Consider the following 115,343-nt stretch of genomic DNA (forward strand, 5'->3'; position numbering starts at 1 on the left):
ACGTCGATCGCCTGCCAGATCTCGTCCCAGGGCGTGGCCCGGTCGATGTGGTGGAACTGGTAGACGTCGATGTGGTCGGTGCCCAGCCGCTTCAGGCTGGCCTCCACCTCGCGGCGGATGTTGAGGGCGCTCAGCCGCTGGTGGTTCGGCCAGGGCTCCTCCTGCCAGGGGTTGCCCTGCGTCATGTTCCCGTACAGCTTGGTGGCCAGCACCACCTTGTCGCGGCGGTCGCCGCCCTGGGCGAACCAGCTTCCGAGGATCTCCTCGGTGCGGCCCTTGCGCTCGTCCACGCCGTAGATGTTCGCCGTGTCGAAGAAGTTGATGCCCGCGTCCAGCGCGGTGTCCATGATCGCGTGGCTGCCGGGCTCGTCGGTCTGCCCGCCGAAGTTCATGGTGCCGAGGACGAGGCGGCTGACTTTGAGGCCGGTGCGGCCGAGCTGGGTGTACTTCATGGCTCCACAGCCAACACCTTGGAGTGCGCTCTATCGCAAGGGGCGGGTCTCAGTGATGGACGAGCCTCGGCCGGTCCGGCGGGACGTTCTCGTCGACCGGGCCCGTACGGGCGTCGGGGCCGGTGTCCGGTTCCGCGTGGCCCGCGCCGTCGGTGGCCGTGTCCCCGGCCACGCGGTCGAAGAAGCGCAGGATCTCGACCGGGAACGGCATCACGAGGGTGCTGTTCTTCTCGGCGGAGACGTCCACCACGGTTTGCAGCAGCCGCAGTTGGAGGGCGCCCGGGGTGTTGGCCATCGTGGCGGCGGCGTCGGTCAGGCGCTGCGACGCCTGGAATTCGCCCTCGGCCGCGATGACACGGGCCCGCCGTTCACGTTCGGCCTCCGCCTGCTTGGACATCGACCGCATCATCGACTCCGGCAGCGCGATGTCCTTGATCTCCACGCGCTCGATCCGCAGGCCCCAGGGCTCCTCGGTCGGCTCGTCCATCACCGTCTTCAGCTCGGCGTTGACGTGGTCGCGGTCCGACAGCAGCGTGTCGAGGTCGGCGCGGCCGATGACCGACCGGAGCGAGGTCTGCGCGATCTGGGAGACGGCGCTGGGGTAGTCGTGCACGTTGACCAGGGCCTTGACCGGGTCCAGGACCCGGAAGTAGACGACGGCGTCGACGGTCACGGTCACGTTGTCGCCGGTGATGGCGCCCTGCGCCGGGACGCCGAGCACCTCGGTCTGGATGGAGACCTTGCGCATCCGGTCGACGATCGGGCGGATCGTCCGCAGGCCCGGCTGCCGCAGGTTCGGCAGCAGACGTCCGAAGCGGAAGACGACGCCCCGCTCGTACTGCTGCACATCGTGCAGGCTCATGGCGAGCAGGATCAGTCCGATCAGGACGACCACCACCAGCACAGTGATCAGAGCAACCATCGATCTCACGACCTTTCGGCGTGGCCGAAGACAGGCGCGCGCCGCACAGGCACGTGCCGCACCGCCACGCTCACCTGCACTTTCAGCCTACTCCGGCAGCCGCTTCCGGGGGCTGTCACCGGTCGCGGGCCGAATCCTCGGCCGACTGTCGGCCGACTCCTCAACGAGCTTGTGGGCCAGGACGTGAGCCGGGTGGTCAGGCCGCCCACGGCGGTACCGGGTCGTGCAGGTGCCGCGCCCGCTCGACGAATTCCACCAGCGCCACGCGCTGCCCCGGGCTCAGCTCCCCCGCGAGCCCCGACTCACGGATGTGCGCCCGCACCAGCAGGTAGTGGCTGTCGAACATCCCCATGCCCGGCAGCGCCCGCAGCAGCGCCTCCACCCGGATGCCCGCCGCGTCCTCGTCGCCCGCCGCCGCCCTGCGCAGCACTCGCGACAGCCCCACCATCCCCTCCGCCGCCACCTCGCTCAGCACCAGGGCCCTGCGGTGACTGGCCTCCCAATCCTCAGGGTCCGTGGTCCCACGGTGACGCGACCCCATGATCGTCATGGCCACCACCTCGCTCCCTTTAGTCCCTTTTATCCCTCTCCCCGGACGAGCGTACGCCCGTCCCCCCGCCCCGCAAACGGCTCACTCCCCGTGACCGCGCCGGGCCCCTGCGTGGGTTTTCCCAAGGCCGGGTCACCGGCGGCGGCCGTCGGTTACTGTGCGCGAATGTCTTACGCGCGGATGGACGGCGGGCGGAGCGCGCGGGGCGGCCCCGCCGGGCAGGGCGGATACGGCGCGTACGGCGGCTATCGGACGGGCCTGCTGTGGCTGGGCGCGGGCGCGGCCTTCGCGGTGCTCGCACTGGGCCTCGCGGTCGCGCTGTTCGGCATGATGGAGTTCGGCGAGCGGTGCGCGCAGGGGATGACGAAGGGCCCCGGCCCGCTGGTGCGCACCCGGAACCAGGCGTTTCCGCCGGCCACCGTCTGCGAGTTCCGCGACGGCGACGTGACCTCCGTCGGCGGCGGCGCGGTGCTCACCGGACTGCTCTGGGCCGCCTTGCTGTTCATGACCGCGTGCGTGTTCCTCGCGCTGCTCGCCGAGTGCTTCGAGCCGCCGCTTCGCGGAGCCTTCGCCAGCGAGCTGGTCGTGCCGATGTCGCGGGACGAGAAGGTCCGCCGTACGGGGGCGGCGTTCTTCGTCACCGGCTCCTTCTTCCTGATGATCTACGCGCTGGCGGGCTGGAAACTGCTGGCCGGGCCGTCCTCCGCGTGCTCGGCGGGCGCCGACTGGGGCAGCGGCCCGCCGCGCACCGTGACGTACAGCTTCTTTCCGCCGCAGGCCACCTGCCAGTACACCAGCGGCATGACCGACCGGATCAACCCCGACTGGCTCGCCTCGCTGACGGCCGAGATGATCGCCCCCGCGCTCCTGGCGGGGCTCGGGTTCTTCCTCGCGTGCCGCCGCAGGAGCGCGGAGCGCCGGACCGGGCGACCGACCGGGCGACCGGCGGACGCCACGAGCGGGGACCGGACACCGGCGACGTAGCATCGCCGCATGGAGCAGCGGATTCTTGGCAGGACGGGCCGGAAGGTGTCCGTCGTCGGGCTCGGGACATGGCAGTTGGGTGCCGACTGGGGCGAGGTGCGCGAGGCGGACGCCTTCGCCGTGCTGGACGCGGCCGTCGCCTCGGGCGTGACCTTCTTCGACACGGCCGACGTGTACGGGGACGGCCGCAGCGAGCAGTTCATCGGGCGGTATCTCAAGGAGCGCCCGGACGCCGGGGTGTTCGTGGCCACCAAGATGGGCCGCAGGGCCGAGCAGGTGCCCGAGAACTACGTACTGGCCAACTTCCTCGCCTGGAACGACCGTTCGCGCGCGAACCTCGGCGTCGACACCCTCGACCTGGTGCAGCTCCACTGCCCGCCCACGGCCGTCTACTCCTCGGACGAGATGTACGACGCCCTGGACACGCTGGTGGCGCGGGGGCGCGTCGCGGCGTACGCGGTGAGCGTCGAGACGTGCGAGCAGGCGCTGACCGCCCTCGCGCGGCCCGGCGTCGCGAGCGTGCAGATCATCCTGAACCCCTTCCGCCTCAAGCCGCTTGAGGCGGTGCTGCCCGCGGCGGCCGAGGCGGGCGTCGGCATCGTCGCGCGGGTGCCGCTGGCCTCGGGGCTGCTCACCGGCAAGTACACCCGCGACACCGTCTTCGCCGCCGACGACCACCGTACGTACAACCGGCACGGCGAGGCGTTCGACCAGGGCGAGACCTTCTCCGGCGTGGACTTCGAGACCGGCCTCGACGCCGCCGCCGAATTCGCCGCGCTCGCGCCCGAGGGCGCCACACCCGCGCAGACCGCGCTGCGCTGGATCATCCAGCAGCCGGGCGTCAGCAGCGTCATCCCCGGCGCGCGCGATGTCGCCCAGGCGCGGGCCAACGCCGCCGCTGCCGCGCTGCCGCCGCTGACCGACGCCACGCTGGACGCGGTGCGCGAGCTGTACGACCGCCGCATCAGGGCGCAGGTGCACGGCCGTTGGTGAGGCACGGCTGAGGCACGGGTGCGCCGCCGGGCGGTTCGTGACCGACGGGTTCCGACCCGCTCGCCGGGCCGCCGCCCGCAGGGCCTACCGTCTTGCGGATGACTGCGAATGCTGCCAATGCTGAATTCCCCGGCGCCAGCGGGCCGTACGCCACCACCGAGGCTGAGCCGCGCGAGGTGGGCCGGGTGCGGACGTCTTACGCGCCGGATCACGACGGTGACCCCGACCCCGGGGAAATCGTCTGGACCTGGGTGCCGTTCGAGGAGAACGACGGGCGCGGCAAGGACCGGCCGGTGCTGGTCGTGGCGCGCGAGGCGGGCGGCACGGTGCTCGCCGTCCAGCTCTCCAGCAAGCGCCACGACAACGACCACGAGTGGGTGCCGATCGGCACCGGGCCCTGGGACCGTGAGGGCCGCGAGTCCTGGGTCGCCGTCGACCGCGTCCTGCGCCTGCACGACCAGGGCATGCGGCGCGAGGCGTGCGCCCTGGACCGGGGCAGGTTCAACCTCGTCGTGAACCGGCTCAAGGAGTTGTACGGCTGGGCGTGAGCCCCCGGTCCCGCATGACGCGTCAGGCTGACGCGTCGGGCAGCCGCGTCCACCTCCGAGGCGGTGGACGCGGCTGCCCGTACGTCGACGCGTACGCCGTACGAATGCCGGCCGCGTCGTACGGTTACGGCTGCTCGTTCGACGGACGGGTGCCGCCGCCGAGCTGGTCGTTCAGCTTGTCCTGGACCTGGTCGACCTGGCCGCTGTACTTGTCGCCGGTCTTCTTGTCGACCATGTCACCGGCCTTTTCGACGCCTTGGTGCGCCTGGTCCTCGTGACCCTTCAGCAGGCCCTTGAGCTTGTCGAGCATGGACATGGCTGCCCTCCTTGGGGGAACGCCTTGCTCTCCCCGTTGCCCTCCCAGCATCGGGGCCCCCGAAGGTTTTCGCATTCCGGACAGGTCCGGACGAGTTCGTACGTTCTCCGGGGACGCCTTCCGGAACGTTTCCGCGGCGTACGGTCCGGTGAACGTATCCGCGTACCGGCGTATTGGCGTGTTGGCTTACTGAAGTACCGGCGTACGGCTCAGGCGGCCTCGGCGGTCGCGCCGTCCAGCGCGGCCAGCAGCCAGTCGTGTGTGCTGCCCGGGGTCGGCTCCGCCGGGCCGAACAGTTCCCCTGCGAGCTGCCAGTAGCGGTCGATCCGGGGGTCCGCGCCGAGCACCCCGCCGAGGCGGCGGCGGAAGGCCGGGGTGTCGCGGCCGCCGCGCGAGCGGGCGTACGCGGCGACGAAGCAGTCCAGCGCCTCGCCCTCCTGCGGTCGCCGCCCGGCCCGCAGGTGCGGGGCGGCGAGCCCGTACGCCTCGATGAGGCCGTCGTACAGGACGGCCGGGCGGTAGCCCTCCTCGGGCCGGTGCGCGGCGGGCTGGGTGGGGTCGCGGCCGTCGCCGGTGCTCGTGCCGGAGGCTTTTCCGGAGATCTTTCCCGCACCGTCGCAGCTCCCCGACACCAGCGCGTGCAGGCGCGCGAAGGCCAGGGCCTGCGCCGGGGTCGGCGCCTCGGGGAGCTGCGGAATCGTCCCGTCGAGGATGGCCGAGACCAGCCGGGCGGGCATCCGCGGCGGCAGCCAGCGCCGCCAGAAGCGGGCCATGGCGGCGGTGCTCGGCGGGCTCGGCAGCGCGCCGACCAGCAGCAGCCGCTCGGCGCGCTCCCCGGGGCCGCAGTCCTGGAGCGCCTGGAGCGCGGCCTCGCGCCAGCGCAGGGCGGCCAGGCCCGCGCCGACCTCGCGCAGTTGCCCGGCGATCAGGCCGTCGAGCACGTCGGCCGCCGCGTCGGCCCCGGCCGCGCTCGCGCGGTCGTCCTCGTCGAGGACCCGGTGGACGTCGGGGACCGCGAGGCCGAGGCCGCGCAGCGAGCGGATCGTGCGGAGCCGGTCGAGCGCGGCGGGACCGTACCTGCGGTGGCCCCCGCTGCTGCGGCGCGCCTCGGGGAGCAGGCCGCGGTCGGAGTAGTAGCGGACGGTCTTGACGGTGACGCCCGCGCGCTCGGCGAGTTCCCCGATGGTCCACAAACGGTCAGGCGGCACGGCTTGAACCTCCCTCAGGGGGAGTTCCTACGGTACCCGCGGCCGGGAAAGCGGCCGTTCCGCAGGGTGACGGAGGAGATCTCATGACGGCGTACGTACTGGTGGCAGGCGCTCACACCGGCGGCTGGATCTGGCAGGAGACCGCGCGGGCGCTGCGGGAAGCGGGCGCGCGGGCGTACCCGGTGACACTCACCGGCATGGGCGACGGCGGCCGTCCGGCGGGGCCCGACACCGATCTGGAGACGCACATCCGGGACGTGCTGGAGGTGATCGACGCGGTGGCCGCCGCCGAGGGGCCGGTGGTGCTCGTCGGGCACGACTACGGCATCCACCCGGTGGTCGGGGCCGCCGACCGCCGCCCGGCGCGTACCGCCCGCGTCGTCCATCTGGACACCGGTATCCCGCAGGACGGCGATCCGCCGCTCGCGCTCTACCGCGACCAGGAGCTGCGGGACCGCGCGCAGGACGGTGACGGGCCGGTCCCGCCGCCGTCCGGCCCGGAGGAGTGGGCACGGCACGGCAGTACGGCCGGGGTCCCGGCGGACGCGCTGGCCCGGCTGACCGACCGCGCCGTACCGCAACCCCGCGCCACCCTCACCCGGCCGCTCCGCCTGACGGGCGCGGTCGCGGCGCTGCCGGTGACAGGCGTCTTCTGTACGGCGAACGGTTCGAGCATCGCGCTGGTCGAGACGCTGGTCGGGCTCGGCGACCCCCGGCTCGCCGTGCTCACCGAACCGCGGGTGACCTTCTTCGACCTCGGCACCGGGCACTGGCCGATGCTGTCCGCTCCGCGCGGGCTGGCGGACATCCTGCTGCGGGCGGTCGCGGGGGAGGGGCGGCGGCTCGCGCCCAGGGGTGAACAGGCCCCCCAGCAGCGGCCGTTCCCCCTCCCCGTCCCCGAACTCCCCCGCGAGCGGCACGGCCGCGTCGACCTCCACCTCCCCCGTGCCGAACACCCGTCCCCCGCCGTCGTGTTCGTCCACGGCGGCCCCGTATCGCCGGACGTCCGCCCGACGCCGCGCGACTGGCCGGCCTTCCTGGGCTACGCCCAACTCCTGGCCTCCCAGGGCGTGGTGGCCGCCACCGTCGACCACCGCTTCCACGACCTCACCGACTTCGACCGCGCGGCCCACGACGTGGCCGAGGCCGTCGCCCTCGTCCGGGCCGACCCCCGCGTGGACCCCGACCGTGTCGCCCTCTGGTTCTTCTCGGCGGGCGGCCTGCTCTGCGCCGACTGGCTCGCGGCCCCGCCGCCGTGGCTGCGCTGCGTCGCCCTGACCTACCCCGTCCTCGCCCCCCTCCCCAACTGGGGCCTGTCCGCCACCCGCTTCCACCCCGCCCCCGCCGCCCTCCCCACCGTCCTCACCCGCGTGGCCCTCGAGGTCCCCGAAATCGCCGCCACGGTCGACCGGTTCATCGCCTCGGCCGCCTCCTCCGGCGCCCCCCTGGAAGTCGTCGAAGCCCCCGAGGCCCACCACGCCTTCGAATCCCGCGACCCCGCCCCCGTCTCCACCCCGCCCCTGCGCGCCGCCGTCTCCGCCGTCCTCGGCCACCTCACGGCGTGAGCGCGGCTCGGAATCCCGGACGCCGGGCGCAGGGCATCGCAGTGGCGGTCGCCGGGACGGCCCTGAGCTGAGCCTATTGACAACGACAACCGTTTTCGTATAGTGGACGTCATGGCACGCAACGAAGTACGTCCCGTGATCAAGCTCCGGTCCACCGCCGGTACCGGATTCACCTACGTCACCCGCAAGAACCGTCGCAACGACCCCGACCGCATGGTGCTGCGCAAGTACGACCCGGCGGCGGGCCGGCACGTGGAGTTCCGCGAGGAGCGCTGAGCGCCGGGAACCGGGGGTGGAAAGGGGCGGGGACCTGTGAGGTCTCCGCCCCTTCGGGGGTTATTCGCCGACGTCTCGCATCCGCAGGTCGGAGAGGGACTCGCGGCGGACGAGGAGACGCGCGGCGCCGTCGGTGGCGGCGATGACCGGGGGACGGCCGACGAGGTTGTAGGCGGACGCCATCGAGAGGTGGTAGGCGCCGGAGACGGGGACGGCGAGGAGGTCGCCGGGGCGGAGGTCGTCGGGGAGGGGGACGTCGGCGGCGAGGATGTCGCCCGCCTCGCAGTAGCGGCCGACGACGGTGACCTCGGCGGCGCGGCGGGAGGACGCACGGCCGATCAGCCGGGGCGCGTAGCGGACGCCGTACAGCGCGGGCCGCGGGTTGTCGCTCATGCCGCCGTCGACGGCGACGAGAGTACGGCCGCCGGCGCGCTTGACGGCCAGCACGCGGTAGAGGGCGACGCCCGCGGGGCCGATGATCGCGCGGCCGGGCTCGACCGTGAGGCGCGGCACGGGGAGCGCGGCGCGGGCGCACGCGGCGGTGAGTTCGGCCCTGACGCGGGCGGCGAGCGCGATGATGTCGAGGGCGGGTTCGCCGGGCCGGTAGGCCACGCCGTGGCCGCCGCCGATGTCGAGTTCCGGCAGCACCACACCGTGCTGGTCACGGATGCGGGCGAGCAGTCCGACGAGCCGGCGTACGGCGGCGACGTACGGCTTGACCTCGGTCACCTGCGAGCCGATGTGGCAGTGCAGGCCGGTCAGTTCGAGCCCCGGCTGGCCGAGGACGCGGTTGACGGCGTGCTGGGCGGAGCCGTCGGTGATCGACAGGCCGAACTTCTGGTCGTCGGTGCCGGTCCGCACCGCGGGGTGGCCGCCCGCGACGACGCCCGGCACCACGCGCAGCAGGACCTTCTGGCGTTCGACGGGCAGCGTCATCGTCGCCAGCCGGGCGATCTCCGCGCCGTTGTCGATCACGATCCGTCCGGCGCCGAGCCGCACCGCCGCCCGCAGGTCCTGCGGGCTCTTGGCGTTGCCGTGCACGATGATCCGCTCCGGCGGGAAGCCGGTCGTGACGGCCAGTTCCAGCTCGCCGGCCGAGCACACATCCAGACCGAGGCCCTCCTCGCGCACCCATCGGGCGACCGCCCCGCACAGGTAGGCCTTCGCCGCGTAGACGACGTCCGCCCCGGGGAAGGCCGCCCGGTACATCCGCGCCCGCGACCGTACTTCGGCCTCGTCCAGGACATAGAGCGGTGTCCCGAAGCGGTCCGCCGCCTCGGCCAGCGACACGCCCCCGACGGTCACATCCCCCTCCGGAGCGGTACGCGCCGAGGCGGGCCAGACGGACAGGTCGTCGTACGGGGCACGCGTACGCCGTCGCGCACCTGGCGGCGGGGTCAGTGAGATCGACATGCGGGGCTCCTTCCTGCGAGTTCCGGGGAGGTCCTACGAGGCCAGCGCGGGGGAGGCGGCCTGCTCGGGCCGCCCGCCGTCCGGGGCGGGGGCAGTGGCATGGACAGGTGCCGGAGCGGTGAGGCGCGGGTCGATCCGCAGCGCGGTGACGCCCAGCGGCGCGGCCAGAGCGCGCAGGGCCGCCTCCGACAGGCGGATCCACGGCTGCCGCGCGCCCAGCGTGCGTACCAGGCGCTCCTCGCTGGTGAAGGCGACCGCCGTGCGGGTGCCGAGGGGGGTACGGAAGAACCTGGTCGTGCGGCAGCACGCGGTGGAGCTGCCGGGTCCCGACCGGACCGGCACGAAGAGCGCTCCGGCCGGGGGACGATCAAGGGGGTCGGGGTCCTCCGACGACTTCTGGGACGTCTGGTACGACATCGCGCGCTCCTTACGTGGCGGCCGGTGGGCCGCGGGCTCGGTCAGGAACGCTATGCCCGCCGGGCGGCCCCTTCGCGGGGCCCTGACGTCGGCTTGACGCCGGGAGCCCGTTCCCCGACGGTCCCCATACGGCGTGGCCGCGAAGGGCCGTAAGCAGCCGCGAGAAACCGTGAAGAGGGGGCGCGGCCGACCCGGCTTCGCCACCGAAGCCGGGGCAGCCGTCGAAGGCGGGTCAGCCCACGTGGACGCGGGGGCGGCGGGAGCGGTCGGGCTCGGCTTCGCGCAGGACCTCGCGGGTGACCGGGGCGACCTCGCCGTGGCCGAAGAGGAAGAAGCGGAGGAAGTTGGTGAAGGGGCTGCCCTCGGTCCACTCGAAGTAGATGTGCGGCTTGGTGCCGGTGGTGTCGCGGACGTGGAGGAGAAGGGCGGCCAGCGCGTTGGGGACGGACGAGCTCTCCAGGGACAGCACGCGGTAACGGCCGTGCAGGACATGGCCGGTGACGCGCAGGGCGGACTCGAACTCGGAGGCGTCGAGGACGGTGACCTCGACGAAGACGAGGTCGTCCTCGGGCGGGATGTCGTTGTCGGCGCGGATCTGGTGCACCTTGTCGCGGTACTCGGCCGCGTCGCGCAGCCCCGGCTCGTTGGCGATGAAGCGAATGCGGCGGCTGGCGATGTCGCGGACGAACCGCGTGGCCATGTCGTCCAACTCCACGCTGGTGACGCGCAGTTCGAAGGCGCGGGCGAGCCGGGACAGCAGCGAGACGAGGATGATCCCGGCGATGAAGCAGGCGCCGATCTTGACGCCGTCGGGCCGCTCCACGACGTTGACGACCGTCGTGTAGAGGAAGACCACCGAGATCACGGCGAAGACGACCGTCCAGCGCCGCTGCCCCGCCTTGCGGGCGGCGATCGTGACGGCCAGCGCGGCCGAGCTCATCAGGACGAGGACGCCGGTCGCGTACGCGCCGCCCTGCTTGTCGACGCTGGCGTCGAAGATCCAGGTGACGAGGAAGGCGACGAGCGTGAAGACCAGCACCATCGGCCGCACCGCGCGCGCCCAGTGCGGGGCCATGCCGTACCGCGGAAGGTAGCGCGGCATCAGGTTGAGCAGGCCCGCCATCGCGGAGGCGCCCGCGAACCAGAGGATGGCGATGGTGGAGAAGTCGTAGACCGTGCCGAAGACCGACCCCAGGTACTCGTGGGCGAGATACGCCAGCGCGCGGCCGTTGGCCTTGCCGCCGGTCTCGAACTCCTTCTTCGGGATCAGCACGGTGGTGATGAAGCTGGTGCAGATCAGGAAGACGCTCATGATCAGCGCGGCCGTCGTGAGCAGCTTCTTCGTGTCGCGAATCCGGCCGACCGGCCGCTCCTCGGTGTCACCGGGGTCGCCCGCGACGTTCGGCATGACGGCGACGCCGGTCTCGAAGCCGGACATGCCGAGCGCGAGCTTGGGGAAGATCAGCAGGGACACGCCGATCATGACGAAGACGTTGCCGCGCTCGGCGGTCAGCGCGTGCGACCAGTCGGTGACGACGTGCCCGGCGGTCGCGACGTGCCAGAAGCCGGCGATGACGACCACCACGTTGAGCGCCAGATAGAGCCCGACCAGGACGACGGCGATCCCGATGGCCTCCAGGAAGCCCTTGAGGAACACCGCGCCCAGCAGCGCGACCAGGACCAGCGTGATCACCATCTGGTGGCTGTGCAGCGCCGTGGCGAAGTGCGGATTCTCCACCAGGTGGGTGGAGGCGTCGGCGGCCGAAAGGGTGATGGTGATCAGGAAGTCGGTGGCGGCGAAGCCCAGCAGCGTCAGGACGAAGAGCTTGCCCTTCCAGAACGACAGCAGCCGCTCCAGCATCGCGATGGAGCCCGCGCCGTGCGGGCTCTCCTCGGCGACCCGCCGGTAGACGGGCAGCGCGCCCGCCAGCGTGACCAGGACCAGTACGACCGTCGCGATCGGCGACAGCAGCCCGGCCGCGAGCGCCGCGATGCCGGGCTGGTAGCCGAGGGTGGAGAAGTAGTCCACGCCGGTCAGGCACATCACCCGCCACCAGCGCTGGCCCTTGTGGGCGGGCGCGGCTTCCCGCTCCGCCGCCCCGCCGCCGCCCGACTGGTGCTTGCCCATGTCGGAGAGACCTTCGAGCAGCCAGGCCCTGAAGCGGCTGCGCGGGGGCGTCGAGGACCGCTCGGGCGGGACGGTCGTGGTCATCCGGAGGGCTCCTGGGGTGCGGCGGATCGGTCGGGCCATCGCGGATGACGGCCCGGCCAGCGTACGCACCCCTGCCCCGCTGACACATGATCGGCCGCCCGGGGTGTTCCGGGCGGCCGACCAGGCATTTCATCGGGACGGTGGGGGCTTTGCCGGGGTCTGTCCCGGCGCGCCGGCCACCGCGGCCCGCGAGTCTTAACGCTTTCTTAGCGGCCCCGCGCGAAACCTGTACGGATCTCCGTATGGACTTCGCGCGAGGCGCTTGTCACGGGGTGTCGCTCATGGCGCGCTTGTCACGAGGTGTCGCTCAGCGCGCGCTTCTCACGGCGCGCTCCTCACCGCGCTCCTCGAAGGGCAGCCGTCACCACGCCGACGGAGCCGGCGGTGCCACGACCGGCGGGCGGTCGTCGCAGGTGATCGTGTTCGGCAGCTCCCACGACGCGAACCACGGCCCGGTCGTACCGCCGCCGGTGTTGCCGCCGAGGTCGGTCAGGGAGAACTCCGAGCCCGCGGGCGTGAAGTTGAAGGAACCGCAGTTGTTGACGCCGACGGCGCCGACGTTGCGCGCGACCACGTTCTCGAAGGACGCGGAGCCCGCCACCCGGCCGCTGACCACCGAGGTACCGGTGCCGTCGACCTTGATGTCCTTGAAGTGGACGTTGGTGACCGAGTACAGGTCCTTCACCGGCCAGTCGGCGACGAGCATGATCGCGTTGTACGTGTTGTCGAGGAAGTTGTCCCCGGTCACCCGGATGTCCGCGTCGATGTTCTTCTCCAGCGCGTAGAACCAGATCGCGCCGAGCCCGATGTTCCAGTTCAGTTCGTACGTGCCCGCCCTGACCGTGGTGTTGTCCGTGATCCACAGGTGGCCGGTGAACGCCTCGGAGCCGAAGCGGGAGCCGACCTGGATGGCGCTGCCCTCGCGGATCGGGTCGGCGATCAGGTTGTTGGAGACGGTGTTGTCCGTGCCGCCGTAGAGCGCGATGCCGTTGGCGAGCACCGGCGTCTGCACGGTGTTGTGGTCGATGGTGTTGCGCGCGTCCTCGGTCTTCTCCGACCACAGCGCGAGCGCGTCGTCACCGGTGTTGCGCAGGAAGTTGTTGGAGACCGTCGAATTCGTCACGCCGGTGTGGAAGTTGATGCCGTCGGCGATCTGGTCGACGATCACGTTGTTGGTGATCCTCAGATTGCTCATCGGCCCGTCGAACCACATGCCGACCTTGGTGTGCTGGATGTACAGGCCGTCGATGGTCGAGTTGCTCAGCGAGCCGCCGATGCCGTTGACCTGGTCGGTGTCGATGCGCTCCCGGACGTCGCCCTGGATCGCGAAGCCGGACAGGTGGACGTTCGAACTCCCGCCCTTCGAGGCGTCCTTGCCGTAGAAGCCGACACCGGTGTGGACGCTTCCGTCGGGCGCCGGGGTGGCGAGGTCGACTTGGTGGCCCTTGATGATCGTGTACCAGCTACCCGCGCCCTCGATCGTCACGTTGTCGACGACGATGTGCCGGTTCACCTGGTACGTGCCCGGCGGGATGTACACCTTCAGGTGCGTGAGCTTCGCGAAGGCGATGGCCTTGTCGATGGCGTTCGCCGAGTCGCGGCGGCCGGTCGGATCGGCGCCGAAGGCGAGAACGTTGGCCGCGATCAGGTCGATCTTCGGCGGCGCGACGAGCTGCGAGTCCAGCAGGTCGATCGTGGTGGTCGCGGCGGTGGCGCCCGCCGGGACCTGGAGCCGCACCTTGTCGCCCGCGCGGTACGTCTTCCCCAGCGACAGCCGCTGCTCGTCGTAGAAGTGGTTGGGGCGGAACGGCTTGGCGAACACCGGTGCGGGCGTGGTGTCCTGGGGCACGCAGGCGCACTCGGTCACCCAGTAGTCGGGGTGCAGGACGTCGGCGCCCGGGTCGTTCGAGAACGGGTACAGGTTGTAGAGCCACGCGTACTGCGAGGTGAGCGTCAGGGCCTTGCGGTCCTTGCCGTTCACCGTCACGTCGAGCGGCGAGGTGATGCCGCCGCCGGTCGGCGCGTCCGGGATGCTGTACCGCACGTTGATCGCGTTGGCGGCACTCGGAAGGGTGAACTCGACGTACTGGCCCGGCTTCAGCGACACCGCCTTGCGGCCCGACGCCTCGGCGGGCAGCGTGTACGCGTCCCGGCCGGGGCCGATGACCGTGCCGTTCGTCGCGGCGTTCTCCGCCTCCTGCTCCGCGAAGCCGACGTTCGCGCCGCGGCCGGCGACGAGCGAGGGGTCGAGCGCGGCCCGCGTCACCACCGGGGCCGTACCGCCGCCTGTTCCGCCCGATCCCGTACCCGCCAGGGCGGTCGTACCACCGGCCATGATGCTGAACCCGACGGCTACCGCGGTCGCCGTCGCGACCACGACCGCGGCTCTTCGCCGCGGTCTGCCCGACCACTCCACCACAGCGCCTGTGCTGCTCCGTGACATCGAAAGCTCGTTTCTGTCGAGACCTGCCGAGAGGGTGAGGTGACATTAGGGCGCGCGCGTCCGGTTCCACAAGGCTCATGCGAAATGATTTCGTAACCCTGCTGTCGAACTACGCCCGTTGGTTGACTTCTTGCAATCACCTGCAACTCCTGTTGCAGGCGTCCCCGCCTCCGCGCCGGAGCGATTGCCAGGAAGCGGCCCCGGCGGGGATACGAACAGGGGGAGAATCGGGGGGACTTCGGCGCCGCGCGGACGCGGAGGCGCGCGGGCGCGCAGGCACGAAGAGCGGTACCCGGGGGAGGCGACGAGGCGTGGGGCGGCGACTTGCTCCGCTGATCGCTCCGTACGAGCACGAGCACGAGCACGAGGACGCGGGGCTGCGGCAGTTGACCGCGCCGGGGCACGACGCGGAAGCCCCCGTCCTGCTCTACTTCACCGGCCACGGCCTCACGGACGACGCCGGACGGCTGCGCCTGGCGACGGTCGACACCCGCCGCGACCAGAGCCCTGCCGGTGGCGCGTCTCCGTCGGCACCTCGCTCAACGCGTCGCCCGCGGTGGCGTACGGCGCCGGGTACGTCGGCGGTATGCGGTGCCCCGCGCCGGAGGGTGGGAACCGGCGCCGGAGGGTGAGAACCGGCGCCGGCCACGACGGTACGGCTACGCCTCGGCGTCCTCGGTGGCCTTGGCCTTCTTCCCGTCGGCCTTCTTCTCAGCGGCCTTCTCCGTGGCGTCGGCCGTGTCGGTCGTGTCGGCCTCTTCGGCCTCCTCGACCTCTTCCACGTCGTCCGTGGCGTCGGCCGCGTCCGGCCTGTCGTCCTCGAAGTACGTGTCCAGCACCGCGTCCAGCTCGGCCGCCCAGGTCTTGAGCAGCGGCTTGGAGGGCGCCTCGACGTCGGTGTCGAACCAGCGGCGGGTCGAGGTGTAGACGGTGACGGAGAAGCGGCGGCCGAAGCGCGGGGTGTCGATCTCGACGGCGCCGATCTCGTCCCAGCCGAAGTCGGCGGTCTCGCCGTCCAGTTTGAAGGTGATGCCGGTGCGGTCGGCGGTGATCGAGCCGCGGCGGTCGGAGACCGAGAACACCGGGCCGGTGTCCCCCTCCGTCGCGTCCTCGTCGTCCGCCGCGCCCGTGTCCTCGGCCACGGCCTCGACGGCGGCTTGGGGCACGGCCTCGGGCGCCGGTTCCGGCTCGGCCTCGGGCGCGGCCGGGGGCGCGTCCTCCGGGGCGTCGTCGTCCACCACGGGCGCGGGCACCTCGGCGGCGGACCGCGCGGGGGGCGTCAGGCCGGGTATGTACGCCGGGTCGACTCCGGCGGGCGGTATCGGCGGGGTGTTCGGACCTGTTTTCTGCTCCACGGCGCGAAGTATGGCCGATGAACCTGTGCCCGCGACAGCCGTAACGGCCCCTGGGACCGGGATACGGGCGCGATCGTGATGCGCGCGCGCCCGGCCGCCCCCGCGCCCGGGCGAGGGGCCGACGACACCCCGACGACACCCCCGTCGGCACCTGGACGACACCCCGTGGGGCGCGCCGGGGCGGGGTGTGACGCGTTTTACCCGGCGAAAATCTGGTTCCGTGGTACCGTTGTTTTCAGTTGCAGTTGTGGTTCCCAAAGACTTACAAGTGCTCCTTCATCGGCATACGTGCTGATAGGTGCACTTTTGTATTTCCGCTGTTCTTTCCTGAACGGGGCAATCATTGCGGCGACACGGGGTCCGTAATCCGCGGGCTTCGATGTACTGCCCCTGAAGGAGATTAATATGGCTTCCGGTACCGTGAAGTGGTTCAACGCTGAAAAGGGCTTCGGCTTCATCGAGCAGGACGGCGGCGGCGCCGACGTCTTCGCCCACTACTCGAACATCGCCGCCCAGGGCTTCCGTGAGCTCCAGGAAGGCCAGAAGGTGACCTTCGACGTCACCCAGGGCCAGAAGGGCCCGCAGGCCGAGAACATCGTTCCCGCCTGACGCGTCTGAATACGCCTGACACGTTCAGCGATATAGCTGGGGCCCGCGCCTTGGGGTGCGGGTCCCGGCTTGTTGCGTTGTACGGATTTCCACCGCGTTCCGCCGTTTTCCACGGCTTCTTCATGGCGCGGAAATGTCGAAGCCACGGGAGGAAATGTCCCGACCGGCTTCGTTTCGCTTTTTATCCGGCTCGTTCTTGCGATTGTCCCCGCCGCCTCACGGCCGCCGGGAAATCCTCGATACGTGTCGCATCGAGGAAGGGTTCCTTTGAACCGCACATCTCGCACGAACGACCGTTTCAGCCGCACCCGAACGGGTGGTTCCTCCCGTACGGGCGGCTCCGGCTCGGGCTCCGGCCGCTCCGGCGGCCAGTCCCGTAGCGGCGGCGGCTCCCGCTCCGGCGGCTACGGACGGCGGCCCTCCGCGCCGCAGGGCGAGTTCGCCCTGCCGGTGACGGTCACCCCGCCGCTGCCCGCCGTCGAGTCCTTCGCCGAACTCGACCTGCCCGACGCCGTGTTGAACGCGCTGACCGTACAGGGCGTCACCGTACCGTTCCCGATCCAGGCCGCCACGCTGCCCAACACCCTCGCGGGACGTGACGTGTTGGGCCGCGGGCGCACCGGCTCCGGCAAGACGCTCGCCTTCGGCCTGGCGATGCTGGCCCGTACCGCGGGGCAGCGCGCCGAGTCCCGGCAGCCGCTCGCGCTGGTCCTGGTCCCGACCAGGGAACTCGCCCAGCAGGTCACCGACGCCCTCACCCCGTACGCCCGCACGCTGCGGCTGCGGCTGGCCACCGTCGTGGGCGGCATGTCCATCGGCCGCCAGGCCAGCGCGCTGCGCGGCGGCGCGGAGATCGTCGTGGCGACGCCCGGACGGCTCAAGGACCTCATCGACCGCGGCGAGTGCCGGCTGGACCGGGTCGCGATCACCGTGCTGGACGAGGCCGACCAGATGGCCGACATGGGCTTCATGCCGCAGGTCACCGAGCTGCTCGACCAGGTGCGGCCCGGCGGCCAGCGGATGCTGTTCTCCGCCACGCTCGACCGCAACATCGACCAGCTCGTGCGGCGCTACCTCTCCGACCCGGTGGTCCACTCCGTCGACCCGTCGGCGGGCACGGTCACCGCGATGGAGCACCACGTGCTGCACGTCCACGACGCCGACAAGTACGCGACCGTCACCGAGATCGCGGCGCGCGACGGCCGGGTGCTGATGTTCCTCGACACCAAGCACGCCGTCGACAAGCTCACCCAGCACCTGCTCAAGAGCGGTGTACGGGCGGCGGCGCTGCACGGCGGCAAGTCGCAGCCGCAGCGCACCCGTACCCTCGCGCAGTTCAAGACCGGGCATGTGACGGTGCTGGTCGCCACCAACGTGGCGGCCCGCGGCATCCACGTCGACAACCTCGACCTCGTCGTGAACGTCGACCCGCCGAGCGACCACAAGGACTATCTGCACCGCGGCGGGCGTACCGCGCGGGCGGGCGAGTCCGGCCGGGTCGTCACGCTCGTGGTGCCCAGCCAGCGCCGTGAGATGACCCGTCTGATGGCCAACGCGGGGATCGCGCCGCAGGTGGCCCAGGTGCGGTCGGGCGAGGCCGAGCTGACCCGGATCACCGGCGCCCAGGCGCCGTCCGGCATCCCGGTCACCATCACCAACCCGGCCGCCGACCGCCCGCAGCGCTCCGGCGCGCCGTCCTCCCGCGCCCGCCGCGGCCGTCCGACGTCGCAGTCCCGCCGCCGCTCGTCCCCGATGCGCGGCGCCGCGTAACCCCTCAGGGGCGCGCGACCAGCACGACCGGCGCCACCAGCACGACTGGCACCACACGTACGACGAGGGCCCGAGCCGTTCGACACGGCTCGGGCCCTCGTGCGTCCTGGCCGCGTTCGTCCTCGCGGCCGTGGTGCGCGCGCGTTCGTCGGCGGCGCGCGGAGGACTACTGCCTGGTGCCCGTGCGGGCGCCCACCGGACCCAGGGGGCCCGGCGGGAGCGGGTCGGGGGCCGGGTAGAGGTAGGCGGGGCGGCCGAGCAGCAGGCGCTGGATGAGGAAGCCGAGGGCCAGGGTGAGGGCGCCCGCCACGGCGTCGGCGAGGAAGTGGTTGCCGGTGGCGAGGATGACGGTGAAGGTGAAGAAGGGGTACAGGAAGCCCAGGACCCTGACCCACGTTCTGCGGGCCAGCGCCGCGACCGTCAGACCGCTCCAGGCCGACCACACGATGTGGACGGACGGCATCGCCGCGTACTGGTTCGACAGCGACGACACGTCGTCGTTGTCCCACGAGCCCCACGTATGGTGCGTGACCACCGTGTCGATGAAGTCCTGGCCCTCCATCAGGCGCGGCGGCGCCAGCGCGAAGAAGGTGAAGCCGATCAGGGCCACGAAGGTCGCCGCGTACAGCGCGGTGCGCGCGCTGCGGTAGCTGGCGGGGTGGCGGGCGTAGAGCCAGATCAGGACGCCGAGGGTCACGATGAAGTGCAGCGTCGCGTAGTAGTAGTTCATGCCGACGATCAGCCAGTCGATCTTGTCGATCGCGTGGTTGATCGTCAGCTCGATGTTCACGTGCAGCTTGCGCTCGGCGTTGAGGATGTCCGTGGCGCGGTGCAGCGCGGCCTCGTGGTGCTCGGGCGCGGCGCGGCGGGTCAGCGAGTACGTCTTGTACAGCACCACGCTGAAGACCAGTTCGACCAGCAGGTGCGGGCGGCCGAGGCGGCGCAGCCGGGCGGGCAGGAGCGGGCCGAGGCGGCGGAATCTGCTCCTGGGGGCCTCGGCGGGCGCGGACCCGGACTCGGGTGCGGCCTCGGGCTCCGGGGCCGCGTCCTTGCGGAGCATGCCGGTGCGGGGCTCGTCGCCACGGGGTCCGTCCGCACGGGGTCCGTCCGTCCGCGCGCCGTCCGTACGGGGCGCGTTGCGCGTCGGGGACGTCATCGGCCGCCCTCCGGCGCGGCTGCGGGCAGGACCCGTCCCGGGTGCCGGGCACCTTGTGCGGGACTCGGGGGATACGCCAGCAGCATGAAGGTTTTCACTCTCGCCGTACGGTCCGGCCGTGGCCGGCGGACTCGGACGAGATTACATCGGACACCGAAGTTTCCGTCGTCCGGGTGGCGCCGAAGTGACGAGTCACCGCCCGCCGCGACGGGGTCCCGTCCCGCTCCTGAGAGGCCGCGGACAGGTGGTCCGTGACATGCCAGGGCCTACGCTCAAGGGCATGTCCCCGCACCACCCCGCGGTTTCCCCGCCGCGACCGCTCAGCAAGTCCGCCGACGCCCGGCTGCTCACCGAGGCCGTCACCCGGCTCCGCCGTGCCCTTCGGGTGTCCGTCGGCGGCGACGACCCGTGGGAGGCGCTGCCCATGGCCCAGGTGGAATTGTTGCAGGTCCTGGGCGAGCACTCGCCCGCCCGCATCGGTGATCTGGCCGTCCGGCGACGGCTCGCCGCCAGCACCGTCAGCGGGCTCATCGGGCCCATGATCGCCGCCGGGCTCGTCGCCCGGCAGACCGATCCCGCCGACCGGCGCGCCTCGGTCGTCACGCTCACCGCTGCCGGGCGGGAGCGGCTCGCCGCGTGGACGCTGGCGCACGAGCGGCGGATGGACGCCGCGCTTGAAGCTTTGCCCGATGCTGACCTTCGGGCGGTGCGCGCGGCCCTTCCCGCCCTCTTTCGGCTCGCCGAATTCCTCGACGGCCCCGCCCCCGCCCGGGACGGCTCGCCCCTGTAGGGCCCCGGGCCCGGTCCGTTCACCGTGCGCGGGCGGGCGCTTTGAGGGCCGCTGGGCTCACCCACCCGCCTGGAGCCGACGCACAGGGGGCCCGGCCCGGAAAAGACCGGGGGACGGGCACGTGGGAACGGGGGCAGCGGCGGGGGCCCTGGAAGGATCAGGGGGTGCCCGCCAGGGCGAACGGTGGGAGAGGCGGCGTGGAGTGGTGAGCGGACCGGTCGAGGGGGAGGCGGAGGGCACGGACGGGGGCTGGTTCGGGGAGGCGGAGGGCACGGACGGGGGCCGGTTCGGGGTGGCGGAGGAGGCGGTCGAGGCCATCGGAAGCACCCTGGACGAGCAGACGACCTGCGCGGAGCTGGTCGGCTTCCTGTGCCGCCGGGTGAGCGACGCGGCGGCCGTGGACCTGCTGCCCGAGGACGTACCGGCGGACCGGCGGCCGGAGGAGCCGGCGCTGACGCGGACGGCGGCGGCGGGCAGGTCGGAGCTGCTGGAGCCGAGGACGCCGCTGAGCGCGCAGTCGCTGTCGGTGCGGGCACTGGACGAGGGGCATCCGATCACGGCGACGGCGGACGCGGACGGGAGTCTGCCGCGTACGGCGGTGTCGATGCCGCTGCTGGCGCACGGACGGCTGTACGGCGCGCTGTTGGCGGTACGGGCGGGCCGGCGGGGGTTCACGGCGGAGGAGACGGCGGCCGTGCACTACGCGGCGCGCCTGGCGGCCGTGCACCTGAGCCACGCGCGGCAGCACACGGCGGCGCACAGCACGGCGCTGAATCTCCAGCGGGCGCTGCTGGCCGAGCCCCGGCGCCCGCACCCGAACCTGGACATCGCGACCCGCTATCTCCCGGCGGGCGGCGGGAGCCTGGTGGGCGGCGACTGGTTCGAGACGGTACGGCTCAGCTTCGGCCGGACGCTGCTGGTGATCGGTGACGTGATGGGCCACGGCCTGGACGCGGCCGTGGACATGAACGCGTACCGCTCGATGCTGCGGTACGTGGCCTCGGCGGATCTGCCGCCGCACCGCGTGCTGCGCCAGCTCGACGCGGCCGTGGCCGAGGACGGCACCCGCCGCCCTGCGACATGTCTGCTGGTCCGGGTCGACCCGGCGCGGGGCAGCGTGGCACTGGTCAGCGCGGGGCACCTGCCGCCGGTGCTGTTCTCGGCGGACGGCGCGGGCAGCCTGCTGCACCTGCCCGTGGGGCCGCCGCTGGGCACGGGCGTCGGCGGCTACGAGCTGACCACCCGTGACATCACCCCCGACCAGACGCTGGTGATGTTCACCGACGGCCTGGTCGAGCGGCGCAAGGAGGACATCGACGTCTCCCTGGCCCGCCTCGCCGATCTGCGGCTCCCGCCGGGCGCCGCGATCCAGGCCGTCCTGGACGAAGTCCTCACCCGGCTGGACGCCACCCGCGCCGAGGACGACGTCGCCGTGCTCGCCGCCCGCCTCCACCCCCGCGCGCGCCGCCTGCCCTCCTGACCCGGTGGCCCCCGGGCCCCGCCGCTGTTACAGAACTGTGGCGGTCCCGCCCTCGGGCGGTCCACAACCGGCCTTAGCTTCCGGGGGTGTTGGGGAAAAAGTGGCTGAAGTTAAGGCGGTTGGGCCGAGGCGCGGCACGCGCGGTACGCGTGACCCGTGCGAAACGCGTGGCCCGTGTGTTGCGGCCGCGCTATCCACGGCCGGGGCGGCGCGGGATACGGCGGTGGGTGCCGTCGCTGCGCCAGGCGTCGCTGCTGGCGCTGTGGGTGCTGGTGACGCTGACCGCCGTGGTGGGAGTGGCGTACGCGCGGACCCGGATACCCACCGACCTCAATGAATTCGCCACGCAGCAGGACAACGTCTACTACTGGGCCGACGGCACCGAGATGGCGCGGGTGGGCCCGGTGGACCGGCAGGCGATGCCGCTGGACCGGATACCCACGAGCGTGCAGTGGGCGGTGCTGGCCGCCGAGAACGCCTCCTTCTACTCCGACCACGGCGTCTCGCCGAAGGGCATCGGCCGGGCCGTCGCCACCATGGTGACCGGCGGCGACACCCAGGGCGGCTCCACCATCACCCAGCAGTACGTGAAGAACGTCTACCTCAACCAGAACCAGACGCTCTCCCGCAAGATCACCGAGATGTTCATCTCGGTGAAGCTGGACCAGAAGATGAGCAAGAGGCAGATCCTCGACGGCTACCTCAACACCGCCTGGTTCGGGCGCGGTACGTACGGCGTGCAGCGCGCCGCGAAGGCGTACTACGGCAAGGACGTCTCCCAGCTCAACGCCGGCGAGGGGGCCTTCCTGGCCACGCTGCTCAAGGGCGCCGCGCTCTACGACCCCGCGATCAGCCCGGCCAACCACCAACGGGCGGTGGCCCGTTGGAAGTGGGTGCTGGACCGGATGGTGAAGACCGGTCAGCTCTCGCGCGCCGAGCGCGCCGCGTACACCGTCTTCCCCGAGCCCAAGGCGCCGCCGAAACCCGTAGGGCTGAGCGGGCAGACCGGCTATCTCGTCGACACCGCGCGGGCGTACGTGTCCGCGCACGGCGACATCTCCGACGCGCGCTTCGACCTGGGCGGCTACCAGATCTACACGACCTTCGAGCGCCCGCGCGTCGACGCCCTGGCCGAGGCCGTGCGGCACGAGACCGCGGGCCTCGCACCGAAGGCGAGGACCGCCGACCGGAACGTCCGCGTCGGCGCCGCGTCCGTCGCCACCGACGGCCGGATCGTCGCGCTCTACGGCGGCCCCGACTACATCGAGCAGGGCTTCGACGACGCCAACATCGCGATCGTGCCGGTCGGTACGGCCTACGCGCCGTTCGTCTACGCGGCCGGACTGCGGGACGGCGCGCTGCTCACCCGCGGCGCGCCGCGTACGCCCGTCACCCCCGACTCGGTCTACGACGGCGACGACAAGGTGCCGATACGGACTCCGGAGGGGCCGTACTGGAGCCGGGACGGCACGATCGTGAAGAGCCGCAACGACGGCGGGAAGTCCTGGGGGCGGATCAGCCTGCGGCAGGCGGTGGCGGACTCCGTCAACGGCCCGATCACCCAACTCGGCATGGACGTCGGCCTGGACCGGGTGCGGAAGGCGTCCGTCGACGCCGGGCTGCTGCCGCGCGGTTTCGGCGAGCAGGTGCCCGCCTTCGCCACCGGCACCGGCGTCACCCCGAGCCCGATCCGGGTCGCGAGCGCGTACGGCACCTTCGCCGCCGCGGGCGCGCACACCGATCCGTACTCCGTGCTCAAGGTCACCCGCGACGGGCAGCGCGTGGACATCGAACAGCCCGCTGTCACGCACCCGTTCACCCCGAAGGTCGCGGGCGAGGTGGACGACGCGCTCAAGGACGCGGTGACCGGCGGGACCGCGCGCCGCGCGGTGAGGGCGGGCGGCGGGCTCGCGGGCAGGACGGATCTGGCGGGCAAGACGGGCACGGCGGCCGGGGACCTGTCGGCCTGGTACGTCGGCTACCCACCGAGGGGGGCGCGGGCCGCGGCGGTGGCGACGTCGGTCGCCGTCTTCCGACTCGACCCGAAGACGCAGGAGTTGCTGCCGCTGACCGGGACCGGCGGGCCGTCGAAGGCCACGAAGGAGTTCGGCAGCACGTATCCCGTCGACATCTGGACGCGGTACGTGGCGGCGGCCGGCTGAGCGGGCCGGGCCCCTCGGCGCGGGGCCCGGCCGCCGGTCCCCTGATCTCTCCGCCAGGACCGGCTACTTGGCGGGAAACGTCGTCCAGTCCGGCGACTCGCTCGGGTCGAGGCCGCGCAATTCGGCCAGCACCGCCGGGTCCTGGACGTCCAGCCAGTCGGACAGCTCCTTGAACGACACGCAGCGCACCCCGTCCCGGTGGCAGACGTCCTTCACCACGTCCTCGACGGCCTGCATGTAGATGCCGCCGTTCCACGTCTCGAAGTGGTTGCCGATGAACAGCGGCGCCCGGTTGCCGTTGTAGACGCGCTCGAAGCCGTTCAGATAGCCCTGCCGGGTCTCGCGCTCCCAGGCCGGGAACTTCGCCGGGTCGCCCTGGGTCTGCTCGCCGCCCGACTGGTTGTAGAGGAAGTTGAAGTCCATCGACAGGACCTGGAAGTCCTTGCCGGGGTAGGGCATCAGCTCCAGCGGGAAGTTCCACACCCCGCCCGACTTGGCGGGCCAGAGCTGGAAGTCGCCGGGCGAACTGGCGTCGTACCGCCAGCCCAGCGCCTTGGCCGCGGGCAGCAGATTCTTCTGCCCCTCCAGGCACGGCGCGCGCCCGCCGACCAGCTCACGGCCGTAGTCGAAGGGCAGCGGCGGGAGGTCGGTGAAGCCGGTGTTCGTCTTCCAGTGCTCCACGAACGAGTACGCCTGGGCGATCTCCTTGCGCCAGTCCGCGGTGCTCCACGTGCCGCCGCCGCCCGCGTCGGGCGCGCAGAAGTGCCCGTTGAAGTGCGTCCCGATCTCGTCCCCGTCCTGCCAGGCCAGCCGCAGTTGCTCCAGCGTCTCCTTGATGTGCGCGTCGGTCGGGAAGTCGATCGCGGACGTCCCGGCCGCGTGCCGGGGCGGGTGGTAGAGCGACCGCTTCGCGTCCGGGACCAGGTAGATACCGGACAGGAAGAACGTCATGTTCGCGTTGTTCTCCTTGGCCAACTCCCGGAAGCGCGAGAACAGATGGTCGTCGTTCTCCAGCGCGCCGTCCCAGGAGAACACCACGAACTGCGGCGGTTTCTCGCCCGGCTTGAGCTTCTCCGGCTTCGGCTGGTGCGGCTGCGGGCCGGTGTACGCGGTGGACCCGTCGCCGATCGGACCCTTCGTCTCGGTGACGGTCGGCGTCGGTGTCGGCGTCCCCGTCGGTGGCCGCGCCGTCCTCGGGCTCGGCGCGCGGCTGGTCGGCGTCGCCCGCGACCGCGCCGCCGCGTCGTCCGCCTTGCCACCGCCGTCCCCGCCTGCGCCTGCGCCTGCGCCTCCGCCGGTCAGCGTCGCGACCAGCGCGACCGCCACTCCCGCGGCGCCCACCGCCGACGCCCCCGCCACCGCCGCCTTCGGCCGCTGCCTGACCCACGACCGCATCGCCGCTAATTTCACCGTCGCCCCTTGCTCCCCACCGGCACCGCACACGTCCGGCGCCAGTATTGACCGCCTTGCTGTGTATGCAGACGCGCGTTCGGGGCGTCCTGTCACAGCCGATACGGCGGAATCGGCGGCGGCGGGGTATGCCGAAGGGCCCGGCGGAGGGTCGCTCCGCCGGGCCCTTCGGGAGATCGGTCAGCGGCGGCCGAAGGAGCGGAGGTAGGACAGGGTCGGGGAGCCGACACCGGTCGCGTTGTCGAAGCCGCGGACCGCGTTGAGCGAGGTGTCCTCGCCGAAGGCGGCGAGGCGCACGGCGAGGGTGCCGTTGACCAGGCCGAAGTCGGCGACGTTGCTCAGCGGGGCCTTGTGGTGGTGGGCGGCGTTCTGGTCCACGACGTCCTTGAACAGCCCGGCGCGGGCGTAGATCGCCGGGTTGGCGAAGCCGATGGCGTGGTGCCTGGCCTGGATGGCGTCGGCCTGGACCGCGGCGAATTCCGGCGCCGAGACGCTGGTGCCGCCGTAGCCGCCCTCGCTGTACGGGGCGCCGTCGGAGATGCCGACGAGGACCGAGGTGTACAGGTCACCGTTCATCGAGACGTCCGGCGTGACGCGCTGGGCCGTACGGCTCTTCGCGCCGGTCATCAGCGTGTGCGACAGCGAGCCGGGCACGACGCCGCGCTGGTACGCGGGCTGTGCGAAGTCCTCGCTGGTGCCGCCGCCGCCGCCGAAGTAGAACGGGGCCGGGGGAGCGGGGGTCCAGCTCTTGCCGTCGGCCGACAGGTTGGAGCGCAGCGTGCCCATGTCGGTCTCGAAGCCGTACGCGCCGCTCTTGTCCTTCAGACCGAGCGCGGTGCCGCCGACCGAGGTCACCCACGGGTCGGAGTCGGGCCAGTTGGCCTGCGCGCGCGAGGTGTCGGGCTGGCAGTTGACGCCGGTCGCGGCGGCCAGCGGGCTGCTGTCGCCGCAGTCGCCCGCGGAGAAGCCGATGGTGATGCCCTCGACGGCGGCCTGCTTGAAGACCTGCTCGTAGGCGGCGATCAGCGACGAGGTGACGTCGGCGTCGTCCGTGGTGTGCATGATCTCGCCCCACGAGTTGGAGACGACATCGGCCAGGTGGTTGTCGACGATGGTGCTGATGGCGCCCAGCAGGTCGTTGTCGTCGCAGGAGTTGGCGCCCACGTAGACGACCTTGGCGTCGGGCGCGAGGCCGTGCGCCATCTCGACGTCCAGCGCCTCTTCCGGCGCCCAGCCCTCGGGGCCGCCGCACAGGTCCTGGTTGGTCCACTGCGACGGGTCGACGACCTCGCTGTACTGGCCGGACCTGAACGCCTTGTCACCGTGCGCGGTCGCGTACTGGTTGGCGTCCGCCAGCATGGTGGAGCTGCCGTACGCGTCCACGATCGCGATCGTCGCGCCCTTGCCGGTCAGTCCCGAGGCGGTGATGCCGTACGCCTTGCGGAGCTGCGAGGGGTAGAACGAGCACTGGTCGAACGGCACGTCGGACGTGGTGTATCCGGCCGGCGCGCCCTTGGCGATCTTCTGGCCCCAGTAGTCGGAGCAGGTCGCGGTGGTCGGCAGTCCGGCGTCGGGCTTGCCGCTCCTGGCCGGGGTCGCGGCGGAGCGGGCCGTGGTGTCGTCGACGCGGTGCGAGTTCGGCTTGGCGACGTTGGCGCCGGGCGTGGTGAAGCCCGTCACGCCGAGGATCGCGGAGGAGACGGACGCGGGGACCACGACGTCACGGGCCGGGGCGTGCCGCAGCGTGCCCGAGACGCGGTACTGGTGGATGCCGGTGCCGAACGCCTTGGTGACCGCCGCGTTGGTGCCCTTGACGGTGATCGCGTGGTCGGAGGTGCTCACGACCTTCAGGCCGGAGTCGGCCGCCCACTTCCGGACCGCGGAGACCTGCGCCTTGGTGGCGCCGAAGCGCGCCTTGTACGCGGCCGGGCTCAGGAACTCGCCGTAGCTCGCGTTGCTCGGGTCGGACACGGCCGTCGCGTACTTCGTCAGGCCCGCGGCGTCCTGGCCCGCCAGGTACACGGTGCCGGTGATCTCGGTGTTCGCCGCGACCGAGCCCTGGTCGGCGGAGGCGGTGGCCCAGTCCGGGTGGCTCTGCGCGATGGTCTTGGCCGCGGGCGCGGGGCCGCTGGCCTGCGAGGGCATGGCGAGGATCAGGGACCCGGACACCATGGCCAGCGAGGCCGCCGCGACCACCGCTGCGCGGGCCCGTGCGACACGGGGTTTTTGTATGTCGTTGATGACGACTCCAACGTGAGGTCAGGAACAGGACAAGGACGAGACCTGGATCGTGGTGCGATAGCTGCGTGTTGCACGCTTTTGACGGGCGACGGCTGTAGTGTGCACGCCACTTCCAGACGCTGGGAATGCCGAACAGCCGTCCTTAGCTGGACCTTTAACCACCGGGCGGGGATTTCGGCGGGCTTAGGTCATATGCCGGGTCTCGGACCGCATAAGGGCTGGCGCGATCACGTCGGACGGCCGGGGTATACGCGCGTCCGGCCCGCGGCCCCGCGGGTCCCGGTGCGGCGCGGGTGCGTTCCGCCGTCCCTGTCATCTGTCAGGAGCGGGCCCGCCGGGCCGTGCCTACGGTGGTGGGTGTCCGGCCGGACCGGTCCGCACGGGGGAGCCCCCGCGCCCGAACTCGGCCGTCTCGCCGGGGCCGAGCCGCAGCAGCCTCGGGCGCCGCCCGGCCGGTTCCTCTCCCCACCGTGCGTCGGATTCCTCGGGCAACTGCACAATCACCGTGTCCACGCCCGACCCCCTTCCCACCCCAAGCGTCACACCTGTTGCGCAGGAGGGGACGCCCTTCGGGAAGAGCCGGTTGCGTGACCACCCCAGGATGACCGAGAAGCGTTCACTCGTTCGGGTGATGCCGGGGTCACGTTCCGTGCCCGTCCCCGAGCCGGCGGGGCGGTCCCCTCAGCCCTCCTCGCGGACGACCACGGCGCTCGCGGGCGGCAGGACGGCGCCCTCGGAAGGAAGGGCGCGGGACGCCAGGAGATCGTGGCCCCGCACGGGGACGCGGACCTCGGCCGGGGAGTGGTTGAGGAGGAAGAGGTACGCGCGGCCGTCGTCGCTGTGGCGGCGGACCGCCTCGACGCCCGCCGGAAGACCGGGGAGTTCGGGCTCCGCGCCGCAGGCCCGTATCAAGCCGCCGATCAGCGCGGTGTACGAGGCGGGGGACAGCCAGGTGGAGGCGTACCAGGCGGTGCCCCGGCCGTGGGCGTGCCGGGTGACGGCGGCCCGGCCGGTCAACGGCCCTTCCGTGTAACCGATTTCGGCCGTCGCGCCCTCCAGCAGCAGCGCCTCGGTCCAGGTGGTGCCGGCGCCGCCGTCGGTCAGGGGGACGGCGGCGCCGGACGGCAGGGGGCGGAACTCCTCGGCGCGCAGGCCGAGCAGTGGCCGCAGCGGGCCCGGCGCCCCGCCGGGCCACGCGCGGTAGTGGGGGTCGACGGCGCCGCTGAAGCACTCGACCAGCAGGGTGCCGCCGCCCTCGACGTAGGCGGTGAGCGCGGCGGCGGACTCCTCGGAGACCAGGTGCAGGCTGGGGGCGAGAACGAGCCGGTACGCGGACAGGTCGGCGGACGGGTGCGCGAAGTCGGTGGTGATCCCGGCGTCCCACAGGGCGCGGTGGGCGCGCTTGAGCGCGGGCAGGTACGGGAGTTCCGGCGTGGGCAGGACGGGGGTGTCCAGCGCCCACCACACGTCCGGGTCGTGCAGGACGGCCGCCCGCGCCCGTACGGTCGAGCCGGTCACCTCGGCCAGCGCGGCCACGGCGCGGCCGGTTTCGACGGTCTCGCGGAAGATCCGGGTGTCCGGCCCCGCGTGCGGGACCATCGCGGAGTGCCAGATCTCGGCCCCGGCCGGTGACTGCCGCCACTGGAAGAACAGCACGCCCTCCGAGCCGCGCGCGATGTGGCTCAGCGAGTGCCGCAGGATGTCGCCCGGCTCCTTGGGCAGGACGAGGTCGCCCGCGTAGACGGTGCTGGTGGCCTGCTCGATCAGCAGCCACGGCCTGCCGCCGCCGAAGGAGCGCGCCCGGTCCGCGCCGAAGGCGGTGTCTGCGGCGGCGTCCAGGCCCGGCGCGTCCGGGTAGTGGTCCACGCCCACCAGGTCGACCTCGCGGCCGAACGCCCACAGGTCGAGCACCTGGTAGCCGGGCAGCATCACGTTGGTGGTGACCGGCACCCGGCTGTGCGCACGGATCGCGTCGCGCTGCTCGCGGTAGGCGGTCAGCGCGAGGTCCGACCAGAACCGCCGGAAGTCCAGCACCTGGCCGGGGTTGGGCCGCCACTGCGTGGCGCGCGGCGGCTGGATCTGCTCCCACGCGCCGTAGCGCTGGCTCCAAAAGGCGGTGCCCCAGGCCCGGTTGACGGCTTCCAGGGTGCCGTACCGCTCGCGCAGCCAGCGCCGGAAGGCGTCGGCGGCGTGCTCGCAGTGGCAGACGGTCGCGTACTCGTTGTGCACGTGCCACAGCGCGACCGCCGGGTGCTCGCCGTACCGGGCCGCCAAAGCCTCGGCGACGGCGCGGGCGGCCTGCCGGTAGGCGGGCGCGGCCAGGCAGTACGTGTCGCGGCTGCCGTGGGTCAGCCGGGTGCCGTCGGGGGTGACGGGCAGCGCGTCGGGGTGCGCGAGGCCGAACCACGGCGGCGGCTGCGCGGTGGGCGTGGCCAGGTCCACGGCCACGCCCGCGGCGTGCAGCCGCTCCAGCCGGGCGTCCAGTGGCGCGAAGTCGTAGCGCCCCGGCTCCGGTTCGAGCTCCGCCCAGCCGAAGACGTTCAGCGTCACCAGATTCACCCCGGCCCGCCGCATCAGCTCCTCGTCCTCGCGCCGTACGGCCGGGTCGTCGGCGAACTGCTCGGGGTTGTAGTCGCCGCCGAAGGCGGGGCCGCCGAGCCGGGCGGTCAGCCAACCGGCCGGATCGGCGCGGGAGTCGGGGACGGTGTTCATGGAAGGGCTCACCTCGGCTCCGCGATCGGCAGCCGCGCGCCGTCCCGCAGGAACAGCGGAATGCGGTCGAGCGGCGCCGCGGCCGTCACCGTACGGCCGCCGTCGTGCTCCTCGCCCGTCCACGCGTCCGTCCACCGCGCGCCCGCCGGGAGGTAGACCTCCCGCGTGACCGCGCCCGCCTCGGTGACCGGCGCCACCAGCAGGTCGGGCCCGAGCAGGAAGGCGTCGCGGATGCCCCACGCGTCCTGGTCGTCGGGGAACTCCAGCAGCAGCGGCCGCATCGGCGGCACCCCGCTGCGGGCCGTCACCCGCATCTGCTCGGCGATGTACGGCCGCAGCCGCTCGCGCAGCCGCAGATACGACGCCAGGACCGCGTACGCCCGCCCGCCGTAGGACCAGACCTCGTTGGGCAGGCCGGTCATGCCCGGCTCCAGGACCTGTTCCGGGCCGCGGAAGCCGTGCAGGCGGAACAGCGGGCAGAAGGCGCCGTACTGGAACCAGCGGACCAGCACCTCACGGTAGGCGGGGTCGTCGGGGTCGCCGCCGTGGAAGCCGCCGATGTCGGTGGTCCACCACGGGATGCCGGAGAGCATCACATTGAGCCCGGCGGTGATCTGGGCGCGCAGCGACGCGAAGTCGGTGCCGATGTCGCCCGACCACAGGGCGGCGCCGTAGCGCTGGGCGCCCGCCCACGACGAGCGGTTGAGGGTCAGCACCTCGCTGTGCCCGGCCGCGCGCAGCCCGTCGTGCACCATGCGCGCGTGCTCGCGTGGGTAGAGGTTGGCGACTTCGAGCCCGGGCCCCGCGTGGAAGCGCAGATTGGCGGGGTAGTTGGGCTTCAGCTCCGGTTCGTCGGCGTCCAGCCAGAACACCGAGACGCCGTGCGCCAGGTAGTTGGCGGCCAGCTTCTCCCACACGTACGCGCGGGCCTCGGGGTGCGTGGCGTCGTAGAAGGCGACCTGCGCCGCGTACGCGCCGAGGCCCTTGTCCGGCCAGTCGGCGTGCGCGAGCGGGCCGTACTCGGTGCCGATCAGCAGTCCGCGGTCCCACATCGGCGCGTGGTTCTCGCTGGCCGGGCTGACCGACGGCCACACCGAGACCATCAACTTCACCCTCATGGAGTCGAGTTCGCGGACCATCGCGGCCGGGTCCGGCCACTCCGCCGGGTCGAAGCGCCAGTCGCCCAGGTGCGTCCAGTGGAAGAAGTCGCAGACGATGACGGACAGCGGCAGCTCGCGGCGGCGGTACTCGCGGGCGACCTCCAGCAGCTCCTCCTGCGTGCGGTAGCGCAGCTTGCACTGCCAGAAACCCGTGGCCCAGTCCGGGAGTTCGGGACTGTGGCCGGTGGCGTCGGCGTACCGGCGCAGGATCGCGCCGGGGTCGCCCGCGGTGAACCAGTAGTCGATCTGCCGGGCGCTGTCGGCGACCCAGCGGGTGCCGGTGACGCCCAGCTCGACCCGGCCGACCGCCGGGGAGTTCCACAGCAGGCCGTAGCCGCGGCTGGAGATCAGCAGCGGCACGGTCACCTCGCCGTTGCGCTGCACGAGGTCGAGGACCGCGCCCTTCTGGTCGAAGAGTCCGTGTCCGTGCTGGCCCAGGCCGTAGCAGCGCTCGTCCGCGTAGGCGCGGAAGCGCTGCTCCAGGCGGTGGTAGCCGTTGCCGGTGGCCGTGTAGAGGCGCGGGCCCGGCCACCAGAAGTGCGGCGGCTCCTCGGCCAGCAGCTCTGCGCCGTCGTCGGTGCGCTCAAAGGTCAACCGGCCCGCCGCGGCGGGCAGTTCCGGGGTCAGCCGGCCCTCGGCGCAGGCGTCGATCCGTACGGTCAACGCGCCGTTGACGAGGGTCGCCGAGTCGCCGTGCACGGTGATCGCGGTGGTGGCGCCGGGCGGCGGCGCGTCCAGCGCGCCGGGCAGATCCTCGACGATCTCCCCGGCGGGCGTGGACCGCACCCGGACCGCGTCCGGGCCCCACGCCTCGACCCGCAACGTCTCACCCCTGGCCCGCCATTCGAGGGCGTGCTCGCGGATGCGGAAGTGCTCTGCCATGCGGTGGCTCTCCTGACGTTTCTGTGCGAGGGCGGAAACGGGCGTGCGGGGGTAGGGAAGCGGCGTCACCGGGGGGAAGCGGGGGGTCGGGAAGCGGCGCTATTGGGGGAAGCGGGGCTCAGTCGCGGTGCGGGGCCGGGCCTGTGCTCTCGCGTGTGGTCAACAGAGGTGTGAGCAGCGCGACTTCGTCGGCGTCCGCGCCCTCGATCCGCCGCATGACCAGCTCCACCGCGCGCCGCCCCAGATCCTGGGCGGGCCCGGTGACGGCGGTCAGCCGCGGCGAGTACTGGTCGGCCAGCGGCTCGGGGCACAGCGCCACCACCGAGGCGTCCTCGGGCACGATCCGCCCGGCCGCCCGCAGCAGGCTCAGCAGCGGCCCGATCGCGCCCTCGTTCTGCACGACGAAGCCGGTGGTCTCCGGCCGGTCGGCGAGGACGCGGGTGAAGGCGCCCGCCGTGCTCTCGTACGTCCCGTCGCACGGCCGGTGCACGATCCGCAGCCCGCGCTCGGCCGACCTCGTACGGAAGCCGGTCAGCGTCCGCTCCGCGTACCCCGCGTGCCGCCGGTAGACCGCCGGGCTGTAGCCGATGAAGGCCACGTCGCGGTGGCCGAGGTCGGCCAGGTGGTCGGCGCACAGCGCGCCCGCCGCCGCGAAGTCGTGGTCCACGCACGACAGTCCGGTGGCGTCGGCGGGCAGTCCGATCAGCGCGGCGTGCGTGTTCTGCGCCCGCAGGACGGGGATGCGGTCGTCGTCCAGCTCGACGTCCATCAGGATCACGCCGTCGGCCAGACCGCTGGCCGCGACCCGCCGCACCCCGTCCGGGCCCTCGTCGTTGGTGATCAGCAGCACGTCGTAGCCGAAGCCGCGCGCGGCCATGGTCACCGCGATGGCGATCTCCATCATGATCGGCACGTAGACGTCGGTGTGCAGCGGCACCATCAGCGCGATGATGTGCGACCGCTTGCCCGCCAGCGCCCGCGCGCCCGCGTTGGGGTGGTAGCCCAACTCCCTGATGGCCGCCTCGACCCGGCGCCTGGTCGCCTCGGAGATCGAGCGCTTGCCGCTGATGACATAGCTGACCGTGCTCGACGACACCCCGGCGTGCTTGGCCACTTCGGCGATGGTCACGGCGGAGGTGCTTCCCATCATGCTGTGCTGCTCCTGTCGTGGTGGCGGTCCCGCGGTCCCCTGCGTACGTTCACCCGTGCCCCGACCGCTCATTCCGTGACCGCTCATTCCGTGACCGCTCATCCCGTGACCGCTCATCCCGTGACCGTCCGTCCCCCGACCGCTCATCCCTTGACCGCTCCGGTCAGCACGCCGGTCTTGAAGTGCTTCTGCATGAAGGGGTAGACCATCAGGATCGGTACGAGGGTGAGCACCACGACGGCCATCTGAAGCGACAGCGGCGCGGTCTGCGCGTGCGCGGTGCCGAAGCCGCTGTTCACCGAACCCGGCATGTTCATCCCGTAGTTGACGTACTCCAGCAGCACGTACTGCAACGGCCACTTGGGGCTGTCCGTGGGCATGTAGAGCATGACATTGAAGAAGGAGTTCCAGTATCCGACCGCGTAGAAGAGCGTGACGACGGCGGTCACGGCCCGCGAGGTGGGCAGCACGACCGACCACAGGATGCGCCAGTCGTTCGCGCCGTCCATCCGCGCCGCGTCGATGAGCTCCGCGGAGGTGCCGGAGTAGAAGGCGCGCAGCACGAGGATGTTGAACACGGAGATCGCGCTGGGCAGGATCAGCGCCCAGTACTGGCCGTAGCCGCCGAGGCCGGTGACGACGAGGTACGTCGGGATCAGGCCGCCGCTGACGAACATGGTGACGATCAGCACCATCAGGATCGCCCGGTGGCCGAGCGACCCGGAGCGCGACAGGCCGTACGCGCACAGCACGGAGACCACCATCGAGATCGCGGTGCCGACGCCCGTGACGCCGAGGCTGACCAGCAGGGCGCGGGTGACCGCGCCGTTCTCCAGCATCAGCCGGTAGGCGTTGAGCGTCACCCCGTCCGGCCAGATCACCAGGCCGCCCGCGCGGCCGATCGCGCCCGGCGTGGACAGGCTGGTCAGCGCCACGATCCACAGCGGCACCAGGACGGCCGCCACGACCAGGGCCAAGGTGGCGCCCTTGAAGGTCTGCCCGGCGACGCCCGGCGCCTCCTCCCACGACGGGCGCTGCGGGCCCTTGCGCGCACGGGGGTTCCGCGTACGGCCGGCGCGGTCGCCGCCCACGGTCAGTGTGTCGGTCATCTGCGGTACAACCCGTCCTCGCCGAAGGAGTGCGCCAGCCGGTTCGCGCCCCAGATCAGCAGCAGCGAGATGACGCTCTTGAACAGACCGGCGGCGGCGCCGTAGCTGTAGTTGTTGGTGGCGATGCCGTAATAGAAGGAGAAGGTGTCCAGGACGTCGGCCGCGTCGTGGCCGACCGCGCCGCGCTGGATCAGGAACTGCTCGAAGCCGACGGTCAGCGCGTTGCCGAGCCGCAGCACGAGCATCAGCACGATCACCCCGCGCATGCCGGGCAGCGTGATGTGCCACATCCGGCGCCACCGGCCCGCGCCGTCGACGGCCGCGGCCTCGTACTGGTTCTGGTCGATGGCCGCGAGCGCCGCGAGGAAGACGATGATGCCCCAGCCCGCCTCCTTCCACACCGCCTGCGAGGTGATGAGCAGCGCGAAGGTGTGCGGGTCGGTCATCACGTCCCAGGTGCCGATCGAGTGCCGGCGCAGGAACTGGTTGAGCACGCCCGCGCCGCCGAGCATCTGCTGGAAGACGGTGATCGTCAGCACCCAGGAGAAGAAGTGCGGCAGATAGACGATGGACTGCACGAAATTCCGCAGCCGTTCGCTGATCACGGTGTTGAGCATCAGGGCGAGCGCGATCGGCACCGGGAAGAAGAGGACGATCTGGACGGAGCTGAGGAAGAGCGTGTTGCGCAACGCGCCCCAGAACAGCGGGTCGTGGAAGAGCTGCCGGAACTGCTCCAGGCCCGCGAAGTCGCTGTTGCGGACGCCGACCAGCGGGTCGTAGTACTCGAAGGCGGTGACCAGGCCGAACAGCGGCGCGTAGTTGAAGACCAGCAGCAGCGCGACGGCCGGGAGGGTCATCAGCAGCAGCGACTTGTCGCGGCGCAGCCGCACGCGCCAGGTCAGGCCGCCGTGCGCCGTGCTCTTGGCCTCGCGTGAGCCCTTCTTGCCGTCGCGTGCGCCCTTGCCGGTGTCCCCGTCCGCGGCGCCCGGCTTCCCCGGTGTCCCGTCCGCCTTCCCGGTGATGATCGCGGCCACCGCCTACTGCCCCGAGCCGTACTTGTCGAGCACGTTCGTCTGCATCCACGTCGTCAACCGCGTGCCGCCGCTGCTCTTCCACGAGGAGATCGCGGCCTGCACGTCGGAGACCTTCTTCTTGCCGTGGTAGCAGTCCTTGATGGTGTCCTCGACGGCCTGGCCCGCGTCGGCGGTCGCGAAGCGCTGCGGCACGGTGATGTTCATGTTCCAGAACACCGGCTTGTACGCGGTCGCCGCCGCTGCCGCCTGCCAGGCCGCGTAGTCCTTGGTCACCTGCGGGGCACCCGGATTGCTGATCACCGCGGAGCAGGTGGCCAGGAACGGGTACGTCTGCTGCTGGACGTCCTTCTTGCCCTCGTCGGTGAAGGTCGGCGTGCCGTTGTCCATCGTGTAGTGGACGCCCTCGGCGCCGTAGTTCACCATCGTGTACTCGGCGGAACCGAAGGGCGCGGCAAGGTAGTTGGCGACCGCCAGCAACTCCTTGATCCGGTCCTTCGACAGCTTGATGTTCAGATAGCTCATCAGGCTGGTGGAGTTGCCGAGGAAGATGCCGGGCTTCGACGTGCCGTCGGCGGCGAAGACCTTGAACGCGCCGCGCCGGTACTTCGGATCGGCCGCCGTGCCCGCCTGCGCGTCGGCGAGGTTCCACGCGCCGGTGCCGTCACCGGTGACGACGACCTTGCCCGCGTAGAAGCGGTTCTTGCCGTCGTTGGTGTTGCCCGCGAGCGCGTCCGGGTGCATGTAGCCGGACTTGGCGAGCTTGTAGTGCCAGTCCAGCGCCTCCAGCAGCTCCTGGCCCTCGTACTTGTGGACCAGCTTGCCGTCCTTGACCGTCCACTTGTTGGGCACGCCCCAGAACGGGGAGAGATACGTCCACAGGTCGTCGAAGGCCCACACGCCGCCCTTGGCGTTCGTCAACTCCTTGCCGAGCGCGAGGAGATCGGCGGCCGAGGAGATCTCGTCCGGGTTGATGCCCTTGGCCTGGAGGATGTCGGCCCGGTGGTAGGTGGTGCCCGCGACGACGAAGCCGCTGGAGAAGGACGGGATGCCGTAGAGCTTGTCCTCCCACACCCCGGCCTGCCAGGCGCCGGTCGGGATCGCGGCGAGGTTCGGGTAGTCCTTGACCGCGTCGCCCGCCAGGTACGGCGTGAGGTCGGCCAGTTGGGTGCCGGCCAGCTTGCCGACGTTGAAGTTGGCGTTCCACCAGGTGGGGAGCTGGATCCAGTCCGGCAGCTTCTTGGCCGCCGTCATGGTGGGGATGGCGGTGTCGTAGTGGTTGCCGTCGGCGGGCTTCATCGTCAGCGTCACGCCGAGGGCCTTGCTCATGGCCTGGTAGAAGGAGTTGCCCGGCTCCGGGATGGTGCCCCACAGCGGGGTGACGGCGGTGTAGCTGCCGCCCTTGCCCGGCACGCCGTCGACCGTCTTCACCGGGCTCGCCGGGTAGGTCAGGAAGCCGGGGTCGGTGGCGGTGCCCGCGGCGCCCGGCACCGCCGGGATGTCCGCCGTGACCGAGCGGCTCGCGGTGAACTGCGGCAGCGCCGCCTTCAGTCCGCTCTTGCTGCTGGTGCCACCCTTGCTGCTCGACCCGCTTCCGCAGGCGGTCAGCAGCGGGGACAGCGCCGCGGCTCCGGCTGTCGCCGCCGCCGCGCTCACAAAGGTTCTGCGGTTCAACTGGCTGGTCATGGTGGGTCCTTCGCCGTGTGGGGTGGTCCGATCCGGGGGGACGCCGAGGGTGCGTGCCGTGGGTGCCGTTTTGCCGTGCCGGTGCCGCGTGGAGGGGGCGAGGCGCCGGGGAGAGTGTCGAAGAGGACTGTCGAAGCGCTTCGATGTGTCGGCGACAGTAACCACGTGTTTCGGTTCCGACAAGAGTTCTGACGCGACTGTCCGGCGGGCGGATTCCGGCCCCGTACGGTCCTGCGGACATCATCCCCGCCCTGGTCAGGGCGTTCGATGAATTCGACAGCGGTGCGCCGGACGGAGGTTGTGCGCGACCCGTTGACACCCTCGTCGGCGGCGTGTCAGCTTCGGCGAAGCGCTTCACCACGTCACCGGCCCAAGGGGTTTGCCTCAGTGAGTACGACGCCCGTGCACGACCGGCCGCCCTTCCGCGACGCGGAACTGCCGCTGCGCGAACGGGTCGAGGACCTGCTCGGCAGGCTCACCCCCGACGAACGCGTGGCGCTGCTGCACCAGTACGCCCCGGCCGTGCCCCGGCTGGGCATCGCCGCCTTCCGCACCGGCACCGAGGCGCTGCACGGCGTCGCGTGGCTCGGCACCGCCACCACCTTTCCGCAGGCCGTGGGCCTGGGCGCCACCTGGGACGAGGAGCTGACGCACGCGGTCGCGACGGCCGTCTCCGTCGAGCAGCGCGCCTTCCACCACCACAGGGCCGCGCCCATCGGCGCCGGGCCGATCAGCCTCCAGGCGTGGGCGCCGGTGGTGAATCTGCTCCGCGACCCGCGCTGGGGGCGCAACGAGGAGGGCTACGCGGAGGACCCGCTGCTCACCGCGCGCCTGGGCGACGCCTACTGCCGGGGCATGGCGGGCGACGATCCCGAGCACCTGCGCACGGCGCCGATCCTCAAGCACTTCCTCGCCTACAACAACGAGGACGACCGCTGCGTCACCTCCTCGGGGCTGCGCCCGCGCGTGCTGCACGAGTACGACCTCGCCGCCTTCCGCCCGGCCGTCGCCTCGGGCGCCGCGACCGGCGCGATGCTCGCGTACAACCTGGTCAACGGCCGTCCCTGCCACGTCAGTCCGTTGATCGAGTCGGAGCTGCGGCGCTGGGCAGCGCCCACCGGACACGAGCTGTTCGTGGTCAGCGACGCCGAGGCGCCGAGCAATCTGGTCGACCCCGAGCACTACTTCACCGACCACGCCGAGTCGCACGCGGCGGCGCTGCGCGCCGGGGTCGACAGCTTCACCGACCATGGCGAGGACTCCGCCGTCACCGTCGGCCGCCTCCAGGAGGCGCTGCGGCGCGGGCTGATCGACGAGGACGACGTGACGCGCGCGGTACGGCGGCAGCTCGCGATCCGCTTCCGGCTCGGCGAGTTCGACCCGGAGCGCGACCCGTACGCGGCCATCGGCTGGGACGCCGTCGACTCGCCCGCGCACCGCGAACTCGCCCTGCGCGCGGCCACGGAGGCGGTGGTGCTGCTGAAGAACGACGGGACGCTGCCGCTGGAGCCGGTCGCGGGGGCATCGCACAAGGTCGCGGTGATCGGGCCGCTCGCGGACACCCTCTTCGAGGACTGGTACAGCGGCACGATGCCGTACCGGATCACGGCCGCCGACGGGCTGACGGCCGCGCTGGCCGCGCGCGGCGACGAGGTGACCGCCGTGGTCGAGGGCGTCGACCGGATCGCCCTGCACGCCACCTCGTCGGACGGCGCGCTGTCGGTGCCCGCCGCCGACCCGGCGGGCCCGCTGCTGCTCGCGGCCCCGGCGGCCGAAGTCCCGGCCGACGACTTCTGCTTCGACGTCTTCGACTGGGGCGGCGGTGTGCTGACCCTGCGCAGCGCCCGCACCGGCCGCTATCTGACCGCGCGCGACGGGGGTGTTCCCAGCGGCGGCGACGAAAACGCTTCCGGACAGAAGGTGCTGACGGCGGATCAGACGCTGCCCAACGGCTGGGACGTCCAGGAGACCTTCCGCCTCGAGGAGCGGGCGGACGGTACGGAGCTGCTGCGGCATGTGCACAGCGGCCGGTACGCGGCCGTGGACGGGGCGACCGGGCGCGTGACGGTGAGCGCCGACACCCCCGCGGAGGCAGAGAGTTGGCGCCGTACGGTCGTACGCGACGGGATCGCGCAGGCGCGGGCCGCCGCCGCCGCGGCCGACACCGCCGTCGTCGTCCTCGGCAACGACCCGCTGATCAACGGCCGTGAGACGCAGGACCGCCCCGACACCGCCCTGCCGCCCGCGCAGGACGCGCTGCTGCGCGCGGTCGCCGCCGCGCAGCCGCGCACCGTACTGGCCGTGACCAGCAGTTATCCGTACGCGCTCGACTGGGCGCAGGAGCGGGTGCCCGCGGTGCTGTGGACCGCGCACGGCGGGCAGGAGAGCGGCCGGGCGCTGGCGGCGGTGCTGCTCGGCGCGAGCGAGCCGACCGGGCGGCTGCCGCAAACCTGGTACCGCGGCGGCGACCCGCTCCCGCCGCCGCTGGACTACGACATCATCACGGCGGGCTGGACGTACCAGTACCACCGCGCGCCCGCGCTCTACGGGTTCGGACACGGCCTGTCGTACACCACGTTCGGCTACGAGGACCTGCGGCTGTCGGCGGCGCGGATCGCGCCGGGCGAGCCGGTGACGGCGACGGTGACCGTCGTCAACACCGGGGAGCGCGCGGGCACCGAGACCGTGCAGCTCTACACCCGTGCGGTGGACGCCCGTTACGACGCGCCGCTGCTGCGGCTCGCCGCCTTCCGCAAGGTGCGGCTCGCGCCGGGCGAGCGGCGCGAGGTGAGCGTCGAGGTGCCCGCCGACGCGCTCGCGCACTGGGACGTCGGGACCAGCGCCTTCACCGTGGACCCGGGCGCGTACGACGTCCTCGTGGCGCGCGGGGTCCAGGACGTCGCCGCGACCGCCCGGCTGGAGGTCACCGGCCCGACTCCCGCTCCCCGTAAGGCGGTCGGAGTGCGCGTGGCGGCCGTGGACTTCGACGCCTGTACGGGGCTGCGGCTGCTGGACGCGGGCCCCGTCTCCGGTGACGCGGTCGGCCCCGCGGCGCCGGGGGAACCGGCCACCGCCGTCTTCCGGGACGTCGGCCTGACCGGGGCGCGTACGGTCGCGGTCGAGGTCAGCCGACCGGCGGCCGAGGGCGGGTCCTGCGCCGAACCGTCCGGGATCGAGCTGCGCTGCGACGGCGCGCCGCTGGCCGCCTTCACCCCGCCGCCGACCGCCGACCGGCACACCTGGACGGAGCTGACCGCGCCGCTGTCCGCCCCGCCCGGCCCCGGCCCGCACACGCTGACCTGGACACTGACCGGAGACGCGCTGCTGGCCGGGTTCACCTTCGCGGAATGAGCCACGGCGCGCATTGAACGGCCGCGCTTCTTAATTCGTTCGCTTTCTTCTATTGGACGACTGCCCGCCCCACGGGTGAAGCTGGAGGTCCGTTGTCGTCGTAGGTGGAATGAGAGAGGCGCGAAACCATGCAGAGCCGTCGTATCGGTGCCGTCGAGGTCAGCGCGATCGGGCTGGGCGGGATGCCCATGTCGATCGAGGGGCGCCCGGAGGAGGCACGTTCCGTCGCGACGATCCACGCGGCGCTCGACGCCGGGGTGACCCTGATCGACACCGCGGACGCGTACCACTGGCACGCCGACGAGGTCGGGCACAACGAGTCGCTGATCGCGAAGGCGCTGGCCTCGTACGGCGGCGACAGCGACGGCGTGCTGGTCGCGACCAAGGGCGGCCACCTGCGGCCGGGCGACGGTTCGTGGACGCTGGACGGCAGGCCCGAGCACATCAAGGCGGCCTGCGAGGCGTCGCTGCGGCGGCTCGGGGTCGAGGCGATCGGCCTCTACCAGTTCCACCGGCCCGACCCCGCCGTGCCGTACGAGGAGTCGGTCGGCGCGCTCGCCGAGCTGCTGGACGCGGGCAAGATCCGGATGGCGGGCATCTCCAACGCGAGCCCGGACCGCATCCGGCTGTCCCAGGAGATCCTGGGCGGGCGCCTGGTGTCGGTGCAGAACCAGTTCTCGCCCGCGTATCGCTCCAGCGAGCCGGAGTTGACGCTCTGCGACGAGCTGGGCATCGCCTTCCTGCCGTGGAGCCCGCTCGGCGGTATCGCCCACGCCGGTGAACTCGGCTCCTCCTACGGGGAGTTCGCCAAGGTCGCCGCCGCGCACGGCGTCAGCCCGCAGCAGGTCTGCCTGGCCTGGCTGCTCGCGCTGTCCCCGGTCGTCGTCCCGATCCCCGGCTCCAGCCGCCCCGAGACCATCCGCGACTCGGTCGCCGCCGCCGAACTCACCCTGGACGCCGACGAGATCGCCCGGCTCAGCGCCGCCGGCTGACGGTCCGCCCGCGCCTTCGCATTCCGCAACCCCGAGAAGAGGAAGTCTGTGCGTTACCGCGAACTGGGCCGCAGCGGCCTGTCCGTGTCGGAGATCGGCTACGGCGCCTGGGGCATCGGCGAGGGGGCGTGGGTGGGCGCGACCGAGGACGAGTCGGTGCGCGCCCTGCACCGGGCCGTCGACCTCGGCGTGAACCTCATCGACACCGCCCGCGGCTACGGCGAGAGCGAGCGCATCGTCGGCCGGGTCGTCCGCGAGCGGGCGGCGGCCGGTGACGAGATCCTGGTCGCCACCAAGGTCCCGCCGGGCAACGGCACATGGCCCGCGTCCGCCGGGGTGACCGCGGAAGAGGCGTTCTCCGGCGAGCACATCCGCGCCAGCCTGGAGACCAGCCTGCGCGCCAGCGGCCTCGACCACTTCGACGTGCTCCAGTTCCACGTCTGGCGGGACGAGTGGGTCGGCAGGGGCGACTGGCTGGAGACCGTCGCCGACCTCAAGCAGCAGGGCAAGATCCGGCTGTTCGGCGTCTCGATCAACGACCACGAGACGGACAACTCGCTGGCGCTGGTCCGCAGCGGTGTCGTGGACACCGTCCAGGTCATCTACAACATCTTCGAGCAGACGCCCGCCGAGTCGCTGCTGCCCGCCTGCCAGGAGCACGGCGTCGGCGTGATCGTCCGCGTCGCGCTCGACGAGGGCGGTCTGACCGGCGCGGTCACGGCCGGTACGACCTTCCCCGAGGGCGACTTCCGCAACCGCTACTTCCGCGGCGACCGCCCGGCCCAGGTCGAGCAGCGCGTCCGGGCGATCGTGGACGACCTGGGCATCGCCCCCGACGCCATCGCCGAGACCGCCCTGCGCTACGTCCTCAGCGCGCCGGCCGTCTCCACCGTCATCCCCGGCATGCGGTCGGTGCGCAATGTCGAGCGCAACACCGCGGTCAGCGACGGGACGCCGCTGACCGACGAGCAGCTCGCGATCCTCGCCAAGCACCGCTGGCAGCGGAACTTCTACGCGTCGTAGCGGGCTGTCGCCTCACCACGGCGAGCCACCGTGAACCCCGGCGAGCCACCGCGACACACCGCTCATCACCGCTCACCGACTGCTCACCACTCCTCGGCGCCCCGCGCCGCTTCGCGCGCCGCCGTATGCGCCGCTGCATGCGCCGCCGTTTGCGCCGCCTCCTGGGCGTCGAGGAGTTCGTCGCCGTGGTCGAGGGCCCAGCGGCCGAGCGCCCGCATCGGGCCGTCGACCAGGCTCTCGCCCAGCGCGGTCAGCCCGTACTCGACGCGCGGCGGCGCCTCCGCGTAGGCCCGGCGGCCCACCAGGCCGTTCCCGAGCAGCCGGTGCAGCGTCTCGGTCAGGACCTTGTCGCTGATCCCGCCGATCGCGGCGCGCAGCGCGCGGCGGCGGCGCGGGCCCGTGCGCAGCGCCGCGAGCACGACCGGGTCCCAGGTGTGGGCGAACAGGTCGGTGGCCGCGCGCAGCCGGCAGTCGGCGACCCGTTCGTAGCAGTGCGCGCCGGGGCTTTCGCGCGTCTCGTCGGGGCTCTCGTGAGGGCTCATCGCGCCACCCATCATGGTCCGTCCCTCGCGCACCGGCCGGTGCGTATCGGCTTCCCTACCGTATCCGTCAGACGATCGCCGCTGGTCACGGCGCCGGGCGGGGACTGGTCGCAGCGCGGGTCAAGGCGCTGGTCACGGCACAGGCCACGGGCGCGGCGCGGGCCACGGCACAGGGGCACGGTCGAGGGAGCGAAGGATGCGGATCGGGATTCTCGGTACGGGAACGCTGGCGCGGGCGCTGGGCGAGGGCTGGCTGCGCGCCGGGCACGAGGTGGTGGTCGCGGGGCGCTCGACGGCCAAGGCGGCGGCGCTCGCCGAGGCGCTGGGCCGCGGCACGCGGGCCGTCGCGCCCCGGACGGCCGTCAGCGGGCGGGACGCGGTGCTGCTCGCCGTCGCCTGGGACGGCGCGGAGGACATGCTGGGCGCGGCGGGCGCGACCGAGGGACTGCTGGCCGGGACGCCGCTGATCGACCCCACGAACGCGGTGGCGCACGGCGCCGGAGTCCTGCTCACGGGACCCGCCGAGTCCATGGCCGGGCGCGTCGCCGCCCGCGCCCCCGGCGCCCATGTGGTCAAGGCGTTCCACCTCTTCCCCTCCACCCAGTGGACCGACCCCGTCGGGCCCACCGTCACCGTCCCGATCTGCGGCGACGACCCGGCCGCGCTGGACGTGGTCGCCCGCCTCGTCCGGGACGTGGCCGCGACCCCGGCCGTCCTCGGCGGACTGGACCGCGCCCGCCAGGTCGAGGAGGTCGCGGGCTTCGTCATCACCCTGGCCTTCGCGGGCCACGACCCCAACGCGGCCGTCCCGGTCGTCCCGTCCCCGGTCGCGTAACGCCCGCCGAATCCGCGTCCGAAGTGCCCTGATCCGCCTACCAGTTGGTGAAGGCACCGTCCGGCGTGCGCAGATGGGGCCGCTCGGTCGTCGTGGCGCGGTGGGCGCGGGCGGCGTCGCGGTCGAGGGTGACGCCGAGGCCCGGCGCGTCGGTCGGGGTGACGCGGCCGGGGGAGATGGCCGGGCGGGTGGGAAAGAGCGCGGCGATGGCGGGCTCGGGGTCCGTCTGGTGTTCCTGGATCGCCACATTCGGGCAGGCCAGGTTGAGTTGGAGCGAGGACGCGGCGGTGACCGGGCCCAGCGGATTGTGGGTGGCGAGCTTGATGTGGTGGGTCTCCGCCATCGCGGCGATCTTCTTCGCCTCGGTCAGCCCGGCCGCCACCCCGATGTCGACGCGCGCGTAGTCGATCAGCTCCTCCTCGATCAGGGTCCTGAACTCCCATTTGGAGCCGTACTGTTCGCCCGCCGCCAGCGGTACGCCGGTCCGCGCGCGCAGCATCCGGTAGCTCTCGGGGTTCTCGCTGCGCAGCGGGTCCTCGACGAAGTACGGGCGGGCCGCCTCGATCTCGCGGCACAGGGTGACCGCCTCCGGCGGGTCGAGCCGGGTGTGCACGTCCAGGATCAGCTCGATCTCGTCGCCGAGCGCGTCCCGCACCGCGTGGAACAGGCTCACCGAATCGCGCAGGCAGCGCCGGGCGTCGAGGACGTCGTCCACGTCGTGCGGCGCGGAGAAGCGCACATGCCGCCAGCCCTCGGCGACCAACTCCCGGCAGCGGTCGAGGAATCGCTCGCGGTCGTGGTAGTCGTCGCCGACGTGCACGTACGCCGGGACCCAGTCCCGTACGCGTCCGCCGAGCAGGTCGTGCACCGGCACGCCGAGCGCCTTGCCGCGGATGTCCCACAGGGCGACGTCCACGGCGGCGATGGCGGCGCCGATGATGCGGTCGGCGGGGAAGAAGCCGCGGCGGAACATCACCTGCCACAGGTGCTCTATGCGCCGCGGGTCCTCGCCGACGATCAGCTCCGCGAGGTGTTCGAGGCCGCCCGCGACCGCCCGCTGCCGGGATCTGATGCCGACCTCGCCCAGGCCGTGGATGCCCTCGTCGGTGTCGACCACCACCAGCATCATGCTGTCGCCGTGGTCGGGGAGGGTCAGCACTTCCAGGCCGGTGATCTTCATCCCGCTCCTCCGTGAGTGAGGCCCCCGCGAGTGAGGCACTGTGCGCGGCGCCGTCCGCGGCCGGTGAGCCGCTATGAAAACGTTCCCGCAACTTCATCATGCTTGCTGAGAACGCATCATCCGCAAGGACCGCCCTGATCCGCAAGACCCTGCTGCACTGGAGATTTTCATTGCGGTAACACTCTTGACACCTCCGGGAACGTTCGCAAGGATCCACGGCATCCGGCAGCAGCGAGGCGAGGAGGCGGTCCGTGGCAATCACGATCCGGGAGGTGGCGAGCGCCGCGGGCGTATCGGTGTCGACGGTCTCCCGCGCCTTCACGGCGCCCGACCAGGTGCAGCCGAAGACCCGGCAGCGCATCCTGGAGGCCGCGGCGAAGCTCGGTTACGCGCCGAACCCGGCGGCGCGCAGCCTGCGCGGCGGCGGCACGGGCACGCTCGGGCTGATCATCCCCGACATCGCCAACCCGTTCTTCCCGCCGATCGTCAAGGCGATGCAGGCCCGCGCCCGGCGGCTCGGCTACACCGTGCTGGTCGCCGACAGCGACGAGCGCGAGGCCGACGAGCTGGAGACGATCGCGGCGGTCTCCAAGCGGGTCGACGGCCTGGTGCTGTGGGCGTCCACGCTCACCGAGGACCGGCTGGGCGAACTGGCCGACCAGATGCCGCTGGTGGTCGTCAACCGCCATGTGCCCGGCATCCCCGAGGTACGGATCTCGCTGTCGGCCGGGATCGCGCAGGCCGTGGAGCACCTGCGCGCCTACGGCCACCGCCGGTGCGTGTTCATCAACGCCTCACGGGACGAGCTGAGCCGCGGCAAGTCCATCCACGAGTCCTTCGAGGCGCAGGACGTCTCCTTCGTCGAACTCGGGCCCTACGAGCCGCGGTTCGAGACCGGCGTGCTGGCCGCCACGCTGGTCGCCGCGCACGGCGCGACGGCCGTGCTCGCCCACAACGACCTCGTCGCCCTCGGCGTCCTGCACCAGATGGCGAGCCTCGGCGTGAGCGTGCCGGGCGACGTCAGCGTCATCGGCATCGACGACACCCTGCTCGCGTCCGTCTCCACCCCCAGCCTCACCACCATCAGGATCGACCCGGAGGAGGTCGCCACCCGGGCGGCCGACCTGCTCCTGGAGACGATCGCGGGCCACGGCGCGGCGCGTGCCGACGCGCCCGCCGACCCGCGGGCCACCCCCTTCGTGGAGATCGGCTCCCGGCTGGTCCCCCGCGCCTCCACCGGGCCCGCGCCGGGCCGCTGAGTCACCCGCCGTACCCGCGCCCACCGGCCGCCACGGCGCACATCGGCGCGACCCGCCCCGGGAACCGCGTCCCCCCATTCACAGCAAGGCACCCCGCACCGACCTCACCCTGCCCTCCGTGGAGACGAAATGTCCAGACAATCCCGTAATGCGGCCCTGCTCGGCTGCACCGCCATAGCCGTGTCCGTGGCCCTCACGGCCTGTTCCGCCGTCACCCCGAGCAAGTCCGGCGGCGGCGACGGCGGCGGCGACCTCACCCTCCGCGTCCAGGGCATGCCGCCCGCCACCGACAAGGCCGCGCTGACCCTCTTCAAGCAGCAGGTCGCCGACTTCGAGAAGGCCAACCCCGGCATCAAGGTCAAGGGCTCCACCACCGTCTTCGACCCGCTGACCTTCTCCGCCAAGCTCGCCGGCGGCAACGTCGAGGACGTCATCAAGGTCCCGCTCACCGAGCCGCAGCGGCTGATCCAGCAGAAGCAGGTGCAGTCGATCAGCGGCCAGCTCCAGTCCTGGGACCACTTCAAGGAGTTCAACCCGCAGGTCCTCAAGCCGCTGAGCGACAGCGCGGGCCAGGTCTACGGCGTCCCGCAGAATCCTTACGCCCAGGGCCTGGTCTACAACCGCGCGCTGTTCAAGGCCGCCGGGCTCGACCCCGACAAGCCGCCCACGACGTGGGACGAGGTCCGCGCCGACGCCAAGGCGATCGCCGCGAAGACCGGCAGGGCGGGCTTCGTCCAGGAGTCCAAGGACAACCAGGGCGGCTGGCAACTCGCCATGCTCTCCTACGCGTTCGGCGGCGACCTCGAACAGCGGCAGGGCGACACGTACACCGCGACCCTCACCGGCGAGGCCACGAAGAAGGCGCTCGGCCTGCTCAAGGACATGCGCTGGAGCGACAAATCGCTCGGCCGGAATCTGCTGAACAACCAGAACGACGTCATCAAGCAGTTCGCGGCCGGACAGGTCGGGATGTTCATGGGCAGCCCCGGCACCTACCGGCTGGCCAAGACGCAGTTCGGCATGGAGAACACCGACGACTTCGGCGTCGCCTCGATGCCGCAGTCCGGCGGCAACGCGACCCTGACCGGCGGCGACATCTACATGGTGCCGAAGTCCGCCGACACCAAGCACGCGGCGGCCGCCGTGAAGTGGCTGACCTTCGCCTACGCCGAGCCGCAGTACAGCACCGAAGCCGCCGCGGGCCAGGCCAAGGCGCTGGCGGCCGACCCCAAGTCGGCGGTCGGCGTACCGACGTTGCCGGTCTTCGACACCGCGCGGCAGACCGAGATCAACGCGGCGATCAAGCCGTACGTGAACGTCGAGCTCGACAACTTCGCGCCGTACACCCAGGGGCTGGGCAAGCTCGACCTCAAGCCCGAGCCGCCGTACGAGGCGCAGACGCTGTACACCGCGCTCGACCCGGTCGTGCAGGCGGTGCTCACCGACCGCGGCGCGGACGTCGACGCGCTGCTCGCGAAGGCGGAGAAGGACGTCAACGCCAAGCTCGCCACCGACCAGTCCACCCAGAAGTAGCCGTTCATGAGCCTGCTCACCCACTCCCGGCGCGCCGCGCCCTCACCCGTCGCCCCCGCCAAGGGGAGCGCGGGCCGCCGCCGCGGCGGGACCGCCGCGCGCAAGCAGATCACGGCCTGGCTGTTCCTGCTCCCGGCCGTGCTGGTCTTCGGGCTCTTCGCCTGGTGGCCGATCGTCCGCAGCCTGCTGCTGAGCTTCCAGCGGACCAATCTCGTCGATCCCGCCGTCTGGGTCGGCTTCGACAACTTCCGCGCGGTCTTCGACGATCCGCTGCTCGGCACCGCCGTCGGCAACACCCTGTTCTTCGTCGGCCTCGGTCTGCTGATCGGGTTCCCCGCGCCGCTGATCCTGGCCGCGGTGATGTCGACGGTACGGCGCGGCGCGGGGGTGTACCGCTTCCTGGTCTATCTGCCGGTCGTCATCCCGCCCGTGGTCGCGATCCTGCTGTGGAAGTGGTTCTACGACCCGGGCAGCGGCCTGTTCAACACCGCGCTCGGCAAGGTCGGCCTCGGCCCGTACACCTGGCTGGAGTCCTCCGACACCGCGATGCTCTCGCTGGTCCTGGAGGCCACCTGGGCCGGGATGGGCGGCGCCGTGCTGATCTACCTGGCCGCGATGGTCGGCATCCCCGGCGAGCTGTACGAGGCCGCCGAGGTGGACGGCGCGGGCGTCTGGCGCCGGATCTGGCACATCATGCTGCCCCAACTGCGCTCGGTCATCGGCCTGTTGCTGCTGGTCCAGCTCATCAACACCGTGCAGGTCTTCACCGAGCCGTACGTCTTCACCGGCGGCGGCCCCGACAACGCGACGCTGACCGTACTGCTGCTGATCTTCCGCTACGCCTTCCAGAACGGCGAGTACGGCCAGGCCGCCGCGCTCTCCTTCCTGATGGTGCTCGCGCTGGGCCTGCTGTCCGGGGTGTATCTGCGCGCCACCCGCGGCTGGAGCACGTCATGACCCTGCTGAGCGAATCCCTCACCACCTTCGTCTCCGCCCACGACCGGCGGCGGCCCGGCGTACGGGCGGCCGTCCGCTCCGTCCAGGCGCTGACACTGATCCTGCTGCTGCTCATCGGCATCGGACCGCTGTACTGGATGGTCAAGGGCGCGGTGTCCGCGCCCACCGAACTCACCAACCACCCGCTGGCGTTGTGGCCCGACCGGCCGCGGCCGGGCAACTTCGCCACCGCGTACACCGACCTGAGCGTCGGCCGCTATCTGATGAACACCTTCCTGGTGGTCGGCGGATCGTGGTTCGTGCAGCTCTTCGTCTCCGCGACGGCGGGCTTCGCGCTGTCGGTCCTCAAGCCGCGCTTCGGCAAGGCCGTCTACGGCGCGATCCTGGCCACGATGTTCGTGCCGTACACGGTGAACATGGTCAGCCTCTTCATGACCGTCATCGACCTGCCGCTGCTGCACCTCAACCTCGGCGACACGTACTGGGCGATCTGGCTGCCCGCCGGGACCAACGGCTTCACGGTGCTGCTCGCCAAGCAGTTCTTCGACGCGCTGCCGAAGGAACTCTTCGACGCGGCACGGGTCGACGGGGCGAACACCTGGCAACTGCTCACCAGGATCGTGCTGCCGATGAGCAGGCCGGTGCTCGCCGTGATCAGCCTCCTCGCGGTCATGCACAGTTGGAAGGACTTCATCTGGCCGCTGGTCGCGCTCACCGATCCGGAGAAGCAGCCGATCAGCGTCGCCCTCGCCCAACTCGCCACCCAGGCACCGCAGGACCAGCTCATCGCGGCCATGGTGCTCGCCGTCGCGCCGCCGATCCTGTTCTTCGCCGTCGGCCAGAAGTACATCGTCGCCGGGCTCGGCTTCACCGGCGTCAAGGGCTGAGTACGCCCGCACCCCCCGCTTCATCCACGCACCTTCTCTTCGGGACAAGAGAGAGGCACCTCCATGCCAGTCGCACGCCGCACATTCCTCCAGGGCACGGCCGTCGCCACCGGGGCCGCGCTGCTCCCGGCCGTCGCCGCCCAGACCGCGCACGCCGCGGGCGCGGTCACCGTCTCCGCCGACGGCATCACGCTCGTCGGCCAGAGCGACGGCAGCGTCCTGATCAGCGACGGCTCGGGCACCGCCCGCGTCCTGATCAGCCACTTCATGATCAAGGACAGCGTCCTCGGCCAGCAGCGCACCTACGGCGGCACGCCGACGCAGGTCACGCTGCCCGACGGCCGTAGCGCCGTGCGGATCACGTACACCATGGGCAGCGGCGCGTCCGGCGTCACGGTGCGCGGCACCTTCGACGTCACCGCGCACAAGGCCCACATGTCCTGGGAGGTCGGCGGCTCCACCACCCTGACGCCCACCGGCTTCATGGTCGCCCGCACCGTCCAGACGCCGAGCGCGGCCGAGTCGTACGAGGCGCTGACCACCTGGACGAAGGACCCGCGCGGCGGCATCCCGTACGAGGTCAACGCGGGCGCCGCGTACACCGAGACTTGGTCCGACACCCGGGGCTCCTTCTGCCTGGCCGCCAGCAACTCCACCTATACGACGGCCACTTGGCTGCACACCCCCGGCGCCGCTACGGGCACGGACACCGCCGCCACGACGGTGGACTTCGTCCTCGGCGGGCTGCGCCCGCGCGGCGCCGGGGTGCTGGCGGCGGGCAGGCCGCTGGGCGTGGAGGTGTGGACCGACCAGCCGTTCAACCTCTACAAGACCGCCGGGCAGACGATGACGCTCAAGGCGCAGGTGGTCAACGGCGGTTCGGCGGCCAAGCCGGTCACCGTGACGTGGTGGGCGCGGGACTTCGCGGGCACGCAGATCGCGGGCGGCACCGTCTCGCAGACCGTCGCCGCGGGCACCGCCTGGGACGCCTCCTTCCCGGTCGCCGCCCCCGCGCACGGCATCGTCTTCACCGAGGTCAGCGCCGTGAGCGGCGCCGACTCCGCGCTCGCCAGGACCAACCTGTCGGTGCTGCCCGACTTCGCCTACCAGGCGGGCGGCGAGTCGATGTTCGGCCTCGCCAACTACCCCTGGCTGCTCAAGCCGAGCCAGGCCGACGTGCTGGCGCTGCTGAAGCTGATCGGCGTGAAGCGGATCAGGATCGCCTACGCGGGCGCGCCCGGCATCGACACCGCGACCCTCGACGCCCACGGCATCCACCACAACGTGGAGCTGAGCGGTATCCCGATCGGCGGCAGCGCGGACCAGATCGCCGCCTGGGCCGACACCAACACCGCGAAGGCGACCGCCGCCGCCGCGGAGTACTTCGAGGTCGGCAACGAGGTGAACGCCCCCTGGATGGAGGGCCGGGGCGTCGAGGCGTACATCAGCGACGGGCTGAAGCAGGTCACCGACCGGCTGGCGGCGGCCGGTTCCACGATGAAGGTCATGAACGCGGGCCTCGGCGGCATGGACTACGTGTGGACCGAGAAGTTCCAGCAGGCGGGCGGCTGGGACCTCATCGACGCCTTCGCCTTCCACCCGGGGCGCGGCAACTTCACCCCCGACTACGCCCCTTCGCCCGACGACTGGGTGGAGGGCACCACCGGCACCTACTGGAACTTCCTCGGCGCGCTGCGCAAGGCCAAGGAGATCATCGCCGAGTACGGGCCGAAGGAGCTGTGGATGTCCGAGGCGTACGCCCCCACCAAGCCCAACTCCTGGTGGCAGGACACCTACCGGCACGCCGCCGAGAACGTGCTGCTCAGCCTGGCGCTGGCCAAGTCCGAGGGCGTGCGCGGCGTCAACTGGTACCAGTTGCACGACTCGACGATCCACCACCCGCAGGAGGCCGACCCGGACAACGTCGAGTTCCACTGCGGCATGATGCACCGCGACACCAGCGCCAAGCCGTCGCTGCTGGCGTACGCGACAGCCGCGCGCGTCCTCGACCAGGCCACGTACGTACGGCCGTTGGTCTTCGCCGACGCGGACGTGAAGGGGCTGCTGTTCACCACGCCCTCGGGCCCGGTGTCGATCCTGTGGACCCGCAAGGACGGCTACGTCCTCAACGCCGACCACGGCGCCGACTCCTGGTACGCCTCGCCCGAGCCGTGGACCGACCCGTGGCCGACGAAGACGCAGGTCGTCGCGCACTCCGGGACCGTGGCCGGGACGGTGCGGGAACTCAACTGCGTCGGCGAGGAGCGGACGTTGAACGCGGCCGGCGGGAAGGTCACGCTCACCCTGGACGGAGCGCCGCGCGTCTACTACGGCCTCGCCGCCAACCCCGACTGGAAGTAAGCACGTCATGAGGGGCCGAGAAGAGTCATGAGGACGTCATGAGGAACGACACCGCACGGCACGACATCACCGTCGTCGGCGGCGGCCTGGCCGGGGTCTGCGCGGCCGTCGCCGCCGCCCGGCTGGGCCGGACCGTGGCGCTGGTCAACAACAGGCCGGTGCTCGGCGGCAATTCGAGCAGCGAGGTCCGCGTGTGGGTCTGCGGTGCCACCGGGCACGGCAAGAACCACCACGCCCGCGAGGGCGGCATCATGGGCGAGCTGTTCGTCGAGAACCAGTACCGCAACCCGGACGGGAACCCGTACTACTGGGACACCGTGGTGCTCGACGCCGTGCGCGCCGAGCCCAACATCACGCTGTACCTCAACACCGATGTGCGCGAGGTCGACGCCGAGGGTCCCGACGACGCGCGCCGGATCACCGCGCTGACCGGCTGGACCATGGGCTCCGAGCGGCGCGTCCGCTTCGAGAGCGAGGTGTTCCTCGACTGCACGGGCGACGGCCTGATCGGCTACCTGGCCGGGGCCAGGCACCGCATCGGCCGCGAGGCGCGCGCGGAGTACGACGAGCCGTGGGCGCCCGAGACCGCCGACGACATCACGCTCGGCTCGACGCTGCTGTTCTACACCAAGGACGCCGGCCGCCCCGTCACGTACGTGCCGCCGGACTTCGCCAAGGACATCACCACGACGTCCATCCCGCAGCGCCGCATCATCAAGGCGGGCGACAACGGCTGCGCGTACTGGTGGATCGAGTTCGGCGGCGAACTGGACACCGTCCACGACAACGAGCGCATCCGCGACGAGCTGTGGTCGGTCATCTACGGCATCTGGGACCACATCAAGAACTCCGGCGAGTTCGACGCCGAGACGATGACGCTGGAGTGGGTCGGCTCGCTGCCCGGCAAGCGCGAATACCGGCGCTTCCTCGGCGACTACGTCCTCCACCAGGGCGACATCCTCGGCCAGACCGAATTCGCCGACCGCGTCGCCTTCGGCGGCTGGTCCATCGACCTGCACCCGCCGCAGGGCATGTACGCCACCGAGGCGGGCGCCAAACAGCGCTACGCGGACGGCATTTACCACATCCCGTACCGCAGCCTGTACTCGGTGAACACCGCCAATCTGCTCTTCGCCGGGCGGAACATCTCCGCCAGCCACGTGGCCTTCGGCTCGACGCGGGTGATGGCCACCTGCGCGACGATCGGGCAGGCGGCGGGCACGGCGGCGGCGCTGTGCGCGGACGCCGGGATCTCCCCGCGCGAGCTGGAAGTGGCGTCACTGCACCGGGCGTTGCTCCGCGAGGACGCCTCGGTGATCGGGCTGGCCTCCGACGACCCGGACGACCTGGCGCTGCGGGCGACGGCGACGGCGTCCAGCACCCTGGCGGACCTGACCGTCGAGACCTCCGGCGCCACCTGGCCGCTGACCGCCGACGCGGGCCTCGTCCTCCCGGCCGACCCCGCGCTCACCGGCCTCGAACTGCTGCTGGACGCCGAGCGCGACACCGTGCTGACCGTCGAGCTGTACGACCCGGAGCTGGGGCAGAACTATGTGCCGCGCCGCCTGGTCGGCTCGGTGTCGGTCCCGGTCGCCGCAGGGCGCGGCCAGTGGGTCAAGACCGGCCTGGAGTGGGCGCCGGACACCCCGCGCAACGCCTTCGTCGTCGTCCGCGCCGACCCGGCGCTCGCGCTGCGCGTCGCCGACCGGCCGACGCCCGGCGTGCTGTGCTTCACGCGGGTGCCGCTGCGACCGCAGGACGAGTCGCCGCAGCCGCTGCGCGAGTGGACGGACTCCGGCCTGCTGCGGCGGACCTTCTGCCTGCGGGCGGGGGAGACGGCCGCGTTCGCGCCCGCCAAGGCGGTCGACGGATACGCCCGGCCGTACGCGGGCCCGCACCTGTGGGTCTCGGAGCCGGTGCGCGAAGGCGCGCCGGAATGGCTGGAGTTGGCGTGGGACGAGCCGGTCGCGCTGCGCCGGATCGAGGTCGTCGCGGACGACGACGTCAACGAGGACCTGATCAATCTGCACCACCACAGGACCCCCTTCGACACGCTCCCGACGCTGGTACGGGACTATCGGGTGGAGGTGCGCGACGCGGCCGGGGCCGACTGGCGGGTGCTGGACCGCGTGACGGCCAACCGGCGCCGCCGCCGGGTCCACGTCCTGGAGGAGCCGGTCACCGCCCGCGCGGTACGGATCGTCGTCGAGGCGACCAACGGCGCCGCGTCCGCGCACGTCGTCGCCGTACGGGCCTACAGGTAAGGGAGTTGGCGGTGGTCACAAGGGTGCTGGTCACCGGGGCGGCCGGGCGGATCGGGCGGGCGGTCCTCGCGCTGCTCGCCGAGCGCGGCGTCGAGGCGAACGCGCTGGTCCTCGACGACCCCGGCGACCTGGGCCGGCTCGGCGCGCGGCTGGTCGTGACCGGCGACGCGGCCGACCCGGAGACCGTCCGCAGGTCCCTGGACGGCGCCGACGCGGTCGTCCACCTGGCGGCGATCCCGACGCCCGAACGCAACACGCCGCAGGAGGTGTTCAGCGGCAACACGCTCGCCACCTTCTCCGTACTGGAGGAGGCCGGGCGGGCCGGGGTGCGGCACGTGGCACTGGCCAGTTCGTGGGGGGTCACGGGACTGCCCTGGACCGGCGACCCGGCCCCGCACCCGCCGTACGTCCCCGTGGACGCCGCCATGCCCGGCCAGGTCGAGGACCCGTACGGGCTGTCCAAGCAGGTGGACGAGGTGACCGCCGCCATGATGGCGCGTCGGCACGCCATGAGCGTGGTCTGCCTGCGCTACCCGTACGTCGGCGGCTTCGAGGAGCGGCTGCGGGCGCACGCGGCGCTGGTCACCGAGCAACCGGCGTACGGCGCGCGGGACTTGTGGACGTATCTGGAGGTCGGCGACGCGGCGCGGGCCGCGCTGCTGGCCCTGCGGGTGACGCAACCCGGCGCGCATGTCGTGCACGTGTGCGCGCCCGAGATCCTGGTGCCCTTCCCCACCGAGGAGTTGATGCGCCGCTTCCACCCGACGACCCGCGTACTGCGTCCGCTGCCCGGCCGTACGGCACCGGTCGACACGGCGGCGGCGCGGCGGCTGTTCGGGTTCACGGCGGAACGCCTGATCGACGGGTGAGGTGACACCGGGCGGACACCGGCCGGACGGCGCCCGGTCGGCCGCGCGGTCGGGCTGGCGGTTGACGGCTGGTGAAGCGGAGGCCGCGCGGGCCGCTACCTTGGCCCGTACAACGCTGCCGTCGGGCCGGAGGAAAAGCACGTGAGCCGTCGCTTCGAGGAGATCGACTGGCGTCCGACGCCGATGGGCGAGATCAGCCTGCGGCGACGGCGGGACGTGGCGACCGGCGAGGACGTGCACGAGGTCAAACTCGGCGACGAGTTCCTGATGTCGAGCCTGTTCACCGCCGGTGAGATCGCGCTGTCCCGGCTCGGCCTGGCCGAACTCCCGGACGGGGACGGGGATGGGGACGGGGACGGGGACGATGGAGGGGACTCGTACGCGGATGTCGCCGTCGGCGGACTCGGCCTCGGCTACACCGCGCGCGCGGCGCTGGAGGACGCGCGCGTACGGTCGCTGGTCGTCATCGACGCGCTCGCCGAGGTGATCGGCTGGCACCGGGAGCATCTGGTGCCGCTGGGCGCGGAGTTGACGGCCGACCCGCGCTGCCGCTTCGTGCACGGCGACTTCTTCGCCCTGGCCGCCGACGCCGACGGGCTCGACCCCGAGACGCCCGGCCGCCGCTTCCACGCCGTGCTCCTGGACGTCGACCACTCGCCCGCCCACGTCCTCCACCCCCGGCACGCCGCCCTCTACCGCCCGGACGGCCTGCGGCGGCTGGCCGCCCACCTCCACCCCGGCGGCGTGTTCGCCCTGTGGTCCAACGACCCGCCGGACGACCCCTTCACCGCCACCCTCCGCGAGACCTTCGCCACGGCCGAGGCCCACGTCGTCACCTTCCCCAACCCGCTCCAGGACGGCGAGGCGACCAACACGATCTACGTGGCGCGCACGGCGTCCTGACGTTGGCGCCGTGCTGACGGACCGTCAGGCGGGCGCCGTGGTCAGGAAAGCGCGGGTCTCGGCGACCACACGGTCCTGGAACTCCGGCTCGCGCACCTGCGCGGACCGACGTGCGGGCGCTACGCCCTCGGCACCCGCAGAATCCGCAGCATCGTCGTCCGTAGCGCTTCCCCCAGCTCCTCGTCGGAGAGGTCGGCGAGGAGCGGCAGGGTCTCCGGGGCGAGGAGGGCGGTGCTGTAGGCGATGCGTTCGGCGGGTGTCGGCTGCTCGCCGTAGAAGAGGGTGAGGCCGCGCCGGTGCAGTGCGGCCACCTCTTCGTGGTTCTTGGTGGTGTGCCGCGCGTCCGGATCGGTGGAGGCCATCACGGCGTAGTGCCGGTTGGTGACGAGGAATTCGGCGAAGCCGTTGACCACGTGCTCGATGCGCGCCCGCCGGCCGCGCATCGCGTCGGCGTCGTCCAGCAGCGTCTCCATCCGGCGCATGCCGGGCTGCATCGCCGCGTGCAGGATGTCGCCCTTCGCGCGGAAGTGGTAGTAGACGGCGGCCTTCGTCAGGCCCAGCTCGTCGGCGATCATCTGGAGCGAGGTGGCGTTGTAGCCGAGTTCGAGGAAGAGCCGCTGGGCGGTGTCCAGGATCTGCTGCCTGGTCTGCTCGGCCTGCGCCGCACGGGTGGACATGCCCTTGGCAGGCGTCGGCATGGTTCTTGCTCCTCCTTCGTGGGCCGCGAGGACCGCACCGCAGCATACAAGCCGCCGGGGGCCCGGAAGCCGGTCGTCCGGCGGGTCACGGGCCCCTCGCGGGCCGGTCGCGGGCCGGTCGTGGGCGGCCCGTCTCACCGGCCGGGTGCTGGGTCGCGGGCGTGCCGGATCACCGGCCGAGGCCCGGTCACTCGCCAGCCAAAGACTAGTGACTCACCTGCCGATGTCCAGCGACTCACCATACGTTGGCAAGCGATTTACTTGACCTGCGGCTAGTGAATGCTTAACGTCAGGCTCGGCGTGCGCTACCCGAACCGGCCGTGGAGATATGTACCCATGTCAAGCTATTTGTACCGACTCGCCCGGCTCGCCTTCCGGCGCCGACGGCTGGTCCTGGCGTTGTGGCTGGTGGCGGCCGTGGTCGCCATCGCCGCCGCCCAGATCAGCGGCGGGAAGACCAACGACAACTTCACGATCCCCGGCACCGAGGCGCAGAACGCGTCCGACGTCCTGTCCGCCAAGCTGCCCGCCTTCAGCGGCGGCCAGAGCACGATCGTCTTCGCGACGACCCAGGGCAGCAGGAAGGTCACCGACCCGGCCACCATGAAGGTGATCGAGTCGGCCATGACCAAGCTGCGGACGGTCCCTCAGGTCTCCAACGTCGTCGACCCGTTCCAGGGCAAGCTCGTCTCGCAGGACGACAAGATCGCGCTCGGCCAGGTGCAGTGGTCGGCGGCGGCCACCGACGTCAAGGACGCCAACCTCGACCTGTTCAACGACGCGATGAAGCCCGTACGGGCGGACGGCGTCCAGGTCGAGTACAACGGCAGCGTCTATCCGGGCTGGCGGCAGGTGATCTCCGAGCTGCCCGAACTCATCGGCCTGATCGTCGCCTTCTTCATCCTGATGATCACCTTCGGGGCGTTCGCCGCGGCGGGCATGCCGATCCTGGGCGCGATCATCGGCGTCGTCACCACGCTGATGGCCATCACGGCCGTCGCGTCCGTGGTCACCATCGCCTCGGCCTCCACCACCGTCGCGCTGATGCTCGGGCTCTCCTGCGGCATCGACTACGGCCTGTTCATCCTGTCCCGGCACCGTACGAACCTGCTCAACGGCATGACGCCCGAGGAGTCCGTGCCGCTGGCCATGGGCACGGCGGGCAGCTCCGTCGTCTTCGCCGCGCTCACCGTGATCATCGCGCTGTGCGGGCTCACCGTCGTCGGCATCCCGTTCCTCACCGTCATGGGTCTGGCCGCCGCCGCCTCGGTCGCCGTCGCGCTGCTCATCGCGCTGACCCTGCTGCCCGCGATGCTCGGCTTCGCCGGGACCAAGGTCGCCACTTTCACCCGGCTGCCCTGGCTCGGCGCCCGCGCGGAGCGGGTCGCCCGCCGTTCGGCCGCCGACCCGGACAGCCCCAACGGCGCCCGCTGGGCCCGCTTCGTCGTACGCCACCGCATCCTCGTACTCATCGGCGGCGTCGCCCTGCTCGGCGTGCTGGCCATCCCCGCCCTCGATATCCGGCTCGGCCTGCCCAGCAGCGCCTCCCAGCCGAAGAGCACCACCCAGCGCAAGGCGTACGACCTCACCACCGAGGGCTTCGGCGCCGGTTTCAACGGCGCGCTGCTGATCGTCGCGCAGAACACCAGCAGCCCGGCGGACACCGCGGCCATCGCGGCGCGGCTCACCAAGGTGCCGGGCGTCGTCAAGGTGACGCCGCTGGCCTCCAAGAACGGGGTCTCACTGATCCGCGTGATCCCCAAGACCGGGCCGAACGACCCCGCCACCGCCGACCTCGTGCACACCCTGCGCGACGACCGGCAGCAGCTCGAAGGTCAGACCGGCACCGACATCCTCGTCGGTGGCACCACGGCCTCCAACATCGACGTCTCGGCCAAACTGTCCAGCGCGCTGCCGGTCTTCCTGATCGTCGTGGTCGGCCTGGCCTTCATCCTGCTGACCTTCGCCTTCCGCACCATCCTGGTGCCGATCAAGTCCATCCTCGGCTTCCTGCTGTCGATGGCCGCGGCCCTCGGCGCCCAGGTGGCGACCTTCCAATGGGGCTGGGGCCAGCGGATCTTCGGCATCACGCCGACCGAGACGATCAGCTTCCTGCCGATCATCATGCTGGCCATCATCTTCGGCCTGTCCAGCGACTACGAGGTCTTCGTCGTCTCCCGCATCAAGGAGGAGTACACGAAGAACGGCGACGCCCGCCGGGCCGTGCAGCGCGGCACCGGCCTGTCCGCCCGCGTCGTCACCGCCGCGGCCCTCATCATGTTCTTCATCTTCGTCGCCTTCATGTTCACCGACGACCCCACCATCAAGGCCATCGGCTTCAGCTTCGCCGCCGGCGTCTTCCTCGACGCCTTCGTCGTCCGCCTCACCCTCGTCCCCGCCGTCCTCGCCATCGTCCGCTCCAAGGTCTGGTACCACCCCCAGTGGTTCTCCACATACATCCCCGACCCCGACATCGAGGGCCAACGCCTCGAACACGAACTGAAATCCGGCCGCCTGACCTGACCCGCCCTGACCCCGGCCGCTCCGCGGTTCAGACCGAGCCGACGGCGGGCTCACCCCCCACCGTCGTCCCGAGCGGAACGCCGAGCCCGCGTTCCCGCCGCAGTGCCGAGCAGCGCCTGATACCGCAAGTTGCTCGGCCGCGCGGCGTCGGGTCCGAGACGTGCTTCCCAGTCCCGGCAGACGCCCGCGACGAGCGCGGCCACGGCCACGGGGTCGGCGCTCCGCCAGGACGGGAACCGCTCGGCCCAGGCCACAGCGGCCTCGTCCGGCCAACCGGCTTCCATCAACCGCACCGCGGTGAGCGCCACGTCCACCCAGGCGGGCCCTGAAGCGACCATGGCCCAGTCCACGACGCGCGCGCCGCGCGCGCCGATCAGCAGATTGTGGGGATTGGTATCCGTGTGCAGCAACGCGTCCCCGGCCAGCAGCAGTTGCTCGTCATCCGACAGAACGTGCGCGTAGCGGTCACCCAACCGCGGCGCCAAGCCGTCCGCGGTCACCTCCTGCATACGCGCCAGCGCCCGCGCGACCAGTGCCGTGTCGGCGGAGCCCGGGGTGAGGTCGGCGTGCCGACCGTCGATGTACTCGAATACCAGCACATCCCACCCGGCGACCGTCACCCGGGCCAGCAACAACGGTGCCACCCCGGCGACCAGCGGGTTCGCCGCGACTTCCCAGTCCTGGCCGACAACCCCGTCCGTGTCCGAGACCGGAACGCCCTTGACGAACACCCGCCCGTCCGCGGTGGCCAGTACGGCGGCGGTCTGGCACGTCAGCCCCTCCGCCACCGGCACCCAACCCGTCACCGCCCCCACGTACCCACCCACCGCTACCCGTACGGCGGACGGCAGCGCGTCCCATTCGGTACGTGGCATCCGGGCACCTCCGACGAAAGGTCCCCGAGGCGACCGCTTCGGGGCCGAACACGCTACTGCGTCGCCCCGCACTTCCGGCAGCGAATCTTGCCCGACCATCCGACCCACTCGTGATCGCAATTCGGCACGACGGTGGGCGGCCTGGTCGCGGTCGCCGGGATCTGCGCGTACGACTCCGACGCGCAGGGCCTCGCGCAGCGGTACTTCCACCAAGCGCTCCGCCTCGCAAAAGCCTCCGGTGACGGCGCCGACATGTCGCCCGCGCTGGCGACCGACCTGTACGCGATGCAGGCCAAGGCGTTCTCCCGCATGGGCGACCAGGCAGCCTCATCAGCCTGCGCGACTGGACCCCGGCCCAGACCTACGCTGCCGAAGCCGTACGCGCCCAGGCGCACGCGCGCGGTTCCGTGCACCGTCTGGCCACGCTCGCCACCGCCGACCTCGGTCGCGGCAACCCCGAGCAGGCCGCCGCCCACAGCCTCACCGCCCTCACCTTGGCCCAGGGCCAGGAATCACAGCGCCTGACCGGCCGTCATCTCGATCATTACCTCATCCGCCAGCGGCCGGTCGCCCTGGCCACCACCGTCAACGAAGCCGGTGAAGCCCTCCTGCTGTGGCGCCACCGCTTCATCACCGACAGCTGGGGCTGGGAACTGGCCGCCGGTGTCGTCGAGCACGGAGAGGACGTCGAAGCCGCGGCCGCCCGCGAAATGCTCGAGGAAACCGGCTGGCGCCCCGGCCCCCTCCGCCACCTGCTGACCGTCGAGCCCTCCAACGGCCTCACCGACGGCCGCCACCACGTCTACTGGTCCACCACCGCCGAACACATCGGCCACCCCGAGGACGACTTCGAGTCCGAGCGCCGCGAATGGGTCCCCCTGTCCTCGGTCCCGACCCTGATCGAACGCGGCGAGATCCACTCGGCGAACGCCGTCGCCGCTCTCCTTCTGCTCCACCACATGCACGCCACCGCGTGAGTCCGGCACCGCCGGTCAGACCGAGCCGAGGTCGATCTCCGCGGCGAAGGGGACCACGGCCTTCACGGTGCCGCTGAACACGGCGGTCTGTTCGACCCTCCGGTCCCGCCAGGGGGTGCCGGGGAACCCCGGTCGCAGTAATCTGCGTCGACGCCTATGAGCGCGCGTGAGCGCGGCGACGGCCGCCGGGGGGCGGGCAGGGGCGGATGAGGGGGACGGCACACGATGGACGGAAACGACGGCTCCGGCAGACCGGCGTACGACCCGGCCAAGGGCTACGGCGGCACTCCCGCGAGCGGCGGCGGTACGGGCTACGGCGGCGGGGGCGGGGACGGGCTGTGGAGCGTGCCCGGGTACAGACACGAACGTGACCTCGGCGCGGGCGCGTCCGGCCGGGTCGTGCTGGCCACGCACATCGCCACGGGAACGGCGGTGGCGGTCAAGTACCTCGCGGGACCCCTCGGCGGCGACCCGCGCTTTCGCACCGCCTTCCGCGCCGAGGCGGAACTCCTCGGCGGCCTGCACTCGCCGTACATCGCGCGCTTCTACGAGTACGTGGAGGACGGCGGGAACGCCGCGATCGTGATGGAGCTGGTCGACGGCATCGCGCTGCACGCGCTGCTGCGGCAGGAGGGCGCGACCGATCCGGAACCGGCGCTCGCGGTGCTGAAGGGCTCGCTGCTCGGCCTGGCCGCCGCGCACGCGGCGGGGGTGGTGCACCGCGACTACAAGCCCGCGAACGTGCTGGTCACCACGGACGGCGTGTCCAAGCTGGTGGACTTCGGCGTCGCGGTGCGCAGCGGCGAGACGGGCGCGGTCGCGGGCACGCCGTCGTACATGGCGCCCGAGCAGTGGGCAGGCGGCCCCGCCACCCCGGCGACCGACGTGTACGCGGCCACCGCGACCTTCTACGAGTGCCTGACCGGCAGCAAGCCGTACTCCGGCTCGACGATGTTCGAACTGGCCGTGCAGCACGCCGAAGCGCCCATCCCCGACGAGCGGGTGCCGGAGCCGGTGCGCGGTCTGGTCACCCGCGGTCTGGGCAAGACCCCGCAGGAACGCCCGCAGAGCGCGGCCGAATTCGTCGCGGAACTCCAGGCGGTGGCGGGCGCCGCGTACGGCGAGGACTGGGAGGAGCGCGGGCAGCGCAAACTCGCCGCGCTCGTGGCCCTGTTGCCGCTGCTGCTGCCGTTCGGCGGCGGCAGCGCCGCCTCGGGGACGACGGCCTTCGCGCACACGCAGCTCGGGCAGGGGGCGGGCGTCGCCTCCGGCGCGGCCCCCGCGCCGACTCCGGGCGCGGCGGCACCGGGCGACGCCCTGGTCGCGCTGGAGCGGCACCGCCCGGTACGCCCGGCCCGCTTCGGGCGGCGCGCCAAACTGGTGGCGGGCGCGGTCGCGGCCGTCCTGATATCCACCGGGCTCGTCGTGACCGCGGTGGCCACCGGCGGCGACGGTCCCTCCGACGAGGTCACCGCCGCCTCGACCCCCTCGGCCCTGACCTCCCTGGTCTCCGGCCAGCCCGTCGCCCCCGCGACCGCCACCCCGGCGTCCGGTTCCCCGTCCGCGTCCCCCTCGGCATCGGGGTCCGCGTCCCCGTCCCCGTCCGCCTCGGACAGCGCCTCACCGAGCGGTACGACGACGACGGCGCCGGTCGATCCCCCGACGACATCGGCGCCGACATCGACGCCCCCCACCACGGCGCCCACGACGCCGCCGACGACACCGCCGACCACGACGACGCCACCCGCGCTGGTCGTGGACTCGGTCGCCATCGTGCGGTTCATCTGTAGCGCGGGCGCCGGGCACACGGCGGTCGCGGCGGTCACCGTGCAGGGCAACGGAGCCGACGACGGCACCTTGGTCCTCACCTGGGCGCACACCACGGCGTCGGGACTCGTGTCGGGAGCGGTCACCGAGTCGTACCCGATCCCCAAGGGCGAGACGTCCTCCACCCAGTCCTACACTCACGCGTTCGGCGTCAGCCGCTTCCCCGGCTGGACGCTCACCGTCTCCTCGACGCCCGCCGCGGGCAAGGGGAACGGCTCCTCACAGACGATCGACGCCTGCTGACCCGCACTTCGGCCCTCCGCCAAGGAACCCGCCCATGCCGCACGACCGTGACCGCGACCAGAGCCGTGACCCACGCCTGCACTTCAGCACCCGGCCGCAGGCCGCCCCCGCCCCCGCCCCCGCCCCCGCCGCGCCGGACGGCGGCACCTTCCGGCTCAGCGACCTCGGCTTCGGCGGCGCGCGCGATACGGACGGCGCGCGCGGTACGGACGGCGCGCGCGGTACAGGCGGCGCGCGCGTCGGGGGCGGCGCGGGCGGCACCGAGGAGCCGGACGGCGCGACCGTACTCGACCCCGACTCCTGGTCCAGCGAGGTCCCGGAGGCGGAGACCTTCGCGCCCGGGCTGCGCCGCTTCGGGCCCGGGGTGCCCGAAGGGCCCGAGCCGTCGGTCGGTACGGAGCGGACCGCCGCCGTGTGGCACGGCACCGTGCGGCCGGGGGAGCCGGTGCTGCCGCCCGAAGAGCCGCGCGGGAAACGGGCGTTGGGCGGCTGGCTGCTCGCGCTGCTGGTACTGCTCGGGGTGGTGGCGTATCTGCTGTGGCAGCACTGGCCGGGCTCGGTGAAGGTCGACGGCGTCAGCGTCCGCAACGACACCGCCGTCCAGGGCTGCCACAGTACGGCGAAGGTGGTGGGCACGCTGCGGACCAGCGGGGACGCGGGAACGGTGCGCTACCGGTGGCGGCGCAGCGACGGCACGCTGTCCGACGAGTTGCGGCAGCGGGTGGCGAAGGGGCGGCGCAGCACCGACGTCGTGCTGCTGTGGTCCTTCGACGGCCGCGGCACGCTCCAGGCGACCGCGACCCTCGAAGTGCTCTCCCCGCAGCGGCAGTCGGGGTCGTACACCTTCACCTACCGCTGCTCCTGAGGCCGTTGACGCGCGCGGTCAGCCGATCCGCGCCGCCCCGTACGGGAGCAGCCGCACCGGACCGACCAGGCCGTACGGCTGGCGCGGCGATCCGCCGTAGACGCCCGGATCGCTGACGCGCAGCCGGTTGCCGAGGGTGGTGGCGACCTCGACCTCGATGGTGTTGTCGCCCTGGCGCAGCCAACCGCCCAGGTCCACCACGGGGTTGATGTGGTCGACGGGGTCGAGGCGGTGGCCGTTGACCGTCACGCGGCAGGTGTCGTAGACGGTGCCGAGGTCGAGCAGCGCGCCGTGGCCGCCGGTCCAGGCGCGGCCGAGGCGGACGGTGGTGCGGTAGCGGCCGATGCCGGAGACGTCGGCGAGCGCGGGGATGTCGGGCCAGGCGGCGAGCGCGTCGAGGGTGAGCGCGCGGCGCACGACCCTCGTCTCGGTGGCGGTGGCGCCCGGCTGCCAGTCCTCGACGTCCAGCCGCCAGCCCGTGAGCTGGGTGGGCTGCGGCACGCCGGAGATCCGGCTGCGCACCGTGCGGCGGCCTTGGGACAGCTCGGTGACGTACTCGCCGTCGGCGGAGCCGCGTACGGTCAGCCGCCCGTCGGCGAAGAGCACGGTGTCCGCGGTGGTGGACACCGCGTGCGGGCCGCTGCCCGTGCGGTCGCCGAACAGGCCGGGCACGCCGAGCGCGACGACCATGGTCTCGCCGGGCTGGAGCGCGACGCGCAGCGTGACCGTGTCGCCGTTCTCGGTGTACGTGCCGATCCGCCGCACGCGTCCGGTCCACAGGTCCAGCAGGTACGGGACGTGGCGGGTGCTGCCCCGGCGCAGGGTCACCTCGTGGTCGACGGCGGCGACCGGCGGCTTGACCGTCTCGGCGTGCTTGCCGTTGCAGAAGTAGAAGTAGTCGACGCCGTCCGCGTACCGGTGGGCGTTGAGCAGCGTGGAACTGGTCGCGTACGAGACGAGCGGTGTCACGCCGAGGTCGGCGAGCGCGGCGCCCACCGCGGTCTTGTCGGTGATCTGCCGGACGCGCGGCTGGGCCAGCAACTGGGCCAGCACCGCGCGCAGTCGGGCGTCCTGCCCGCCGGTGTCCAGGCCGGGGACGGTCGCGGTGCTCCAGTCGCCGAGCAGCACGATCGGCAGCCCGGCCTTGGTGAACGCCAGGAATTTCTCGGCGACTTCGACCGGCAGCGTGCAGGTGGACCCGGCGAAGAAGTCGGCCTCCACGAACAGGGCGCGGTACGCGGGTCCGCCCGCCGCCAGCACCCCGTTGGTCACCCGCGCCGACGGCAGGCTCAGCAGCGGCTCGCTGATGAACTGGTGGTTCCAGCCCAGCGGTATGCCGGTCGAGGTGAACCAGGACGCGCCGATGCCGGTCGCGGTGTAGCCGGTCTGCCGGAAGATCGCCACGTCCTGGCGCGGCTTCCCCGCTTGCAGGACCTGGTGCACACGGGCCAAGTAGCCCGACATGTCGGTGATGTGACGCCACGTCGGATGCCGCGGTCCCCACGACTCCCCGTAGCCGACACCGCCGTGGTAAGGGGTGAAGGCCGCGTATCCCGGCCAGGCCACACCGGGCAGGGCCGCGTACGAGAAGCCGTGGATCACGGTCTGGTTGACCCCGGCCGCGTACGCGCCGCCCATCGTGCGCAGGAACTTCTGCCAGGTGGTGCTGTACGCGCCGCCGGTGTACGCGCCCGACTCGCAGGACAGAATGGTGCTGCCCGCCATGTCCCGCCCGCCGGCCAGGCACCGGTAGTCGTCCAGGTTCTTGAAGCCCAGCGACTCGCCCTCGGGGATGTCCAGGAGCGCGGCGGTCGCGATGGCGTCGGTCTGGAGCCCGTACGGCTGCGCGCGCAGCTTCAGTCCGAAGGTGCTCGCCCACTTCTTGATCGCGGTGACGTGGTGGGTGTTGTACAGCTCCGAGACCGTCTGCCAGAAGTCGTGGCGTACGCGGACGGTCAGCGCGGCGCCGTACGCGTAGACCTGGTTGCTCTTGTTGAGCAGCAGCGCGGGCAGGTACGGCAGCAGGTCGTAGCCGCGGCGGCGGGCGAATTCGGCGGGCAGCGCCGGGGTCCACAGCAGGGCGCGCGACTCCAGCTCGATGGAGTCCTCGAAGAGGGCGCCGCCCGCGCGGGCGATCAGCCGGCGCACCGGGCGGGTCAGCAGGTCCGACTCCCAGAAGTCGGTGATCGCGCGGGTGCCGGCGGGGCTGAAGTGGTCCACGACGTACGCGGTCGGCGCGGTGTGCGGCCCCGCCTCGGGGGTCTGGCCGGTGCCGCGCAGCCAGTGGGCGAAGAGCAGCCAGGACCCGCCGTCGTCGGGCGCGGTCCAGGTGACGGCGCCGTTGGTGACCGTGCGCGTGAGGTCCACCAGGGTGGCCGGGTCGAGGCCGGTCTCCTTGCGGGTGCTGTTGGCGGTGTCGACGCGGACCGCCTGCACGGCGAGCAGCGTGGCCTTCGCGGCGGCCGGGTCGGCGGCGACGACGGGGGCCGGGACGGGTCCCTCGTAACGGGCCCCGGCGGCCAACGCGGCGACACCGTAGGCGAGTTCCTGTACGGCGGCCGGGCTGTCCGGGGTGATCGTGGGGACGGCGGTCGGCCAGGCGGGGCCCGCGGTGAGGTCGACGGTCAGGCCGCGGCGGTCGGCCTGCTCCAGCGCGGCCTCCATCCCGGCGACCCAGCTCGCGCTGCCCCAGCCGTGGTGCGCGGTGTCCAGGACGGCCGGGTCGTCCACGCTGTGGTGGACCGCGGCGATCTCGACGCCGCCGAAACCGGCGTCCGCGATCTGGTCGATCTCGCGGCGGATCTCGGCGGGCTCGACCAGCCCGTCCGGCCACCACCAGCGGAATTTGGGCCGGACGGGGGCGGGCGGGGCGCTGAACCAGGAGGCGGAGCCGGGGGCGCCGGGTCGGCACGGTGCCGGGTGCGCGGAGGCGCTGCCCGCCGCTCTCGCCCCTTCGGCCGCGTGCGCGGTGCCGGTGGCCGCGCCCCACGTGAGGGCCGCGCCCGCGGCGGCTCCGGCCTGGAGGACGCGGCGGCGGGCGACACCGGTGTCCGGGCGGCTGTCGTCGGCGTGGCTGGCGTCGTCGGTCATGGTGCGCGTCTCCTCGTATGAAACGTTTTAAGTTCCGGGCGGACGCTATGGCCGAGAATTGTCAGACGTCAAGGGGGTGGACTTGTCAGATTCATTGAACAGATTCAATCGAGCGGGGAAATGCATGCCGCGGGGCCGAGGGCGGCACCCGTGGCGCGCGCCCGTCCGCCGCGCGCCCCGCCCCGCGCCCGGCGCCGTGTCCGCCCCGCGCCCGGCGCCGCGTCCGCCCCGCGCCCGGCGCCGTGTCACGCTCCGCCGTATGGAGGAAAGTTTCATCCGCACTCTGTTCTGCGGTGGTTACTTGGCATTAAGTTCCAACGACAGCTGCCCGCACGGAATTTGACGCTCTCCCTCACCCCCACCACGGGAGCACACATGTCGGTCCCTGAGCACTTCGCCATGCCCCGCGCCGCCCAGTCCCGCACCGCCCAGTCCCCCGCCGCCGAGTCCGGCACGGACGAGTCCCGCGCCGCCCTGTCCCGCCGCCGCTTCCTCGCCTCGGCCGCCGTGCTCGGCGCGAGCGCGGGAGCCGTGATCGTCGGCGCCGCGCCCGCCTCCGCCTCCGCCGCGCGGATCGTCCCCGAGCCCAACATGTTCGACACCACGGCGTGGGGCGCCCGCCCGCCGTCCTCCCCGGTCAGCCTGGCCGGGAACAACCCCAACAAGATCGTCGTGCACCACACCGCGTTCGCGAACACCGCCGACTCCGGCACGTCCGGCTCGTTCGCCATCGCGCACGAGATCCAGGACCTGCACATGGACACCAACGGCTGGATCGACACCGGCAACCACTTCACCATCAGCCGGACCGGCATCATCATGGAGGGCCGCCACCGCAGCCTGGAACGGCTGCTCGCGGGCAGCAACATGGTCGTCGGCGCCCACACCGTCGGCCAGAACACGCAGGGCATCGGCATCGAGAACAACGGCACGTACACCTCGGTCGCGCCGCCGTCGATCCTCTACGCCAGCCTCGTCAGCCTCTGCTCGTACATCTGCTACAAGTACGGCCTCGCGCCGACGCAGATCTTCGGGCACCGGGACTTCAACGTCACCGAGTGCCCCGGCGACAAGCTCTACGCGATGCTGCCGCAGCTCCGGTCGGACGTGGCGTCCCGGATGTAGCGGCGGGTCCGCCCGGTGCGGCGCCGGGCCCGCGCGGGTTCGGCGCCGCGCCGTGCGGACCTCCGGGTTCGGCGCCGCGCCAGGCCCGCGCGGACGCCAAGGAGGCCGCCGAGTCCCTCGACACCTGGCAGTCCGCCCACGCGTCCCGTATCGCGGCCCCGCTGTCGAGGCACGGCTGTCGAGGCACGGCTACGAGGACTGAGCCGGGCGCCAGCCCAGGGCCGGGCCCAGGGCGCCGGCGAGGTCGGTGAGGATCTGGACGTAGTCCTCGTGGGCGAAGGTGAAGGGCAGGGCGAAGGCGACCTCGTCGATCTCGCGGAAGGCGGCGTGGGCGTGGAGGCGTTCGGCGAGCTGGGCCGAGGGGCCGACGAAGTCGGGGGAGAAGAGCATGCGCGCCGGGCCCTGCGGAGCCGTGGTGCGCGGGAGGCGCTTGCGGGCGTACTCCTCGTAGCGGGCGCGCTGCGCGGGCGTGGCGCTGTCGGTGGGGATGACGACGAGGCCCTGCGAGACGCGGGCGCGGTCGCCGTCGGGGTGGTGGGCGCGGAAGGTCCTGATGTGGGAGAGCTGGATGTCGGCGAAGTCCGGCGCCGGGCCCGTCACCGCCGCCTCTGCCGCCTCGGCCTCCGCCGGATTCTCCGACTCCGCCGCCTTCTCCCGATACTCCGGCTCCTCCGCCTTGACGACGCTGCTCGTCAGGAAATTCATGCCGTTCTCGCCCGCCCACCGCGCCGACCGCAGGCTCGCGCCGCCGTACCAGAGACGGCCGCCGAGGCCGGGGGAGTGCGGCTGGACGCGGTCGGAGAAGACCTCGATGCCCTCGACGCCGCTGAAGTCGGTGGCGCGCTCGCCGCGTACGAAGTCCAGCAGCCGCCGGACGCGCGGGTAGCCGAAGTCCTCGGCGTCGGCGGTGTCCGGGTAGAGCGCGGGCCCGACCTGCTCGAAGTGCGTGGGCGGCCCGACGCTGACGCCGGGGTTGAGCCGTCCGCCGGACAGGATGTCGACCGTCGCCAGATCCTCGGCCAGCCGCAGCGGATTCTCCCAGCCCAGCGGGATGACGGCGGTGCCCAGCTCGATCCTGCGGGTGCGCTGGCTCGCCGCCGCCAGCACGGCGACCGGCGAGGAGATCCCGTACTGGAGGTGCCGGTGCCGCACCCACGCGCTGTCGAAGCCGAGCCGTTCGCCCAGCTCGATGATCTCCAGCGTCGACTCGTGCCCCCGCCGGGGATCGGCCTCGTCGAACAGCCCGATGGTCAGGAAGCCCAGCTTCCGCAACGGCTCGGATTCCAGCGGCACAGCACGCCTCCCACGTTTCCGTCCATACTCACGCCCGCCCGCCGCCCCCGCACTCCGTACCCACCGCGACCTGAGTACGAGCACGGATGATTCGGACACATCCGCGCGGCCACACTGGTCCAGGAGCGAAGATCACCTACGCGAGAGGCGGCAGCGCCGTGCAGACCAACCATCCCCGTCGGCCCCGGATTCCCGCCGGCCCCCGGCTCACCCTGATCGGACTGTCCCTCGCGGGCGTCGCCTTCATGGGGCTCGGCTCGGCGTGCAGCATGCAGGACGCGATGTGCTCGGGCGGGGAGTACCCGGTGGCGTCGGTCGGGCCCCCGGCGGGCGGCGGGGCCTGCGTGTCGGACAAGGAGGAGCCGCCGAAGGGCTTCGTGCGCTACCCGAAGGGCAAGGTCCCCCGGCACGTGGACGACAAGTGGGACAAGTACTGGCAGGAGCACTCCCTGGACGCCGAAGGCAACGAGGTGAAGTGAGGCCCCGCCGCGGGGGCGGGACCTCACAAGGCGTGCCGGGCCCGCGTACGGATCGGCGTACGCGGGTACGTAGCGGCTACTTCAGCGTCACCGTCGCCGACGCCGTCAGGCCGCCCGAGGCGACCGTCACCGTGACCGTCCCGCGCCGCAGCGCGGTGAGCGTGGCGGTCGTCGGGTCCAGGACCGCGAGGGTCCCGGGACGGCGCTTGGCGGCCTTGGCCTCGGAGGGCGAGTCGGTGACCAGGACGCCCGCGGACCCCGACCAGACCACCGTGGCGGGGTAGCGCAGCGGAAAGCGCAGTCCGAACTCGCTGGTGATGCCGGTGGCCGCCAGAGCGGCCGACGTGCCGACGGGCACGGGACCGTCCGCCGTCAGCTCGATCCCGTCGATGACCGGGCGGCTCTCGGCCCGCAGCCACTCGCGGGTCCGCGGGCTCGGCTGCCCGGCCCGGACGCGCGCGGGCCTGGGGTCGACGCCGACGTGCATCCAGCCGAAGAAGCCGCCCTGGTCGGGCGAGCTGTAGGGCGTCTTGCCCACGGCCGGGGTGGTGACCTCCAGGACGCCGTCGGTCCGCGTGACCGACGCGGTGTGCGCGTGGCCGGTGAAGAGCGCGACCGGCTTGCCGGAGGTCTCCCGGAAGTCGGCCAGCCACTTCTGGAGGAGCCCGGCCTCCAGTTGGTCGGCGAGCTGTGAGGCGCCCGCGCCCGAGGGGTCCCGCAAGGGGTGGTGGAAGGACAGCACGACACCGGTCACCGACCGGTCCCTGGCCGCCTTCGCCAACTCGGCCTGGAGCAGCGGCACTTGGTCCCAGTCCGAGGTCCGCATGTCGCCGGTGTGCGAGTCCAGCAGGATGAAACGGGTCCCCTTGTGGTCGAAGACCTGCCGGTTGGGGCGGCCGGTCACGGCGAGGAACGCGTCGAGGCCGCCGGTCGCGGACAGACCCGCCTCGTGGTTGCCGGGCGTCCAGTACACCGGCAGCCCGGCCGGTACGTGGTCGCGCAGCAGCCCGTTGGCGAGTGCGAAGTCCTCGGGGTTGTTGTTGTCCACGAAGTCGCCGTTGATCAGCAGGAAGTCCGGCCGGGTCGCGACGGCCTGGCCGAGCGCGGTCACCGCCTGCCGCCCGGAGAAGGAGTCGAGCCCGGCCGCCGCGCTGACGTGCAGGTCGGACAGGACCGCGAAGGTCCACCGCCGGTCCGGCAGTCCGCCCTGCTCGACGACGTACGGGTCGGGCTGCGGGGCCTGCGAGGTGTCCGGCTGCTGCCCGACCTGCGCGGCGAGCCCGTCGAAGTCGAGCCGCCCCGCGTTCTTGTTGGTCTGCGACGTCTCCGCGATGTAGATCCGCAGCAGCGTGACCGGCTCCGAGTACCCGGCGGGGAGGTCCCCGACGACCCGCCGCCACCCCGTCCAGTCCACGGTCAGCGCGAGCGTGAACGGCACATTGGTGGTGCCCTGCGAGTACATCATGCAGCGCAGCCAGTGGTTGTTGCCGTCGCCGTTGACCCACAGCGCGATCCGCTTCGTGCCCGTGGGCAGCGTGATCGGACCGCCGCCGGCCACCGCGTACGCCGCCGACGTACTCGTCTGCCCGGTGAAGTCGTACGTGAGCCGCAGCGCGTGGTTGTCGGCCGCCGCGCCCGGCCGGTCGGGGGCGGCGACGAAGGCGACCGACGCCGTGCCCCGCGCGGCCAGCGCCGTCCAGTTCTCGGCCGGCTCGAACTCGGCCAGCGACACGTCGACCAGGCCGACCGTCACCGGCAGCCGGGCCGTCACATCCCCCACGGTCGCCGTCAGGACGGTGGCCTTGCCGACCGCGCCCGTGTCACCGGTGATCCGTAGGCTGCCGTCGGGCTGCGCGGCCACCGTGATCAGGGCCTTGTCGTAGGCGAGTCGGACGTCACGCGGCGCGACGGGCGCGTCGAAACCGTCCGCGTCGTACCCGGTCAGGCTGACCGACGCGGTCGCGCCGGGGTCGATGGTGACGGCCCGCTCGGTGAACGCCAGCCGGTGCAGGTCGCCGAGGACCCGCAGTTCGTGCGCGCCGTCCGCGTCCCCGGTACGGGCGCGCAGCGTTCCCGCGCCGGGCTTCCTGGCGCGGAAGACGCCGTCGCGCGCGGTGCCGAGGGAGCCGGGGGAGGCCGACCACCGTACGGGGTCGCGGTGTTCGTCGATCGGCACCGGCGCCCACGTCTCGTCGTAGCCCGCCGCCGCGACGTCCACGGTCAGCCCCGGCACGACGCGGTCGGCGCGCGGGCGTACGTCGAGGCCGCGCAGCCGCCCCGAGCCCTTGCGGGCGGCGAAGAGGCCGACGCCGTTGGGCACGGGCCGCTCGCCGCCGTCCGAGGGGGTGTTGACGACTCCGGCCCCGGTGTCGCCGGGCCTGCGGGCGACGATCTCGGTGGAGCCGCCGCCGTCGAGCATGAACGCCTCGGTGGCGCCGAGCCGCACCAGCAGCTTGGCGGTGTCGTCGAAGCTGAGCCCGGCGGAGAAGTTGGCCGAGCCGTCGATCGCGACGAGCAGCAGGCGGTGGCCGCCGTCCAGCCACGCGATGGCGGTGCGCGGCTTGGCCGCGTCGTTGCCGGTGCTCGGCGGGAAGTCGATCGCCGTGCCGCCGCGCACCAGCACCTCGCCGCTGCCGAGCGCGGTGCGCAGCGCGACGGGCGCGTTCGTCCGCGGCGCGAAGTCGACGGTGACGGCGTCACCGGGCTTGGCGGCGGCCAGTTGGGCCGCCGCCGCGCCCCGGCCGAGCACGACGAGGCCGCCGTCCGGCACCGCGGTGTCGGTGAGTCGGGCGTTGACGGCGGTGATCTTCCCGCCCGCGACGACGAGTTCGGTGTACGGGCCCGCGTCCTGGATGAGCGTGCGGTGCCCGGCGCCCCACTCCGGGGTGTACGCGGCGACGCCGTCAGCGGGCACCGAGGGCGAGTTGAGGGCGGTGAGCGGCCGTCGCGTCCCGGCGACCGTGACCGTACCGGTGAGCACCAGGTCGGCCAGCCGGGCCACCCGGTCGGCGCCGATCGCCGCGACGGTCGCCGTCTTGTTCGTGCCCTTGCGGAGCGTGCCGTCCTGGATTTCCGGGCCCTCGGCCGCGAAGGTCTCGGTGATGTCGAAATAGTCGCCGTTGACGGCGGCCACGGCGTGCTGCGCGTTCGCCGCCTGGGCGAGCGGACGCGGATCGCTCACCTTGTCCGCGACGAGGTCCACGCCGACCGACGCGTTGCCGAGATCGGCGTTGAGCACATGGACCCGCGTCCAGCCGGTGCGGCCGAATGTGTCGAAGGAGGTGAGGACGATACCCGGCGCGACCGGGTAGTCCGCGCGGCCCGCCACGAGGGATTCCCCCGGAACGGCCAACTGGTAATTCGGCGGCTTGTATTCGGCGTAACCGGGGTATTTCGCCGATTCCGGCGGAGTGAACGCCGGTGCGCTCCCGGCCTGTCCCGATGTGCCCTGTCGGCTCGTTTGCGCGCTCGCGGTTCCGGCGGTCGCGGTGAGTCCGGCGGCGACGGCGCCGACGATGAGGCCGCGTCGCGTTATCCCCGAGGCGGCACTGGTTTGCTGATTCTCCATGGCGCATCACGCTATGGGTTTTTGCCGTCGATGAGATGAACGAAAACGTAGGTGAGGACATCGGGTTGCCGGTGCGCGGGAGGATTGCGCCCGAACGGCACCGTGGGCGGCGCCGCCTGCCGCACTTCACGTCGTTGAGGCGGGTGCGGAACGTCCGCATTTGGCGGGCACGTCGGGATATTGCCGCCCAGGAGGCGGCGCGGCTTTCCCAAAAGCACACAGGTCGCTTGCAACCCCTCCCGTTACAGCTGTTAGTTTCGGTCGGCTGCCCCTTCGCGGGGGACGTGGACATCCCTGCGGCCCACCCTCGGCCGCGAAGCCAGCGGAGAAAGACCACGAATGGATTACTGCTACACGTGCCGCCGCTCCGTCAACGGGGCGCTGGTGTGCCCGGGTTGCGGCGCCTACGCGCCGGAGACGGACGCGGCACCGGTCTCGTACGCGGACCCGGCTCCGTACGAGCCCGCCGCGTACATACCGGAGCCCTCCGTCTTCCCTGCCGCCCCTGCGGCTTCGGCTTCGGCTGACGAGGAGAGGACGGCATCCGTCGTCGGGCCCTCTTCGCTCGTGCCCCGCTTGCAGGGCGGACGCGCCGCCCGGCGACGGCAGTTGGAGCGGTGGAAGAAGAACCGGCGCCGTGCGGGCGTCGCCACGGCGGTGGCCCTCTTCGGCGGCGGCGTGACCGTCGCGTCCATGCAGAACCACGGCTCCGGCCGGGGCACGACGGCGTCCTCGTCGTACGACACCGTGACGCCGGTGACGCTGCGCACCGACAACGCGCAGGCCACGGACCCGACGTCGGGCCCGCACGCCGCCGCGCCCGCCACCCAGCGGCACACCCGTACCCCGGCGCTCCCCACGGCCGAGGCGACCCACCCGGCCGCCACCAACGCCGGTACGGCCCCGCTGCCCGCCACTTCCCCGGCCACCGGCCCGGCCCCGTCCGCCTCGACGGCTCCTTCGACGCCCCCGTCGACCGGCACGCAAGCCGTGAACACCGGCACCGGCACCGCCGCCGACACCCCCGCGGACCCCGGCACGACGACGACGGCGCCCCCGGCCACCACCCCCGCCGACCCCGCGCCGCCGAGCACGTCCCCGACGACGCCGCCCGCGCACCAGGGCCTGTGCATCCTGATCCTCTGCCTGCCGTAAGACCCCGGCCGGGACGTGCCCCGTAGGGGCGTTGGCTCCGCCCCCGGCGGCGGCCCCAACGCCCCTAAAAGATCAGGTGCACCGCACCCGTATGGCGCGGGCTAACAGAAGGCCTCGCGGACCGACCCGCCGACCGCGGCACACCACGTGCTCAGGTCGACCTTGCCGTTGGGGCGCAGGCCGTGCAGCCGCTGGAGATCCTGGACGGCCTTCTGGGTGGCGTGGTCGAAGGTGCCGTTGACCGTGACACCGGCGAAGCCCTTGAGGGCCAGGATCGACTGGAGGCCGCTCACCGGCAGCCCGGTGGCGTGCTTGTCGAGTACGGGCGCCAGCGCTTCCCACGTGGCGGTGTCGAAGGTGGCGTCGGGCGTGACCGGAATGCCGTGCGTGGTCTGGAAGTCGGCGACCACGGCGTTCATGTCGGTGCCGAAGACGCCGTTGGGCGTCAGCGCGGTGTACCCGGCGTTGTTGAGCAGGTACTGCGCGACCCCGACGACCTGGCTGTCCACGAACCGCCAGATGTCCGGCCAGCGGCGCGCGGGGATGTCCCGCCGGGGCGTGCGCATCTGGGTCAGGACGCGCGAGCGGATCGTCGGGAACTGCGCGTAGAAGGCGGCGCCGGGACACTCGGTGCCGAGCCGGAAGTCCCAGTGCCCGAAGATGTCCCAGGCGTGCAGGTCGAACTGCCGGCACACGGCGACGCACAGCTCCACCAGGGAGTCGAGCAGCGCGCGCGGCGGCGTCTCCGTGATGTACGTGCCCTCGTTCTCGATGCCGATCGCGTTGCCGTTCTCACCGGGGCAGTGCGCGGCCGTGACCTGGTGTTCCCCGGTGACCAGCGTCTCCAGGCTGCGGTGCCTGCCCTCCATGACGTAGCCGCCGCGGCTGACGGTGAAGTGCTGGCCGGTGTCGGCCCAGCCGTTGGTGTCCATGTGCAGGTCCTGGCAGTCCTTGGCGAGCTGGACCGCGTGGGCGCGCGAGTAGTCCGTGACGTTGGGGAACGCCATGTGGTGCAGGATGATCTTGTTCGTGGTGTTGCCCGTGATCTGGATCGGGCTGGACGGCGGCCGGGCGCCCCATGTGTCGCAGTCGATGATCCACGGGAATTGGGGCGACGGCGCGGCAACGGCCGCTCCGGGCAAGGCCAGTTCGGTACCGACGACGGCGGCGACCGCTCCGCCCAGGCCGACTCTGAACAACGTGCGACGGTCGACCTCGTGCTCGTGTATGGCCAATGCATGCTCCCCGAGGAACGTGGCAGTCACTGTTAACTGCCGTGCACCCGGAGACTATTGAGCCTTCTGATGTCTGACCAGAATTGTTTCAAGATCGTGATGCTCGGTGTGGAACCGAAGGCTCACCTGGCGTTCGCCCGCGGTTCGCCCGCCATTCGCCGGGCTGCCGGAGGCTTCGCGGGACCCCTGCTCATTTCCCGCCGTGCCGACCGAAGAGGGACCCACAGCCTTGCAAACCTTGCATAAGAGATGGCGTGCGTCAATCACTCTGGGCGTCGCGTTCCTGACCGCGATTCCCTTTTTCCTCGCGTCCTCGTCCGCCGCCTCGGCGGTTTCGCCGGCCGGTTCGCCGGCCGTTTCACCGACTGTTTCGCCGACGGCCGACGCGGCGCCTTCCGCCGTGAAAATCAATGAGGTCGAGTCCAATGGCGGAACGCCGGGCGACTGGGTCGAGTTGGTCAATTCGGGTGCGATTGCTGTTGATGTGTCGGGTTGGCTCGTCAAGGACAATGACGACTCCCATGTGTTCACGATTGCCGCCGGTACGTCGATCGCGCCCGGCGGTTTTCTCGCGCTCGACGTCGACCCCGTCTTCGGGCTGGGAAGCGCGGATTCCGCGCGGCTTTTCCTGCCCGACGGCGTGACCTTGGTGGACGCGTACTCCTGGACCGCCCACGCGGCGACCACGTACGGCCGTTGCCCCGACGGCACCGGCGCTTTCGTCACCACGACCGCCTCCACCAAGGGCGCCGCGAACGACTGCGGAGCGCCCTCGTCGGCCGTGAGAATCAATGAGGTCGAGTCCAATGGCGGAACGCCCGGCGACTGGGTCGAGTTGACCAACACAAGTCCCGTGTCCGTGGACATATCGGGTTGGCTCGTCAAGGACAACGACGACTCCCACGTCTTCACGGTCCCCGCCGGTACGTCGGTCGCGCCGGGCGGTTTCCTCGCCCTCGACGTCGAGTCGGCCTTCGGTCTCGGCGGCGCCGACTCCGCCCGCCTCTTCCTGCCGGACGGCACGACGCTGATCGACGCGTACTCCTGGACCGCCCACGCGGCGACCACGTACGGGCGTTGCCCCGACGGCACGGGCGACTTCGCGACGACGGCCGCCTCCACGAAGGGCGCGGCCAACGCGTGCGCCGGTCAGGTCGCGGCCTCCCCGTGGCCGGGCGGCTCCTCGGTGACCACGGTCGACGACGCGAACGTCTTCGGTACGAACCTGAGCGGTCTGGCGTACGAGGGCTCAGGCGGGCCGACTCCCGGTGTGCTGTGGGCGGTCAGGAACGGCCCCTCCACGCTGTACCGGCTGGAGTGGGACGGCGCCAAGTGGGCGCCGGACACCGCCGACGGGTGGAGCGCGGGCAAGGCGCTGCGCTACCCGGACGGGACCGGTGACCCCGACGCCGAGGGGGTCGCCCTGACGGGCGCGGGCCCTTCCGGCGGTGTCTTCGTCTCGACCGAGCGCGACAACGCGGTCAGCGGCGTGAGCCGTCCCGAGGTGCTGCGCTTCGACCCGCCCGGAGCGGGGTCCGGCGCGCTGCGCGCCACCCGCGAGTGGAATCTGACCGCGGACCTGCCGCCGGTCGGCGCCAACAGCGGGCTTGAGGGCATCACTTGGGTCCCCGACAGCTACCTGACCTCGCACGGCTTCCGCGACCAGCACACGGGCACCGCGTACTCCCCGGCCGCCTACCCCGACCACGGTGACGGCCTCTTCTTCGTCGGCCTCGAAGGCAACGGCAGCGTCTACGCGTACGCCCTCGACCAGTCCGGCAGCGGCTTCACCCGCGTCGCCGCCTTCGCCAGCGGCTTCCCGAGCGTCATGGAGCTCCAGTTCGACGCCGAGGCCGACCAGTTGTGGGCCGTGTGCGACGACACCTGCAACGGCCGTACGGCGACCTTCGCCGTGGGCGCCAACGGTGACTTCGCCGCCACCGGCCTCTACGAGCGCCCGGCCGCGATGCCCAACCTCAACAACGAGGGCTTCGCCTTCGCCCCGCGCTCCGAGTGCGTCGACGGCCGCAAGCCGGTCTTCTGGTCCGACGACAGCGACGACGGCGGGCACGCGTTGCGCGGCGGCACGATCGCCTGCGCGGCGGGCGGCGCCTTCCTGCCCCTGAACGGCTTCTCCGACGTGGCCCTCGGCGGCACCACCTCCGGCCGTGTCGTCGCCACCGGCGGCCGTACGGTCCTGGTCTCCGACGCCCGCGACCCCGCGGGCGTGCTGGTGTACGTCGGCCCCGGATCCGCCCCCGCCCAGGTCCAGTTGACCGGCGGCGCGGCCACGCTCTCCCTCGGCCGCGGCTCCTACGAGATCACCGGCTCCGGCCGCACGACCACCGTGCGTACGGTCGACGGCGAGCCCGCCGTCCTCGCCCCGGTCACCGCGACCGTCGCCCGCGGCGCCTCCCTCACCTACACCGAGACCCCCACCGGCCTCACCGGCATCCGCCACACCGGCTCCGTCACCTTCGGCCCCTGCACCGGCGTCGACATCCAGAACGTCATCCTCGGCACCCCCGGCAACGACCGCCTCACCGGCACCCCCGGCAACGACCTCATCCTCGGCCGCGGCGGCAACGACACCGTCGACGGCGGCGGCGGAAGCGACTGCGTCCTGACCGGCGCGGGCAACGACCGCATCTCCCTGCCGGGCACCGGCCCTTCGTACACCGACGCGGGCGGCGGCAACAACGTCGTCTCCACGGGCGACGGCGCCAATGTGGTCCTCGCGGGCAGCGGCAACGACCAGATCACGACGGGTGGGGGCGACGACCGTATCGACGCGGGCGGCGGCAACAACGTCGTCTCGGCGGGCGGCGGCTCCGACACCGTCCGCTCCACTACCGGCAACGACACCCTCGACTGCGGCCCCGGCCTCGACACCGCCCACCCCGGCACCGGCAACAACACCAACGTCGGCGGCCGTTGCGAGACCTTCCTGTCCTGACCCCCGCCAAGAGAGGCCGGGCCCCCCGCCCGGCCTCTCCCGTCCCCCCACACGCGGCGCCACCCCGCCGTACCCTGTACCCAGCCCCGGCACGCACTCCCACCGCGTGGCGCTTCGCCCCATCTGTCCGATCCTTGACAGCTGGTTCCATCCGCCTCCCCCCACTGCTGAACATGCACGTCAGCGAGACCGCCCACCCGCGCGTGCGGGGATGACCCCCCAGCCCGTGCCAGCTACGCGGGCCACAGCATCTGCCCCCCCGCGCGTGCGGGGATGACCCCTTCAGGATCGCGGCGTTCGGGAAGCGCTCGGGCTGCCCCTGCGCGTGCGGGGATGACCCCGTCCAGGACCTCATGGGCATCGACTGGCCCGTCTGCCCCCCCGCGCGTGCGGGGATGACCCCCGGTCCAGCAGTTCGCCGATGCTGTCACCGAACTGCCCCCCCGCGCGTGCGGGGATGAGCCCATGTGCTTGGTGACGGTCTTCTCCAGGGCGTCGTGCACCCCGCGCGTGCGGGGATGGCCCCGGGGGCTACTTGGCGCTGTGCCCCGCGCATGGCGGCCCCCCGCGCGTGCGGGGATGACGTGTTTGCTCAGGGCGCGGCTCCGCCGAGGGCTATTCGAGGGCCGCGACGGCGGCAAGGATCTCGGCGGGTTCCGACCGCGTCGTGTAATCGGGGTGGACGTCGATCCAGCGGATGGAGCCGTCGGCGCCGACGAGGACGGTCGTGGCGAGCGGGAGAGCGGCGGACCCGTCGGCGTTGACGTCGGTGAGGCGGACGCCGAGGGACGCCTGCGCGTCCTGCGCGCTGTCGGCGAGGGTGAAGACGATGCCGAGCCGCGCGGCGATCTGGTTCCCCGGGTCCGACAGCACGGCGTACGACAGGCCGAGCTTCTCGGTCATCGTCAGCGAGCCGTCCGGCTTCTGCGGGCTGAGCGCGATCAGGGCGACGCCCCGCGCTCGGAGTTGGTCGACCAGGGCCTCCTGGTAGGTGCGCAAGGTCAGGTTGCAGTACGGGCACCAGGCTCCCCGATAGAAGACGACGACGGCCGGGCGCCCCGCCCGTACGGCCGAAAGGCTCGTCGGCCGACCGGTCGCGTCCAGAAGGTCGCCGTCGGGCATGGCGGTGCCCGGACCGGCGACGCCGTCCGGGACACCGGCCGCCATCAGCCGCCGCCTCTCGTTCTCGAAGGCGGTTCCGACCTCGGCGGGCAGCCGCCCGGCGGCCTGCGCCTGGACCTCGGCGGCCCGGTCGGCGACCGGGGTTGCGATGTCGTTCATGAGAGCGCCCCTTGCGTGCTGCGATTCGTGCTGCGATGGGCCCAGTGATTTCTGGGTCGCAGATTCCACTCTCGCGTCCAAAAAATGGGTTCTCAAGTCCAAAACGGTGTTAGCGTGGCGTCATGGCTACCGATACGCGCCCGACGGCCAAGCTGACGCCCAAGGGGCTGCGGACCCGGGCCCGTATCGTCGACGCCGCCGCCGAACTCGTTCACGAACGCGGCGTCGCGGGCGCCACCCTCGAAGACGTCAAGGCCGCGGCCCAGGTCAGCGGCTCGCAGCTCTACCACTACTTCGCCGACAAGGAAGCGCTCGTGCAGGCGGTGATCGACCGCCAGGCCGACGCCATCGTCACCACCACCGAGCAGGCGGGGCTCGACACGGTCGAGGGGCTGCGCGCCTGGCGCGACCTCGTCGTCGCCGAGGCCGGACGCCTCGACGGCCGGGGCGGCTGCCCGCTCGGGTCCCTCGGCGGTCAGCTCGCCGAGAGCGACGCGCGGGCCCGCGCCCGGGTCTCGGTCGGGTTCGGCCGCTGGTCCACCGTCATCGGCCAAGGGCTGGCCGCCCTGCACGCCGCCGGGCGCCTCCGGCCCGGCATCGATCCGGACGACCTCGCGGTCACCCTCCTCTGCGCCTTGCAGGGCGCACTCCTGCTCGCCCAGATCCAGCGGGACAGCCTTCCGCTGGAGACCGCACTCGACACAGTCCTGGCCCTGAGCCTCAGCCCTGGCGTCACCTTCGGCCAGCGCGCCGGATGACGTCCGACGGAACTCCGGGCGCCGCCGCCGCGCCCCCTCGGTGCGGCGGAACGAACTGCGGTTCACCGCACGCTGGTTGCTTGGACCCAGCCCCCGTGAGTCGCCCGCACCCACGTCTTGGCGCTCGGTCCAGCCTTGGCCCCTGCGGCCGCCTGCCGTGGCCATATCCTGTGCTCGGGGCCGTGCGGCCCGCCTTCAGGAGCCGCTTGCCCTATTCGCCCGATCCTCGACAGTTGGTTCAATCGGCCCCTGCCCCCTGATAACCCCGCACGTCAGCGAGCCTGCTCCCCGCGCGTGCGGGGATGACCCCGACGACGGCGCGGTAGCCCGCCTCCACCAGTTCTGCTCCCCGCGCAAGCGGGGATGACCCCAAGCTTCTCGGGCTGAACGCGAAGAAGACGACCTGCTCCCCGCGCAAGCGGGGGATGACCCCACCAACCCCGCGGACGGCCTGGCGAGCATCACCTGCTCCCCGCGCAAGCGGGGATGACCCCTTCATGGCCTCGTTGGCGGCCGGGGCGACGTTCTGCTCCCCGCGCGTGCGGGGATAACCCCGGCCCCAAGGCCGTGCGTTGGGGGAACGGCGATGCGTGTCCGGACGTGGGCGACCGTGGAGGTCGATCGTCCTGCGACCCTTACGGTGCTTACGGCCGGGGCGGCGACGGCGGCAGCGTAGAACGTGCGACGCGGAACCCCACGTCGTCGATTCCGAACGTCGGATGGCTGCGGCGCCGTACGGACGCGCGGCAGCTCCAGTGCTCGTCGGCCCAGCCGCCGCCGCGCAGCACCCGGTAGGTCCCGTACACCTCGGCGTCGTAGACGTCCCAGCACCAGTTCCACACGTTGCCCAACATGTCGTACAGGCCGAAGGAGTTGGGCTCCTTGCCGCCGACGGGGTGCGTACGCCCGTCCGAGTTCCCCTGGTGCCAGGCGACGGCGTCGAGCTGCCCGTACCTCGGCCCCGTCGTCCCCGCCCGGCAGGCGTACTCCCACTCGGCCTCGGTGGGCAGCCGGTAACCGTCCGCCGCCGCGTCCCACTCCGCCCGCTCGGCCTCACGGTCCAACGCGTACGCGGGCGTCAGCCCCTCCCGCCGCGACAGGGCGTCGCAGAACTCCGCCGCGTCCCACCACGAAACCCCCTCCACCGGCAGCCGCCCGCCCTCCACACTGCTCGGCCTCCGGCCGGTGACCTCCGCGTACGCCTCCTGCGTCACCGGCACCGCCGCCATCTCGAACGCCGCGACCTCGACCTGCCAGCTCTTCTGCGTCCGCCGGTCCGACACCGTCACCCGTCCCGCCGGGACCCCCACCATGTCCTCCACAGCCGGCCACCCTACCGACCACCCCGAATACGCCCCCACGGCCCGTCGGCACCGTCCCCCACCAGGCGGCCACCCGCCCCATTCGCCCGCCCCCGCGACCTTGCCGAATCCACCCCCACCCGCCGACAATCCCCCAGGCCAGCCCCTCCGCCGCCCCCGCGTAATGCGAGGAAGACCCCCTCCGCGGAAGTCGAGGTATTCGCGGTCGGCCCTCGTCCGCGTCGGCCGCGATTGTCCGAGGTGCGCGTTACGGTCCTGTCATGGCAGCAAGAATCGATCTGACCCTTGATTGCGCGGACGCGAAACTCCTCGCCACGTTCTGGAAGACGACCCTGGGGTATGTGGACGAGCCGCCGCCCGCTCCCTTCACGACCCGTGAGGAGTGGCTGGCGCAGTTCGACCTTCCGGAGGACGACTCCGCGGACGACGGCGCGTGGCTCTGCGATCCCGACGGCGTCGGCCCCCGGTTCTGCATCCTCAAGGTCCCCGAGCCGAAGACCGCCAAGAACCGGCTCCACATCGACGTCCGGGTGCCGGGACACGGCAGCCCCGACGAGCGGTGGGCACGGATCGAGGCGGAGTCCGAGCGGCTGGTGAAGGCGGGCGGGGTCGTGCTGGAGGAGTTCGAGGGGCACCATGTGGTGATGGCCGACCCCGAGGGCAATGAGTTCTGCGTTGCCGCGGCCTCGGCGGGAGGCTGACCGGGGACGGCATCCGCCCGCCCCTCACGTGGGGAGGGGCGGCGATGGAGCAGGGCACCCGTCAGGAGCTCATCGATCGGCTGGCGGAGGCGGTCGGGGCGGTCGGGGCGGCCGGGGCGGTCACGGCCGGGGCGGTCACGACAAGGCACCCGGTGCGGGTCGCGGTCGACGGGCCGCCGGCCGCGGGGAAGACGACCCTGGCCGACGAACTCGCCGTCGTGCTGCGGGCGCGGGGCCGCGAGGTCATCCGGGCGACGGTGGACGACTTCCTCGTCCCGCGCGCACAGCGCTACCGGCGCGGCCGGTACACCGCCGAAGGCTGCTACTTCGACGCCCACGACCGCGCCGCGCTGTGCCGGTTCCTGCTCGACCCGCTGGGACCTGGCGGAGACCGGAGGTTCCGAACGACGGCCTACGACGCGCAGACCGACACCGCGCTGTCGCCACCGGCCGCGACCGCCCCGGCGGACGCCGTACTCCTCTTCGACGGCGTCTTCCTCCTGCGCCCCGAACTCCTCGACCGGTGGGACCTGCGCGTCCTCGTGTCCGTCCCCTTCGAGCAGACGGTGGACCGGGCCCGGAGCCGGGACGCGGCCCTGACGGCCGCCGCCCGGAGCCGGGACGCGGCGCTGACGGCCGCCGCCGAGATCGAACGGTCCTGGCGCGACCGCTACCTCCCCGCCCAGCGGCTCTACGCCGCCACGGCCCACCCCGCCGACCACGCCGACATCACCGTCCACAACACCCGCCTCCAGAACCCGAGTTGGGAGGTCCGGCCGGGCTGACCGGGACGCGGCGCCTCAGCGGAAGGCGGCGATGTTACGGGTGACCCAGTCGCGGAAGGGGCGCGGGGCGCGGCCGAGGACGCGCTGGACGTCCGGGCTGATGGCCAACTCGGCCGGACGCGGGGCGGAGAGGATGTCGAGGGTGTCGTCGGCGAGTTCGGCCGGTACGAAGCGGGTCATCGCCAACCGGGCCTCGTCGCGGGTGAGTTCGTGGAACCGTACGGGCGAGTCGAGCGCGGCGGCGATGGCAGCGGCCTGCTGACGTGGAGTGATGACCTCGGGCCCGGTCAGCTCGTACACCCCGCCGCTGTGCCGGTCGTCCAGGAGGCAGGCCGCCGCGACCTCGGCGATGTCGGCCGGGTCGACGACCGGAACCCCCACGTCGCCGAAGGGCGCGGCGACCGTCCGCTCCGTACGCACGGACTCCGCCCAGGCCAGGGCGTTGGACGCGAAGCCGCCCGGTCGTACGATCGCCCAGTCCAGGCCGGAGCCGCGCAACGCGTCCTCCACCGCGCGCATCGCGACCCGCGACGGGTCGAGCGGCCTGGTCGACACGCCCTGCGAGGACAGCAGGACGACCCGGCGTACGCCGTGGGCCGCGGCGAGGCCGATGAGGTCGGCGGGCCTGGCTTCGGGGGCGTGCAAGTCGCCGGACAGGAGCAGGAACAGCGCCTTCGCTCCGTCCAACGCCGCTGCGAGGCTCGCCGGTTCGGCCAGGTCGGCCGACAAGTGACGTACGTCGTGCGGCAGTTGTGCCGAGCCGGCCGGGGGTCGCCGCGACACCGCCGTCACCTGCTCGCCCGCCTCGGCGAGTGCCTGCGTCAAAGGCCGGCCCACGTTTCCGGTCGCACCGGTCACCACGATCATGTTCGGCTCCTCGTTCCTGCTGCGTTATCCGTTGTGCTACGGGGATTGACGCTAGGAGCCGGGCTTACTTTCCGTAAGGACATACCCCGAGGTAAGCTCCGGGCATGGAGGAAGGCGTGCAGCTGAAGCCGGTCGCGGCGGACCATCGGTATGAGGTGTTTCACACCGACTGCCCCGCGCGCGACATGGTCGACCACGTGACCAGCCGGTGGGGCATCTGGGTGCTGATCTCCTTGCGGACCAACGATCTGCGGTTCTACGAGCTGCGCGACAGCATCCGGGGCATCAGCGAGAAGATGCTGGCGCAGACCTTGCGCGCCCTGGTCCAGGACGGCCTGATCTGGCGTGCGGTCGAGCCGACGACTCCTCCCCAAGTCACCTACGGCCTCACCGACTTCGGCCGCGACATCGGCGAGCCTCTCACCGACCTCTTCGACCGCATCACGCGCCGCCTCCCGCCGCCCTCGCCCGTCCCCGAAGGCGGTTCCACCCCGTCCTGGTCCCCTCGCCGCTGACCGCCGACACGGCGCGCGCAAGCGCCCGGGCGGGGGCGGGGCGGCCCGGTCAGAGGAGGGCGGCGGCCAGGAAGGCGAAGGCGGCGATGATGACGGCGACGCGGACGTAGTGAAAGCGGTCCCAGCGATTCATCTGCTGCTTCCAGTCGGCGGGCCGATTCTCGGGGGTCCAGGTCTTGCTCTGGTTGTTGATGGGGACGAGCAGCAGGATCGACATGATCACGCTGACGATCAGCAGCGCGGCACCGGTGATGACGAGGCCGACACCGTCGTGGTGCCGTCCGGCGACGGCCCAGACGGCGGCGAGGACGAGCGAGCCGATGTACCAGAACGGCATCACGGCGCCGAGCATGCGACCCCCGTGGGCGCGGGCGAGCTGGCCGCTGTCGTCGGGCAGCGCGTTGAAGATCGGGTTCATGACGAAGGCGACGGAGAACTCCACCCCCACCATCACGCCGACGACCACGGTGGTGATGACCTCAAGTGCGTTGAGCATGGTGACCCTCCCGGAGTACAGGATCTAGCGTTGCTAGCCGTTGGTTCAACGCTAGACCTGCTACCGCTCGATTGTCTAGCGGTGCTAGAATCGAGTCATGTCGGTACAGGAACGCAAGGAGCGCGAACGGGCGGGCCGCGAACGCCTCATCGTGGCCACGGCCCGCGAACTCGCCGAGCGCCAGGGCTGGGACGCGGTCACCACGCGCCGCCTCGCCGAGCGCATCGAGTACAGCCAGCCCGTCCTCTACAGCCACTTCCGGGGGAAGCGCGAGATCATCGGCGCCGTCGCCCTCCAGGGCGCCGCCGAGATGGCCGTGGCGATACGGGCCGCGACCTCCGCCGTGGACGACCCGCGCGCCCGGGTCACCACCCTCGCCCGCACCTACCTGGACTTCGCCGAACGCAACCCGGCGGTCTACGACGCCATGTTCAACCTCGACGGCGGCCTCGCCTTCGCGCACGAGGACACGCCGGAGCCGCTGAAGGACGCCTTCGCCGCTCTGCTGGAGACCCTTGGCGAGGTGGCCGGGGACGGCGTCCACCCGGGGCTGTTCACCGAGCTGTTCTGGGCGTCCCTGCACGGACTCGCCACCCTGACCCGTGCCGGGCGGCTCCCGCCGGGGGACAGCGAACGCAGAACCGAGCTGCTGGTCGACCGCCTCGCCGTCCTCTGACGCCCCGCCCCGGGCCCCGCCCCGACCCCGCGCCGGGGCGGACCGCTAGGCGGTGGGGAGTTGGCCGGACTTCACGGCGTCGATGAAGGCGGACCAGGAGGCGGTGGGGAAGGTGAGGGCGGGGCCGTGGGGGTCTTTGGAGTCGCGGACGGGGACGGTGCCGGGGAAGTTGTCGGCGACCTCAATGCAACTGTCCGGGTCCGCCCCGCCGCTGTAGGACGACTTGCGCCACGCGGCGGCGCTGAGATTCAGTCCGGTGCTTGGCATGATCACTGGTCCTCGGACGTTCAGGCGGTGGGGAGTTGGCCGGACTTCACGGCGTCGATGAAGGCGGACCAGGAGGCGGGGGAGAAGGTGAGGGCGGGGCCGTGGGGGTCTTTGGAGTCGCGGACGGGGACGGTGCCGGGGAAGTTGTCGGCGACCTCAATGCAACTGTCCGGCTCCGCGCCGCCGCTGTAGGACGACTTGCGCCACGCGGCGGCGCTCAGATTCAGACCGGTGCTCTGCATGACTAGTGGTCCTCCAGTGCGGATCGGAGTATGTCCAAGGACTCGGTGGGCGACAGCGCGGAGTCCCGAAGTCGATCGTAGGACAAGCGCAGGTGGTCCACCTCCTCCGTTTCCTCTACGAGGTGGCCGGTCCAACTGCTCTCCACGTAGGCGACCGTCCGCCCGCTGGGGAGCCAGAGAAGCTGAAGCGGACTGGTCAGGAGGTTGTGCAGTCCGACGGAGAACGGCACCACTTGCAGAACGATGTTCGGCTGTTCGGCGGCCGACACCAGACGCTCCAACTGCTCGGTCCACACGCCCGCGTCACGGGGTGGCCTTCGAAGGACCGACTCGTCAAGCAAGCCCCGGTAGTTCAGTGGCTTCGCATCGATGAGACGGTCCTGCCGGGCGATGCGGGCGGTGACCTGTTGCGTCAGCAACTCTTCGCTCTTCGGCCCGCGCGTGCGCAGCAGCGCCTCGGCGTATCCAGGGGTCTGTAGGAGCCCGGGAACCGTGCTGACGGCGAACTCCTGGATGCTCGTCGCCTCCGCCTCCAAGTCCACAAAGCCCTGGAACCGGCTCTGCCCCGCCTCGCGCTTGGCGGCACGCCACAACTTGCTGAGCAGGTCACCGGTTCCGTACAGCCGGTCGAGCGCGTCGATGGCGTCGAGGGAGCCGAGCCGGACGCCCTTCTCCAGCCGTTGGAGATAGGACGGGTCGTACTTGGAACGATCGGCGAGTTCGGCCAGCGTCCAACCGGCGCGCTCCCGCTGTCTGGTGAGTTCGGCCGCGAGCATCGCGCGTGGGCTGAGTTCGTCCTCGGCTCCGTCGATCATCCGAGCGCCCGTTCCTTTCGCCTTGCCTCCGTCGTGGGCAACGAGCCTGTGGCCAGCGCCGATTGGCGGCTCCGCCTGCGGGTTTCGCGGCGGCGGCCACGTACCCGGGCCCGTACCCCTTGCTGTTCGCGGGGTCAACGGCCGACCCCTGGCGATCGTATGGCTCCCGCCTCACGCTTGTGTACGGAAAGTGAGAATTCGATCACGCACGGAGAGACGGTAAGGCGCTATGTCGGGAGTTGCCGTAGAGGCGAAGGGCGGTGGCGCGCCGCCGCCCCCGCAGCCGTACACCGATCCACAAGAGCTTTGGCCCCCAACGGCGTTGGGAGTACGGCGCGCCCGTCACTCGCTGATGCGAACCCTTGCCGCGTGGCGGGCCGAACGCGACGTGGCCGAGGCCGCCTGCCTCGTCCTCGCCGAACTCGCCGCCAACGCACAGCGCCACGGGCACGTTCCCGGCAAGCAGTTCGGCGTCAGCGCCCATCGGCTCGCTGACGGCCTGCTCCTCGAAGTCCACGACGCCGCCGGCGGTTCCTTACCCGTCCTCCTCGACGCTCCCACCCCTGATCTTGCCGCCGAACGCGGGCGCGGGCTCCTCCTCGTGGACGCCGTCACCCACGGCCGCTGGGGTGTCGCCCCGCGCGTCGGCGCCCCCGGCAAGGTCGTCTGGGCCCTCGTCCCCGCCCCTGCGTCTGCGCCTGCGCCGTGGGGCGACTCTGCGGTGCCGGGCCCCGCCCGCTGAGTCCCCACCGCACCCTCGGCCCTACCCTGTACGCGGGCGGCCTCGTCGCGACGCGGTTCGCCGCCTCTGCCTGACCCTTTGCACCTGGCTCAACCCGGGCTCTGCGCCCGGCAACTCCGCACGTCAGCAAGCCAGTTCCCCGCGTACGCGGGGATGACCCCCGCACGCGGGCCAGCGGCCGGGGCGCGTCCTGCCGCTCCCCGCACACGCGGGGATGATCCCGGCGTGGTCGTTCACCACACCGTTACCCAGGGGCGGTCCCCGCGCCTGCGGGGATGACCGCTCGTCGGGACTCACCGACGCTGGAGGGGGCGTAGGGCCTCCCGTTTCTCCGACCGGGCGGTGCGGGGCGTACGGCGGGAGCTGCGGTCGCGGAGGGAGCGGGGGCACGTCGGAAGGCTCGACTGCGTGCGTTGAGGTCGCTGACGTTCGATACGGGGTGGGCGCGGACGAAAGGGCGCCCCGTGTGATGCTGGCGGCATGAGTGATCAACCTGAGGTCGCCGTCGTCCGGTGGCCGGACCAGGCACCTTCGGCCGGGGACGGGCTGGCCGGGCTGGCCGGGCTGCTGGCGGCCTACCACCTGCGGACCGAGGCCGAGAAGGGGGAGCCGGTCGCGGGGGTGGACGGGCTGCCGGATCGGTACCGGGCGGAGATCACCGACCCTCGGAGCGCGTTCGCCGACGATGTCGTGCTGGTGGCGCTCGCGGGGGACGCCGCCGTGGGCTGCGTGGTGGTGACGCGTCCGGACCACGGGCACTCCGAGGTCAAGAGGCTCTGGACCGAAGCCGGGTTCCGTGGCCGGGGCGTCGCGTCGGCCCTGCTCGGCGCGGCGTTCGCGCAGGCGGCGGAGAACGGCGCGGATACGGTCCGGCTCTCGGTGTGGAAGTGGCGGACCGGGGCCATCGCGCTGTACGAACGGCTCGGCTTCACCGTCACCGACTCGTGGGACGAGCGGGAGCAACTGGTTTGCATGCGGCGCGCCTTGTGAGCGGTCGCCGTCACCCGCTGACGGCCGCGCCATCGCGTATCGCGCGGCGACGGCACGGCGCGTCGTGACCCCGCGTCAGCCGGGACGGCGGCTGCCGAGGCGCGCGTCGCCCAGGGCCCCGGCCCGCTCCACGAACCTCGTGACGACCTCAGCCGCTCCCCGCCCACGCCGTAGGGGCGGGTCACTCGCCTCAGCTCTACGCTGTACGCGGACCGTCTCCACGCGCGCCGGGTCGCCGCATTTGCCCGACCCCCGCCACCCGATGAATTCCGCCCCCACCCGCCGCCAAACCCCCACGCCCCCCGCGCACGCGGGGATGACCCGGCCGCGACGCAGGCCGAGAGCGCCGAACTGGCCCGCCCCCCCCGCGCACGCGGGCATGACCCCGACCCAGGCGGATATCGCCTCCCAGATGAGGGCTGCCCCCGCGCACGCGGGGATGAACCCTGCGGGGCGGTCGTGGCCGCGTTGAACAGGAACCGCCCCCCGCCCACGCGGGGATGACCCCGTCCAGTTCGGCGACCGCGCCCGGTACAAGCGCTCCCCTCGCCCGCGCACGTGGGGATGACCCCGGCAGGACGGCTCGCTGGCGCTGAGCATCTACCTGCCCCCCCACGCGGGGATGACCCCAGGCGGCGCCACGTCTCCGGCCCCACGAGACCCTGCCCCCGCGCAGGCGGGGATGACCCGAACCTCGGCACCCGCGTCCACACCCGGGCGCATGCTGCCCCCGCGCACGCGGGGATGACCCCTGGCGGCCGGGGAACGGTGGGGCAGTAGGCCCCTGCCCCCGCGCTCAAGGGGGATGACCCTCGGTCGTCGTGCTCGGCCTCTTCGGTTACGGGCTGCCCCCCGCGCACGCGGGGATGCCCCCCGCACGCGGACCAGCGGCCGGGGCGCGTCCTGCCGCTCCCCGCGCACGCGGGGATGACCCCCCGGCCGCTTCCAGGTCCCGGCGCACCAGCGCCCTGCCCCCCCGCACGCGGGGATGCCCCCGGACGCCGCCGCGACGGCCCACCGTCGCCGACCTCGCCCCGCAGCCCCCGGCGCGCCCGCCGTCCCGGCCCACCGCAGCCCCCGGCCCGCCCCCCGCCCGGGCGCGCCCCCGACGGCGAGGTCAAGGCGAAGCGCAGCCCCCGCCGGGACGGCGTTATTGGTCGCGGCGGGGGACCGTCAGGAGGACGAGGAGGGCGGGGGCGGCGGCCCAGGCGGCGAAGGTGAGCCAGGCGCCGGGGATGGTGGAGGGGTAGGGGGCGTGGAGGATGGCGATGGGGAGGGTGAGGCGGTACCAGGCGTTGAAGGGGAGCGCGTGGGTGAGAGTGGCGCTGAGGTGGGTGCGGTCGGTGATGGAGACGGGGAGGATGAAGGCGAGAAGGAACAGCGTGACCATGGTGGCGACGCTGTGGCGGATGACGGCGCCGAGCCCGAGGCCGATGAGGGCGCCGAGCGGGGCGAGCACGGCGGAGGCGGCGGTGATGCGGAGGGCGACGGGGTCGGCGAGGGGGACGCCGGTGTAACGGCCGTACAAAATGGCCGCGTCGCACCAGACGGAGGCCGCGACGGTGAGGACGCCGAAGACGGCGGCGACCGCCGTGACGACCAGGACCTTGGCGGTCATGACCTCCCGGCGGGCGGGGACGGCGCAGAACGTCGTACGGAGCAGGCCCGTGGTCTGTTCGCTGAGGATCGCGATGGCGCCCACCGCGCCCATGGCCAGCAGGACCCAGGCGGCGGCGGGACGGCTGAACGCCTCTTGCAGGGCGCCGTGCGCGGTGAACGGGGGCGGCCCTGAGTGCCAGTGCGCGCGGGCGGCGCGCGCGGCGTTGGCGTTCACGCCGACCGCGGCCAGGGCGCTGAGCAGCACGAACCACGGGATGGACCGCAGCGACCACAGTTTGATCCACTCCGCCGCCAGCAAGTCCCAGAAGCGGGGCGCGGGTTCGAGAAGGCCGGATTCCGTACTCATGACCGCTCTCCCGACTCCGCCGCGTACTCCACGCTCGTACCTGTCAGTTCCATGAACGCCTGCTCCAACGAGCCGTTCCGCGTCGTCAGTTGGTGGACGAGGATGCCGCGCTCCACGGCGATCCCCGCGATCCGTACGGCGTCCATCCCGGAGCCTTCGGCAGCCGTCACCGTGAGCAGGCCGTCCGGCGCCTGCGTCACCCGGGCGCCCGCTCGCGTGAGCGCGATCACCAGCCCCGCCGGGTCGTCGGCGCGGACCTCGACGACCTGCCCGCGCTGCCGCGCGCCGCGCGCGGCGAAGGCGGAAACGCTCTCGTCGGCGAGGAGTCGACCCCGGCCGAGGACGACGAGCCGGTCGGCGGTGTGCTCCATCTCCGTCATGAGGTGGCTGCTGACGAAGACGGTGCGGCCCTCGGCGGCCAGCCGTCTGAACAGCGCCCGGACGAAGAGCACGCCCTCGGGGTCGAGCCCGTTCAGCGGCTCGTCGAAGAGCAGCACCGGCGGATCGCCGAGCAACGCGCCCGCGATGCCGAGCCGTTGCCGCATGCCGAGCGAGAAACCGGCGATGCGCCGGCCGGCGGCGTCGCCGAGCCCGACCTCGCGCAGGACGGTGTCGATCCGGCCGCGCGGAACGGCGTTGCTGCGGGCCAGGAAGCGGAGATGGTCGTACGCGGTGCGCCCGCCGTGCGCGTCGCCCGCGTCGAGCAGCGCGCCGACGTGGCGCAGGCCCCGGCGGCGGGTACGGAAGTCGTGGCCGTTGATCGTCGCGGTGCCGCCAGTGGGGGCGTGCAGGCCGACGAGCATCCGCAAAGTGGTGCTCTTGCCCGAGCCGTTGGGGCCGAGGAAGCCGGTGACGTGGCCGGGGCGGACGGTGAAGGACAGGTCGTTGACGGCGGTGGTCCGGCCGTAGCGCTTGGTGAGATGGCTGACTTCGATCACGGGACCACGCTGCCGTCCGGAGCGGCGCGGGGTCATCGGCCGCCGGAGGACGTCCCCCTGTCCGCCGGTCGCGGAACGGTCCGCCCCGCCGTACGCCCACGGGCTTACGTCCCCGGGTGAATGCCCAGGTGGGGGACGGTCGTTACGCTCGGAGCATGGACCTGGGCAGGGAGCTGAGCATGGACTTCACCCACTCACCGCTCAAACGCCTCTCCCGCGTACGGCCGGGTACGTGGATGGCGCTGATCTGGTTCGCGGTCACCGCGTACACCGTCTTCGAGCAGACGCAGACCCGCGGCCTCAGCGTCCTCGACCTGAGCCTCGGCAACCAGTTGGACGAAGTCCTCGCGGCCGTCCTCGTCCTGGCCGCCGCGCGCCGCGAGCGCCGCCCGCTCCCCGCCCTGTGCCTGCTGCTCACCGGGACCGTCTGCTCGGTGTTGGCCATGGCGGTGGGGGACATCCCGCTGTTGCAGTTCCTCGCGGTGGACGTGGCGGTCTGCTATCTGGCGGCGACGCAGCCGCTGCGCACGTCGGCGACGGCGGGCGTGCTGGCGCTGGCCACGCTGGTCGGCTACTCGGGCGGTCGCGCGCTGCTCGGCTACGAGACCGACGCGACGACGACGCTGACGGCCGCGCTCACGACGGCGATCGTGTGGCTGGTCGGCAACGCGGTGTGGCAGCGCCACGCGCACGCGGAGGCGTTGCGCGCGGAGGCGACGGAACGGGCAATCACGTCCGAACGCCTGCGGATCGCACGGGAGTTGCACGACATGGTCGCGCACACCATCGGGATCGTCGCGCTCCAGGCCGGTGCGGCGCGGCAGGTCTTCGACACCCAGCCGGACCGCGCCCGCGCCGCGCTCGGCGAGATCGAGACGGCGGGGCGGGAGACGCTGACCGGGCTGCGCCGCATGCTCGGCGCCCTGCGCGAGGCGGACGGGAACGGCGCGGACGGGAACGGCGCGCAGGGGAACGGCTCTGCCGGGACGGGCGCGACCGGGCGCGGCGCGCACGCGAGCGGCGCACACGCGGGCGGAGACGGTACGCGCGAGGCCGTACGGGCCGCCCCCGCGCCGGGAATCGCCGACGTGCCCCGGCTCGCCGAGACCACGACGGCCGCGGGCGTACGCGTGGACGTGACCTGGTCCGGCGTACGGCGCCAACTCCCTCCGGAGATCGAGCTGTCGGCGTACCGCATCGTCCAGGAGGCGGTGACGAACGTCGTACGGCACGCGGGCGCGCGGTCCTGCGCGGTGACCATCGACTTCCGTGCGGCGGAGCTGGCCGTCGAGGTCAGCAACCCGGGCGCGGACCCGGAGCCGCACCCGGCGCGTACGACGACGCACGGCGTACGGGCCCCGGCCCGCGGCGGCTACGGCATCGTCGGCATGCGCGAGCGCGTCGGACTGCTGCACGGCGACTTCTCGGCGCAGCCGCGCCCGGACGGCGGCTTCCGCGTGACGGCCCGGCTGCCGGTGCCGCCCCAGGAGGCCCAACCAGCTCCCGACGCGGGGACGTTCACGTGTATGCCGGTCGCGGAGCCCGTCCGATGACCGTCGACGCCGCCGGACCTGCGGTCCCCGTGCGCGTCCTCCTCGTCGACGACCAGCCCCTCGTCCGCGCCTCCCTCGACATGATCATCACCGACGCGCCGGACCTCGCGGTGGTCGGCGAGGCGGGTACGGGCGCGGACGCCGTTCGGCTGAGCGCCGAACTGCGGCCGGACGTCGTCGTCATGGACATCCGCATGCCCGGCATGGACGGCATCGAGGCGACGCGCCGGATCACCGAGGACCCGGTGTACGCGACTGGGGTCCCGCGCGTCCTCGTGCTGACGACCTTCGACCAGGACGACCACGTCTACGGGGCGTTGCGCGCGGGCGCGTCCGGGTTCCTGGTCAAGGACATGGCGCTGGACGACATCCTGGCCGCGATCCGCGTCGTGGCGGCGGGCGACGGCCTCATCGCCCCGGCCGTCACGCGCCGCCTGATCGCGCACTTCGCCCAACAGCCGCCGCCCGCGGGGCCGGTGGACGCACACGCTCCCGCGCGGCTGGCCGCCGTCACCGACCGCGAACGCCAGATCCTCACCCTCGTGGGCCTCGGCCGCGCCAACGCCGAGATCGCCGCCGAGCTCTTCATCAGCGGTGCGACCGTCAAGACGTACATCTCCCGCCTGCTCACGAAGCTGGACGCCCGCGACCGGGTCCAGCTGGTCATCATCGCGTACGAGTCGGGCCTCGTCGGCACGGCCTGAGCGCTGCCTGAGCACGGAGTCGGCACCCCGGCTCAAAGACCCCGGCTCAAAGACTCCGGTTCAAAGAACCCGGTTCAAGACCCCGGCTCAGCGCCCCCGCCCGAGCGCCCCCGGCTCAGGGCGCCGTGAACAGCGTCGGGAAGCGCGGCGCGAGCCAGGGCCTGCGGCCCCAGGCCAGGATCGCGCCGCGCGCGAGCGCGCTCGTGGCGGTGCGGCGGCCGAGGGCGATGAGGAGGAAGGTGACGGGCTCGGTGACGATCGTGCAGTCGGGGCGGCGCGGCGGGGCGTCGGTCACGGCGAGGGCCCCGTCGGTGAAGGTGGCCGTGAAGCGGGGGCCGCCGCGCAGGCGGAGGTCGTAGCAGGCGGTGTGCCCGGCGGCGGTGCGGGGTTCGACGACGCGGGGCATGGCCGTCATGAGGAACGGGACGGTGAGCAGGGCCCGTTGGGGGCTGACCATGTGGGGGCGGCGGAGGGCCACGGCGATGTCGTAGCCGTGTCCGAGCATGTGGGCGAGCAGATACGCGCCGAGGTGGCCGAGGTCCATGGGGCCCATCGGGGTGGCCAGTTGGGTGCCCGGCTCCCTGGACGGCGCCGTGTCCGTGAACGCCCGCGCGTGCCGGACGATCCCGGCCGCCAGGATCGCCGGGTCGCGCTCGGTAAAGGCTTCCAGGGACGCGGTGTTGGCAGCGGCCAGGCCACCCGGCGTCCCGTCGCCGTACGACCGCTCGCGCCCGGCGGCGAGGTCCGCCATCAGGGCGTTGGCCAGCATCAGATGCGCCGCCGCCTCCCCAACCGTCCACCGCGCGCCGGGAATCGGCACGGCCATGTCCGAGGGCGACCGCAGCAGCGCCGCGATCCGCTCGGCGACGGCCGGGACGGCCACGGACAGCGGCGAGTCCGCGCTGACCAGGGGGCTGGGTACCGTCATGGTGCAGAAGAGTGACCGAGCCCGCCGCTTCTGTCCAGGGTGCGCGTCGCGCGACGCGGGCCACGACCGCCGCTCCCTGCTCCCCGCCCGCCCCCGGCCCTCCGGCGGACACGCCCTAGAGCCGGGGCAGCGGCGTGCGGTGGACCCAGGCCGTGAAGAGCGGGTCGAGCGAGTCGGCGCTGTAGCGCGCCGCGTGCGCGGCGAGGTCGGCCGTGACCACCGTCGAGTGGCGGTTTATGGTCGTCCACGCCTTGAGCATCCGGAAGAACGCGCCCTCGCCGAGGGCCAGTCGCAGGGCGTGGACGGTGAGGCCGCCGCGCTGGTAGAGGCGGTCGTCGAACATCAGACGGCGTCCCGGGTCGCCCAGGCGCAGGTCCTGCGGGAGCCGGGAGAGGCGGTCGTGGGCGGTGGCGGCGTGCGCGGCGGCGAGCGGGCCGCCGGTGTGCTCCGACCACAGCCACTCGGCGTATTTGGCGAAGCCCTCATTGAGCCAGATGTGCCGCCAGTCGCCGATGGACAGGCTGTTGCCGAACCACTGGTGGGCCAGCTCGTGGGCGACCAGCCGTTCCCAATGCCGCCTGCCCCCCAGGTGGTTGGTGCCGAAGGTGGCCATGCCTTGCGCCTCCACCGGCACGTCCAGCTCCTCGTCGGCGACGACCACCGCGTACTCGCCGAACGGATACGGACCGAAGACGTCCTCGAAGAAGTCCATCATGCGGGTCTGCCGCTCGAAGTCGACGGCGAATTCGCCGCGCAGCCCCGCCGGTACGTAACCGGTCTGCGGTACCGGGCGGCGCGGTGCGAACAGCGAGGCGCCGCCGGTGAGCTGGACCGTCTCGTAGCGGCCGATCGACACCGTCACCAGATAGCTGGACGTGGGCGCCGCCTGCTCGTAGACCCACGTGGTGCTGCTGGCCTTGGTGGTCCTGGACAGCAGCCGCCCGCCGACGACCACGGTGTACGCGGACGGCGCGGTGACCGCGATCTGGTACGACGCCTTGTCCGCGGGCCGGTCGTTGCACGGGTACCAGGACGGCGCGCCGACCGGCTGGCTCGCCACCAGCGCGCCGTCGGTCAGCTCCTCCCAGCCCAGGCCGCCCCACTGGCTGTTGATGGGCTGCGGGTTGCCGGTGTAGGCCACCTCGACGGTGAAGGCCGCGCCCGCCTCGACCGGCTTCGCGGGCCGTACGCGCAGCCGTCCCGCCCGGTGCGTGTAGTGCGCGGGCCGACCGTCGACCACGACCCGCTGGAGCCTGAAGTCGGCGAGGTCCAGGGCGAATTCACGCAGCGGCGCGCCGCCCGCGACCGCGCTGAGCCGCGCCGTGCCGCGCAGCCGGTTGGACGCGGGCCGGTAGTCCAGGGCCAGTTCGTACCTGTGGACGCCGTAACGGCTGTCGCCGTGCGCGGGGAAGTACGGGTCCGCCGCCCCCGGCCCGGCTGCTCGCTTCTGGCTCAACGGTTCCTCGCTCATCGTTCCCACCGGGCCGCACCCCCGTACGGCCTGGTCGTTCCCCCGGACGGGCCGGGCACACGTGCCGGCGCGCCGGCACGTGGCGCGCCGCCCGACGGACCGCGTCCGCCCCCGGCCGGCCGCGGGCGACCTCTCACGCCTCGCCCCGCCGCGCGGGCGGCTCCTCCTCGAACCACACCTCGGCCGGATTCCCCAGCCAGCGGCTGTCCGCGGGGATGGACTCGGCGCGCATCACCAGGGACGCGGGCCCCAGGGTGCTGCGGGCGCCGATCTCGCTGCCGGGCAGCACGATGCCACCGGGACCGAGGGTCGCGCCCGTGCGGAGCACCACCGTATCCATGCGCATGATCCGGTCGTGGAAGAGGTGGGTCTGAAGGACGCAGCCGCGGTTGACGCTGACGCCGTCCTCCAGGGTGACGAGGTCGGCCTCGGGCAGCCAGTAGCTCTCGCACCACACGCCCCGGCCGATGTGCGCGCCGAGCCCGCGCAGCCACAGGCTCATCACGGCGGTGCCGGGCACCGCGCCGACCAGCCACGGCACGGCCAGCACCTCCACGAAGGTGTCGGCCAGCTCGTTGCGCCACACGAAACCGCTCCACAGCGGGCGCTCGACCGCCCGGAAGCGGCCCACGAGCAGCCACTTCGCGGCGATCGACACCAGGGCGGCGGCGCCGCCCGCGGCCAGCAGCACCGGCCCCGACAGCAGCGACACCGCCAGGACGCCCGCGTCGCGGGCCAGCCGGGCCAGCACGGCCAGGACGAGTATGGCCAGCGCGGCGGAGGCCAGCACCGGCACCAGGCGGCAGACCTCGACCAGCCCGCGCGCCCACACCAGCCGTACCGGCGGCGCGTACGTCAGGCTCTGGTCGGCGTCGTCGGCCGTGCGCGGCAGCCGTACCGGCGGCATGCCCAGGTACGAGCGGCCCTCCTTGGCCTTCTTCGGCGTCGCCGACAGCACCCCGACCAGGCCGCGGTCCGGGACGGCGCGCCCCGGCGCCGTCATCCCCGAATTGCCGAGGAACGCGCGCTCGCCGATCTCGGCCGCGCCGATCCGCAGCCAGCCGCCGCCGAGCTGGTACGGGGCGACGAGGACGTCGTCGGCGAGGAACGCGCCGTCGCCGACGGTGGTGAGGCTCGGCATCGCCAGCACCGTGGAGACCTCGGCGCCGCTGCCGACCTTCATGCCGAGCGCCCGCAGCCACACGGGCGTGATCAGGCCCGCGTACAGCGGGAAGAGCTTGTCGCGGGCGGCGTCCATGAGCTGGATGACCGTCCAGGACTGCCAGCCGACGCGGCTGTGCAGCGGGTGCCAGCCGGGCCGCAGGCCCAGGCTCAGCAGCCGGACGGCGGCGATCAGCAGCGCCGCGTACACCAGCGCGAAGGCGAGGGTGGCGGGGACGAGCGCGATGAGCGCGCCCCGCGCGGCGGCGCCGAGACCGCTGTGGGCGGGCACCAGGCAGGCCGCGACGGCCAGCGCCGCGAGCCCGGCGATCAGCGGCAGCAGCGTCACGCCGACGCCGCTCGCGCCGTACGCCGCCGCCCAGCGGGCCCGGCGCGCGGGCCGCTGCTTGGGCCAGCGCCGCTCGGCCTTGCCGACCTTGACGGCGGGCGCGCCCGCCCAGCTCTGCCCGGTCGGCACCTGCCCGGTGACGCTGGACCCGGCCGTGATCTGCGCGCGCTTGCCGATCCTGGCGCCCGGCAGGAGTGTGCTGCGGGTGCCGACGACGGCGCCGGAGCCGACCTTCACCGGGCCGACCTCGAGCCGGTCGCCGTCCAGCCAGTACCCGGCGAGGTCGACCTCGGCCTCGACCGCGCAGCCCCGGCCGAGCTTGAGCATGCCGGTGACCGGCGGCAGCGAGTGCAGGTCCACGTCCGGGCCGATCCGCGCGCCGAGCGCCCGGCCGTACCGGATCAGCCAGGCCCCGGACAGCGAGGTCGCGCCGGTCGCCTCGGCCAGCCGCTCGGCCGCCCACAGCCGCAGGTGGACGCCGCCGCCGCGCGGATAGCTGCCGGGGGTCAGCCCGCGCAGCAGCAGCCGGGCCCCGGCCGCGGCCAGCGCGAGGCGGCCGGGCGGGCTGAAGAGCAGGACGGCCCCGGCGGCGACCAGCCACCAGGACGCGGTGGGCGCCCACGGGTAGTGGCCGGTCCAGGCCAGGGTGTTGCCCAGCGCCAGCAGCCCGGTCGTCCAGCGCAGCCCGGTCAGCGCGAACAGCGGCAGCAGCGCGAGCAGTTGGACGGCCTTGGCGCGGGCGGACACCGGCGCGATCTCGCGGGCCGGGCGGTCGTCCCGTACGGAACGGTCCAGCATCCTGGCCAGCTTGCGCACGGTCGGCGCCTGGTAGATGTCGACGACGGCCACCGACGGGAAGCGGGTCCGCAGCAGCGTCGTGAGCTGGGCCGCGGCCAGACTGCCGCCGCCGATCGCGAAGAAGTCGTCGCGCGCCTCGACCACCGGCACGCCGAGGACTTCGGTCCACTGCTCGGCGACCCACGCCTCGGTGCCGCGCAGCGGCTCGGCGGCCTCCTCGCCGGGCGCGGGGCCCGCCGACTCCGGCAGCGGCCAGGGCAGCGCGGCCCTGTCCACCTTCCCCGAGGTGCGGGTCGGCAGGCCGGGGACGGTCGCCAGCAGCGGTACGAGGGCGGCGGGCAGCTTCGTGGACAGCTCCGCGACGGCCGCGGCCCGGTCCCAGCCCTCGCTCGCCACCACGTAACCGACCAGCAGCTGATTGCCGCGCCTGGTCGTGCGTACGGCGGCGGCTGCCCCCGCCACGCCAGGCAGCGCCTGGAGCGCCGCGTCCACCTCGCCCAGCTCGATCCGGCGCCCGCCGAGCTTGACCTGCTCGTCGGCGCGGCCCAGGAACAGCAGCCCCTCGGGCTCGGCGCGTACGAGGTCGCCGCTGCGGTACGCGCGCGCCCAGCCCATCGACTCCAGCGGCGCGTACTTCTCCGCGTCCTTCTCGGCGTCGAGATACCGGGCCAGGCCGACGCCGCCGATGATGAGCTGGCCGCTGCCGCCCATCGGCACCGGCTCGCCCGCCTCGTCCACCACGGCCAGCTCCCAGCCGTCCAGCGGCAGCCCGATCCGTACCGGGCCCTCGCCGGTCAGCAGCGCCGCGCAGGCGACGACGGTGGCCTCGGTCGGGCCGTAGGTGTTCCAGACCTCGCGGCCCTCGGTGACCAGCCGCTCGACCAGCTCCGGCGGGCACGCCTCGCCGCCGAAGATCAGCAGCCGCACCTCGTTCAGCGCCTCGGCGGGCCACAGCGCGGCCAGCGTCGGCACCGTCGAGACCACCGTGATCTCCTGCTCGGCCAGCCACGGCCCGAGGTCGCTGCCGCCGCGCACCTGCGAGCGGGGGACCGGGACCAGGCAGGCGCCGTTGCGCCAGGCCAGCCACATCTCCTCGCACGAGGCGTCGAAGGCCACCGACAGGCTCGCCATCACGCGGTCGCCGGGACCGATCGGCTCGTCCTGGAGGAACAGCGCGGCCTCGGCGTCCACGAACGCCGCCGCGTTGCGGTGCGTGACCGCGACGCCCTTGGGGCGGCCGGTCGAGCCCGAGGTGAAGATGATCCAGGCGTCGTCGTCGGGGGAGGGGCGGCGCGGGGCTTTCGACGCGGGCGGGTCGTTCGGCGCGTGACGGGTGCCGGTCACGGTGGTGGCGTGACGGGTGCTGGTCACGGTGGTGGCGTGAGGAGGGCCGGTCCGGGCGGTGGCGTGAGGGGTGCCGGTCGGCGCGTGAGGTGCGCCGGTCAGGGTGAGGGCGCGGTCCGCGCCCAGTACGGCGGCCACCCGCGCCTCGCCGAAGACCAGCTCGGCCCGCTCGTCCGGGTCCTCGGCGTCCACCGGGACGTAGGCGGCGCCCGCCGCGAGCACGGCCAGGATGCTGACGTACAGGTCGTTGCTGCCCGAGGGCACCTGCACGCCGACCCGGTCGCCCGGCCCGATCCCGGCCGCCGCGAGCCCGCGCCGCAGCGTGTCGACCTCGGCGGCCAGCGCGCGGTACGTCAGCGCGGTGCGCCCGTCGTCCAGCGCGGGCTCCTGCGGGTGCGCGAGGACGGTCGCGTCGAGCACGTCCAGCAGCGTCCGCGCCCCGGCGGCCGTGCCTCCCGCGAAGTGGGCGTGCGGAAGGCTCGGCCGTTCGGCCGCGTCCAGCACTCCCAGCAGCAGGTCCACATCCCGCAGCGGGTCGCTCTCCACGCTCAGATCCATGCGCTCCTCGTCCCTCGTCCCCCGTCCGGGGGCCCGGCACCCTGCTCAGGCGTACAAAGCAAGACAAGCCGACCAATCTTACGGGCGGCCTTTCCGCGCCGCCTCCCGAGCGACCCCGCGCCCACCCGCGTTTCGAACGCGTTTCCGCCCCCTCTCGCGCCCCCTCTGACCTGCGCGGCGACCGCCCCTTCCGCCCCGCCCGCCGACGCCCGGCCGGCGCGGCCGAACGTGCCGCAACACACACGAGGAGCCGCGAAGAGATGGCCGCGCGATGTCATCGCGGCGAACGTGCGGTGTACGGGAGATGTACGACTGGGGTCAGACCGTTCTCCGGCTCGCCGACGGTCGCGCGAGGACCGTGACGAGCACGGCGAGATCGGCGGCTCCCGCCGCGTCGTCCGCGTAACGCGCGATCGTGAGCGGACCCACCTCGCGCAGGACGACGCCTTCGCGGGCGAGCACATACGTCAACGCCAGCAGCGCGGAACGGGCGTTGCCGTCGGCGAAGGGGTGGAAGAAGGCCACGTCCAGATACGTCCGGGCGGCGCGCGCGGCCAACGGCACGGCGGTGTCCGCGCTTTGGGCCAGGCACTCCGCGAAGTCCGCCGGGGTGCGCGAGTTCAGCCCGTACCGTTCCCGGCCGCCCTTCGCGTACGCGTCCCCGGTCCTGAACGCCGCCTCGTCCGCACCGAGCACGGTCCGCTGCCACCCGGCCAACAGGCCGAACGTCAGGGGCACTTCGCATACGGCGTCGGCGCGGGCCGCCTCGTACGCGGCCAGCAGGCGGCGGGCGCGGACGGGGTCGCGGCGCCGGACGGGGCCCGCGCACCAGGCGGCGAAGCCGTCGACGGCCGGGGTGGTCCGGCCTGCCGTCACGTCGTCGGCGCCGGTGGCCGTCCAGTCGACCCGCCGCCGTACGCGGCACCAGGCCGCCAGCGCGTCGGGGCCGGTCCCGTACGCGCTCGCGGGAACGGCCGGGTCCCCGGGCGGCTGCGGCGCGGTGGACGTCATCCGCCGTCGTGCCGCTCTTCGAGGTGGCTGTACTCGCGGTGGTCGCGGTAGGGGAGGCGGCCGGTCAGGGCGACGGCCAGATCCTCGCCGACCGAGTCGACGAGCGTGGACGGCGGGGCGACCCAGCTCGTGAAGCGTCCGCCGATGGCGCTGTCGACCACGGCCGTGGCCTCGGCGTCACCCATTCCGCAGGAGGTGAGGTACCACCCCAGCACCAGTCGGCACGTTCCGTACCAGCCGCTCTCCGCCTGCGTACGGTCCACGACGCGCGTGACCAGCCGGACCGCCGCGCGTTCCAGGTGCCAACTGCGCTGCTCGGGGGAGGCATCCGGTGCCGGGGCCAACTCCCGGAAGCGCTCAGCCAGTTCCTCCAGCCAGTCCCGCCACTCGGTCAGCGCGGCGACGGCCTTGGCCGCGGTCGCGTCCGGTGTCGTCACCGAGTGCGCCCCGCAGCACCAACTGCCGACCACACCGCCGTCGTTGTCGCCCTCGCCGACGCTCCAGTTCCACTCCCGCGCCCAGGATCCGTACCGCTCGACGAAGAGCGCGGTGATCCGCGGCACGCAGCGGCGCTCCCGCGCCCACTTGCCCGCCATGCCGGACCGCACCTGCGGCACCAACTCCCTGACCAGCGCCTCGACTCGCGCCTTCTCGGCGTCGTCCCAGGCGAACGGGTGGCGCTCCGGGTCGAGTTCGGGCCAGGTGGGGACGCGGTACGGGGGCGGTGGCGCGGGTTGCTCGGCGGACGTGGCGGGTTGCTCGGCCGGTGTGGCGGGTTGCTCGGCGGGTGTGGCGGGTTGCTCGGCCGGTGTGGGGGGTTGCTCGGCCGGTGCGGCGGGTTGCTCGGCTGACGTGGCGGGCTCCGGGGGTGCGGGTGCGGGCGGGGATGCGGACAGCCGTTCAGTGTCGCGGCCCGCGCCCGTGTCCGCCTCCGGTTTTCCGGCCGCCGGGGGCCTACTGACCGGCGGTGGCGGCGAAGCGCCGGGCGAGGGTCGCGAAGGCGTCCTTGAGCGCGGGCGGGCCGATGACCTCGACGGCGGTGTCGAACTGGGCGAGGGCGGCGGCGAGCGCGGGCCAGGACCAGGAGCCGAGGGTGAGGCGGCAGCGGTCGGCGGTGAGGGGTTCGACGAGGCCGTCGCGGGCGTAGGGGGCGACGGCGGAGGCGGGCAGGTCGAGCACGACGACACCGCGGCAGGGCCAGTCGGCCGCGCCCCGCGCGGGGGCCTCGGCGCCGCGGAAACGGGCGGTGACGAAGGCGGCCACGTCGCCGCCGGGCAGGTCGCGGGGGGTGAAGCGGGGTCCCGTGGGGGTGCGGGGGCGAATCCGGTCGGCGCGGAAGGTGCGCCAGTCGGCGCGGTCGAGGTCCCAGGCCAGGAGGTACCAGCGCCCGCCGCGCGCGACGAGGTGGTGGGGCTCGACGCGGCGGGGTGCGGCGGGGGAATCGGGCCCCTGTGTGCGGGGGGCGGCGGCGGAGCCGGGCTCGTGTGTGCGGGGTGCGGCGGCGGCACCGAGCTCCTGCGCGGCGGGAGCGGCAGGGGCCCCGGCCTCGGGCTCCGGCGGGCCCGCGTAGTCGAAGCGCAGCACCTCGCGGGCGTGGACGGCGGCGCCCAGCGCGGTCAGGACGTCGCTGTCGGCGGTCGCGGCGCCGGGCGGCGGGACGGCCGTCACCTCCAGGGCGTCGATCCGGTGCCGCAGCCGCGCCGGCATCACCTGCCGTACGGTCGCCAGCGCGCGGGCGGCTGCCTCCTCGATGCCCGCGCCCGCCCCCGTGGCCATCCGCAGGGCGATGGCCAGGGCCACGGCCTGGTCGTCGTCGAAGAGCAGCGGCGGCAGCCGCGCCCCGGCGTCGAGCCGGTACCCGCCGTCGGGGCCCTTGGCGGCCGCGATGGGATAGCCCAGCTCGCGCAGCCGGTCCACGTCCCGGCGGACCGTACGGGCGCTGACGTCCAGGCGTTCCGCCAGCTCGCCGCCCGGCCAGTCCCTGCGGGTCTGGAGCAGGGACAGGAGGGAGAGCAGCCGGGCCGACGTTTTCTGCATACGTCCGATTCTCTCCCGAGTACAGGACAGAAACTGTCCTGTATGGGTGCGAGGGTGGGTCGCAGACCGGGAAACACGCAGGTCACGAAGGTTCGAACCCGACAGCGCAAGGAGCCACCCATGTCCGTCACGACCGCCACCCACCTGAATTTCCGGGGCGAGGCCCGCGCGGCGCTCGACTTCTACGCGTCCGTCTTCGGCGGGCGCCTCACCGCCGTCACGTACAAGGACGCAGGCGCCGTACAGGCCGAGAGCGAGGCCGACTGGATCATGTGGGGCGAGGTCGTGTCCGACGACGGCTTCCACGTCATGGCGTACGACGTCCCGTCGCACCTGCCCTGGGACCAGGGCCGTAACGCCTTCTTCGTCTCGGTGCGCGGCGACAGCGCCGAGGAGATCACCGCGCTCTGGGAGAAGCTGGCGGACGGCTCGACGGTCGCGCAGCCGCTCGCGCCCGCGCAGTGGGCGCCGCTGTACGGCATGCTCACCGACCGCTTCGGGGTCGTGTGGGTCCTGGACGTCACTGCCCCGTACGGCGGCTGACGCCACGTCATGCCGCACGTGACGCCGTACGTGACGCCGCCGCTCGACAGCCGCGCCCTGAACCGGGCGACCCTGGCCCGCCAACTCCTGCTGGAGCGCTCGGACCTGCCGGTCCTGGACGCCGTCGCGCACCTCGGCGGCGTCCAGGCGCAGGAACCGCAGGAGCCGTTCACCGGGCTCTGGTCACGGCTGCGCGGCTTCCAACCCGCCGCGCTGGACTGCCTGTTGACCGGGCGCGAGGTGGTGCGCACCCATCTGATGCGCCGTACCGTCCATCTCGTCACCGCCGAGGACGCGCTCGCCTGGCGGGCCCGCCACGATCCGATGCTGCGGCAGCGCGTCCTGGGCACGTACCGCGACGAGTTGGCCGGGATCGACCTGGCCGCGCTGGCGGCGGCGGCCCGCGCCGTCGTGGCCGACGGCGAGGCCCGCACGATGGCCGAGATCGTCGCGGCGCTCGCGGACCGCTGGCCGGGGCCGCCCCGGCGCGTCCTCGGCGAACTCGTGGTCGCCGCCCTGCTCCCCATGGCGCAGCGGCCCCCGCGCGGCCTGTGGCGTACGAAGTCGGGCGTCCGCAACGTCCTGCTCTCGTCGTGGCTCGGCCGCGACATCGACCCGCCGCCCGCGGACGACGCGGCGGAGGACCTCGTCGGACAGGCGCTCGTACGCCGCTACCTCGCCGCGTACGGGCCCGCCGCCACCGCCGACCTGCGCGCCTGGTCCGGCCTCGCGGGGCTCCCCGCCGCGGTCGCCGCCGTACGCCCCGAACTCGTCGCCTTCCGCGACACCCAGGGCCGTGAACTGCTCGACCTCCCCGACGCCCCGCGCCCCGACCCCGGCACCCCCGCGCCCGTACGCTTCCTGCCCGCCTTCGACAACGCCCTTCTCGGCTACGCCGACCGGACCAGGATCGTGGACGACGCCCACCGCGGCCTGTCCGTCGCCGGTCAGCGCGTCGTCCTGGTCGACGGCCGCGTCGCCGCCACGTGGACGGCGGAGGCGCGGGGCGTCGCCGTCACCCCGCTCCGGCCGCTGCGGCGGGCGGAGCGCGCCGCGGTCATGGACGAGGGCCGGGCCCTGGCGGCCTTCCTCACGGACGGGGAGAGCGACCTGGTCCGCACCGCGTAGGCGCGGCTTGAACGCGCCCTTGGTCTACGGCTGTTGGGGTCCGTACGTCTCCTCGCGCGTCGGCCACGCGTCGGCGCGCGCGAGGTCGAGGACGAGGGCGGCGATGTTCCAGGCGTCGTCCTCGCCCCGGTGGTGCCGCCCTTCGAGCGGCAGCCCGGCCACGCGCAGCGCCTCCGCCATCCCCGGCCGCTTGCGCAGCCCGTACCCTTGCGTGAACACCGCCTTCGCGTTCACATGCGACCTGCCGAAGGGGTACGTGACCTGCGTCGCCCGGCACTGCCGCGTGAACTGGTGCCGGTCGTAGTCCCCCCAACTCGCCCACACCCGCGCCCCCGCCAGGTGCTCCCGCGCCAACTCCCCGCAGGCGTCGGCGAACGACACCCCGCGGTCCACCTCCGCCTGCGTCAGCCCCGTCAACTCCGTGCAGAACGCGCTCACCCGCGACCGCACCGGCCGCACCACCCACCGGTGCCGCCCCACCCGCTCCCCGGCCGCCAGGTCCACCACGGTCAGCCCGATCTCGATGATCTCGCTCACCGCCCCCGGCGGCGGCTGTCCGTCCCAGCACGTCGCCTCGACATCCACGACATTCAGCAACTCCCCGCCCCAATTCATCCGTCGAGCATAGGAAGCCAGCCGCCGGACGCCGAACCATTTCCCGACCAGCCTTCGGCCGGGAGGTACGGGGATGCGTCGGCGTCTTCTACCGCGTCCGCGTCACCGGCGGCCGCCTCCGCCCCCAACAGGCCACGTGCCCCCGGTCCTGACCGGGGGCCTGATCCAGGATTGACCCCAAGGCGGACGTTCCCGGGAGGGTGCTTCGGGCGGCGGATCTAGTGGGGTTGGCCGGACGTCCGGCGTAGGGGGCGGGCAACTGGGCGGTCAGCAGGGGCCGTTGTCGGTCCAGACGGCCCAGGAGGAGGGGTCGGTGGGGACGGCGTTGGTGGAGTAGTAAGTCGCCGTGAATTTGTGGCCGTTGTAGGAGACGGCGTTGCCGGGGACGTAGGAGGTGGACGGGCTCCAGGGGGCGGGGCAGGCGGGGGTGCCGCTGCCGCCTCCGGTGGTGGTGGCGGACAGCGGGACCGAGGCGGGGCTGACGGTGCCGGAGGCGGTGGCGGCGGCGACCGTGTAGGTGTAGGCGGTGCCCGCGGTGAGGCCGGTGTCGGTGAAGGACGTGCCGCCGGTGGTGCCGACCTGGGCGCCGCCGCGGTAGACGGTGTACGAGGCCGCGCCGGAGACGCCGGTCCAGGACAGGGCGACCGAGGTGTCGGTGGTGGCGGTCGCGTGCAGGCCGGTGGGCGCGGCGAGCGGCGGGGGAGTGCCGTTCGAGGAGACGAACTGCCAGGTGATGCCGGTGACGACACCCGTCCCGAGCGGCGCGAACTCCGCGAAGGCGGGCTGGCTCAGGTCGATGTGCGTCGCGTCGCACGTCGGGCACTTGTCGGCCACCGGCACCGTGAGCGTCTTGCCGTTGTACGTGACCTGGACCGAAATCCCGCCGCACAGAGGGTCGTTGTTGGGGTTGGCCGAGGTCCACCACTGGTACGACACCGCGACCAGATACTGCGTGGACGCGTCGATCCGCGTCCCGCACGCGCCGTACCCGACGTCGTTGTAGTACGTCATCGACCCGCTCATCGGCTGCCCGACCGGCACGGCGGCCACGGCCGGTCCGCCGGCGAGCAGCACGAGCGCCGAGGCACCCGCCAGGGCGCCGAGCCAGGACGTGACGCGGCGCGTGACCCGTCGGCCGACCCGTCGCCTGACGCTTCGCCTGATACCTCGCCTGACACCTCGCGGAGCGCGCAATGTACCTCTCCTCTACGTCTGTTCAGAGTGGGGGGAGCCTGAGCAAGGCGTTGAGCACGGGGCGTACTTGGCGTCCGGGGCTGACAGTACGCGAACAAGCCGCCGTACGGTGGCGAGGCGGCGGCACACCGAACGGTTCAGGACGTCGTTGTCATGCCCTCCCACCGGGCACAGGTCACGCGCCCCCGCCCGGCCCCCGAGCCCCCGGCGCGCCCGCCGCGAGCAGCCCGTCCACGAACGTCCGCAGCCCGTCGCGATACGTGTCCCGCAGGGCCAGTTCGTGCCACCGGCCGCTGACGGCCGCCAGGTGCGGCACCTTCTCCGCGTCGAACGTCTCGCGGAACACGGGCGGTTCGCCGCCGCTCGGCCACCGTACGGAGTGCGCGCGCACCAGGATCTCGCCGACCGTGTAGTACCAGATGCTGCGGAAGACGTGCACGGACTGCTCCTGCGTACAGCCGTGTTCGTCCGCCCCGGACACGATGCCCTCGACCATCCACAGCGCCGATTCGTCGAGCAGCCCGACGAAACCGTCCGTGGTCAGCACCTCCGCCGCCCACGGCCAGGCGGCGAGCGCGTCGTGCAGCGCGGTGGCGGACGCGATGACGCGGTCGCGCGGATCGGCGGGGAGTTCGGGGCGTTCGAGCTGGCTGATGTGGTGTTCGAGCAACTGGACGAGCAGGTCTTCCTTGTCCCGGATGTGGTGGTAGAGCGTCGTCGGCCCGATGCCCAGCTCGGCGGCCAGCCGCCGGATCGTCAGCTTCTCCCAGCCGTCGCGGTCGATGAGCCGACGGGTCGCCGTGAGGATCTCCGCGCGGGAGGTCACGGGCGGGCGGCCGGTGCGGCCGTTCGGCGCGGGGGCGGCGCTTGCGCGCTTGGACGGCGCGGGCTGCTCGGGCTGCTTGGACGGCGCGGGCTGCTCGGGCGACGCGGACTGCTCGGACGGCTGGGGCGACGCGGGCTGTGTGGGCGGTCGGGGCATGGGCCCATCATGCCGCGCCGCCGCGCGCGGGCCGTACGACGTACGCCGTGACCTGCGCGAGGGTCCGTCCGTACCCGTGAAGCGCGCCCCGGCCGCGTACGGCCGCCGTGCCCGCCCCCGGCCGCCCGGCGTACCCCCGTCCGCCTCCGGCCCCCCGCGTCCGTCCCCGTCCGCCCCCCTCCCGATTCCCATCCGGTCCATCCGGTGCTACTTTCGGAACACGTTCCTAAAGTCGGGACGGCAGAGAGCAGCGGCGCGCGCCGGCGCCGAGAACGGGGAGTCCGCGATGCGGAAGAGGCTGAGGAAGAGTCCGAGCAGCAGCCCGATCGAACCGGGGGGTCCGGGCGGGGGTCCGGGCCGGGGTCCGGGCGGAGGCACCGGCGGAGGCACCGGCATCCCGGCGCCCCCGACAGCCCCGCCGAGCGGGGCCCCGGCGGCCGTCCGCCCGGGGCTGACCCTCGCGGTCGTCGCCGTCGTCCAGTTCATGGTGTCGCTCGACGTGTCCGTCGTGAACGTCGGACTGCCTCAGATCGCGTCCGGCCTCGGCTTCGGCCCGGTCGGCCTGACCTGGGTGATCCACGCGTACGCCCTCACGTACGGCGGCCTGCTCCTGCTCGGCGGCAAGGCGGCCGACCGCTACGGCCGCAAGCGGGTGCTGCTGCTCGGGCTCGCCCTGTTCGGCCTGGCCTCCCTCGGCGGCGGCCTCGCCCAGAACCCCGCCCAACTCGTCGCCGCCCGCACGATCCAGGGCATCGGCGCCGCCGCCCTCGCCCCCGCCGCGCTGGCGCTGCTGACCGGGACGTTCCCCGAAGGCCGGGCGCGCGTCAGGGCGTTCGGCATCTGGAGCGCGGTCAACGCGGCGGGCGGCGCCTTCGGCGTCGTGATCGGCGGTGTCCTCACGCAGTACGCGAGCTGGCGCTGGGTCATGCTGGTCAACGTGCCAATGGCCGCGTGCGCGCTGGCACTTGCCTGGCGCGGGGTCACCGCGACCGCGCCGAACGCGCGCGCCGGCCGCCCCGACGTGCTCGGCGCCGTACTCGCCACCGCGGGCATGACGCTCCTGGTCTTCGGCGTCGTCCGCACCGACCGGCACGGCTGGACCTCGGGCGCCACTCTCTCGACGCTCGCCGTCGCCGTCGTCCTGCTGGCCGCCTTCCTCTCCGTCGAGCGGACCACGGCCCGCGAACCCCTCATCCGGCTCGGCCTGTTCGCCAACCGCTCGGTCTCCGGCGCGAACGCGTTCAACCTCCTGGTCGGCGCCGCCATGACGCCGTCCTTCTACTTCGTCTCCCTCTACCTCCAGGACATCCTCGGCAAGGGGCCCGCGCTGACCGGCGCGATGTTCCTGCCCTTCACCTTCGGCCTGATCGGCGGCTCCGTGCTCGCCATCAAGTTGGGCTACCGCTTCCCGCCGCGCACCCTGCTCGTCACCGGCGGCATCCTGACGGCCGTCGGGCTCGGCTGGTTCGGCATGATCAGCGCCGACGGGTCCTTCGCCGCCGACATCCTCGGCCCCTCGATCGTCGCCAGCGTCGGCTTCGGCCTCTGCCTCGGCCCGGTCGTCTCCACCGCCACGGCGGGCGTCGCGCCCCACGAGACCGGCACCGCCTCCGGCCTGCTCAACAGCTCCCGCCAGATCGGCGCCTCCCTCGGCCTCGCCGCCCTGGGCACCGCCGCGCAGCACCGCACGGGCGGACGCGCGACGCTCGGTGCGCTCTCCGACGGGTACGGGTTCGGCCTGACGCTGGGCGCCGCGCTGCTGGTCGCGGCCGTGGCCGTCGCCCTGACGGTGCTGCGGCGGACCGGGGCGCCGGGGCGTGAATCCCCGTCCGTGGAGCGGGACTTGGTGCCGACGGGGGACTGAGGGGGGACTGAGGGGACGGTACGGCCGGACGGCGGCGGGTCGTACGGGGTCCGGTTGTACGGGTACGGCCACGCGGTGGCTCGGCTGTACGGGGGCGGGCTCTTTCCCGCCACCGTACGGTCAACTACCGGCCGAAGACGGCTCTTTCGGGTCGGGTCAGGTTGTCATGGGCATGACCTCATGCGTAACGCGAGCCCCATGCACCACCCGGCCCTCCGAGAGGATCGCATCAGCGTGAGAAGTCCGAGAAGCCTCGTGAGCAGTCTGAAGCCGAAATCGACGGCGACCGTTTTCGTGACCGCGGCGGCGCTGGCCCTGGGCTGCGGCCTGGGCACGGCGGCGGCGGCCCCTTCGTCCCCCGCGCCGTCCCTCGCGCCGTCCCCCGTGGCCGCCGCGCCCGCGTGCGGCTCGGCGACGGTCTCCGGCCGTACCGTCAGCGGGGCGCTGCCCGCGGCCGAGGTCCACCGCCAGCTCAACTCACTGACGCGGCAGCACCGTTCGCAGTACGGGACGCCGTCCGGGATCGCGGCCAAGGGCCCGCTCGGTACGGCCTCCCCGGCCACGGGCACCGTCGTACGGCCGCTGCTCGACATCCACCCGGCGCAGGGCACGGCGTTCAAGTCGCTGTCCGGCTCGGACGGTTCGTGCGCCACCCAGTCCGTCTCGACCCAGCTCACGGTGCACGACAGCGGCACCACCATCTACACCCCGACGATGTACCCGGCGGGCGGCTCCTGCGTCGAACTCGTCACCGTCTACACGCGGACCGTCCGCTCGGTCTCCGCCTGGGACTGGTGCCGCAGCGTCAACTTCGCCGCCTCCGTCACCATCAACAGCTCCTTCCTCACCACCTACACCGGCGGCACCGGCTCCTACACCGGCCGCGTCGTCAAGACCTCCGCCGCCTCCAACACCTGGTCCGCGGACCTCTACAACTACTCGACCGGCCAGTGGGACACCCTCTTCGCCCAGTCCGGCACCAACCAGTCCGGCCGCACCGACGGCTGGGACATCGAAGAGCTCTACTCCACGGTCGGCACCTCCGGACAGGCGTCCTCCTGCGCCGACATGGCCAACCTCACCTTCGAGTCCGCCAACATCGCCGTCCGCACCAACGGCACGTGGTCCCCCGCCTCCACCGCCAACGCCGACACCCACTACGACTCCCCCGCCGGCTCCTTCTACTGCCCCACCCGCACCTTCCAGATGCTCACCCCTTACACCCACTGGAAAGCCACCGGCTGACCTCCCGTCCCCGGGTGGCTCTGGCCCGAAGGGCCCTGGCTTGCCGCGCCGGGCGGGCGGGCCGGCCAGGGGTCGGGCGGGGCCCGGCTAGGGTGGGGTGATGGCGGCGATTCGGCAGATCCAGGTGACCTTCGACTGCGCGGAGCCCGAGCGGGTCGCGCGGTTCTGGTGCGAGGTGTTGGGGTACGTGGTGCCGGCGCCGCCGGAGGGATTCGGGACGTGGGGGGAGTACGACGCCGCGCAGCCTCCGGAGGAGCGGGGGTCGTGGTTCGCGTGCGTGGACCCCTCGGGGGCAGGGCCCCGGCTGTACTTCCAGCGCGTCCCCGAGGGGAAGGCCGTCAAGAACCGGGTGCACCTCGACGTACGGGTCGGCACCGGCCTGGCGGGGGAGGAGCGGCTGGCCGCCCTGGAGGCCGAGTGCGCGCGGCTGATCCCGCTCGGCGCGGTGCGCGTACGGCTGCTGTACGACGGCGGCAGCGACTCGTGCATCGTGATGCAGGACATCGAGGGCAACGAGTTCTGCCTCGACTGACGCGCTCGCGGGGACCCGCGCCGGAGGCGTCGGCCCGGAGATCGACGACCCGGAGCGCAGGGACGCGGTACTCGTCCGGCTCGATGATCGAGGACGAGAGGCACCCTCGGAGGGGGCAGGACCCGGGTGCGGGGCGGACGGTCTGGGTCTTGATCCGGCGGGATGCCAGTCAGTGGGGGTACGTGCGGGGCGGGCGTTGACGGGGGAGGGTGTCGCGGAACTGCTCGATGGCGGAGCTGATCTGGCGGGTGAGGTGGGTGTCCTCGATGCGGTCGAGGTAGAGGTTGCGGCGCGCGAGGCCGACGGCGTCGACGCAGAAGTAGAGGGACATGAGGGGGTTGATGAAGAGTTCGCTGCGCTTGGTGCGGGCGGTGAACTGGACGTCGCCGAAGTCGCCGCGGGTGGCGGCGGCGATGGAGCCGTGGACGATGCTCGGGTACTCGGGCGTGGACGCCTGGGCGTGGGCGACGGCGTCGAGGTAGAGGGCGCCCTCGCGGCTGGCGGGGGAGAGGGAGAAGGCCCCGAGGTAGGCGCCGTCGCGCTCCAGAGCGGCCAGATTCTCCAGTACGAGGGCGTGGTTGACCCCGTGGTACGCGTCCACGCCGAAGCCGAGGCAGGCGACGAGCCGTTGGGGGACCTCGTCCAGCGCGCGGACGGCGGCGAGGCTGGCCATGTCCTCCTCGGGGGTGCCGAGTCCGCTCTCGTCGCCGCGCATGAGGATGTCGGTGCCGCCGTCGACGAGGACGATCGCGTCGACGCCGCCGAGGTGGGCGATCAGCGCGCGGTACGCGGCTCGCAGCGGCTGGACTCCCGTCCGGTCGAAGGCGTGGACGGTGGACGGGAGGCCCTGCCCCTCCAGCCAGCGCGCCAGCGTCCGCTCGGGGAAGTAGTCGCCCCTGGCCACGGTGTCGGGCCCGATGACGGCCACGTCGTGGTCCAGCCACACGCCCAGGTCCAGGCCGTGCAGATCGGCGAACGACAGATTCGCCAGGTGCACTTCCTTGCCCTCGGCGCGCAGCGCGAGCGCCAGCGGCAGTCCGGCGTAGACGTCGAAGCCGCCGCCCGCGCCGGCGACGAGCACGCGCCGCGCGTCGCGCAGCCGCGTGAACAGGGCGGGCTCATGAAGGGAGTACACCCAGGGACGGTAACAGGAGCGCGGAGCGAGGCCGTTGAGGACATCCGCAGGTCATGACCCGACACCGCACCCCGCACCGCGCGACGTGCCGAATCCCCGACGCGTCAAGCCAGTTGCCGCTGGCGCAGCATCGCGTGGTGCGACAGCGACGGCCCTCCCCGAGGGCGCTCCCCGCACTACGCTCGTCGCCTGACCGAGAGGCACTGGGGCGGGGGTCACGGGCGTGAAGCGCATCGTCGGGGTGCACGGGATCGGGCAGTCCAGGACGTCCAAGGAGCAGCTGACGCGCGACTGGTCGGGGGCGCTCGACCGTGGCCTCGGCGCGGCGGGCGCGCCCACACTGCCGCCCGGCACCCTCGAACTGCCGCACTGGACACGGCTCCTGGCCCGTCCGGGCAAGCACCTCGGCCCGGACGACGATCCCTTCGACAGCGAAGTCCCCCTGGGCGACGGCGAGGCCGACTTCGTCACCCGGGCGCTGGAGGACGTCGTTCCCCGCGAAGACCTCGACCGGATCGGGGAGTCGGAGTCGCAGACGCTCGGGCCGCCGCAGCTCTGGCCCGCGCGCCTCACCCGCCTGGTGATGGCGTACGACCTGCGCTTCCCCCGAGGCGGCGGCAGGCTCTTCGTGAGCGCGATGCGCGAGGTGCGCTTCTACCTGTACGAGCCCGGTCTCGCGGCCCGGGTCCGGGCCCTGGTCGCGGAAGCGTTCGACGCGGACACCGCCGTGGTCGTGGGGCACTCGCTGGGCAGCGTGATCGCCTACGACCTGCTGCGCCGGGAGGAGATCGCACCCGACCGCGCGTCCGGGGTGCGTACGCTCCTGACGTGCGGCTCCCCCTTGGCCGTTCCCTCGGTACGGCGCGGACTGGGCATCGCCGACGGTGAGCCCATGGGGCTGCCCGCCGGTACGGGGTGGGTCAATGTCTTCGACCCGGGGGACGTGGTCACCGGCGGCGGCGGACTCGGTGGTCTGGGGCCCGGGATCACCGACGAAAGGGTGAACAACGGCATCGGAGACCCGCACAGCGCCGCCCGCTACCTCCAATCCGGCCCCGTGGCACGCGTGATCGCGGACGGCTGCCGGTGAACCGGGGCGCGGCTCCGCGAACGGCCCGGCGATCGCTGATCGAGATCGCCGAATCGGAGCGGGACGACGACCCCGAATTCCGTGAAGGGATCGCCGCCCAAGTCGCCGTCGTACGGGAGTGGTGGGCCGAGAGACCGCCGAGTGAGAGCCGCTTCGAACGGCGCGGCCCGAAACGGCTCGACACGGTTTACGACCTGCGCGAATTCCTGGACGACGCGCGGCCGGAGGAGGCCGCCCACGATCACGCGCTCGTGGTCTACGTCACCGGCCACGGGGTCACCCGACCGTCGCACGACCACTTCCTCCTGCTGCGCGACTCCGACGAGAGACGTCTCCCGGCGACCGCGTTCCAGACCGGCGACCTGATCGCGCGCGTCCTGGACTCCGACTCCGACCACATCCTGGTGATGGTCGACTCCTGCTACTCCGGTGTCCTCCGCAAAGACCTGCAACGCCGGCTCGAAGCCTTGAACAGCGCACGGCGGAACCTGAACTCCCTCGTGGTCATCTCGTCCGCCAACGAGACGGGGACCCCGCGTCCGCAGCAGTTCACGCGCCTCCTGCAAGCCGTCTCCGCGTACTTCAAGGAAAAAGAGGCGGGGTTCGCGAACGCGCACCTCAGCTTCGCGGAGTTCTTCGAAGCGATGCGCGTTCTGCGCAAGCGGGATGTCTCGCTCGATGTGCAGTTCCTCTGGCCCAACTACGCGCTGATCAGCAGCGACGACCATCAGGACCTCAGCCCCTGCCTCCCGAACCCCGGTTACGCGCCCGAACGCGTCGTCGTCGGCCCCGCGCGCGGCGCCGTCGCCTGGAGCGCCGCCGACCTCGACGCGTACTGGCTCTCCCGCGCCTCCGGCCGGCCGTCGGACGGCG

At 72.7% G+C, this 115,343-nt stretch carries 92 protein-coding genes, 2 pseudogenes and 1 CRISPR repeat array (2 of these 95 only partly in view); of the genes and pseudogenes, 47 read left to right on the forward strand and 47 right to left on the reverse strand.

What is annotated here, in order from left to right:
- From ABZX65_RS16970 to ABZX65_RS16980, 3 genes are all read right to left on the reverse strand, one after another.
- Positions 1-452, reverse strand: the 5' portion of a protein-coding gene (locus ABZX65_RS16970; protein ID WP_355339692.1) for an aldo/keto reductase. 556 nt of this gene lie to the left of the window's left edge; only the first 452 of its 1,008 coding nucleotides appear in the window; its start codon is at positions 450-452; the stop codon falls past the left edge of the window.
- Positions 453-501: 49 nt separating this feature from the next.
- Entirely contained in the window at positions 502-1,374 is an 873-nt protein-coding gene (locus ABZX65_RS16975; RefSeq protein ID WP_355339695.1) for a slipin family protein, read from the reverse strand.
- 196 nt (positions 1,375-1,570) lie between these two features.
- Complete coding sequence (locus tag ABZX65_RS16980; protein ID WP_355339698.1) at positions 1,571-1,924, reverse strand: hypothetical protein; 354 nt, start codon at positions 1,922-1,924, stop codon at positions 1,571-1,573.
- Positions 1,925-2,089: 165 nt separating this feature from the next.
- Between ABZX65_RS16980 and ABZX65_RS16985 the strand changes: the two genes are divergently transcribed.
- From ABZX65_RS16985 to ABZX65_RS16995, 3 genes are all read left to right on the forward strand, one after another.
- Positions 2,090-2,908, forward strand: coding sequence for a hypothetical protein (locus ABZX65_RS16985; protein WP_355339701.1), 819 nt, complete (start codon positions 2,090-2,092; stop codon positions 2,906-2,908).
- Positions 2,909-2,917: 9 nt separating this feature from the next.
- Positions 2,918-3,901 carry an aldo/keto reductase gene (locus ABZX65_RS16990; protein WP_355339704.1) on the forward strand — a complete coding sequence of 328 codons (984 nt, stop codon included), beginning with the start codon at positions 2,918-2,920 and terminating at the stop codon, positions 3,899-3,901.
- 98 nt (positions 3,902-3,999) lie between these two features.
- The gene (locus ABZX65_RS16995; RefSeq protein WP_355339707.1) at positions 4,000-4,449 is read left to right on the forward strand and encodes a type II toxin-antitoxin system PemK/MazF family toxin; all 450 of its coding nucleotides are present in this window, start codon (positions 4,000-4,002) and stop codon (positions 4,447-4,449) included.
- A gap of 124 nt (positions 4,450-4,573) precedes the next feature.
- On the opposite strand, the gene ABZX65_RS17000 is transcribed toward ABZX65_RS16995, so the two are convergent.
- Together ABZX65_RS17000 and ABZX65_RS17005 are read right to left on the reverse strand one after the other, a co-directional pair.
- On the reverse strand, positions 4,574-4,765 hold the full coding sequence (locus ABZX65_RS17000; protein WP_355339710.1) for an antitoxin: 192 nt from the start codon (positions 4,763-4,765) through the stop codon (positions 4,574-4,576).
- A gap of 209 nt (positions 4,766-4,974) precedes the next feature.
- Complete coding sequence (locus ABZX65_RS17005) at positions 4,975-5,973, reverse strand: MerR family transcriptional regulator (protein WP_355339713.1); 999 nt, start codon at positions 5,971-5,973, stop codon at positions 4,975-4,977.
- An 83-nt stretch (positions 5,974-6,056) separates the two neighbouring features.
- On the opposite strand from ABZX65_RS17005, the gene ABZX65_RS17010 reads away from it, so the two are divergent.
- Both ABZX65_RS17010 and rpmG read left to right on the forward strand, forming a co-directional pair.
- Positions 6,057-7,538: an alpha/beta fold hydrolase gene (locus tag ABZX65_RS17010; protein WP_355339716.1), complete on the forward strand. Its 1,482-nt coding sequence runs from the start codon at positions 6,057-6,059 to the stop codon at positions 7,536-7,538.
- A 111-nt stretch (positions 7,539-7,649) separates the two neighbouring features.
- A complete protein-coding gene (gene rpmG / locus ABZX65_RS17015) occupies positions 7,650-7,814 on the forward strand; it encodes a 50S ribosomal protein L33 (protein ID WP_355339719.1) in 165 nt (54 codons plus the stop codon).
- 60 nt (positions 7,815-7,874) lie between these two features.
- Here the strand turns inward: rpmG and lysA are convergent, their stop codons facing one another.
- The 5 genes from lysA to ABZX65_RS17040 form a co-directional block, all read right to left on the reverse strand.
- On the reverse strand, positions 7,875-9,227 hold the full coding sequence (lysA, locus tag ABZX65_RS17020) for a diaminopimelate decarboxylase (protein WP_355339722.1): 1,353 nt from the start codon (positions 9,225-9,227) through the stop codon (positions 7,875-7,877).
- A 33-nt stretch (positions 9,228-9,260) separates the two neighbouring features.
- Entirely contained in the window at positions 9,261-9,644 is a 384-nt protein-coding gene (locus ABZX65_RS17025) for an SAV_915 family protein (RefSeq protein ID WP_355339725.1), read from the reverse strand.
- A gap of 232 nt (positions 9,645-9,876) precedes the next feature.
- Positions 9,877-11,856 (reverse strand): amino acid transporter, encoded by a 1,980-nt coding sequence (locus ABZX65_RS17030; RefSeq protein WP_355339728.1) that lies wholly within the window; start codon positions 11,854-11,856, stop codon positions 9,877-9,879.
- A 361-nt stretch (positions 11,857-12,217) separates the two neighbouring features.
- Positions 12,218-14,191: a glycosyl hydrolase family 28-related protein gene (locus tag ABZX65_RS17035; RefSeq protein ID WP_355340139.1), complete on the reverse strand. Its 1,974-nt coding sequence runs from the start codon at positions 14,189-14,191 to the stop codon at positions 12,218-12,220.
- Positions 14,192-14,958: 767 nt separating this feature from the next.
- Complete coding sequence (locus ABZX65_RS17040; protein ID WP_355339731.1) at positions 14,959-15,654, reverse strand: hypothetical protein; 696 nt, start codon at positions 15,652-15,654, stop codon at positions 14,959-14,961.
- A gap of 405 nt (positions 15,655-16,059) precedes the next feature.
- On the opposite strand from ABZX65_RS17040, the gene ABZX65_RS17045 reads away from it, so the two are divergent.
- On the forward strand, positions 16,060-16,263 hold the full coding sequence (locus ABZX65_RS17045; protein ID WP_161307368.1) for a cold-shock protein: 204 nt from the start codon (positions 16,060-16,062) through the stop codon (positions 16,261-16,263).
- Positions 16,264-16,530: 267 nt separating this feature from the next.
- Entirely contained in the window at positions 16,531-18,033 is a 1,503-nt protein-coding gene (locus tag ABZX65_RS17050; protein ID WP_355339736.1) for a DEAD/DEAH box helicase, read from the forward strand.
- A gap of 166 nt (positions 18,034-18,199) precedes the next feature.
- Here ABZX65_RS17050 and ABZX65_RS17055 read toward each other — a convergent pair whose 3' ends face one another.
- Positions 18,200-19,189 carry a phosphatase PAP2 family protein gene (locus ABZX65_RS17055; RefSeq protein ID WP_355339739.1) on the reverse strand — a complete coding sequence of 330 codons (990 nt, stop codon included), beginning with the start codon at positions 19,187-19,189 and terminating at the stop codon, positions 18,200-18,202.
- 280 nt (positions 19,190-19,469) lie between these two features.
- Between ABZX65_RS17055 and ABZX65_RS17060 the strand changes: the two genes are divergently transcribed.
- The 3 genes from ABZX65_RS17060 to ABZX65_RS17070 all read left to right on the forward strand — a co-directional run bounded on the left by ABZX65_RS17060 (position 19,470) and on the right by ABZX65_RS17070 (position 23,621).
- Complete coding sequence (locus ABZX65_RS17060; protein WP_355339742.1) at positions 19,470-19,979, forward strand: MarR family winged helix-turn-helix transcriptional regulator; 510 nt, start codon at positions 19,470-19,472, stop codon at positions 19,977-19,979.
- A 205-nt stretch (positions 19,980-20,184) separates the two neighbouring features.
- Positions 20,185-21,459 carry a GAF domain-containing SpoIIE family protein phosphatase gene (locus ABZX65_RS17065; protein WP_355339745.1) on the forward strand — a complete coding sequence of 425 codons (1,275 nt, stop codon included), beginning with the start codon at positions 20,185-20,187 and terminating at the stop codon, positions 21,457-21,459.
- Between the two features lie 227 nt (positions 21,460-21,686).
- Positions 21,687-23,621, forward strand: a complete 1,935-nt coding sequence (locus tag ABZX65_RS17070) for a transglycosylase domain-containing protein (RefSeq protein ID WP_355339748.1) — start codon at positions 21,687-21,689, stop codon at positions 23,619-23,621.
- A gap of 63 nt (positions 23,622-23,684) precedes the next feature.
- On the opposite strand, the gene ABZX65_RS17075 is transcribed toward ABZX65_RS17070, so the two are convergent.
- The 9 genes and pseudogenes from ABZX65_RS17075 to ABZX65_RS17115 all read right to left on the reverse strand — a co-directional run bounded on the left by ABZX65_RS17075 (position 23,685) and on the right by ABZX65_RS17115 (position 37,002).
- On the reverse strand, positions 23,685-25,016 hold the full coding sequence (locus tag ABZX65_RS17075) for a hypothetical protein (RefSeq protein WP_355339751.1): 1,332 nt from the start codon (positions 25,014-25,016) through the stop codon (positions 23,685-23,687).
- A gap of 195 nt (positions 25,017-25,211) precedes the next feature.
- Positions 25,212-27,227, reverse strand: a complete 2,016-nt coding sequence (locus ABZX65_RS17080) for a S53 family peptidase (protein WP_355339754.1) — start codon at positions 27,225-27,227, stop codon at positions 25,212-25,214.
- Positions 27,228-27,650: 423 nt separating this feature from the next.
- Positions 27,651-27,785 (reverse strand): annotated as a pseudogene (locus tag ABZX65_RS17085) (serine/threonine protein kinase); the annotation flags it as partial.
- A 168-nt stretch (positions 27,786-27,953) separates the two neighbouring features.
- The gene (locus ABZX65_RS17090) at positions 27,954-29,984 is read right to left on the reverse strand and encodes a beta-galactosidase (RefSeq protein ID WP_355339757.1); all 2,031 of its coding nucleotides are present in this window, start codon (positions 29,982-29,984) and stop codon (positions 27,954-27,956) included.
- Positions 29,985-29,992: 8 nt separating this feature from the next.
- Entirely contained in the window at positions 29,993-32,026 is a 2,034-nt protein-coding gene (locus ABZX65_RS17095) for a TIM-barrel domain-containing protein (protein WP_355339760.1), read from the reverse strand.
- A gap of 118 nt (positions 32,027-32,144) precedes the next feature.
- The gene (locus ABZX65_RS17100; protein WP_355339763.1) at positions 32,145-33,176 is read right to left on the reverse strand and encodes a LacI family DNA-binding transcriptional regulator; all 1,032 of its coding nucleotides are present in this window, start codon (positions 33,174-33,176) and stop codon (positions 32,145-32,147) included.
- A 143-nt stretch (positions 33,177-33,319) separates the two neighbouring features.
- Complete coding sequence (locus ABZX65_RS17105) at positions 33,320-34,285, reverse strand: carbohydrate ABC transporter permease (protein ID WP_355339766.1); 966 nt, start codon at positions 34,283-34,285, stop codon at positions 33,320-33,322.
- Complete coding sequence (locus ABZX65_RS17110; RefSeq protein ID WP_355339769.1) at positions 34,282-35,319, reverse strand: ABC transporter permease subunit; 1,038 nt, start codon at positions 35,317-35,319, stop codon at positions 34,282-34,284. The genes ABZX65_RS17105 and ABZX65_RS17110 overlap by 4 nt, the downstream gene beginning before the upstream one ends.
- Positions 35,320-35,322: 3 nt before the next feature.
- Positions 35,323-37,002, reverse strand: a complete 1,680-nt coding sequence (locus tag ABZX65_RS17115) for a Tat pathway signal sequence domain protein (RefSeq protein WP_355339772.1) — start codon at positions 37,000-37,002, stop codon at positions 35,323-35,325.
- A 387-nt stretch (positions 37,003-37,389) separates the two neighbouring features.
- Between ABZX65_RS17115 and ABZX65_RS17120 the strand changes: the two genes are divergently transcribed.
- The 3 genes from ABZX65_RS17120 (at position 37,390) to ABZX65_RS17130 (ending at position 42,368) form a co-directional block, all read left to right on the forward strand.
- Entirely contained in the window at positions 37,390-40,353 is a 2,964-nt protein-coding gene (locus tag ABZX65_RS17120) for a glycoside hydrolase family 3 C-terminal domain-containing protein (RefSeq protein ID WP_355339775.1), read from the forward strand.
- Positions 40,354-40,481: 128 nt separating this feature from the next.
- Complete coding sequence (locus ABZX65_RS17125; RefSeq protein WP_355339778.1) at positions 40,482-41,345, forward strand: aldo/keto reductase; 864 nt, start codon at positions 40,482-40,484, stop codon at positions 41,343-41,345.
- A 48-nt stretch (positions 41,346-41,393) separates the two neighbouring features.
- The gene (locus tag ABZX65_RS17130) at positions 41,394-42,368 is read left to right on the forward strand and encodes an aldo/keto reductase (protein ID WP_355339781.1); all 975 of its coding nucleotides are present in this window, start codon (positions 41,394-41,396) and stop codon (positions 42,366-42,368) included.
- A gap of 83 nt (positions 42,369-42,451) precedes the next feature.
- On the opposite strand, the gene ABZX65_RS17135 is transcribed toward ABZX65_RS17130, so the two are convergent.
- Positions 42,452-42,910, reverse strand: a complete 459-nt coding sequence (locus ABZX65_RS17135) for a helix-turn-helix domain-containing protein (RefSeq protein WP_355339784.1) — start codon at positions 42,908-42,910, stop codon at positions 42,452-42,454.
- Positions 42,911-43,106: 196 nt separating this feature from the next.
- On the opposite strand from ABZX65_RS17135, the gene ABZX65_RS17140 reads away from it, so the two are divergent.
- The gene (locus ABZX65_RS17140) at positions 43,107-43,745 is read left to right on the forward strand and encodes an NAD(P)-binding domain-containing protein (RefSeq protein ID WP_355339787.1); all 639 of its coding nucleotides are present in this window, start codon (positions 43,107-43,109) and stop codon (positions 43,743-43,745) included.
- Positions 43,746-43,782: 37 nt separating this feature from the next.
- Here ABZX65_RS17140 and ABZX65_RS17145 read toward each other — a convergent pair whose 3' ends face one another.
- Positions 43,783-44,925, reverse strand: a complete 1,143-nt coding sequence (locus ABZX65_RS17145; RefSeq protein WP_355339789.1) for a mandelate racemase/muconate lactonizing enzyme family protein — start codon at positions 44,923-44,925, stop codon at positions 43,783-43,785.
- Positions 44,926-45,176: 251 nt separating this feature from the next.
- Between ABZX65_RS17145 and ABZX65_RS17150 the strand changes: the two genes are divergently transcribed.
- The 8 genes from ABZX65_RS17150 (at position 45,177) to ABZX65_RS17185 (ending at position 55,958) form a co-directional block, all read left to right on the forward strand.
- Positions 45,177-46,184: a LacI family DNA-binding transcriptional regulator gene (locus tag ABZX65_RS17150; protein ID WP_355339792.1), complete on the forward strand. Its 1,008-nt coding sequence runs from the start codon at positions 45,177-45,179 to the stop codon at positions 46,182-46,184.
- A gap of 129 nt (positions 46,185-46,313) precedes the next feature.
- Positions 46,314-47,717, forward strand: coding sequence for an extracellular solute-binding protein (locus ABZX65_RS17155; RefSeq protein WP_355339795.1), 1,404 nt, complete (start codon positions 46,314-46,316; stop codon positions 47,715-47,717).
- Between the two features lie 6 nt (positions 47,718-47,723).
- On the forward strand, positions 47,724-48,674 hold the full coding sequence (locus tag ABZX65_RS17160) for a sugar ABC transporter permease (RefSeq protein WP_355339798.1): 951 nt from the start codon (positions 47,724-47,726) through the stop codon (positions 48,672-48,674).
- Positions 48,671-49,561 carry a carbohydrate ABC transporter permease gene (locus ABZX65_RS17165; RefSeq protein WP_355339801.1) on the forward strand — a complete coding sequence of 297 codons (891 nt, stop codon included), beginning with the start codon at positions 48,671-48,673 and terminating at the stop codon, positions 49,559-49,561. Before ABZX65_RS17160 ends, ABZX65_RS17165 begins: the two co-directional genes overlap by 4 nt.
- A gap of 63 nt (positions 49,562-49,624) precedes the next feature.
- On the forward strand, positions 49,625-51,922 hold the full coding sequence (locus ABZX65_RS17170) for a hypothetical protein (RefSeq protein WP_355339804.1): 2,298 nt from the start codon (positions 49,625-49,627) through the stop codon (positions 51,920-51,922).
- 38 nt (positions 51,923-51,960) lie between these two features.
- On the forward strand, positions 51,961-54,186 hold the full coding sequence (locus ABZX65_RS17175; RefSeq protein ID WP_355339807.1) for an FAD-dependent oxidoreductase: 2,226 nt from the start codon (positions 51,961-51,963) through the stop codon (positions 54,184-54,186).
- Positions 54,187-54,197: 11 nt separating this feature from the next.
- A complete protein-coding gene (locus tag ABZX65_RS17180) occupies positions 54,198-55,055 on the forward strand; it encodes an NAD(P)-dependent oxidoreductase (protein WP_355339810.1) in 858 nt (285 codons plus the stop codon).
- 141 nt (positions 55,056-55,196) lie between these two features.
- Positions 55,197-55,958 (forward strand): spermidine synthase, encoded by a 762-nt coding sequence (locus ABZX65_RS17185; RefSeq protein ID WP_355339813.1) that lies wholly within the window; start codon positions 55,197-55,199, stop codon positions 55,956-55,958.
- A gap of 119 nt (positions 55,959-56,077) precedes the next feature.
- On the opposite strand, the gene ABZX65_RS17190 is transcribed toward ABZX65_RS17185, so the two are convergent.
- Entirely contained in the window at positions 56,078-56,656 is a 579-nt protein-coding gene (locus ABZX65_RS17190) for a TetR family transcriptional regulator (protein WP_355339816.1), read from the reverse strand.
- A 336-nt stretch (positions 56,657-56,992) separates the two neighbouring features.
- On the opposite strand from ABZX65_RS17190, the gene ABZX65_RS17195 reads away from it, so the two are divergent.
- The gene (locus ABZX65_RS17195) at positions 56,993-59,179 is read left to right on the forward strand and encodes an MMPL family transporter (RefSeq protein ID WP_355339819.1); all 2,187 of its coding nucleotides are present in this window, start codon (positions 56,993-56,995) and stop codon (positions 59,177-59,179) included.
- 50 nt (positions 59,180-59,229) lie between these two features.
- Here the strand turns inward: ABZX65_RS17195 and ABZX65_RS17200 are convergent, their stop codons facing one another.
- A complete protein-coding gene (locus ABZX65_RS17200) occupies positions 59,230-60,054 on the reverse strand; it encodes a phosphotransferase (RefSeq protein WP_355339822.1) in 825 nt (274 codons plus the stop codon).
- Positions 60,055-60,189: 135 nt separating this feature from the next.
- Between ABZX65_RS17200 and ABZX65_RS17205 the strand changes: the two are divergent.
- The 4 genes and pseudogenes from ABZX65_RS17205 to ABZX65_RS17220 form a co-directional block, all read left to right on the forward strand.
- A pseudogene (locus ABZX65_RS17205) lies at positions 60,190-60,578 on the forward strand (transcriptional regulator); the annotation flags it as partial.
- A complete protein-coding gene (locus tag ABZX65_RS17210; protein WP_355340142.1) occupies positions 60,576-61,031 on the forward strand; it encodes an NUDIX hydrolase in 456 nt (151 codons plus the stop codon). The pseudogene ABZX65_RS17205 and the gene ABZX65_RS17210, both read left to right, overlap by 3 nt.
- Before the next feature lie 225 nt (positions 61,032-61,256).
- Complete coding sequence (locus tag ABZX65_RS17215; RefSeq protein ID WP_355339825.1) at positions 61,257-63,101, forward strand: serine/threonine-protein kinase; 1,845 nt, start codon at positions 61,257-61,259, stop codon at positions 63,099-63,101.
- Between the two features lie 34 nt (positions 63,102-63,135).
- Positions 63,136-63,966 (forward strand): hypothetical protein, encoded by an 831-nt coding sequence (locus ABZX65_RS17220; RefSeq protein WP_355339828.1) that lies wholly within the window; start codon positions 63,136-63,138, stop codon positions 63,964-63,966.
- Positions 63,967-63,984: 18 nt separating this feature from the next.
- Here ABZX65_RS17220 and ABZX65_RS17225 read toward each other — a convergent pair whose 3' ends face one another.
- The gene (locus ABZX65_RS17225) at positions 63,985-67,056 is read right to left on the reverse strand and encodes a glycosyl hydrolase (protein ID WP_355339832.1); all 3,072 of its coding nucleotides are present in this window, start codon (positions 67,054-67,056) and stop codon (positions 63,985-63,987) included.
- 375 nt (positions 67,057-67,431) lie between these two features.
- Here ABZX65_RS17225 and ABZX65_RS17230 point away from each other — a divergent pair, with 375 nt between their 5' ends.
- A complete protein-coding gene (locus tag ABZX65_RS17230; RefSeq protein WP_355339835.1) occupies positions 67,432-68,181 on the forward strand; it encodes a peptidoglycan recognition family protein in 750 nt (249 codons plus the stop codon).
- Between the two features lie 189 nt (positions 68,182-68,370).
- Here the strand turns inward: ABZX65_RS17230 and ABZX65_RS17235 are convergent, their stop codons facing one another.
- Positions 68,371-69,474: an LLM class flavin-dependent oxidoreductase gene (locus ABZX65_RS17235; RefSeq protein ID WP_355339838.1), complete on the reverse strand. Its 1,104-nt coding sequence runs from the start codon at positions 69,472-69,474 to the stop codon at positions 68,371-68,373.
- Positions 69,475-69,719: 245 nt separating this feature from the next.
- Here ABZX65_RS17235 and ABZX65_RS17240 point away from each other — a divergent pair, with 245 nt between their 5' ends.
- Entirely contained in the window at positions 69,720-69,953 is a 234-nt protein-coding gene (locus ABZX65_RS17240; RefSeq protein WP_355340145.1) for a hypothetical protein, read from the forward strand.
- A 76-nt stretch (positions 69,954-70,029) separates the two neighbouring features.
- On the opposite strand, the gene ABZX65_RS17245 is transcribed toward ABZX65_RS17240, so the two are convergent.
- Positions 70,030-73,521 (reverse strand): phosphodiester glycosidase family protein, encoded by a 3,492-nt coding sequence (locus tag ABZX65_RS17245; RefSeq protein ID WP_355339841.1) that lies wholly within the window; start codon positions 73,519-73,521, stop codon positions 70,030-70,032.
- Between the two features lie 567 nt (positions 73,522-74,088).
- On the opposite strand from ABZX65_RS17245, the gene ABZX65_RS17250 reads away from it, so the two are divergent.
- The gene (locus ABZX65_RS17250) at positions 74,089-74,676 is read left to right on the forward strand and encodes a hypothetical protein (protein ID WP_355339844.1); all 588 of its coding nucleotides are present in this window, start codon (positions 74,089-74,091) and stop codon (positions 74,674-74,676) included.
- A 101-nt stretch (positions 74,677-74,777) separates the two neighbouring features.
- Here ABZX65_RS17250 and ABZX65_RS17255 read toward each other — a convergent pair whose 3' ends face one another.
- Positions 74,778-75,911: an N-acetylmuramoyl-L-alanine amidase gene (locus ABZX65_RS17255; protein ID WP_355339846.1), complete on the reverse strand. Its 1,134-nt coding sequence runs from the start codon at positions 75,909-75,911 to the stop codon at positions 74,778-74,780.
- A gap of 400 nt (positions 75,912-76,311) precedes the next feature.
- On the opposite strand from ABZX65_RS17255, the gene ABZX65_RS17260 reads away from it, so the two are divergent.
- Positions 76,312-78,867, forward strand: a complete 2,556-nt coding sequence (locus ABZX65_RS17260; protein WP_355339849.1) for a lamin tail domain-containing protein — start codon at positions 76,312-76,314, stop codon at positions 78,865-78,867.
- Between the two features lie 193 nt (positions 78,868-79,060).
- A CRISPR array of direct repeats spans positions 79,061-79,454; the repeat unit is 26 nt; unit sequence CCCCCCGCGCGTGCGGGGATGACCCC.
- Positions 79,455-79,482: 28 nt separating this feature from the next.
- Here ABZX65_RS17260 and ABZX65_RS17265 read toward each other — a convergent pair.
- Positions 79,483-80,148 carry a peroxiredoxin-like family protein gene (locus tag ABZX65_RS17265; protein ID WP_355339852.1) on the reverse strand — a complete coding sequence of 222 codons (666 nt, stop codon included), beginning with the start codon at positions 80,146-80,148 and terminating at the stop codon, positions 79,483-79,485.
- A 122-nt stretch (positions 80,149-80,270) separates the two neighbouring features.
- On the opposite strand from ABZX65_RS17265, the gene ABZX65_RS17270 reads away from it, so the two are divergent.
- Positions 80,271-80,906 (forward strand): TetR/AcrR family transcriptional regulator, encoded by a 636-nt coding sequence (locus tag ABZX65_RS17270; protein WP_355339855.1) that lies wholly within the window; start codon positions 80,271-80,273, stop codon positions 80,904-80,906.
- Positions 80,907-81,550: 644 nt separating this feature from the next.
- On the opposite strand, the gene ABZX65_RS17275 is transcribed toward ABZX65_RS17270, so the two are convergent.
- Positions 81,551-82,219 carry an SUMF1/EgtB/PvdO family nonheme iron enzyme gene (locus ABZX65_RS17275; protein WP_355340148.1) on the reverse strand — a complete coding sequence of 223 codons (669 nt, stop codon included), beginning with the start codon at positions 82,217-82,219 and terminating at the stop codon, positions 81,551-81,553.
- A 269-nt stretch (positions 82,220-82,488) separates the two neighbouring features.
- Here ABZX65_RS17275 and ABZX65_RS17280 point away from each other — a divergent pair, with 269 nt between their 5' ends.
- Positions 82,489-82,929, forward strand: coding sequence for a VOC family protein (locus ABZX65_RS17280; protein WP_355339858.1), 441 nt, complete (start codon positions 82,489-82,491; stop codon positions 82,927-82,929).
- 44 nt (positions 82,930-82,973) lie between these two features.
- Positions 82,974-83,714, forward strand: coding sequence for a cytidylate kinase family protein (locus ABZX65_RS17285; RefSeq protein WP_355339861.1), 741 nt, complete (start codon positions 82,974-82,976; stop codon positions 83,712-83,714).
- A gap of 15 nt (positions 83,715-83,729) precedes the next feature.
- On the opposite strand, the gene ABZX65_RS17290 is transcribed toward ABZX65_RS17285, so the two are convergent.
- Entirely contained in the window at positions 83,730-84,581 is an 852-nt protein-coding gene (locus ABZX65_RS17290) for an NAD(P)H-binding protein (protein ID WP_355339864.1), read from the reverse strand.
- A gap of 185 nt (positions 84,582-84,766) precedes the next feature.
- Between ABZX65_RS17290 and ABZX65_RS17295 the strand changes: the two genes are divergently transcribed.
- Positions 84,767-85,096 (forward strand): helix-turn-helix domain-containing protein, encoded by a 330-nt coding sequence (locus tag ABZX65_RS17295; RefSeq protein WP_355340151.1) that lies wholly within the window; start codon positions 84,767-84,769, stop codon positions 85,094-85,096.
- Between the two features lie 49 nt (positions 85,097-85,145).
- On the opposite strand, the gene ABZX65_RS17300 is transcribed toward ABZX65_RS17295, so the two are convergent.
- Positions 85,146-85,592: a DUF1772 domain-containing protein gene (locus ABZX65_RS17300; protein ID WP_355339867.1), complete on the reverse strand. Its 447-nt coding sequence runs from the start codon at positions 85,590-85,592 to the stop codon at positions 85,146-85,148.
- A gap of 97 nt (positions 85,593-85,689) precedes the next feature.
- On the opposite strand from ABZX65_RS17300, the gene ABZX65_RS17305 reads away from it, so the two are divergent.
- Positions 85,690-86,268 (forward strand): TetR/AcrR family transcriptional regulator, encoded by a 579-nt coding sequence (locus ABZX65_RS17305; RefSeq protein WP_355339870.1) that lies wholly within the window; start codon positions 85,690-85,692, stop codon positions 86,266-86,268.
- A gap of 45 nt (positions 86,269-86,313) precedes the next feature.
- On the opposite strand, the gene ABZX65_RS17310 is transcribed toward ABZX65_RS17305, so the two are convergent.
- From ABZX65_RS17310 to ABZX65_RS17320, 3 genes are read right to left on the reverse strand one after another with little or no spacing between them, the layout of a single operon-like run.
- Entirely contained in the window at positions 86,314-86,535 is a 222-nt protein-coding gene (locus ABZX65_RS17310; RefSeq protein ID WP_355339873.1) for a DUF397 domain-containing protein, read from the reverse strand.
- Between the two features lie 20 nt (positions 86,536-86,555).
- The gene (locus tag ABZX65_RS17315) at positions 86,556-86,777 is read right to left on the reverse strand and encodes a DUF397 domain-containing protein (RefSeq protein ID WP_355339876.1); all 222 of its coding nucleotides are present in this window, start codon (positions 86,775-86,777) and stop codon (positions 86,556-86,558) included.
- A gap of 2 nt (positions 86,778-86,779) precedes the next feature.
- Positions 86,780-87,592 carry a helix-turn-helix transcriptional regulator gene (locus tag ABZX65_RS17320; protein WP_355339879.1) on the reverse strand — a complete coding sequence of 271 codons (813 nt, stop codon included), beginning with the start codon at positions 87,590-87,592 and terminating at the stop codon, positions 86,780-86,782.
- 229 nt (positions 87,593-87,821) lie between these two features.
- Between ABZX65_RS17320 and ABZX65_RS17325 the strand changes: the two genes are divergently transcribed.
- Positions 87,822-88,334 carry an ATP-binding protein gene (locus tag ABZX65_RS17325; protein WP_355339882.1) on the forward strand — a complete coding sequence of 171 codons (513 nt, stop codon included), beginning with the start codon at positions 87,822-87,824 and terminating at the stop codon, positions 88,332-88,334.
- Between the two features lie 480 nt (positions 88,335-88,814).
- Entirely contained in the window at positions 88,815-89,324 is a 510-nt protein-coding gene (locus ABZX65_RS17330; RefSeq protein WP_355339885.1) for a GNAT family N-acetyltransferase, read from the forward strand.
- Positions 89,325-90,474: 1,150 nt separating this feature from the next.
- On the opposite strand, the gene ABZX65_RS17335 is transcribed toward ABZX65_RS17330, so the two are convergent.
- Together ABZX65_RS17335 and ABZX65_RS17340 are read right to left on the reverse strand one after the other, a co-directional pair.
- The gene (locus tag ABZX65_RS17335) at positions 90,475-91,290 is read right to left on the reverse strand and encodes an ABC transporter permease (RefSeq protein ID WP_355339888.1); all 816 of its coding nucleotides are present in this window, start codon (positions 91,288-91,290) and stop codon (positions 90,475-90,477) included.
- Positions 91,287-92,228 carry an ATP-binding cassette domain-containing protein gene (locus ABZX65_RS17340; RefSeq protein WP_355339891.1) on the reverse strand — a complete coding sequence of 314 codons (942 nt, stop codon included), beginning with the start codon at positions 92,226-92,228 and terminating at the stop codon, positions 91,287-91,289. Before ABZX65_RS17340 ends, ABZX65_RS17335 begins: the two co-directional genes overlap by 4 nt.
- A 155-nt stretch (positions 92,229-92,383) precedes the next feature.
- Here ABZX65_RS17340 and ABZX65_RS17345 point away from each other — a divergent pair, with 155 nt between their 5' ends.
- Positions 92,384-93,781: a histidine kinase gene (locus ABZX65_RS17345; RefSeq protein WP_355339894.1), complete on the forward strand. Its 1,398-nt coding sequence runs from the start codon at positions 92,384-92,386 to the stop codon at positions 93,779-93,781.
- Positions 93,778-94,485 carry a response regulator transcription factor gene (locus ABZX65_RS17350; RefSeq protein ID WP_355339897.1) on the forward strand — a complete coding sequence of 236 codons (708 nt, stop codon included), beginning with the start codon at positions 93,778-93,780 and terminating at the stop codon, positions 94,483-94,485. Before ABZX65_RS17345 ends, ABZX65_RS17350 begins: the two co-directional genes overlap by 4 nt.
- A gap of 115 nt (positions 94,486-94,600) precedes the next feature.
- Here the strand turns inward: ABZX65_RS17350 and ABZX65_RS17355 are convergent, their stop codons facing one another.
- From ABZX65_RS17355 to ABZX65_RS17380, 6 genes are all read right to left on the reverse strand, one after another.
- Entirely contained in the window at positions 94,601-95,413 is an 813-nt protein-coding gene (locus ABZX65_RS17355) for a maleylpyruvate isomerase family mycothiol-dependent enzyme (protein WP_355339900.1), read from the reverse strand.
- A 115-nt stretch (positions 95,414-95,528) separates the two neighbouring features.
- On the reverse strand, positions 95,529-96,884 hold the full coding sequence (locus ABZX65_RS17360) for a M1 family metallopeptidase (protein WP_355339903.1): 1,356 nt from the start codon (positions 96,882-96,884) through the stop codon (positions 95,529-95,531).
- Between the two features lie 133 nt (positions 96,885-97,017).
- Positions 97,018-101,094, reverse strand: coding sequence for a Pls/PosA family non-ribosomal peptide synthetase (locus ABZX65_RS17365; RefSeq protein ID WP_355339906.1), 4,077 nt, complete (start codon positions 101,092-101,094; stop codon positions 97,018-97,020).
- A 318-nt stretch (positions 101,095-101,412) separates the two neighbouring features.
- Entirely contained in the window at positions 101,413-102,105 is a 693-nt protein-coding gene (locus ABZX65_RS17370; RefSeq protein WP_355339909.1) for a Fic family protein, read from the reverse strand.
- A complete protein-coding gene (locus ABZX65_RS17375) occupies positions 102,102-102,701 on the reverse strand; it encodes a hypothetical protein (RefSeq protein WP_355339912.1) in 600 nt (199 codons plus the stop codon). The genes ABZX65_RS17370 and ABZX65_RS17375 overlap by 4 nt, the downstream gene beginning before the upstream one ends.
- Positions 102,702-103,059: 358 nt before the next feature.
- Positions 103,060-104,142 carry a WYL domain-containing protein gene (locus tag ABZX65_RS17380; RefSeq protein WP_355339915.1) on the reverse strand — a complete coding sequence of 361 codons (1,083 nt, stop codon included), beginning with the start codon at positions 104,140-104,142 and terminating at the stop codon, positions 103,060-103,062.
- 120 nt (positions 104,143-104,262) lie between these two features.
- Between ABZX65_RS17380 and ABZX65_RS17385 the strand changes: the two genes are divergently transcribed.
- Both ABZX65_RS17385 and ABZX65_RS17390 read left to right on the forward strand, forming a co-directional pair.
- The gene (locus ABZX65_RS17385) at positions 104,263-104,685 is read left to right on the forward strand and encodes a VOC family protein (protein WP_355339918.1); all 423 of its coding nucleotides are present in this window, start codon (positions 104,263-104,265) and stop codon (positions 104,683-104,685) included.
- 9 nt (positions 104,686-104,694) lie between these two features.
- The gene (locus ABZX65_RS17390) at positions 104,695-105,813 is read left to right on the forward strand and encodes a winged helix DNA-binding domain-containing protein (RefSeq protein WP_355339921.1); all 1,119 of its coding nucleotides are present in this window, start codon (positions 104,695-104,697) and stop codon (positions 105,811-105,813) included.
- Positions 105,814-105,837: 24 nt separating this feature from the next.
- Here the strand turns inward: ABZX65_RS17390 and ABZX65_RS17395 are convergent, their stop codons facing one another.
- The 3 genes from ABZX65_RS17395 to ABZX65_RS17405 form a co-directional block, all read right to left on the reverse strand.
- Complete coding sequence (locus tag ABZX65_RS17395; RefSeq protein WP_355339924.1) at positions 105,838-106,428, reverse strand: 3'-5' exonuclease; 591 nt, start codon at positions 106,426-106,428, stop codon at positions 105,838-105,840.
- Positions 106,429-106,695: 267 nt separating this feature from the next.
- Entirely contained in the window at positions 106,696-107,622 is a 927-nt protein-coding gene (locus ABZX65_RS17400; RefSeq protein WP_355339927.1) for a cysteine/serine endopeptidase inhibitor, read from the reverse strand.
- Positions 107,623-107,797: 175 nt separating this feature from the next.
- Complete coding sequence (locus ABZX65_RS17405; protein ID WP_355340154.1) at positions 107,798-108,448, reverse strand: TetR/AcrR family transcriptional regulator; 651 nt, start codon at positions 108,446-108,448, stop codon at positions 107,798-107,800.
- A gap of 442 nt (positions 108,449-108,890) precedes the next feature.
- Here ABZX65_RS17405 and ABZX65_RS17410 point away from each other — a divergent pair, with 442 nt between their 5' ends.
- From ABZX65_RS17410 to ABZX65_RS17420, 3 genes are all read left to right on the forward strand, one after another.
- Complete coding sequence (locus ABZX65_RS17410) at positions 108,891-110,468, forward strand: MFS transporter (protein ID WP_355339930.1); 1,578 nt, start codon at positions 108,891-108,893, stop codon at positions 110,466-110,468.
- Between the two features lie 255 nt (positions 110,469-110,723).
- Positions 110,724-111,713, forward strand: a complete 990-nt coding sequence (locus tag ABZX65_RS17415) for a hypothetical protein (RefSeq protein ID WP_355339933.1) — start codon at positions 110,724-110,726, stop codon at positions 111,711-111,713.
- Between the two features lie 100 nt (positions 111,714-111,813).
- Positions 111,814-112,245, forward strand: coding sequence for a VOC family protein (locus ABZX65_RS17420; RefSeq protein ID WP_355339936.1), 432 nt, complete (start codon positions 111,814-111,816; stop codon positions 112,243-112,245).
- 169 nt (positions 112,246-112,414) lie between these two features.
- Here ABZX65_RS17420 and ABZX65_RS17425 read toward each other — a convergent pair whose 3' ends face one another.
- The gene (locus ABZX65_RS17425; protein ID WP_355339939.1) at positions 112,415-113,380 is read right to left on the reverse strand and encodes a DUF1152 domain-containing protein; all 966 of its coding nucleotides are present in this window, start codon (positions 113,378-113,380) and stop codon (positions 112,415-112,417) included.
- Positions 113,381-113,603: 223 nt separating this feature from the next.
- Between ABZX65_RS17425 and ABZX65_RS17430 the strand changes: the two genes are divergently transcribed.
- On the forward strand, positions 113,604-114,470 hold the full coding sequence (locus ABZX65_RS17430) for a hypothetical protein (RefSeq protein WP_355339942.1): 867 nt from the start codon (positions 113,604-113,606) through the stop codon (positions 114,468-114,470).
- A protein-coding gene (locus ABZX65_RS17435) for an AAA family ATPase (protein WP_355339945.1) crosses the window boundary here: on the forward strand, positions 114,467-115,343 show its 5' portion. 3,656 nt of this gene lie beyond the right edge of the window; the window shows 877 of its 4,533 coding nt (coding positions 1-877); it begins with the start codon at positions 114,467-114,469; its stop codon lies off the right edge, out of view. Before ABZX65_RS17430 ends, ABZX65_RS17435 begins: the two co-directional genes overlap by 4 nt.

Origin of the sequence: Streptomyces sp. NPDC003300 (assembly GCF_040610915.1) — a bacterium.
Taxonomy (GTDB): domain Bacteria; phylum Actinomycetota; class Actinomycetes; order Streptomycetales; family Streptomycetaceae; genus Actinacidiphila.

Coding starts and splice junctions, on each gene's coding strand:
- ABZX65_RS16995 (WP_355339707.1), top strand. CDS start 4,000: ATGACTGCGAATGCTGCCAATGCTGAATTCCCCGGCGCCAGCGGGCCG.
- ABZX65_RS17045 (WP_161307368.1), top strand. CDS start 16,060: ATGGCTTCCGGTACCGTGAAGTGGTTCAACGCTGAAAAGGGCTTCGGC.
- ABZX65_RS17365 (WP_355339906.1), bottom strand. CDS start 101,094: ATGGATCTGAGCGTGGAGAGCGACCCGCTGCGGGATGTGGACCTGCTG.
- ABZX65_RS17125 (WP_355339778.1), top strand. CDS start 40,482: ATGCAGAGCCGTCGTATCGGTGCCGTCGAGGTCAGCGCGATCGGGCTG.
- ABZX65_RS17285 (WP_355339861.1), top strand. CDS start 82,974: ATGGAGCAGGGCACCCGTCAGGAGCTCATCGATCGGCTGGCGGAGGCG.
- ABZX65_RS17395 (WP_355339924.1), bottom strand. CDS start 106,428: ATGAATTGGGGCGGGGAGTTGCTGAATGTCGTGGATGTCGAGGCGACG.
- ABZX65_RS17030 (WP_355339728.1), bottom strand. CDS start 11,856: ATGACCACGACCGTCCCGCCCGAGCGGTCCTCGACGCCCCCGCGCAGC.
- ABZX65_RS17090 (WP_355339757.1), bottom strand. CDS start 29,984: ATGAACACCGTCCCCGACTCCCGCGCCGATCCGGCCGGTTGGCTGACC.
- ABZX65_RS17370 (WP_355339909.1), bottom strand. CDS start 102,105: ATGACGTCCACCGCGCCGCAGCCGCCCGGGGACCCGGCCGTTCCCGCG.
- ABZX65_RS17265 (WP_355339852.1), bottom strand. CDS start 80,148: ATGAACGACATCGCAACCCCGGTCGCCGACCGGGCCGCCGAGGTCCAG.
- ABZX65_RS16990 (WP_355339704.1), top strand. CDS start 2,918: ATGGAGCAGCGGATTCTTGGCAGGACGGGCCGGAAGGTGTCCGTCGTC.
- ABZX65_RS17165 (WP_355339801.1), top strand. CDS start 48,671: ATGACCCTGCTGAGCGAATCCCTCACCACCTTCGTCTCCGCCCACGAC.
- ABZX65_RS17060 (WP_355339742.1), top strand. CDS start 19,470: ATGTCCCCGCACCACCCCGCGGTTTCCCCGCCGCGACCGCTCAGCAAG.
- ABZX65_RS17270 (WP_355339855.1), top strand. CDS start 80,271: ATGGCTACCGATACGCGCCCGACGGCCAAGCTGACGCCCAAGGGGCTG.
- ABZX65_RS17310 (WP_355339873.1), bottom strand. CDS start 86,535: ATGCCAAGCACCGGACTGAATCTCAGCGCCGCCGCGTGGCGCAAGTCG.
- rpmG (WP_355339719.1), top strand. CDS start 7,650: ATGGCACGCAACGAAGTACGTCCCGTGATCAAGCTCCGGTCCACCGCC.
- ABZX65_RS17025 (WP_355339725.1), bottom strand. CDS start 9,644: ATGTCGTACCAGACGTCCCAGAAGTCGTCGGAGGACCCCGACCCCCTT.
- ABZX65_RS17100 (WP_355339763.1), bottom strand. CDS start 33,176: ATGATGGGAAGCACCTCCGCCGTGACCATCGCCGAAGTGGCCAAGCAC.
- ABZX65_RS17420 (WP_355339936.1), top strand. CDS start 111,814: ATGGCGGCGATTCGGCAGATCCAGGTGACCTTCGACTGCGCGGAGCCC.
- ABZX65_RS17010 (WP_355339716.1), top strand. CDS start 6,057: ATGACGGCGTACGTACTGGTGGCAGGCGCTCACACCGGCGGCTGGATC.
- ABZX65_RS16975 (WP_355339695.1), bottom strand. CDS start 1,374: ATGGTTGCTCTGATCACTGTGCTGGTGGTGGTCGTCCTGATCGGACTG.
- ABZX65_RS17225 (WP_355339832.1), bottom strand. CDS start 67,056: ATGACCGACGACGCCAGCCACGCCGACGACAGCCGCCCGGACACCGGT.
- ABZX65_RS17135 (WP_355339784.1), bottom strand. CDS start 42,910: ATGAGCCCTCACGAGAGCCCCGACGAGACGCGCGAAAGCCCCGGCGCG.
- ABZX65_RS17355 (WP_355339900.1), bottom strand. CDS start 95,413: ATGACGGTACCCAGCCCCCTGGTCAGCGCGGACTCGCCGCTGTCCGTG.
- ABZX65_RS17275 (WP_355340148.1), bottom strand. CDS start 82,219: ATGGTGGGGGTCCCGGCGGGACGGGTGACGGTGTCGGACCGGCGGACG.
- ABZX65_RS17245 (WP_355339841.1), bottom strand. CDS start 73,521: ATGGAGAATCAGCAAACCAGTGCCGCCTCGGGGATAACGCGACGCGGC.
- ABZX65_RS17345 (WP_355339894.1), top strand. CDS start 92,384: ATGGACCTGGGCAGGGAGCTGAGCATGGACTTCACCCACTCACCGCTC.
- ABZX65_RS17305 (WP_355339870.1), top strand. CDS start 85,690: ATGTCGGTACAGGAACGCAAGGAGCGCGAACGGGCGGGCCGCGAACGC.
- ABZX65_RS17360 (WP_355339903.1), bottom strand. CDS start 96,884: ATGAGCGAGGAACCGTTGAGCCAGAAGCGAGCAGCCGGGCCGGGGGCG.
- ABZX65_RS17375 (WP_355339912.1), bottom strand. CDS start 102,701: ATGGCGGGCAAGTGGGCGCGGGAGCGCCGCTGCGTGCCGCGGATCACC.
- ABZX65_RS17200 (WP_355339822.1), bottom strand. CDS start 60,054: ATGCCACGTACCGAATGGGACGCGCTGCCGTCCGCCGTACGGGTAGCG.
- ABZX65_RS17240 (WP_355340145.1), top strand. CDS start 69,720: ATGGGGCTCGGCTCGGCGTGCAGCATGCAGGACGCGATGTGCTCGGGC.
- ABZX65_RS17315 (WP_355339876.1), bottom strand. CDS start 86,777: ATGCAGAGCACCGGTCTGAATCTGAGCGCCGCCGCGTGGCGCAAGTCG.
- ABZX65_RS17385 (WP_355339918.1), top strand. CDS start 104,263: ATGTCCGTCACGACCGCCACCCACCTGAATTTCCGGGGCGAGGCCCGC.
- ABZX65_RS17220 (WP_355339828.1), top strand. CDS start 63,136: ATGCCGCACGACCGTGACCGCGACCAGAGCCGTGACCCACGCCTGCAC.
- ABZX65_RS16980 (WP_355339698.1), bottom strand. CDS start 1,924: ATGACGATCATGGGGTCGCGTCACCGTGGGACCACGGACCCTGAGGAT.
- ABZX65_RS17295 (WP_355340151.1), top strand. CDS start 84,767: ATGGTCGACCACGTGACCAGCCGGTGGGGCATCTGGGTGCTGATCTCC.
- ABZX65_RS17335 (WP_355339888.1), bottom strand. CDS start 91,290: ATGAGTACGGAATCCGGCCTTCTCGAACCCGCGCCCCGCTTCTGGGAC.
- ABZX65_RS17215 (WP_355339825.1), top strand. CDS start 61,257: ATGGACGGAAACGACGGCTCCGGCAGACCGGCGTACGACCCGGCCAAG.
- ABZX65_RS17380 (WP_355339915.1), bottom strand. CDS start 104,142: ATGCAGAAAACGTCGGCCCGGCTGCTCTCCCTCCTGTCCCTGCTCCAG.
- ABZX65_RS17140 (WP_355339787.1), top strand. CDS start 43,107: ATGCGGATCGGGATTCTCGGTACGGGAACGCTGGCGCGGGCGCTGGGC.
- lysA (WP_355339722.1), bottom strand. CDS start 9,227: ATGTCGATCTCACTGACCCCGCCGCCAGGTGCGCGACGGCGTACGCGT.
- ABZX65_RS17280 (WP_355339858.1), top strand. CDS start 82,489: ATGGCAGCAAGAATCGATCTGACCCTTGATTGCGCGGACGCGAAACTC.
- ABZX65_RS17145 (WP_355339789.1), bottom strand. CDS start 44,925: ATGAAGATCACCGGCCTGGAAGTGCTGACCCTCCCCGACCACGGCGAC.
- ABZX65_RS17155 (WP_355339795.1), top strand. CDS start 46,314: ATGTCCAGACAATCCCGTAATGCGGCCCTGCTCGGCTGCACCGCCATA.
- ABZX65_RS17035 (WP_355340139.1), bottom strand. CDS start 14,191: ATGGCCGGTGGTACGACCGCCCTGGCGGGTACGGGATCGGGCGGAACA.
- ABZX65_RS17105 (WP_355339766.1), bottom strand. CDS start 34,285: ATGACCGACACACTGACCGTGGGCGGCGACCGCGCCGGCCGTACGCGG.
- ABZX65_RS16985 (WP_355339701.1), top strand. CDS start 2,090: ATGTCTTACGCGCGGATGGACGGCGGGCGGAGCGCGCGGGGCGGCCCC.
- ABZX65_RS17175 (WP_355339807.1), top strand. CDS start 51,961: ATGAGGAACGACACCGCACGGCACGACATCACCGTCGTCGGCGGCGGC.
- ABZX65_RS17115 (WP_355339772.1), bottom strand. CDS start 37,002: ATGACCAGCCAGTTGAACCGCAGAACCTTTGTGAGCGCGGCGGCGGCG.
- ABZX65_RS17320 (WP_355339879.1), bottom strand. CDS start 87,592: ATGATCGACGGAGCCGAGGACGAACTCAGCCCACGCGCGATGCTCGCG.
- ABZX65_RS17195 (WP_355339819.1), top strand. CDS start 56,993: ATGTCAAGCTATTTGTACCGACTCGCCCGGCTCGCCTTCCGGCGCCGA.
- ABZX65_RS17325 (WP_355339882.1), top strand. CDS start 87,822: ATGTCGGGAGTTGCCGTAGAGGCGAAGGGCGGTGGCGCGCCGCCGCCC.
- ABZX65_RS17230 (WP_355339835.1), top strand. CDS start 67,432: ATGTCGGTCCCTGAGCACTTCGCCATGCCCCGCGCCGCCCAGTCCCGC.
- ABZX65_RS17410 (WP_355339930.1), top strand. CDS start 108,891: ATGCGGAAGAGGCTGAGGAAGAGTCCGAGCAGCAGCCCGATCGAACCG.
- ABZX65_RS17390 (WP_355339921.1), top strand. CDS start 104,695: ATGCCGCACGTGACGCCGTACGTGACGCCGCCGCTCGACAGCCGCGCC.
- ABZX65_RS17075 (WP_355339751.1), bottom strand. CDS start 25,016: ATGCGGTCGTGGGTCAGGCAGCGGCCGAAGGCGGCGGTGGCGGGGGCG.
- ABZX65_RS17160 (WP_355339798.1), top strand. CDS start 47,724: ATGAGCCTGCTCACCCACTCCCGGCGCGCCGCGCCCTCACCCGTCGCC.
- ABZX65_RS17350 (WP_355339897.1), top strand. CDS start 93,778: ATGACCGTCGACGCCGCCGGACCTGCGGTCCCCGTGCGCGTCCTCCTC.
- ABZX65_RS17300 (WP_355339867.1), bottom strand. CDS start 85,592: ATGCTCAACGCACTTGAGGTCATCACCACCGTGGTCGTCGGCGTGATG.
- ABZX65_RS17330 (WP_355339885.1), top strand. CDS start 88,815: ATGAGTGATCAACCTGAGGTCGCCGTCGTCCGGTGGCCGGACCAGGCA.
- ABZX65_RS17290 (WP_355339864.1), bottom strand. CDS start 84,581: ATGATCGTGGTGACCGGTGCGACCGGAAACGTGGGCCGGCCTTTGACG.
- ABZX65_RS17190 (WP_355339816.1), bottom strand. CDS start 56,656: ATGCCGACGCCTGCCAAGGGCATGTCCACCCGTGCGGCGCAGGCCGAG.
- ABZX65_RS17095 (WP_355339760.1), bottom strand. CDS start 32,026: ATGGCAGAGCACTTCCGCATCCGCGAGCACGCCCTCGAATGGCGGGCC.
- ABZX65_RS17170 (WP_355339804.1), top strand. CDS start 49,625: ATGCCAGTCGCACGCCGCACATTCCTCCAGGGCACGGCCGTCGCCACC.
- ABZX65_RS17000 (WP_355339710.1), bottom strand. CDS start 4,765: ATGTCCATGCTCGACAAGCTCAAGGGCCTGCTGAAGGGTCACGAGGAC.
- ABZX65_RS17055 (WP_355339739.1), bottom strand. CDS start 19,189: ATGACGTCCCCGACGCGCAACGCGCCCCGTACGGACGGCGCGCGGACG.